Source organism: Streptomyces sp. NBC_00385 (assembly GCF_035917155.1).
Classification (GTDB): Bacteria; Actinomycetota; Actinomycetes; order Streptomycetales; family Streptomycetaceae; genus Streptomyces; species Streptomyces poriferorum.
This window is the reverse complement of the sequence record NZ_CP107951.1, coordinates 4,371,697-4,485,656: the sequence shown is the minus strand read 5'-3', so window position 1 is coordinate 4,485,656 and position 113,960 is coordinate 4,371,697. Positions and strand designations below refer to the sequence as shown.

Sequence of the window (113,960 nt, the reverse complement as noted above, 5' to 3'; positions counted from 1 at the left end):
AGATGCTATAGGCGGGACCAATTGCCGGGTGATTCCCAAGCTCAGAGCGCGAGTTCGATTCTCGTCACCCGCTCCATGAAAAAGCCCCAGGCCAACGGCCGGGGGCTTCTTTGTTGTCTGGACCACTTCAGGCACTTCGTGTCATTCGCATGCCAGACTCTCGCTCATCTCCCCCGCAGGGGCCATTTCCTTTCGAGCTCGATGACTGAGTTCTTGCTGGTCAGGCAGAGGGCCGAGGTATCCGTGGCAGGCAGTCCGCGTCGTGTCGGTGCGGTCGCGGAGGTTCGGGATGCCGTCAGTGATCGGGCTGTTGAAGAAGCGGGAAGGCATCGCCGCTCAGCGCGGAGCGGATCTGGGCTCCGCCATCCGGGTAAGGAGCCTGCGGCACCTGCCCGTTGACGCCGAAGACCGACGGTCGTACCGTCGCCGGACAGAGATGTGACCATCGTTCATAAACAAGAATATGAGGTGGGGTCATGGGGCAGCGCAAGGTCGTGGTGTCGGGTGGCGGTACGGGGATCGGGCGGGCGGTGGCCGAGGTCTTTGCGGCGGACGGCGACCACGTCGTCCTCATCGGGCGGCGCGAGGAGCCCCTGGAGAAGGCCGCCGGAGAGCTCGACGCCGCGCATGGTGCGGGAACGGCCTCCTGGGTCGCCGCCGATCTGAGCGATCCCGGCCAGGCCCGCAGAGCCGTGGAGTTCTGCACCGCGGGCGGCGCGCAGGTCGACGTGATCGTCGCCAACGCCGGCGGCAACGTCGCACCGGCCCACGACGGCACCCTCGAAGGCGTCGCGGACAGCTTCCGCCGCAACTTCGAGGCCAACGTGCTCACCGCCGTGCTGCTCACCGAAGGATTGCTGCCCCACCTCACCCGGCCCGGCGGGCGGATCATCCAGATGTCGTCTATCGCCGCGCTGCGCGGCCCCGGTTCGTACGGCGGCTCCAAGGCCACCGTCAACGCCTACACCGTCGACCTGGCACAGAAGCTCGGCCCGCAGGGCATCACCGTGAACGCGGTCGCTCCAGGCTTTGTCGCCGACACCGAGTTCTTCGGCGACCGGGCCACGCCCGAGTTCGTCGCCGCCCGGACCAAGCAATCGCTGACGGGCCAGGCGGGCCGTCCCTCGGACATCGCCGCCGCGGTGCACTATGTGGCGTCACCTGAAGCGGCGTACATGACGGCGCAGATCGTGCATGTGAACGGGGGTGCATCACTGGGGCGGTGACGGTCCATGACCTGGTCATGAGCGCCCGTGCGGAACTGACCACGGGACTGGACGAAGCGGGCGCAGCACGACTTCCGGAACATGCCCGCCGAAGGCCGTGACCCGGTCATGAGTGCCCGAGCGGAACTGGTCACTGCCGAAGATCCGTACTTCCGGGGAATCGACGCCGCTGCCTCGCTCCCGCACTGGATGACCGTCCGACCGCCGGCCTCCACGAGCCGCGGTGGCCCCCACATCGCGGACTTGGCCGGCGGATCGGTCCCACTCCTGGGCCGCCCCTAGTTTCGCTGGTCCGTCGTCTCGCTCAGGTTCGCCTGGATGCGTGCCAGGGCTTCCAGGGCCGGCAGATGCGTGAGGCCCTCCGAGAGGGGGAGATGGGAGGGGCAGAACCACACGCAGTGAGCAGGGTGACCAGCCCAGTCATCCGGATACGTCTCTGTGGGCCGGAAGCTCACGAGGGTGAAGTCCTTGTACTCGAAGCTTGAATGCCGGGGCGGAACACGGCATATGTCGCAGGACGGCGGCATCATCGGGCGTTCTCACTCTCTGACGGGTCGATCCCTGATCGCCGCTCACGGTAGCGGACCAAAAAGAACGGCAGGCTCGCCGAACGGTCGGCAGGGGTGTTGCTGGTTCTGGCAAGGTCGGAGCGTATGGACTGCGCCTTCTGCCACCTGACCCGGGACGATGCCGCACGGTGGGTGGCGCGGGGGCCCGTGGCCAGCGCGTTCGCTCCGCTGAATCCCCTCGTGCCAGGTCACACCCTGGTGATTCCCACCGCCCACTGGGCGGACATCTTCGACGTTCCCCCGGAGGACTTGGCACACACGATGGCGCTGGTCCAGCAGGGGCCCTTCGGAGCGGATGACAACGGTCAGGGGCGGTTCCCGGAGCCCGTAGCCGGCCATCCACCCCGTCCGACGGGAAGGTACGGTCCGAGCCTCTTGCGTAGAACGACTCGGCAGCCCGGACCCGGTTGATCCGCCGCAGGTCGTTGGTCTGCCACCTGCCGGGCTCGTTCGGCCCGGGGCGGGGGGACCGGCGGTGTCCCGGACCAGCCTCCACCCACCGCGGGTGCCCGTGGCCTCAGTTGAGATCGCGGTACGTGTTCCAGCCACCGCCGATCAAAGCTCGGGCGCGGAAGGTCCCTGGTCCCGGGGCGGTACCGGTCGAGGAGTAGCGGTAGAGGTGGCCGCCGCGGTCGGCGGCGAGGAGGTCGCCTCTGCCGTCACCGTCCACGTCCCCGATGGCTGCGAGCTTGCTGTAGATCTGCCAGCCGGCGCCCACCTTGACGCGGGGCCCGAACGGGGCGGAGGTGCTCCCCGTCCCGGCGTACAGGTACAGGACTCCCGCCGGTGTGCGGGCGACGATGTCGGCTCGCCCGTCACCCGTGTAGTCCCCCGCGCCGACGATCCGGTCGTAGGCGCCCCAGCCCCCGCCGACCTTGACCCGGGAGGCGAAGGACGGGACAGACGGGGGGAACTCGCTGCTGGTGCTTCGGTAGAGGTAGAGATGTCCGGACGTGTCGCGTGCGAGCAGGTCGCCCTTGCCGTCGCCGGTGAGGTCTCCGGGGCCGACCAGGGTGTTGCAGACACCCCACCCTCCGCCGATCGCCCACTGGCCATGGGTTCCGCCGGTCAGCCAGCCGTTCTTGCACACGGCGAGCATTTCGGGGCGGTTGTCGAGAGCGGTGTCGGAGGCGAAGGTGATCAGCCAGGTAGCGCTTCGGGGAGGTGCCGACGGCGCGGCGGAACGCCGCGAGGAACGCGCTCGGTGCCGTTCTCGTCGCCACGCTTCTCACGAAGCGCCGCTCGGGGGTCGCCGTCGAGGCCTGCGGAACCGCGGCGGAGGACGGGTAGCGTCCGCTCGCTCCCGAGATGCCTGGTGTGCGGAGCCGGCGGAACCGGGTAACGTCTTTGTCATGTTCTTCCAGACGCCGATGTACGAGTGAGAGCGTGACGGGCGCCTGCTGATGTCCTTCGACGTCGCCGCCCGTCCCCCCGCCGATGCGTCCGTAGATCACTTCACATCATGACCTGGAGAACCCGTGACCGTGAGCAAGAACATCAACAACCCCGTGGGCATGGGCGGCGGCAAGCGCAAGAGGCTGTCCCGCACCGAACGGCAGAACAACGGCCCGCACCGCAACCTCGACCGCCAGGGCGCAGCCGACCGGAAGGCCGAGCTGGTGCGCAAGATGCGCGAGAAGGCCGGCTCGGCCGAGGGCGCCGGGCAGACGGGCGACGACTCCGCCGAGAGCTGACGACCCACCGCCGCAGGGCGGCACGTACCGCACGAGGCAGGGCCCGGACCGCGACGCGCGGTCCGGGCCCTGCTGCCGTACCCGGGTCTCGGCACCGGTGTGCCGTTCAGACGAATGTCAGCATCGGCAGCGACGTCAGGTGCTCCTCCGGGATGCCGAAGGCTTCCGTCAGCGTCGGCAGATGCGGGGCGAGTCCGGATGTCAGCGTGCGCGCCGCATCGGGGAGGGCGCGGACCTGGTCGGTGGTGAGTGCGTTCTCGACCAGCAGGAGTCCGCTGAGCGCGGGCAGCCGGTCGAGCAGGAACAGCGCGCGCAGGTCGTCCAGGGCGGCGCGGGTGCCCGGGTCGGTGACGTCGGCGCAGGCCGTGGCGAAGGCGTCGGCGGCCTGGCCCACCGCGTACGCCTCGACCAGGGCGAGGGCGGCGGCGGACGCGTGGTTCCAGCGGCCGAGGGCGTCGCCGCCGGCACCGTCGCGCAGGTCTTTCCGCGCGGCCAGGTGCCAGTGGCGCTCGGCGGCGGCGAGGGCCCGGCGCAGGAAGGCGGGGTCGGTCAGGGACTCCTGGCCGGTCGCCGGCGGCGGTGCCGGGAGCATCGGGTGACCGAAGATCATCTCGGCCCCGGCCTTGCACCAGATGGCCAGGTTGTCCCCCTCGGCGGTGATGGCTCCGTCCACGTTCGCGGCGAACTCGGCCATCCCGTTCACCGGGAACAGGGCCCTGGCACCGCAGCGCTCCCGGCTCTCGATCGTGATCCGGCGCGCCTGCCAGGTGATCCAGCCCTTGGCCACCGCGACCAGCCGTTCGCTGTCGGCCCGGTCCTCGGGGGCGTGGGTGATCCAGCGGTCGGTGACGGCACGGTGCAGGAAGGTCATGGCGTAGGCGGTGGCCGTGCAGGTGAGCAGCCGGGCGTGATGACTGCGGTGCGCGGCCAGCGGGAGGCGCTGTCCGGCGGAGGGGCCGGAGATGTGCCGGATGCCCGCGTAGCGGACCGCGATCGCCAGGGCCGCGCGGCTGCCTCCGAGGGTGCTCGCGCTCATGCACAGTTTTCCGACCGTCACCCGGCGGATCGCGTGCAGGAACCGCTTGCGCGGGCTGCCCACGGCACTGGTGAAGGTGCCGTCCGGCAGCAGTTGTCCGTGCTCCCCCTGGATCAGGGCGGTGCGGGGCAGACGTACCCGGTCGAAGCCGGTGGCGCAGTGGTCCACGGAGCTGCCGACGCGTTCGGGCAGGAGGGTCACGGTGATGCCCGGCAGCGTTCCGTCGCGGTCGCTCAGCGGGGTGAGGAACAGGAAGACGCCATGGTCCCGGTCGTCGACCAGGAGCCGGGCCGCGACCACCGCCGTCTTCGGCCCGCCGACGGAGCTGGTGTTGGGCATGAACTTCTGCGCGCCCTCGTGCGGGGTGTGCAGCACGAACTCCTCACGTTCGCGGTCGTAGCGGGCGGTGGTCTCCAGTGCGGCCGCGTCGTTGCCGTGCGCGCGCTCGGTGCACAGAAAGGTTCCTGTGCGGTTCAGTGCGGCGAACCCGCTGAGGTCACGCGCCGGTGAGGTGCCGTCGTCGAGCAGGCTGCCGAGGAAGAGGTTGTAGTGGATCCCGGCCACCGTGGCGGTGGCCCCGTCCACCACCGAGGTCCACTCGTGCAGGGCGGCCAGCCCACGGGGGTCCCGGGCCAGGGACTCCGGGCACAGCACCTCTTCGTTCAGCGCGCGCAGCCGGTCGTAGGACAGCTGCCACCGTTCCTCGGCACGCGTATGGACGCGATGGCGGAACCGGTCGGTCGAGATCACCTTGCGCCAGAGACCGTGGGCGTCCGGGCCCTCGTCTCCGTCCCGGAAAAGGATGTCGGTCAACTCGGACAGCCGAGGGGTGAGTTGCTCGTCGGTCTGCACGTGCGCATCGATGTTGATCATCACGTCCGACCCAACGAGCGGGCCGGGTTCGCGGAAACGATCTCTGCGTATCCGCATCGCCTCCCGACCGGGGGCGCCCGGGGCCGTCCGGAGTCCGGCAGGGCCGAATGCCCGGAAGGAACGATTCCGCACACCCCGTTCGGGCGACGCGGCGCTTACCTCGCAGACGGTCCGGGCAGCGCTTGCCCTGATCTCCGTACGCCCGAGAAAAGGTGAACCCCCCATGCGTCTCCGCTCCTCCCTGGCCGCGTCGGCCGGCGCCGTCGTCCTGCTCCTCGCCACCGCCGGTTCGGCCTCGGCCGCCAACGGACAGTTCCGCTACACGTACATGACGTCCGACGGCTACGAGGCCGTCGGCTTCATGAACGACCCCGACAGCGCCACGTGCATCAACATCCAGGGGCCGGGATCCGAGCCGGGATCCGCCGCGTACGCACCCAAGAACCGCACCGACGCGGTGGCGACCGTGTTCCTCGAAGCGGACTGCACGGGTGACGCCTACTTCACCCTGCGCCCGGGCGGCGGCGCCTCGGACCGGCTGCTGGTCCGCTCGGTCGTCTTCTCCTAGCCCGGCGGGGTATCGCTTCCCGCGGTGACCGGCCAGGGGCGGTGGGGCCGTCGGCCCCACCGCCGCAAAGCGCTCCGGCAGGCCACGCCCGGACCGTTGTGCCGGCACCGCCCCGCTGCCGGTGATCCGCCGTGCCGCGGCCTCGCTGCCGCTGCCCGGCCTGGTCCGAACGGCCGGTTTCCCCTGCCTATCGTTGGCCCCATGGACGTGTTCGACGAGCTGTTGCGCGGTGTGCGGGCAAGGGTGCGGTGTTCGGGCGTTCGGTGCTGTGGCCGCCGTGGTCGCTGCGGTTCGCCGACGGCGCGTACCTGACCCTGTGCGTCCCGATGCGCGGCGCCGGATGGATCGTGCCGGAGACCGGGGAGCCGCGGCACGTGGCGCTGGGTGAAGCCGCGATCGTCCGGGGGCCCGCACCGTTCTCGTTCACCGACGACCCGGCGAACGCCACGACGGCGGGCGTACGGGAGGTCCACTGGGGCGAGGACGCGCCCGGCCGCACGGACCGGGACGTCGAACTCAGCGGGTCGACCGTGCTGTTGGCCGCCGCGTACGACGTACGGGAGCAGGTTCCGCAACGGCTCCTGCGTGCTCTGCCACCGGTCCTGGTGGTTCCCGACGAGCAGGACTGCTCGCCGCTGCGGGACTACCTGGAGGCGCAGATCGGCGGCGGCCGGCCGGGGCACCAGACCGTGCTCGACCGGCTGCTGGACTGGCTGCTGGTGTGCACGCTGCGGGACTGGTTCGACCGCCCGGAGGCCGAACCGCCGGGGTGGTACGGCGCACTCGGCAACGAAGTGGCAGGCCCCGCCCTGCGTGCGATCCACGAGGATCCGGCGCACCCGTGGACGACGGCGGAGCTGGCGGGCCGGGCGGGGGTGTCGAGGACGACCCTGGCGAAGCGGTTCACGGATCTGGTCGGGAACGGGCCGGCCGCGTACCTCACCGAGTGGCGGATGACGCTCGCCGCCGATCTGCTGACCCGCCCGGAACTGACGGTGGCGGCGGTGGCCCGGCGGGTCGGTTACGCGGACGCGTTCGGCTTCAGCGCGGCGTTCAAACGGCTCCGGGGCGAGCGCCCGAGCACGTACCGGCAGGAGACCGCCACCGCCCACGTGCCGGACCGCGCCGTACCGGCGGGCTGATCCGGGGACGGCGTCGTGCCGTGCGCCGCCTTCCGGACCCGCGCCCCGGCTCCCCTCAGCCCCAGGCGCCCGCCGCCGACGCGTCACGGACGAAGTCGGCGATGTCGCGCGGAGGGCGGCCGAGTGCTCTGCGGACCCCGTCCGTGACCGCGGCCTCCTGGCTCGTGCGGATCGGCTTCATCGCGTCCGTCCAGTCCGCGGCCTCCTCCTCGGGCAGTCCCTGTGCCACCAGCCCGGCCCGGAAGGCGGACTCCTCCACCGGGACATAGGCGGCCCGCACACCGGTCGCGTTCGCGATCTCGTCGAGTACGCCCGCGATGCCGAGAGCCCGCGGGCCGGAGAGTTCGTACACCTCACCGTCGTGGCCGTCCTCGGTCAGGGCCGCGGCGGCGACCTCCGCGATGTCGTCGGCGTCGACGAACGCGGCGGTCCCGTCACCGGTGGGCAGAGCGAGCTCGCCGGCCCGTACTCCGTCGAGGAAGACGCCCTCGCTGAAGTTCTGGGCGAACCAGCCCGGGCGCAGGATCGTCCAGGCGGCACCGGACGAGCGGACCGCCGCCTCGCCCTCCGCATGCGGGCCGCCGCCCTCGTAGGAGGAGCCGAAGTAGCCGGGGACGTCCACACCGCGGGCCGACAGCAGCACCAGCCGTCGTACCCCGGCGGCGACGGCCTGTTCGACAAAGGCGGGCGTCGGGGAGGGCGAGGTGTCCAGCGGGACGATGTAGACGGCGTCGACCTCGTCGAGGGCCGCCTGCCAGGTCGTCCGGTCGGCCCAGTCGAAGGTGGTCTCCCCCGACCGTGAGGCCGCTCGGGTCTCCACGCCCAGCTCGCGGAGACGCGCCACCGTCCTGCGGCCCGTCTTGCCGGTGCCACCGATCACCAGCACCCGGTTGCGGCGGTTCGTCGTGTCCTTACGCGTTGCTTCGGTCTGTGTCATACCCAGAGCCTGGCCGCACCGCCGCGCCCCGGCCATGGCTCATCGTCCGGGAGGGATGTCCGTGCGTCCGGGCGCGCGACCGGCGGAGAGCATGTCCAGGACGCCTCGGCCGCACGAGGTGAAACATTTCCCGGCGGCCACCGCATCTAAGAGGGTGTAGGCGAGAGGGGGTGACCGTTGAGGCAGTCCAAGGAAGGTGCGTTCCGTGAGTTCGCGGAAGCGCGTATGGGCCATCTGTTCCGTTCGGCGTGCCTGCTGACCGGCGGGGACACACATCTCGCCGAGGATCTCGTGCAGGAGGCACTCGGCCGGATGTATGTGATCTGGGGGCGTACGTCGCGTCTCGGGAACCCTGCGGCGTACGCGCAGACCGTGCTGGTGCGCTGCTATCTCGGACACCGGCGGCGCAGATCGGCGGGGGAACGGCCCAGCGGCGAACTGCCGGACCGGCCGGGCGAGTCGGCGGGCGACGCGTCCTTGCGGATGACGCTCCTCGACGCGCTGCGGGAGCTGCCGCCCAAGGACCGGGCGGTGATCGTGCTGCGTTACTGGGAGGACCGGTCGGTGTCGGAGACCGCGGACGCGCTGCACGTCAGCTCGGCTGCGGTACGTACCCGGAGCACCCGGGCGCTCGCCCGGCTGCGTGAGCAACTCGGTGGCAGCATCGGCGAGCTGGCCGTGCGCTGAGTCTTCTTTTTCTTCTTTCTTGTTCTCTTTTCCACAGGTGTGGGGACGGTGGTGATCGGCATGCTCGAAAACGGTGGCGGGAAGGACCGGGAGTCCTTCGAGGACGGTCTCGGCGCGGCGATGAAGCAGGCGGGGGAGGAGTTCTCCGTCGCAGGACGGCCGCTCCTGGACGGCGGGGTCGCGCGCGGCCGGCGCCGGACGGTGCTGCGCCGCAGCGCCGCGGTGACCGGGAGCGTGGCGGCGCTGGCGGTGATCGGGCTCGGCGGATCGTTCGTCACGGGTGACGTCGGCTCGTCGCAGAACGGTGGCGAGGTCGGGGGAACGTCCGCGGCGCTCTCCCCGGTGGCCGGAACACTCGCGGCTCTGCTGCCGGAAGGGCGGCTCAGTGAACAGCCGGCCGGCGGGGGTGGCGGTACGGACGACCGGAAGCACCCGCGTCCGGAAGGCGCCGCCTCCGTCGTGTACGACGACGGCCACGGGAAGGCCGCCCTGTCGGTGACCCTGGGCCGGGAGAACCCCGCCCGGCTGAACAAGGACGAGCTCTCCTGCCCGGACAGCAACGTGAACACGTTCGAGGACTGCTCCGCCACGAAGCTGAAGGACGGCTCGCGCCTCGTGCTGTTCAAGGGCTGGGAGTACCCGGACCGCCGCGAGGAGACCAAGTGGTGGTACGCGGACCTGCTGACGCCCGAGGGCTACCGGATCTCGATGTCCGAATGGAACGCGCCCGCGGAGAAGGGCGCCCCGGTCAGCCGCTCCACCCCGCCGCTGTCCCTGGACCGGATGAAGCAACTGGTCCGGGCCGAGGAGTGGCGCCCCCTCGTCGCGTCCCTCCCCGAGCCTGAGGAGCAGGCGCCCGCGCCGCCGGCCCCGAAGGGTCTGAGCGGTGCCGTGATCCTGGACCGGCTGACCGCGCAGCTCCCCGACGGTCTGACGGTGAAGGCGTCCGGGAAGCAGGAGGCGGAGTACGCGTACGTGGTGGTGGACGACGGCCGGGGCAAGAGCTTCGTGCAGATCAACGTGCAGCCGAACATGTCCGACGTCGAAGGCGACCTGTTCGGCGCCGGCACGGAGGTCCTGCCGGACGGCACGAAGGTCGTCACCCATGAGGGACCGGGCGAGAAGGGCGGTGAGGGCGTGAAGACGAGGCAGGTCGACACGATCCGCCCCGACGGTTTTCGTGTGGTGATCTCCGCGTTCAACACGGCGAACCAGAACGAGGCCGCCACCCGTGCGGAACCCGCGCTGACCCTCGCCCAGCTGCGGGAGATCGCCACGAGCCAGGTGTGGCGGAAGTAGGTCCGTTCCCCGACGGACGGTCCACCGACGGACGGTCCACCGGCACAAGGCCGGTGGACCGTCCGGGCGTTCGAGCGTCCGGGTCAGTGCATGAAGCGGTCGCAGGTGTCGACCCACTTGTGGGACCGGATGTTGTTGTTCATGTTGGCGCCGTTGCTGAACGTGTTCCGGGACAGGTTGTCGACGAAGAACTCGCTCGCGTCCAGGCAGTTGTAGCCGCCGCCGTAGTTCGCGAGGTAGTAGAACTTCACGATGTCGTAGCTGCCGGTGTAGCCCGCGTTGAGAACGGACGAGGCCTTGTCGCCGGCGTTGTCGAAGCCGCCCCCGGCGGCGTCCCAGTCGGAGTCGTTGCCCGCGGTGCTGCCCAGGTACCCGTTGCAGTACGTGGAGTCGTAGGCGTACACCTTCCCGTTCCGGCCCGGCCAGATGTCGTTGCAGTGGTTGGCGGCGGCGGTCGAGGTGGCCGCCTGGGCCGCGGTGGCGGGGACGGCCAGCCCGGCGGCTGCCAGACCGAGTGCGGCGATGGACATGCCCAGCTTTCGCATGGTTTTCTCCTGAGTGTCCGCCTCGTCAGAGGCATGGTGAACTACCTGGTGGATCCACGGCGTCGCGCCGCGGACGTGTGTGGGACGGGCGGGATCAGGCCCGCGGGCCGGTGCCCCGCCGGCCGGTGATCAGACCCGCGGGCCGGTGATCCGGGCCGCGCGTGTGTACGCCTCGCGTTCCAGCCGCCGGTGGGTGTCGATCAGCTCGCCGTACCGGTCGGGCAGAGTGCCGCGGTAGTACGACTCACGCTCCCGGGCGACGGCGCCCAGCGCGCTCTCGCGGGCGCAGCGCGCCTCGGCCACCGCGACGCGCTTCTCGGCCTCGAAGGCCTCGGACGCCTCGTCCGGGTCGAGGCCGGCGGCCCGCTGAGCCACCGCGTCCTGGGCGGCGGGCGGATCGGCGTACCGGTAACCGGCCTTGGCCATGCAGCGGGCCCATTCCGCGAGGGCGTCGGTGAACTTCTTGTCCCGGGTGATCCGGGGGACGTAAAGCGGCTGGAGGTTGGTGACGGCCTTCTTCGCTCGGAACCAGGCCTCCGGGTCCCCGTACAGCTCCTTCTCGGCCTGCGCCGAACAGCCGCCGAGCCGTCTGCTGATCCTTCCGGTGCCGGCCGGGGTCGGGATCTCGGCGGTGAGGACGGTGGCGTCGCGGCCGCCGTCGAGGGCCTTGTCGTAGGCCTGTCGGCGCTGCGGGGCGAGGCTCGCGCGGTACGTGCCGTTCGGGTTCGCCTGCCGGGCCCGGCCGGCCTTCTCCTGGATGCGGCTGCCGTAGCCGTGCTCGGCGGCCCACTCGACGTCGTCGTTGACGAAGCCGGGTGACCGGCTCTCCTCCAGGCTCAGCCGGGTACTGGGCCAGTACGCGAAGCCCGCGCGGTTCATGCACCGCTCGGTCAGCACCTCCGTGGCGTCGGAGACCCGCAGCCGCTCCGCGCGGGTCAGGTCCCGGCCCTGCCCGGCACGGGCGGGTGCGGTCGTCGGCTCCGCCCCTGCCCCGGTGGTGTTCGTTACGCACCCGGTCGCGGCGGCCGACAAGGCCGCCACGACCGCACACGCGGCGATGAACCTGCGCTTCATGCCCCTGCCCCCCGTTGCCGCACCACCCCCCGGTGGCGCGTCACCACCATCCCGCCGGAGCCGGGCGGGCGGTACCTCGTACGTCAGAGGGAGCAGGTCCTGGCCCAGGTGTGGGACTGCACGAGCGACCGCAGGGCGAGGTCGTGGCGCTGCCCGCGCCCGACGCAGCCGAGGCGTTCGTCCAGTCCCGTCGCCGCGAAGTACGCGACGTCGACGTAGCCGTTGGGGTCGGGCATGCCGTTGTTGAAGATCGAGCCCGGGCGGCCGGTGTCCGCCCAGCCGCAGTCGTTCTCACCGTCGGACCAGTCGGGGTCGTCGCCCTCCCAGGCACACATCTCACCGTGCCCGCCCGCCTCCGAGAAGAAGCAGACGGAGCCCGGTGTGCAGCGGTCGTAGCCCGTGGCCGTGGGCGCCGGCCCGGGATCCCCGCCGGGACTGGCGTCCGCGACAGCCGTGGCGGTCTTCCGGGCGTCCGGCTTCGCGGCCGGGTCCTCGTCCAGGAGCATCCGCGCCCCGAGGCCCGCCACCGCCAGGGCCAGCACACCGGCCGCTGCCGCGAGCAGGGGGCGGCGGCGCACCCGCCTGCGCCGCGACGGCCGGCCGGCGGCCGCGTCCGCGACCCGCGGCAGCAGCGACGCGGCGTCGTGCGGGGCCCGCTCCTCGTGCGTACGGGCAAGGCAGTCCCGCACGATCTCCCGCCAGGGCACGGACAGTTCGGGAGACAGCCGCAGCTCCTCCTCCCCGCGGGAGTAGCGCACCACCGCGTCCCGACGAGCCGTCGGGGTGCCGCCCGGCAGCGGGAACGAACCGGTCAGGACCAGGTGCGCCAGCACGCCGAACGCCCAGATGTCCGCGGTCCGGCGGATGCGTGTGCCCCGCTCGCCGACCTCGGACCACAGCAGCTCGGGCGGGGTGTAGTCGGCCGTCGCGAACGCGGGGGAGTAGGCGTGCGTGCCCTCCAGTTCGGCCGCCATGTTGAAGTCGCCGAGCCGGGCCGTGCCATCCGCCATCAGCAGCACGTTGCCCGGTTTGAGGTCGCCGTGCACCCAGCCCGCCTCGTGCAGCTGGTGCAGGCCCTCGCAGATCTGCGTGAGCAGACCCGGCCCCTCCCGCGGCGAACGGCCCCCGGACAGCAGCGCTTCGAGGGAGCTCCGCGCCTCCTCCAGGACCAGGACGGTGGCACCGTCGAGCTCCGGATGGGCCGGGGCGTCCACCGTCAGCGCGTCGTACATCCGGATCAGCCGCGGCGAACGGAGCCGGCTCAGCAGGGCCACCTCGCGCTCGGCCAGTTCCCGGAGATGGCGCAGCTGACGCGGCGTACGCGTGCCGGTCGGCAGGAACTTCAGGGCGGCGCGGGCCGGTTCCGCGTCGCCGTCCTCGTGGCGGGCCGCGTACACGTTGCCGAAGGCCCCCGCGCCCAGCGGCTCCTCGACGACCCACGGTCCGACGCGGTAGCCGGGCGGAACGGACGCGACGCCGTACGGCTGTTGCCCCGTCACCGGCGCGCACCGCTCGTGGAGAAGGCCTGCGCCGCGAGGTCGTCCTCCCGCACGAGGTCGAACCGGAGCGCGAGCGCGACGAGCATCTCCTTCTTGCCGTTGAGGCGGGGCCCGGGATCGCAGGACTCGGGGCCGGGCTTGAGCCGCAGTTTCACCGCCAGGTAGTCGATGTTCCACTGCACGGTGGCCCGGTTGACCGCCGGCCACCACGGGCGCAGCCGCTCGACGACCTGTTCCACGGTGGGCAGCGGTGCGTACGGCTCGCCGCGCAGCCGCGGTTCGCACAGGGCCGCCAGCACGGTGAAGTACCGCTTGGAGCGGTCGAGGGGGAAGGCGAGCGCGGTCCGCTCCCCGCCGAGGCTCCCGGCGGGTTCGTTCCGGTCGGTACCGTCCGCCGGATCGGCGTAGTCGTGCCGCGGGGCCCATACGTCGAAGCCGATCAGCTCGGTGCCCGCGGGCAGGACCACCCGGGAGAACTCGAACGCCACGGGTGCGCCCAGCCGCCTCGGCGCCACCTTGATGTGTTCCCCGGCCCCCTCCGGGTTCTCGACGGCGTAGGTCGCGGTACGGCTGAAGTTGCTGAGTGACCAGTACGTGTCCGTCGCGGTGATCTCGCCCGCGGAACGCGAGACGCCGTCGTGCGCGATGGTCAGCCGGGGTGGTGCGCCGGTGGATGCTTCCCGGCCGAAGCGGAGGCTCTCTCCCGGTGCCAGCCGGAGCTTCTCGCAGGGAGCCATACCCGGCCCGGGAACCACGACAATGGTGTACATGGACTGATTCCTTCCCCCAAGGTGTGCCGCGAGGGTAGGAAGCGCCGATAAACGTCCGCATGACGCGCAGGCCAGTACGGCGCGCGGTGTGTTCGCGCGCGTGAACCCCGCCTACCGGGTGGCGAGGCGCTCCAGGAGAGCGGCACTGCGGGCCAGCAACGCCCGTTCCTCATCGGTGAGTTCGGCCTCGATGGCCTGCGCGAGCCAGCCGGCCCTGCGGCCGCGCTCCGCTTCGAGCGCGGCCCGGCCCGCGTCCGACAGCTCCACCAGTGACTTGCGTCCGTCCGTGGGGTGCGCCCGGCGGGTGATCAGGTTCTGTTCCATGAGCAGTCCGACCGCCCGGGCCATCGATTGGGGGCGTACGCGCTGGTCGGCGGCGAGGTCGCTGGTGGTCATGGCGCCGTCGCGGTCGAGCGTGCCGAGCACGGCCACCTGCCCCAGCGGGATGCGGTCCTCGTGCTTGACGCGTCGGGTGAGCTTGCCCATCGCCGTACGCAGTTCAGCGGCGACGGCGGCGGCTTCCGGGGTGGGCATAGGGCACTTTACCCCGTTGGTCAGCAAAGCTGCGTAACCGATCTGTACAGCAATACTGCACAGCCAAACTGAGCAGCATTGCTGTAGTGTTTCTGGTGTCGGGCCCAGCGCCAGCGTTGTCGCAGCCGGGGCCACGGCACACCACAACGGCAAGGAACACCCATGCCCGCACAAGCATCCGGACCCGCTGACACCGCCATCCAGTCCGTCACCGCCCGTCGGATCATCGACAGCCGGGGCAATCCCACCGTCGAGGTCGACGTCGTCCTGACCGACGGCTCCCTGGGACGCGCGGCCGTCCCCTCCGGCGCCTCCACCGGCGCCCGGGAGGCGGTGGAACTGCGCGACGGGGACTCCACGCGCTGGCACGGCAAGGGCGTCGACCGCGCGGTCGCCCACGTCAACGGGGAGATCGCCGCAGCCGTGCGCGGCCGGGACGCGGCGGACCAGGCGGGGCTCGACGCCGCACTGATCGCCCTCGACGGCACCGCCACGAAGTCCCGGCTCGGCGCCAACGCGGTCCTCGGCGTCTCCCTCGCCACCGCCAAGGCCGCCGCGACCGCCCACCGCCTGCCGCTCTACCGCTACCTGGGCGGCGCCGGGGCGAACCTCCTGCCGCTGCCGATGATGAACATCGTCAACGGCGGCGCCCACGCCGACAATCCGCTGGACTTCCAGGAGTTCATGATCGCGCCCGTGGGCGCGGACACCTTCGCCGAAGCCGTACGCATGGGCAGCGAGGTCTTCCACACCCTGCGCCGCGATCTGCTGGCCGCCGGGCACTCCACGGGCGTCGGCGACGAGGGCGGATTCGCGCCCGCGCTGCGTACCGCCGAGGAGGCGCTGGACTTCGTGATGGCCGCCATCGAGCGCACCGGCTACCGCCCGGGCACCGACATCGGCCTGCTCATGGACCCGGCGTCGTCGGAGTTCTTCCGCGACGGGGTGTACGACTACGCGGGCGAGGGCGTGCGCCGCACCCCGTCCGAGAACGCGGACTACCTGGCGAAGCTCGTCGACGCCTACCCGGTCGTCTCCATCGAGGACCCGATGGCGGAGGACGACCTGGACGGCTGGCGCGAGCTGACCGCCCGCGTCGGCGGCCGCTGCCAGCTCGTCGGCGACGACGTGTTCTGCACCGACGAGAGCCTCCTGCGCGAAGGCATCCGCACCGGCGTCGGCAACTCGATCCTGGTCAAGGTCAACCAGATCGGGACCCTGACCGAGGCCCTGAGCGCGGTGACCACGGCCCACCGGGCCGGCTGGTCCGCCGTCATGTCGCACCGCTCGGGCGAGACGGAGGACACCACCATCGCGGATCTGGCGGTGGCGACCGGCTGCGGCCAGATCAAGACCGGCTCGCTCTCCCGCTCCGACCGCACGGCGAAGTACAACCAACTGATCCGCATCGAGGAGGAGCTGGGCGACTCGGCGCGCTACGCGGGCCGCTCCGCGCTGCGCCGGGACTGAACAGCCCCGCCGCTCCCCATCCCCCGCCGTTGCAGTGACCGGCGTCGGATGGGGAGGGCGGCCGTGGACTTCGGGGTGCTGGGCCCGCCGAGGGCGGGGCGTCGTCCGTACGAGCCAGGATCCGCCGACCCGTACCCGCCCGGACGCACCTGTGTCCGCCACAGCCCGACAAGCCCGTCACGGGCGCCGAGTTCGACGAGCCCGCCGACCACCGCGTACGCCGCTGCTGATCCTCAGAGCAACGGTCACCGCACGGGGAAGCCGAAGGCGTACCCCTGCTCCCTCAGCCAGGGCAGGACCTGGCGCAGGGCTGCCAGTGTCTGGGAGCGGTCGCCTCCCGCGTCGTGGAAGAGGACGGTCGGTCCGTTGGAGATCTCGCTCTTGACGGTGGCGACCATGGTGTCCACGCCGGGCCGCTCGAAGTCCTTGGTGTCGACGTTCCAGCCCAGCGGCCGCATTCCCCGGGACGCGGCGAGCTTCCGGCTGTACGGGGTGAACGCGCCGCCCGGGGCCCGGTAGTACTGCGGCCGGACACCTCCGGACGCCTTGGTGATCATGCGTTCGGCATCCAGGATCTGCTGGGACTGGTAGGCCTCGGACTTGGTGTCCATCGCGGTGTCGTGCGAGACGGTGTGGTTGCACAGCCGGTGCCCGTCCGCCACGACCTTCTTGACGAGGTCCGGGTACGCCTGGGCCTGCGTGCCCACCATGCAGAACGTGGCCTTCACACCGCTGTCCTTGAGCAGTCGCAGCACCTGCGGCGTCCAGTTCGGATCCGGTCCGTCGTCGATGGTGATGTTGACACCCTTGGCGCCGCGGTCCGAGGCGTGCGCGATGTCCACCGCCACCTCGGTCACCCGCTCCTGCGGCTTGGCCTCCGAGGAGACACCTGCCCGGGGGCCCTCCGCGGTGCCGGCCTGCGCGGTCCACACGGAGGCACCGGCAGCCATCGCGGTCACCCCGAGCGCCGCCGCGAGAAGCCGGACATGCCATGCCCTGCCCTTGTGCTTCGCCATGTCCGCCCGCCCCTTTTGTCCGCTCCACCGATGCCGTGCACCCATCAAGACACAGGAACGTCCCCGCAGGCTGCCTCGGTTACCGTTCGCGGACAAACCTGCAGGCGGGCGGCGACAAAGGCAGGGATTCCGCGACAGGTGCGGGGCGGGGCGGACACGCCCGAGGCCCGGCACCGGGGAAGGTGCCGGGCCTCGGACGGCCGCCGCGCGGTGGGCAGTTCGCGCCTGTGTCAGACGTGGGAGTTGGCCTTGCGACGGCGTACGACGAACATCGCGCCCGCGCCGACCGCCACGGCCGCACCGCTCGCGAGGGCGAGTTGGGACGTCGCGGAGGACGACCCCGTGGCGGCGAGCGTGCCGCTCGCGGGAGTGGCCGAGGTGCCGGTCTGCGTGTTGATGTCCGAGGTGTTCGGACGGGTCTTACCGGGCTTGGCGTCATCGGTCCTGCCGGGCTTGCCGCCCGCGGCGGCGATCATGAACTCGTACCCCTCCAGGTCCGGGTTCCCGCCGCAGGTTCCGTCGTCGTTGACGTAGTCACCGGCAACGAAGGTGACGCCGTTGCCCGCGGGGGCCGAGGCGTCGATGGTCAGGCGCATCTTGACGTCGACGTGGGCACCGGCCTTCAGCGGGCTGATGGCGTCCATGTAGCGCTTGTTGTCGACGGTCTTCCACTTCGAGGAAGAGCCGGACGACCACTGCACACGCACCAGGTCGTCGATGCTGTCGAGGCCGCTCGTGTCGGTCGCGTGGACGTAGGCGAACGGAAGCACCTCGTCCATCGTCCGGTCGGAGCCGTTCGTCACCCGGAGGTTGAAGTTGACCTTCGTACCGGCGACGACGGTGGTCGGCAGGCCCGTGATGACCGTGGTGAGACGGGTCTCGGGGACGGAGACGCACTCCTCGTCCTCCTCGTCCTCCTCGGCCTCCTTCTTCGCCTTGGCCAGCGCCTCGTCGGCCGCGGTCTTGTCGGCGAGCGCCTGCTTGGTGACCTTCTGGGCCTGGCCGATCGCGCGGGCCGCTTCCACCCGGGCGTCGTTGCAGGTGTCCTCGGCCTCCACGAACTCGGCGTCAGCGGCGGACTTGGCCGCAGCGGCCGTCGCGGCGGCACCTTCCGCCTCGGTGAGCGCCGTCGTCGCGGCGGTCCGCTCCGCCTCGGTGGCCGTCTCCGGGAGGCCGTCGAGCACCGCCTGGGCGTCGACGACCGCCTGGTCCGCTTCGGACTTCGCGGTGGCGGCGTCGGCCGCCACCGCCTTGGCGGCCGCCACTGCCATGACCAGGGGGTGGGTGTCGGAATGGAACGCCTTCAGCGCCTCGATCGCGGCGTCCTCGGCCGCCACGGCGTTGTCGTACGCCGCCTGCGCCGCGGCGGCGGCCAGTTCCAGCTCCGCGATGGACGGCTTCTGCTGTGTCTGCGCTGGCGGCTTGGTGTCGGCGAACGCGGGGGTGACCGAGAGCAGAAGGACTGGCGTCGTCACCGCTGCGGCAACAGCTGTGGCAAGAATCCGGCGAATCGTCACAAGGGCCCTTCGGGGTACGGAAGACGGAGAAGAAGGGGTCGCGGCGGAATGGGGCACGCACAGGCGACTTGAGGCGATCGTATGACCAGGTCAGGGGCCAGTCATCACCATTTCTTCACGCGCGCCGGCCGAAGCCGGAGCGGCGGTGGGGACACACGAGACGAATGGGTGCAGTTGCTTTCACCTCCCCGTCTTTCCTCGTGAGGAACGCCACATGATCGTGAAGGGGGGCGCGTGCGTGCGGAGCGCTACGGGGCAGGCGGGTGCCGGTCCGCGGCGGACGGTCTGCGGAACAGACGGGGCAGCCGGTTCAGCGCGTCCCGGTCACCGGATGCGGAGAGGGTCCCCGTCCCGATGGCGTCGCCGAGGTCCGAGCGGCCCTCCGCCAGTGCGGCGAAGGCCACTTCGTCGGCCTCGACCACCGCGCCCGGATGCTGGGCCGGCCCGTGCAGCGCCTCGATGGTGCCCCCGTCGACGCGTACGTGGAACACCTCGTCGCCGACGCGGAACTCGTAGACCGCGCGCACATCCTCGGCGGCCTCCACCTCGAAGTAGGCCTCCATGCCGAGCACAGCCCAGCCGGGGTGGAAGGTCTCGCTCTCCCGCCGCTCCCCCATCGGTGTCACCGGCGCGAACTCATGCGGGCGCGCAGCAGGTTGGGGTCGACGGTGGTGTAGGCGGCGCTGAGCACGTACACGTCGTCGTGGCGCAGCGCGATGGAGGTGGGACCCTGGAGTCCGTCGGCTCCGTCAAGGACGGTGGTGCTGGTGCCGTCGGGGCGGATGCGCACGACCTGGTTCGGGCCGTTGAGTGCGGCGAGGACCTCGTTCCCGCGGCCGGTGAAGGCGAAGTCGTCGATGCCGACGAGGCCGGACGCCCTGACCTGCGGCGCTCCGGCACGGTTGCCGGGGCGGACCGGGATGCGCAGGAGGGTGCCCCGGTCCAGGTTGCTCACCCACAGCGCGCCGTCGTGCAGCTTCGCGCCGTTGGCGCCGAGGAAGCCCGTCGAGGCGAGTTCGGGCGCTGTGGACCATGCGGTGGGCGTGCCGCCGGTGGTGGGGACGGTCCACACGGTGCCGAGGACGGAGTCGGTGATGTAGAGCCGCCTGCTGCGTTCGTCCAGGGCGAGCCCGTTGGGCAGGCCGCCTGCGGGCAGTGCGGAGATGCGGCGGGGCTCCTGCCCGGGGCGCAGCCGCCACAGGCCCGTCAGGTCGGAGGTGCCGGTGGCGTACAGGACGTACACGGTGCCGTCCGCGGCGCGGACGATGCCGGTGGTCAGGGCGAATCCGAGGACGGGCGTGTGGGCTCCGTCGTCGGCGGGCGCGGGCAGCGTCGCCAGGACGCGGGTCGCGCCGCCGCGGGTGATGCGGACGACCTGGTGGGCGCCGGCGAAGGTGACGTACGCCGATCCGTCGGGCAGCAGGGCGACGTTCTCCGGGGCCTGTCCCGCGTTCTGGTCGAAGTGGGCGGCGATCCGGACATCGGTCAGCTGCCCGGCGCTTCCGGGTGAGGCACCGGCCGGTACGGCGGTGGTGAGGGCCGCGGCGGCCGCGAGGAAGACCGACACGGTGGTCATGAGGGCTCGCTTGGACATGGTTCCTTCTCCGTTTTCGGGCATGCGGCAGCCGCGGTGCGGCGCCGGAGATCGAGGGCGTCGGGAGGGGCGGGCCGGATTCAGCCGGTGATGCGCGGCACGGTTTCGTGCTGCGGCCGGGCCGCCGTCTCCTGCGGTGCGACGGTGTGGGCGAGCAGGGCCAGGGCGGTCGCGGACGGCGATCCGGGGACGGCCGTGGCCACGACCAGGGCCGGCCCGTCACCCTGGGGGCTCTGCAGGGTCTGCTGGGTGACGGTGAATGTCCCGACCAGCGGGTGGCGCATCTCGTAGTCGGCGGTGTCGCAGGCCAGGATCCGGTGGTCCGCCCACATGGTGGCGAACTCGCGGCTGTGCATGGTCAGTTCGCCGACCAGCGCGGCCAGCAGCGGATCGTCGGGGTGCCGTCCGGCGGTCAGCCGGAGGTTGCCCACCACCGCCCTGGCCTTCGCGGGCCAGTCGGCGTACAGCTCGCGGGTATGGGCGTCGAGGAACACCGCCCTGGCCATGTTGGGCCGCCGGCCCGGTTCGTCGGGGCCGCTCCGGTCGAGATGGCCGGCGAACAGCGCGTGCCCCTGCCGGTTCCAGGCCAGGACGTCGCTGCGGCGGCCCAGGACGATGGCGGGTGTCCCGTCGATGGCGGCCAGCAGGGCCCGGGTGGCCTCGCTGATCCGTTCGGCCCTCGGCCGGCCGGCGGGCCTGCCCCCTCTCGGGGCGCGGGCCAGGGCGTGCAGGTGGGCGCGTTCCGCATCGTCCAGCCGCAGCGCACCGGCGAGGGCGTCGGGCACTTCGGGCGAGGCGTTGTGCGACTGGCCCTGCTCCAGCCGGGAGTAGTAGGGAGCGCTGATGCCGGCGAGCAGCGCGAGCTCCTCCCGCCGCAGCCCCGGCACCCGGCGCCGCTCACCGTATGTCTTCAGCCCGACGTCCTCGGGCCGCAGTTGGGCCCTGCGCGCCTGGAGGAAGTCGGCGAGTTGCCCGTGCTTCTTCATGTGACCGAGTATGCGCACGCCCGGCGTTCGCCGCCTCACCCTGCTGGGGTGCGGCTCCGCGGGGTGCGTCACGGCAGCCGGAGGGCCGTTCCCGGCTCGTTCAGCCCCGCGGGTCCAGCCACGGCCTGCGCCCGGGGCCGGTCGGGTGGGTTCCCGTCACGCCCATGACCACGGAGTAGAGGCTGGTCTCGGCGGCGATGAAGAGCCGGTTGCGCTTGGCCCCGCCCCAGGAGATGTTGGCCACCGCCTCCGGGACGGCGAGCCGGCCGATCAGCGTGCCGTCCGGGTCGTAGCAGTGCACTCCGTCGTTCATGGCGGCGGCCCACAACCGGCCGCCGTCGTCGAAGCGCAGGTTGTCGAACCGGGCCGCCTCGCGCGCCCCGGCGGCGGCGAAGACCTCGCCGTCCGACAGGGTGCCGTCGTCCCGTACGTCGAAGACACGGATGTAGCCGGCCCGGGTGTCGGAGACGAACAGCCGGCGCTCGTCCGCGGAGAACACCAGCCCGTTCGGCGCTCCGAATCCGTCGGCGACCAGGCGCACTTCACCGGTGGACGGGTCGATGCGGTAGACGTTGTTGGCGCCGATCTCGCTGTCCGCGCGGTAGCCCTCGTAGTCGCTGGTGATACCGAAGTCCGGGTCGGAGAACCAGATCGAGCCGTCGGACTTCACCGTCGCGTCGTTGGGACTGTTCAGCCGCTTGCCCTGCCAGCGGGCGGCCAGCACCGTCACCGTGCCGTCGTGCTCGGTCCGCGTCACCCGCCGATTGCCCTGCTCACAACTGATGAGCCGGCCCTGACGGTCGAGCGTGTTGCCGTTCGGATGCCCCGCGGAACGCCGGAAGACGCTCACCGCACCGGTCTCCTCGTCCCAGCGCAGCAGCCGGTCGTTCGGGATGTCGCTCCACACCAACTGCCGCCAGGCGGGCACGTAGACGGGCCCCTCGGCCCAACGGCAGCCGGTGTACAGGACTTCGAGACCGTCGTCACCGTTCATGCACCGCCCGGCCCGGAACCGGTCGTCGAAGCTCTCGTACAGCTCGGGGCGCTCGATGGTCATGGACGTCCATCCCTTCCGACGAGCCGAACGGTATTCGGCTTCACTCATAGAGTGTCGGATGAGATACGGTCACCTCAAGCAGAAGCTGAATGGAGAGTCGTGGATCACATCGACCGGGCCCTGCTGGAGCAACTCCAGCAGGACGCGACACAGTCCTACGCCGCACTGGGACAGGCAGTGGGCCTCTCCACCGGCGCGGCCCACGAACGGGTCCGCAAACTCCGGGAACACGGCGCGATCCGGCGCACCACGGCCGACGTCGACCCGTCGGCACTGGGATACGGCGTCCTGGCGTACGTGACCGTCGACTCCACCCGCTGGATGGGTGATACGGCCCAGGAGTTCGCGGCTCTCCCCGAGATCGTGGAGGCCCACATCATCGCCGGCAACGCCTCGGTGCTGGTGAAGGTCAGGACCGCGAGCACCGAGCAGCTCCAGGACGTTCTGCGCCGGATCCACGCGATCGACGGCGTCAACGGAACCCGGGCCACGATCGTGCTGGAGTCCCTCTTCGAACGCCCCGCCTCCCCGCACGGGGCCGGGGCGGCGCAGCTGCGCGGCCCCGCGCCCGGCTGATCACCCCGCCCCGGACGGGAGTTCGTCCTGACCGTCCTACGCGCGGCGCCGGTTCCGCCACAGCCACGCCGTGCCCGCCAGCGTCAGCAGGAACACCACGGCGACGAGCGTCCAGCGCACCACGGGTTCCGCCGCGCTGCCGTGGTGAGGGACCGGGGAGAAGTACCAGGCGAGGTGCGCGACGACCGGGACGATGACGGCCGCGGTCAGGCCGGTCCACTTCTGGGACACCGTCCAGCAGCGGGCCCGGCACACGATCACGACGGCGGCGACCCTGGCCGCGAAGCCGATCCAGGCGAGGGCGATCCCTCCGAGGTAGGGGAGCACGTCGCCCGCCACCAGGAGCGCGAGCGGCAGCCAGGCCGGGGAGCGGCGGCGGCCGGGGCCCGGGGGCGGTGCGGCCGGGGTTGCGCCGAGTTCCTGGAAGGCGGTCGCGGCGATGGCGCGCGGGTCTCCCATATCGCGCAGGATCTCGTGCACGCTGCCGGGCCGTTCGGCGCGTGCGACCGCTATGTGTTCGGCGAGGTCGGCGACGAGTTCCTGGCGGGCGGCGGCCGGCAGCGTCGAGGTCTCGCGTTCGACTGCCGCCAGGTACTCGCGCGTCAGCGTTTCATCGGTCCTGGTCTTCAAGGTGGCGCCCTTCCTCATGCGCACCGAGCCCCTTGCCCGGTATGACGACGCGGTCGACGGCGTGCCGGAATCCCGGCCAGACAGCGGTGAACCGGGCGAGGGCGGCATGGCCGGCCCCGGACAGTTCGTAGTAGCGCCGGGGCGGCCCGGAAGCCGACTCCCGCCAGGTCGTGACGACGAGCTCCTCCCGCCGCAGCCGGGCCAGCAGGGGATAGACCGTGCCCTGGCCCGTCGCCAGCGCACCCGTCTCCTGCAACTCACGCAGCAGCTGGACCCCGTACTTCGCCTCGTCCCGCATCAGCGCGAGCACGCAGTACTCCAGCACTCCCTTGAGCAGCTGGCTCTCGATCCTGCCCGGGGTCCGGTCGCCCGGCTGCCCACTTGCCTTACCGGGTTCCATGCAATGCAAGATACCAGTCGGGAGGGGTCGCTTCCGCAGCTGTCCGCGGCCGTGAGACTTCGGCAACTCCCGCGCAATGAAATGCGGCGGAAACATCCGGGTCCCTCCGACGAAACGCGCACCGGTCACGCTCTCAGTCGCCCGCACCGCACGCGCCCCGAGGAGGAAATCCCCGTGACCCCCGTGACCGTGGCCGCGGCCGGCATCGACACAGGTGACACCGCCTGGCTGCTCGCCGCCACCGCACTCGTCCTGCTGATGACGCCCGGGCTCGCGCTCTTCTACGGCGGCATGGTCCGCACGAAGAACGTACTCAACATGCTGATGATGAGCTTCGTGTCGATCGCTCTCGTCACCGTCGTCTGGCTGCTCGCCGGGTATTCGCTGGCCTTCGGCGACGACGCGTTCGGCGGGCTCGTCGGGGATCTGCGGCACGTCGGCATGGCCGGCATCGGGCCCGACAGCGTGACCGGCAGCGTGCCGACCCTGCTGTTCACCACGTTCCAGCTGACCTTCGCCATCGTCACCGCGGCACTCATCAGCGGTGCGATCGCGGACCGTACGAAGTTCGCCGCATGGCTCGTCCTCGTGCCGGTGTGGACGCTGCTCGTCTACGCCCCCGTCGCCCACTGGGTATGGGGCCCCGGCGGCTGGATCAAGGACTCGCTGGGCGCGCTCGACTTCGCCGGCGGGCTGGTCGTGGAGATCGCGTCGGGGGCGTCCGGGCTGGCGCTCGCGCTCGTCGTGGGGCCGCGCATCGGGTTCAGGAAGGACGCGATGCGTCCGCACAACCTGCCCATGGTGATGCTCGGCGCCGGACTGCTCTGGTTCGGCTGGCTCGGTTTCAACGGCGGCTCCGCGCTCGGCGCCAACGGACTGGCGGCCGCCTCGGTGCTCAACACCCTGGTCGCCGGCTGCACCGGTCTGCTCGGCTGGCTCTTCGTCGAGCAGAAGCGCGACGGCCACCCCACCACGTTCGGCGCCGCCTCCGGCGCGGTCGCCGGGCTGGTCGCGATCACCCCCGCCTGCGGCACCGTGGGCATCCTCGGCGGCGCCGCGGTCGGCCTCGCGGCGGGCGTCATCTGCTCGTACGCGGTCGCCTGGAAGTTCCGCTTCGGCTACGACGACTCGCTGGACGTCGTCGGCGTGCACTTCGTCGGCGGCATCGTCGGCACCCTGCTCATCGGCCTGTTCGCGACGTCCGCGATGACCGGCGGCGCGGAAGGGCTGTTGTACGGGGGCGGGTTCGGCCAGCTCGCCCGACAGGCCGTCGCCGTACTGGCCGTGGCCGCGTACACCTTCCTCATGACGTACGGCATCGGCAAGGCCGTCGACCGGTTCATGGGTCTGCGGGCCTCCGCGGACGAGGAGCTCACCGGCCTGGACCAGACACTGCACGCGGAGAGCGCCTACGATCACGGCGCCCTGGGTCACGGCGCTCCGCAGGCCGTGCCCGCCCGGCCGACGCCGCTCTCCAAGGACAGGAACTCCGACTCATGAAGCTCATCACCGCCGTCGTCAGACCGCACCGCCTCGACGAGGTGAAGACCGCGCTGCGGGAACTGGGCGTGCACGGCCTCACCGTCACCGAGGCCAGCGGCTACGGGCGGCAGCACGGCCACACCGAGGTGTACCGGGGCGCCGAGTACCGGGTCGACCTGGTGCCCAAGATCCGCATAGAGGTCGTCGTCGCCGACCCGGAGGCCGAACCGGTCGTGGACGCCATCGTGCGCGCCGCCCGCACCGACCGGATCGGCGACGGCAAGGTGTGGACCCAGCCGGTCGACACGGTGGTGCGGGTCCGCACGGGCGAGCGGGGACCGGACGCGCTGTAGGCGGAGCCGTCAGCGCGGGAGCTTCACCGGGGGACCGCTTCGTGGTCGCCGCTGTCGTACCGCGCCAGGAGACGCTGCGGGCCGGACGGGTCGCACACACCCGGCCCGGGGGGCCGGCCCCTTCGGTGCCGAACCCCGGGCCGGGTCCTCGACTACCGGGCCAGGGCAGCGCCGAGAAGAGGCAGCAGCCGATCCCAGTGATGCCGCAGGGCGCCGGCGTCGAAGGCATCGGTGTCGGACATGGTGAAGCCGTGGACGGAGCCGGGGTAGATCTCGGAGCTGTGGTTCACCCCCGCCGTGTCCAGGGCCTGGTTGAGCTCGGCGAGGGCCTCGGGCGTCAAGTCGCTCGCCGCGTGGCCGAAATGGACGTCGGCGGTCAGCTTCGCGAGGCTGTCCGTCCCGTCGGCGCCCACGGGAGCGTGGAACGCGGCGAGGGCGGCCACCCGGCCGGGATGTGACACGGCGGTGCGCGTCGCCACGAGACCGCCGATGCAGTAGCCGGTCACCGCGACCGGCCCGGCGTCGACTTCGGGCCGGGCAGCGAGAAAGCCGAGGTAGGCGTCGGCGTCGCTCAGGGTACGTTCCGCGGTGTGTGCCTCGATCAAGGGCATCAGCTGGGCGAAGACCGCGGGCCGCTCCGCCGCTCCGATGTGCTCGGGAAGTTCGATCACCGGTGTCGGGCCGTGCCGGTAGAAGATGTTGGGGACGAGCACGTAGTAACCGTGGCCGGCCAGTTCGCAGGCCATGTCCCGCAGGACGGGCCGGATACCGAAGCCGTCCGGGTACATCAGCACCCCCGGGTGCCGCTCGCTGTCGTCGGGAAAGGCCGCGAAGGCGTCCGCCCGGCCGTCCGCGGTGGGAATGTGCAGCGTCTCGGTGCGCATGATCTTTCTCCTGTGGTGGTTGACGAGTCGACGCGGATCCACACGGCGGGAGGCGGATCCCGCGCGGCAGCGCCGGGTCCGCCGTGATGTCCGGCGCCGCTCCGTCGCGAGAGCGGGCCGCAGCCGCGGCCGCGGCCCATCCGTACCTTGGGCCCGCCCCGCAAGCGTCAACGCCCCCGCAGCAGACCCGCGTCCAGCGCGACCACCACCGCCCGCGTGCGGTCGTTGACGTCGAGCTTGGCGAAGATCCGCAGCAGATGGGTCTTCACCGTGGCCTCGCCGATGAACAGCCTGCGGCCGATCTCCCCGTTGGACAGCCCGTCCGCGACCGCCCGGAGCACCTCGGACTCGCGAGCGGTCAGGGTGACGGCTACGGGCCGGCGCATCCTGGCCACCAGGCGCTGTGCCACCCGTGGTGCCAGGACCGTCTCGCCCCGGGACGCCGAGTGGATCGCCTCGACCAACTGCTCGCGGGTGGCGTCCTTGAGGAGGTAGCCGGTGGCGCCCGCCTCGACGCCCCGCTCGATGTCCGCGTCGGTGTCGTACGTGGTCAGGATCAGCACCCGGGTCGGGGCCTCGCCCGCGACGATCTCCAGGGTGGCGCCCACCCCGTCCAGTACCGGCATCCGCAGGTCCAGCAGCGCCACATCGGGGCGGAGCCGCTCGACGAGCCGGACCGCCTCGCGGCCGTTGCCCGCTTCGCCGACGATCTCGACGGTGGGTTCCGAGGAGAGCAGCGCGACGAGTCCGGCGCGCATCACCGTGTGGTCGTCGGCCAGGATGATCCGCAGCGGGGGCGGGGTGTCCGTGTCGGATGTCATGTCACTCCTGGCCGTCGGGGGCGAGCGGGATGGTGGCGAGGATCCGCGTGCCGTCGCCGAGCGAGCTCGTGACGGTGAGGCCGCCGCCGAACTCGGCGAGCCGTTTGCGCATGCCGTCCAGGCCGAAGCCGTGGGAGTCATCGACGACGAACCCGCGGCCGTCGTCGGTGATCTCCAGCTCGACGGTGTCGGGTCCGTGCGCCAGGACCACGCCGACCGTGGTCGCCGCCGCGTGCTTACGGACGTTGGCCAGGGACTCCTGGGTGCAGCGCAGCAGGGCGATCCGGGTCGGCTGGTCGCAGTCGACGTCGGCGAGGTCCGCCGTCACGTCGAGTCCGGTGTCCTCGGTGAAGCGGTCCAGGGTGCGGCGGAGCGTCGCGGCGACCGATCCGGGGGCCACGCCGCTGCGGGGGGCGGCGCCGACCAGGACCCGGGCCTCGGCGAGGTTCTCCCTGGCCGTCTGCTCGATGGACTGCAGTTGCTGGGCGCTGCGGTCGACGTCCACGGCCAGCTGGGACCTGGCCGCTTCGGCGAGCACGATGATGGAGGCGAAACCCTGGGCAAGGGTGTCGTGGATCTCCCGGGCGAGACGTTCGCGTTCCTCGGCCGCGCCCTGGCGCTGGTAGACCTCGGCCAGTTCGAGCCGGGTGTCCTTCAACTCGGCGCGCAGGGCCGCGCGTTCGTCCCGCTGCGCCAGCGCCCGGGGCGTCAGGAGTGCCATCACGACGGCCACCGCCCAGACGCCGAGGGAGGAGATGGTGTTCGTGAGGAACACGTCCGGCTGCCCGCCCTCGCGCAGACTGCCGCCGAGGGTGATCGCCAGGGCGCCGAGGCCGGCGAACACGATGGCGCCCCGGGGGCTGTTCGCGAAGACGATGAACTGGGTGAGCGTCACGGTGTAGAAGACCCCGAAGCCGTCACCGAGGTACGAGAGCAGACCCAGCACGACGACGAGGACGCAGAGGTAGCCGTATCCGGCCGCCGGCCGCCCGGCAGGGCGCGTACGCACCAGGCCGTAGCAGACGGCGAGCACGGCCGTCAGCGCGAGGATCCCGAGTTTGCGGTCCGTCGGGGTGCCGCCCGCCATCGTGATCAGCGTGACCAGGGCGATCAGCCCCCAGGAGAAGACCTCCCACCCGTGGAGCACCCAGATCCAGACGGGATCGCCGCGCTGAGGCCGTTGAAGCATGCCCGTCAGCCTACGTGGGGGACGGGCAGGTCGGCGGGGACGGACGGGACGCTGCCGGGCCTGCGGCGCAGCGGGCGCCAGGCGCGCTCGCCGAGGAGCAGCAGGGCGGACGGCAGGATCATCATCCGGATGACCACGGCGTCCAGCAGGACGGCGACCGCCAGGCAGAAGCCCATCTGCTTCATCTCGGTGAGGTGCAGGAAGACGAAGGCCGCGAAGATCGTGACCATGACCAGGGCGGCGCTCGTCACCACCTTGGCCGAGCGGTCGATGCCGTCGAGCACCGCCTCGCGGGCCGTCATCCCGTGGTCCATGGCCTCCTTGATCCGGCTGACGACGAAGACCTGGTAGTCCATCGACAGGCCGAACAGGAGCACGAAGAGGAAGAGCGGCACCCGGGACGCGATCGCGCCGAGGGAGTCGAAGTCCAGCAGGCCCTCGGCCCACGTGCCCTGGAAGACCAGGACGAGTGCGCCGAGCGCGGCGGCCGCGGAGAGCAGGTTCAGCACGACTCCGAGCAGGCCGACGATCACCGAGCGGAACACCACCGCGGTCGTGACGAAGGTGAGCAGCAGGAGGAATCCGATCACCAGCGGCAGCTTGCTCCGCTCGTGGTGCACGTAGTCCTGGCCGCGGGCCACGTCACCGCTGACCCCCGTGTCCACCGCCGTCAACTCGCCGACGGTCGCGGGGATGTAGCGGTCGCGCAGATGGTCGAGCGACGTGATCGCCTCGTCGGAGGGCGCCGGGTGCGGGACCGCCAGTTCCAGCACGCTGGTCCGGCCGTCGGCGGACGTGCGCACCACCGGCTCGCCGGTGCGGGAGAAGAGCGGGTCCGCCTGGGCGGTCCGGCCGAGTTCGGTCAGGGCCTTCCTGACCTCGGGGGCCTGGTCCGGGGTGCCGCGGGTCACCACTTCGTGCTTGACCAGGAGTTCGGGGAACGCCGTGGTCAGCCGGTCGTAGACCTGCATGGCCGGGATGTCGCGGGAGAAGGTGTCCTTGCCCGGGTCGACGAGCCTGAGGCCCAGCGCGGGCGCGGCCACGGCGAGCATGACCAGGACCGACACGCACAGGGTGATCGCGGGGTGGCGCCGGGCGGGGCGCATGAGGGCGCCGAAGATCCGGCCGTTCTCGGGCTTCGCCGTCTTCGTACGGACCGGCGCACCCCGCTCGGCCCGCCGGGCGGCCTTCTTCGCGGCACGGCGTTCGGTGCGGTGGCCGAGCTTCACGAGGAGCGCGGGCAGCACGGTGAGCGAGCTGAGGACGGCCACGGCGACCACGAGGATGGTGCCGGTCGCCAGCGAGAAGAAGATGACGTCGGTGGCCAGGTAGAGGGTGGCGGTGCAGACGATCACGGCGAGGCCGGAGACCACGACGGCACGGCCCGCGGTCGCCGCGGCGAGTTCCACGAGCGCCTCGGAGCTGAGGCGGCCGGCTGCGCGGGACCGTTCCTCGCGTTCGCGCTTGAGGTAGAAGAGGGTGTAGTCGACGCCGACCGCGAGCCCCATGAGCAGGATCATGTTGGTCCCGACACCGGGGTCGGGCATCAGGTGCGAGGCCAGCATGGCCAGGCCCATCGTCGCGGCGATCGAGGAGAGCGCCAGGAGCAGCGGCACACCGGCCATGACGACCGAGCCGAACACGATCAGCAGGATGACCAGCGTCACCGGCAGGGAGAGGCGCTCGGACAGTGCGAGGTCCTCGCCGCGCTGGTCGTTGACGCCCTTGCTGATGGCGGGCGAGCCGGTCTCCTCCACGATCAGGTCCGGGTGGGCCTCGGCCACCTGCGCGGTCCGGTCGAGGAGCGGGACGACGTTCTTCCTGGCGTCGAGTTCGGCGCCCTTCATGACCACGGTCACGCGCAGGGCCGTGCCGTCCTTCGAGCGGACGGGCGGCGCCACCTCGGCCACCTCGGGCAGTGCGCCCATCCGGGCGGTGAGGTCGCGGGCCGCCGCACCGGCCCGTTCCGTGTCCAGGGGGCCCGACCTGGCGCGGATCAGGACGTGTTCGGTGGGCCGGCGCTGGAGTCCGGCGTCGGTGGCCATCGACTCGGCGTGGCCCGCCTCGCCGACCCAGAAGTCCTTGGTGGTGGCGGGGTTGTTGCCGGCGGCGATGCCCGCGCCGAGGCACAGCAGCACGAAGACGAACCAGCCGACGATCGCGCGCCACGGGTGCCGGGCGCTCCAACGGGCCATACGTACGGGTCGCATTCTCATGCGTCCATGCTGGTTCGCGGCCCCCTTCGCCCGGCAGCCCCGGCCGGTGGACCCCGGGGTCCACCGGCCGGTGGACACGGACCCGGGGGCCCGCCCCCGTACGGGCGTCGGCGGCCGGCCGCGTGCCGGTGAGCGAGAGGTCAGAGGGTGGCTTCCAGACGGGCCTTCGCCTCGGGCCACTCGTCGGCGAGCAGGGAGAAGTAGACGGTGTCGCGCCAGGTGCCGTCGGGGCGGCGGCGGTGGCGCCGCAGCACCCCTTCGCGGTGGGCACCGAGCCGCGCGATCGCGTTCTGGGAGCGGACGTTGAGGTGGTCGGTCTTCAACTGCACGCGCCCCATGCCCAGTTCTTCGAAGGCGTGGCCGATCAGGAGCAGCTTCGTCTCGGTGTTGACCGCCGAGCGCCAGTACGCGCGGCCGTACCACGTCCAGCCGATCTCCAGACGCTCGTTGGCCACGTCGATGTCCAGGTACGTGGTCCAGCCGACCGCCCGTCCGCTCGCGCGGTGGATGACGGCGAACGGGAGGTACGTCCCGGCCGCGAGCAGCGCCGTGAGCTTCTCGCCCAGCTCCTCCCGGGTGTGCGGGGTCGGTCCGCCCTGCCAGCGCCAGACCTCGTCGTCACCGCCGCCTGCGGCGAAGAGGTCGTCGAGGTGGTCGGGGGCGAGCGGTTCGACACGGACGTGGCGGCCGGTCAGGGTCACGGGAAGCGGGGTCGTGGCAGACATGCCGGCATGCTAACCCATTTCGAACTAGGTATAAAAACAATATGCACTAGTGCGAAACAGGCTCCCTTGCGCAACGGGCTCAGCGGGGCGGCTCCGCGTCCGCCGTGCCCGTGCGGGCCTGGCGCAGGGCAGCCGCCGCAGCCCGGATCGCGGGCAGTTTCGCGTACAGCGCCTCGCCCGGGCAGTTGGTCTGGTAGGCGTCGCGGTGGCCCGAGATGACGTGCAGCACGGCCGCCTCGCCCTTCGCGTACCGGCTCGCGCCGTTCGTGGAGACCAGCCGCACTCTGCCCCGCGGATCGACCCCGGGCCGCAGCTTCCACGCGGCCACCTCGGCGAGCGCCCGGACGATGGCCTTCGGCACCTCGGCCCCGCGCCCGTAGTTGCCCAGCACCGCTATGCCCACGCTGTCGGCGTTGAAGCCCGTGGTGTGCGCCCCGCGGACCTGGCGCGTGATGCCTCCGGCCCGGCCCTCGTAGATCGTGCCGCACCGGTCGACGAGGAAGTTGTAACCGATGTCGTCCCAGCCGTTGCCCTTGATGTGGGACTCCTCGACCGCCCGCAGCATGCGCGGCACGTCGGAGCAGTCGTAGGTGTTGGACTCACCCGTGTGATGGATGAAGACCGCCCGCACGGCGCCCGTGTAGACCGCGTGCTCCCGCACCATGCCCTCGTCCGCGTGCCAGGCCGCCCGGGTGACGATCGCAGGCTGCGGCACCCCGCGCGCCCGCTCGTGCGCCTGGGCCCGGGCCTGCGGTGGGGGCGGCGCGAAGCGCACCGGGGCGTCCCGCAGCACCAGAAGGGTGAGCGGGAGGACCGCGGCGGCCGGCCAGAGTCGGTGACGGAGCCACATGGGACCACCCTGCGGCCTCTGTGCCCGGCGCGCAGATACGGTGGCCGATCGGGTGAAACCGCAGGTCCGGCCCGCGCGCCGCTCAGGGCGGACAGCCCGCGCCCCGGCACCGGGCGCCCCGCCTCAGCAGCCCCTGTGGCGCGGCAGCCGGTACGTCGAGTCCAGGCGGTACGTCCCGGCCCTGGGCACGGTCAGCCTCGTCCACTCGCCGTCCTGCCGCAGGCACCCCCGGTGGGCGCCGTCGACGCCGCGCACCCGCAGCCACGGCGAATGCGCCAGGCGGACGGTCACCGAGCCCGCCTCGGGCATCCGCACCACCAGTTCGGCGTCGTCGCCGCGTACGACCCGGGCGGGCGCGTCCACCAGCGGCCTCGCGCCCCGCACCCGGTAGATCGTCCACCCGTCGTCCTGCCACACCTGCTTCAGCCAGGGCTGCCCGCCCCTGACCAGCGCCGCCTCGGCCTCGGCGGGCCCGTCGGGCTGCCCGTGGTGCAGCACCACGTAGCCCACGGCCCACCGGTCCAGCCAGGCCCGGTAGGTGTCGGGGGACAGCGCCCCGTCGTAGAAGAGCCGCCCGCGCTCGACGTCGAGCTGGCGGTTCCAGCCGCGCGCCATGTTCACGTGCGGGGCGAGCGCGGCCGCCTCCCGGTGGTTGCGGGCCGGAACGACCTCCACGCGGCCGAGACCGGCGCCCAGGCGGTCCAGTTCACCGGTCACCCCCTCGGTGCGGGACGCCCAGGACGGCACCTCGGTGGACACCCGGAGGTCGTCCACGGTCTTGTCGACCAGCCAGTTGGCGGACAGCACGAGGGCCACCGCCACCACGGCCGCCCGCGCCCACGCCTTCTCGCCGACGAGGGCGAGGACCGCCATGAACAGCACGGGCACGGCGACGAGGCCGAGCAGCCGCTCCACGTTCGTACCGATCGGGGTGGCGATGAGGTAGGTGAGCAGCACACCGACGGCGTACACCACGGCCCCGTACCGCAGCAGCCGCCACTCCCGCCCCACCGGCGCCGCCACCGCGAGGACGGCACAGACGACGATCGGCATCCACAACCGGTTGGCGTGCATGGGCTGTTCGCCCTCGAACGGGAAGAGCACCGTGGTGACGCCCACGACGGCGAAGAACGGCACCATCAGCACCGCGCCCTTGCGCCACTGACGGTCCAGCAGGTACGCCGCCCCCGCCACCACCAGGAACAGGCCCGCGACCGGACTGGCCATCGTCGCCAGCGCCCCGGCCACCGCGGCGGTCACCGAACGGTGCGCGTACAGGCAGGCGACGAGCCCGACGGCGACCCCGAGCGCGAAGGTCGTACGCCCCGACGCGACGTTGCACCACAGGGCGAGCGCCGCCAGAACCGCCGGAACGACGGCGTGCGGCACACCCCTGCGCGCGAACAGGAGGGCCATGAACCAGGTGCCGGCGATCCCGGCGGCCACGGACACCGTCCGCACGCCGAGGAAGGCCATGACGTACGAGGAGAAGACGCTGTAGTTGGCCGTGTGCATCCCCCCGTACCAGGACAGGTTGTAGGCCGCGCCCGGGTGGCGCGCGGTGAACCCCGACCAGGCCAGCTGGGCGGCGAGGTCACCGCCGCCGGTGGCCAGGAAGGCCGCCCACACGCCGTAGAGCGGAAGGACGACGGCCACGGCGACGACCGGCACACGGTGCCGCCGCCCCCACGACGCGCGGCTCTCCGGCTCCCGGTCCCCCCGCGCCCCGTCCCGCTGCCGGGGAATGCGGCCCCGGTCGACGTCCCCTGCCGCTGCTGTCCGCAACTCCCCGTTGACATACACCCGGGCAACCCTAGGACAACGCTCCCGGGCAGCACACGGGAGATAATCTGGCGGCCGCGCCCGACCGACAGGAGACGTGTGTCCACGAAGTCCCGCAACCCGCAGACCGCAGTCGTCGCGGTGGTCGCGCTCGGCGGCGCGGCGGGCGCCTCCGCCCGCTACGGGGCCGCGCTCCTGTGGCCCACCGAGACGGGCACGTTCCCCTGGACGACCCTCGTCGTGAACGTCGTGGGCTGTGCGGTGATCGGTGTGTTCATGGTGGTGATCAGCGAGGCGTGGACAGCCCATCGCCTGGTGCGGCCGTTCTTCGGCACCGGGGTACTGGGCGGGTTCACCACCTTCTCCACGTACGCCGTGGACATCGAACGCCTCGTCGACGGCGGCCGGGCCCGCACCGGTCTGGCCTACCTGGGCCTGACCCTGCTCGCGGCCCTCGCGGCGGTGTGGAGTGCGGTGTGGCTGACGCGCCGCGCACTGGAGACCCTCCGGCCCGGCCGGAAGGGCGGGGAACGCCCGTGAACTGGCTGCTGGTGATCATCGGTGCGGCGGCCGGTGCCCCGCTGCGGTATCTGACCGACCGGGCGGTGCAGGCCAGGCACGACGCCGTCTTCCCGTGGGGGACCTTCACGGTGAACGTGAGCGGCTGTCTGGTGCTGGGCCTGCTGACCGGCGCGGTGGCGGCCGGCGCCGCGTCCTCGCACCTCCAGCTGCTGGTCGGGACGGGGCTGTGCGGGGCGCTGACCACGTACTCGACGTTCAGTTACGAGACGCTGCGGCTGGCCGAGGGCGGGGCCCGGTTCTACGCGGCGGCCAACGCGCTGGCGAGCGTGGCCGCGGGTCTCGGCGCGGCGTTCGCCGGTGTCGCGCTCGCCGAGGCGCTCTGGAGCTGACACCACCGAAACCGCTGACGCCGCACGCGCCGAGGCCCGGCCTCCCTCTCGGGGAGACCGGGCCTCGGTGTGTGACGGGGTGCGGGCTCAGACGTCCTGGCCGGGCGTCCCCAGCGCGGCGGACGCCGCTTCCAGGGGGCTGAGCACCACGGGCGCGGCGGGCGCCGGGACGGACCGGCAGGTGAAACCGAGGCGCGAGAGCGCCCTGGTCACCTCACCGGCCGAGAAGTCGCGGCGGTCCTGACGGGTGATGACCTCGCCCACCTGCTTGACGGGGTACACACGACGACTGATGATCACCGATTCCCCGGTGACGGGTTCGGGCTTGATGCCCTTCATCGATTCCTCGACCTCGTGCTTGAACAGGTCGAACGGGAAACGGGCGATGACGCAGCGCATAGTGCCTCAACGGGATCGGGGGACGGAACCGGGCGGGAACGCGGATGTCGGTCAGGCGGCGCGGTCGCCGGAGGAGCGGCGCGGTGCGCCACCACCCCGCGGCTGGGAGGACGACGACGCCGACGACGCCGACGAGCGGCGGCCCTGGGCGGGCCGGCTGCGCCGGCCGCGGGAGGACGAGCCGCCCCTGGGGCGCTCGGACGGCGGCGAGGTGATGGTGACGGGGATGCCCGAGGGCGCCTGCGCACCGGTGATCCGGCTCAGCTCGGCCTCGCCGGAGCGGACCTCGGCGACCTGCGGGGTGATCCCGGCGTCGGCCATCAGACGCGTCATCTCGCGGCGCTGGTTGGGCAGCACCAGCGTGACGACGCTGCCGGACTCACCGGCCCGGGCGGTACGGCCGCCGCGGTGCAGGTAGTCCTTGTGGTCGCTCGGCGGGTCGACGTTGACGACCAGGTCGAGGTTGTCGACGTGGATACCGCGGGCCGCGACGTTCGTGGCGACCAGCACCGTGACATGGCCGGTCTTGAACCGCGTCAGGGTCCGGGTCCGCTGCGGCTGGGACTTCCCGCCGTGCAGCGCGGCCGCCCGCACCCCGCTGCTGAGCAGGTGGTCGGTGAGCTTGTCCACGGCGTGCTTGGTGTCGAGGAACATGATCACCCGGCCGTCGCGGGCGGCGATCTCCGTCGTGGTGGCGTACTTGTCGGCGCCGCGGACGTAGAGCACGTGGTGCTCCATCGTCGTGACCGCGCCGGCCGCCGGGTCGACCGAGTGGACGACCGGGTCGTGCAGGTAACGGCGGACCAGCAGGTCGACGTTACGGTCCAGGGTCGCCGAGAACAGCATCCGCTGACCCCCCGGCTGCACCTGGTCGAGCAGCTCGGTGACCTGCGGCATGAAGCCCATGTCGGCCATCTGGTCGGCCTCGTCGAGCACGGTGATGGAGACCCGGTCCAGGGTGCAGTCGCCGCGCTCGATCAGGTCCTTGAGCCGGCCGGGCGTGGCGACGACGACCTCGGAGCCGCCGCGCAGTGCCGCGGACTGCCGGCCGATCGACATGCCGCCGACGACGGTGGCCATCCGCAGCTTCAACGAGCGGGCGTACGGGGTGAGCGCGTCGGTGACCTGCTGGGCGAGCTCGCGGGTGGGCACGAGGACCAGGGCCAGCGGGCGGCGGGATTCGGCGCGCCGTCCCTCGATACGGGCCAGCAGGGCCAGACCGAAGGCGAGGGTCTTGCCGGAGCCGGTGCGGCCGCGGCCGAGCACGTCACGGCCGGCCAGCGAGTTGGGCAGCGTGGCCGCCTGGATCGGGAACGGCACGGTGACGCCCTCGTTGGCGAGCGCCGACAGCAGGGGTGCGGGCATGTCCAGGTCGGCGAAGGCCTCGACGGCGGGCAGTCCCGGGGTGATGGTCTTCGGCAGGGCGAACTCGCCCTGCTTGGCGGCGGGGCGGCGGCCGTAGCCACCACCGGAGCGCTGGGCCGGGGCGCCGAAGCGTCCCTGGCCGCCGCCCTGACGGCTTCCCGGGGCCTGCGAGCGGAAACTGCCGCCACCCGAACGGGAGCCGCCGGAACCGGAGGCTCCACCGCCGCGGGTGGTGCGGGAGAAACGGTCATTGGAACGAGCTGTGCGATCGCGGTTCATACAGAACCTTTCCTCGATATGGCGCGTATCGAGGAATTCATTGCGGCGACGAGCGGCACAAGAATCGCAAGAACGGGCCGTTGGCATACGTGAACGAAGCCCGGCAGCCGGTCTTGAGCCGATACGGGCCCGGCAGAACCGGGTCCGGCGCTTCGCAATGACGGACGAACCGGCCCGGGACGCGGGCCTGAGGGTCTCGTCACGGGGCTCCGGCGGACCGGTGGTCCGGGAGCCATGGCGGATCGTCCGCCGCACGGTGAAGAGTGCGGGTCCTGTGCGCTTCCCCGGCGGCTCGTGGCGGTGGTGCCGGCACGGCGTGCACGGGGGCGGACCCGGGAAAAGCAACGAGCTGGGGCCCGCACCCAAGGTGCGGGCCCCAGCTGTGGATGCTCACTCAGCGCGTAAGCGCCGGTGTCATCGGATTCACGCGGGGGTGATGTTCTCCGCCTGCGGGCCCTTCTGGCCCTGCGTGACGTCGAAGTTCACCTTCTGGCCCTCCTGCAGCTCACGGAAGCCGCTGGCGGCGATGTTCGAGTAGTGGGCGAAGACGTCAGCGCCGCCACCATCCTGCTCGATGAAGCCGAAGCCCTTTTCCGCGTTGAACCACTTGACGGTGCCAGTAGCCATGTTTTATCTCCTTCTGGGGCAGAGCCCGGGGACTGGCACTGTGCCAGTCCCGCGTCGCCGCGATGATTACCCCATCCGGATAATGAACCGGAAAATACAAAAGCGCACCCACCGGCCCATTTAGCCGGGGAGAGCACTTGGAGTCTTTGGGAACCACAACTGCAACTGAGATCCACAGTAGCACAATGAATGCGAGTGGGCGCGGCAAGTAATTTCGCTCCGCCCGGCGCGTCATAAACCTTCACCGGACATTGCGTAAAATTCTGTGCTTGCGGCTATAGATATTCGTCGCTCCGTGCTACGGCTCCCCGACCCGACGCCCGGAGGGGCAGGGGCGGTCCCATCAGGCGGTGTCGCGGCCCGGGGTGGGGCGGCGCAGCTCCTCGTTCAGCCGGAGCGCCTCTTCGAGCTGGTCCTCCAGGATCACGATGCGGCACGCGGCCTCGATCGGCGTCCCGCCGTCGACGAGCTCACGGGCACGGGCCGCGATGCGCAGTTGGTAGCGGGAGTAGCGCCGGTGGCCGCCCTCCGACCGCAGGGGGGTGATCAGCCGCGCCTCACCGATCGCGCGGAGGAATCCGGGCGTGGCGCCGATCATCTCGGCGGCGCGCCCCATGGTGTAAGCGGGGTAGTCGTCGTCATCGAGACGGTCAGTGGCATGCGGAGGGTTTTCGGGGGGCATGTGCACCTGCCGCGTATCGCTGACTTCGTTGACCGAACGAGAAACTCTCATTGTGCGAGCCATCGTGTCTAGCATAGCCGCGGTAGATTTCCGGGGCCGGACGGGGGAAATAACCTGGTCCGGACCGCGCCCGGCCCTGGTCGGCCCGGCACGGCCGGGCTCGGAGCCCGCCGGCCGTGCGCGCCCCGCGCCACTGCGGCGGCGCCCCCTGGAAGCGGGCGGGCGGGGTTCGCCAAGAACACTGACCGGCCGGTCAGTTGATGACTGCCTGACCAGGGGCCATAATGCAGACGTAGCCCTTCACGCATCCCCCGTCGTGAAGGGCTACACCCATGTGCGCGCCGGGCCGTGCCTTACGGGCCGGGTTCGCGCAGGAGTCTTCACGGGCAAGGGACTCCCCTCGTGGTCCCCTGCCCATGTTTTTTCGAGTTAACAGTGACTCAAAGTGTTTGCGCAAGCCTGCTCCGGACACCGGAGCAAGATGCTCCCCTTCATCCCTTTCCGGTGTGCCATCAGGGATCCCGGGCCGTGGACGCCGGGTCGGGGTTCGTTACAGTACGAGCCCGTTGACCGAATCGAGCACCGCGCGGAGCGGACAGACGCCCGTGCGGCGGACGTGAACGTGGGGGCCGGATGGACGACGGCGAAGAACGCGCGCCGGAGCTGCGAACGCTGCGGCAGAAGGTCGAGTACATGGTCGAGAAGACCTTCCCCGGCCGCAAGATCTCGGGACGGGTCTTCGCCGACCTGGTCAAGGAGCGCGGCGGGTCTCTCTCCCACAGCTACTTCTCCAACATCCTGGCCGGCAAGGTCACCCAGCCGTCCGAGGACATCCTCAAGGCGCTCGGCCTCGGCTTCGGCGTGGACTGGCGCTTCTTCAAGGAGGAGTCCGAGGTCGTCGACGACGTCGTCGCGGGACTGCAGTTCCTGGCGAAGCGGCGTACCGGCGAGATCAGCGGGCTGGCCGGGCGCGGGCTGGACGAGGACGGACTGCCCCCCGAGCTCCTGCAGTTCGCGCTCGCCCTGCTGAAGGACGCACAGGACCGGCGGCCACCGGCCGACGGCGGACCACGGGGTCAGTGAGGTGTCCATGCGCGAACTGCGGAAGGAGTGCGAGGCCGGGCTGGCCGGACTCCCGCTGCCCTCCCCCTTCACCGTCGAGGGGCTGGTGGCCAACATGGAGGCGGCCCGCGGCCGCACCATCGTGCTGCACGAGATGCCCGACCGGCTCGCCCGCGTCAACGCGGCCTGCGGACTGCGGCTGAAGGCCGGCGGGACCAGCGTCGTGCTCTACCGCCGGCGCCCCACCGCGTACCAGACCCAGCACGTCATCCTCCACGAGCTGTGCCATGAGTGGTTCGACCACGGCACCTCACTGGACGCGGAGCAACTGCGGCGGCTGCTGCCCGTCTTCGACACCTCCCTGATCGTCCGGGTCGTCGGCCCGGACGCGCTGGGCAGCCCGGACGCCGTGCAGGCACGCGCCCAGTACGACACCCATGACGAACGCATGGCCGAATTGGGTGCCTCGCTCATCCCCCGCATGGCGAGGGACGTGACGAGCGATGACATGGTGGGGCGGCTCGCCAACTCGCTCTCGCGCCCGGTCGCCCACCGCCGCCGGGGCCTGTTCCGCCGTTCGTAGCACCGCGTTTCCCTGATCCCCCCACCACGAGGACTTCTGCCGTGACCCCGCTCGACGTCGCCGGCTATCTGATAGCCGGCCTGATGACAGCCGTCGCCCTGTGGCGCATGCCGGCCGCCCTGTGGGGCGACGAGGAGGACCGGCGCCGCCGGGCCCTGTGGGGCTGTTACGCCGGATTCGCCGCCGCCCTGTGGACCAAGACCCGGGCCGTACGCATCGGGCTCAACGACAGCCCGGTCACCGATCTCTCGGTGCTGATCAAGCACTACACGGCGACGGTCGCGATTCTGGCCATTCTCAGCTACATCGTCGCGATCTACGGCCAGTACGCCGATGCCGGCGCCGTGCCGCGCCACGTACGGTTCGCGCGGAAGATCCAGCAGGTCGCGGCGAAGGCCTCCGTCGCCACGCTTGTCCTGCTGACGGTGCTGTTCTTCACCGTCGTCGACCGGTCGACGCCGTCGGACCGCTTCGTCGCCGACCACGCGGGGCAGTGGGGGGCGACGCTCTACATGAGCGTGTTCTACCTCTACCTCGGTGCCGCCTCCGCCGTCTGCGCCTACCAGTGGGCGCTCGCCACCGCGAGCGCCGGGCGGCGCCATCTGCGGGTGGGCCTGGCGATGATGACGTTCGCCATGTTCATCGGCGTCGGCTACACGGTCAGCCGGACACTGTTCCTCTGGGTCAGCGTCGTCGACCCGCCCGCCGAGGCCTTCGCGCTGCGCTTCGACGAGATCACCGAGGCCTCGCAGGTGGTGCTGTTCGCCTTCTTCGCGATCGGCGCCTCCGTTCCCGCGTGTCACAACATCAGCCGCCGGGCGACGCTCTGGCGCGCCCAGGTGAAGCTGCACGCCCTCTGGTACGAGCTGATGACGGCCTTCCCCGACCAGCCCTTCGACCCCCCGGCCCCGCTGCTGCGCGAGCTGACCCGTTTCGGCACCCCGGCCGACCTGCGTGTCGACCGGTGGGCCGCGGACATCGCCGACGCGGTGGAGAAGCTGCGCCACTACGTGCCCGACGCGCTGCTGCCGGCCGCCGAGGCCGCCGCCGCGGACGGCGGTGCCGCCCGGGAGCGGACCGGGCCACTGGCCGACGCCTACTGGATCAAGGCGGCGCTCGCGGCGCGGAGCGCCGGGGCACCGGCGGGCGACGCCGCCGCCGTCGGCACCCAGCACGCCACCGACCAGGACGGCGAGGTCGCCTGGCTGGTCCGGGTGGCGGCGGCGTACCGCACGGTCACGCCGGAGCGGGCCCGGCAGGTCCTCGCAGCGTCCACAGCGGTCCAGGAGCAGGAGCAGCAGGCATGAGCACGAGCACCACCCACGAGACGGGCACGTCCACCGCGCGCACCGTGACCGACGTCTTCCAGCCCCGCAACGTCCTGCTGACCGGCATGCTCGCCATCGGGCTGGCGGCGGCTGGCCACTGGACGGGGCTGCTGTGGGGATTCCTCGGCGCCCTGTGCGCGGGGCTCGTCCCGGCCGGCTACATCGAGTGGGAGCGCGGGCGCGGCACCTGGGGCGACCGCCATGTCGTCGACCGGACGAAGCGGGCCCCGATCTTCCTCGTCATCCTCGGCTCGATCGGCACCGGTTCGGCGGTCATGGTGCTGGGCGGCGCCCCCTCGGGCATCCTGGCCGCGATGCTCGGGCTCTGGGTGATGACCGTCGTCCTGCTGGCCGTCAACACGGTGTGGAAGATCTCGGTGGACGCCTCGGTCGCCTCGGCCGCGGTCGCGCTGCTCGCCGCGGTGCACTCGCCGTGGTGGCTGTTCGGGTACCTGATGACGGCGGCCGTGTGCTGGTCGCGGGTGGCGCTCGGCTACCACACGGTGGGCCAGGTGACGGCCGGGACGGCGCTGGGCGCGGCGACGGCGGGCGCGTTCCTGTTCGTGTGAGCGGGGCCCGGCGTCATTGAACGGGCCGCGCGCGGGGTCCATGGTGGTGCCGTGCCGACATTCGAGATCACCACAGCAAGCGCGGACGACATCAGGATGATGGCGGACTGGGCCCATGCCGAGGGCTGGAACCCCGGACTGACGGACGGTCAGGCGTTCTTCGCCGCCGATCCGTGCGGCTTCCTGATCGGCCGCCTCGACGGGGTGCCCGCGTCCTGTGTCTCCGTCGTCCGTTACGGCTCCGGCTTCGGCTTCCTGGGCTTCTATCTGACCCGCCCCGAACTGCGCGGCCAGGGGTACGGGAGCCGCATCTGGGCCACCGGGACGGCCCGGCTGGCCGGGCGGAACACCGGCCTCGACGGAGTCGTCGAGCAGCAGCCCAACTACCGGAAGTCCGGCTTCAGTGCGGTCTGGACGAACCTGCGGTACGAAGGACTCGTCCCGCTCGACGTCGCACCGCCGCCCGGCGTCACACTGGCCGACGCCCGCACGCTGCCCTTCGGCCAGGTCACCGCGTACGACCGCCGGTTCTTCCCGGCGGAGCGGGACGGCTTCCTCGCGGCCTGGACGACCACGCCCGGGCGCACCGCGCTGGTCGCGCTGTGCGAGGGCGAGGTACAGGGGCTCGCCGTGCTGCGCGCCTGCCGTACGTCCTCGCGCATCGGCCCGCTGTACGCGGCTACGCCGGAGATCGCCCGTGCCCTGGTGAGCGCGCTCGCGGCCACCGATCCGTCCGCGCCCGTCGCCGTGGACGTACCGGACGTGAATCCGGCGGCGGTGCGGATGGCCGAAGAGCTGGGGCTGACCCCGTCGTTCGAGACGGCCCGCATGTACACCGGGCCGGCGCCGGACGTCGATCACAGCGGACTGTTCGGCATCACCAGCCTCGAACTGGGGTGAGCGCCGGCGGGCCGGGCTCAGTCCGTCACACAGCCGCTGCCCGGGACCTGCCGGGACCGTGAGGCCATCACCGCGATGTCGTCCTCGGCGCCCGGGCCGAACCGTTCGAGCACCGCGTCCAGCAGTTCCTCCAGATCGCCGCTCTCCGGCAGGCTCAGTTCGCCGAGCCTGCCGACGGACACGTCGATGTCCTCGCCCCGCCGCTCCACCAGTCCGTCGGTGTACATGAACAGCACGGTCCCCGGTCCGCACTCCACCCTCGTCGTCCGGTAGCCGCCGAACCCGGTGCCCAGCGGCGGGCCCGCCGGCACGTCACCCAGCCAGGTCCCGGCGGGGCCGGGATCGATGAGGACGGGGGGCAGATGGCCGGCGCTCGACACCTCGCACAGCCCTCCCGACCGGTCGACCACGGCGAGCAGACAGGTCGCCGCCCGGTCGAGTCCGGACCGTTCGACCATCCGGTCGAGCTGCTCCAGGATGCGGTGCGGCGGCAGTTCCTCGTCGGCCAGCAGCCGCAGCAGCGAGCGGTAGTGGCTCATCGCTACGGCCGCCTCGACGCCGTGCCCCATCACATCGCCCATCGCCTTCAGGTGACGGCCGTCGGGCAGCGGGATGACGTCGAACCAGTCGCCGCCGACCAGCACGCTCCGGTCGGCCGGCAGATAGCGGGTGGCGACCTCGATGTGCGGGTGCGGCGGGCGCGGCTCGGAGAGCAGGGAGCGCTGGAGCTCCAGGGCGATGGTGTGCTCATGGGTGAAACGGCGCGCGTGGTCGAGGTCGACGGCGACCCGTCCGGCGAGCTCCCGGGCCACCACCACGTCCTCGTCCGTGAAGACGGGCGAGTCGCCGGCCCTGACCAGGCCGAGGATGCCGATCGGCTCGCTGCGCACGGCGACCGGCACGATGACCGCGGAGTGCATGCCGAGGGCCCGGTAGGCGGCGACCCGTTCGGGGGAGGGCGCGGAGCGGCCGAGCTGCTCGTCGCTGGTGAGGTTCTCGACGACGGGCTGGTTGGCGGCCAGGCAGCGCGGTACGGCCGCGGTCTCCTGGTAGTCGACGTAGTCACCGGGACCGCCGAACCGGGCCACCTGATCGCGCAGCCACGGCACCGCCGTCAGCGCCGCCCGGCGCAGCCGGACCACCCCGGGCGGTGCGGGGCGCACCGGCGGGGCGACGTCCGGCGGGAAGACCTCGACGGTGGCGAGGTCGGCGAGCCCCGGGACGACGAGGTCGACGAGTTCCGCGCAGGTGGTGTCCATGTCGAGGGTGGTGCCGATCCGGGTGCTCGCGGCATCCAGGAGATTCAGGTGGCGCTGCGCCTGGGCGAGCAGACGCTGGTCCTCGTCGGACGCCTTGACCTCCAGTACGATCCCGGCGACGCCCACGACCCGGCCGGACACCTCCAGCCGGTGGTAGGCCCCGTGCCAGTAGCGCATGGCGGTGCCGGACGCGGCGGGGGTCCGGCCGCTGGAGGTGATCTCGCGCGCCCGCCCGTCGGCGAGGACCGCGCGCATCAGGTCCTCCCGCGCGTCGACCTCGGGAAGCACCTCGGAGACCGTACGGCCCAGATGTGCGGCCGCCGGGACGCCGTTGAGCCGTTCGAGGGCCGGGTTGACGTAGAGGTAGCGCAGCCGGGTGTCGAGGACGCCCACCCCGGCCGTGGTGCCGTCGATGAGGGCCGCGAGCGCCACGATGTCGAGCGGCGACGGGATGTCGGCGTGCGCATCGGCCAGCAAGGCAACCTCCTGGGACAGGGCGCGGGCCGCCCGACTGCCCGGCCCTTCATCGTCGGACGGCCGCACCGCCACCGCATCCGCAGACCGCCCGCCCCACCGTCAGTGCAACGGCACCGCACCACCGGGTTCCGGCTTCCCCCGGGGCACCAGCGCCGCGGACACCACCGCACAGCCGCCCGCCGCCACCGCGCACACGAGGAACGCGTCCGCGAAGCCGCCCATCGTGCCCGCCGCGCCGCCGACTCCGGCCACCGTGGACACGACCGCGACGCCGATCGAGCCGCCCACGCGTGGACATGTTCCTGGGCTACTACGCCCCGCCCGTACCGCCCGACGCGTAGGACCCCGGCGTGGTGCCGAACGCGTGCCGGAACGACTGGATGAAGGCGCTCGGCCCGCTGTAGCCGCATGCCGCCGCGACCGCGGTGACCGATCCGCCCGACGCCAGCAGCGTCAGCGCGTGGTGCAGCCGGAGCTGGGTGCGCCACTGCGGGAACGACATCCCGGTCTCCGCGCGGAACAGCCGGCTCAGGGTGCGGGAGGCCGCGCCGACGGCAGCGCCCAGCTCGGTGAGGGTCCGCCCGTCCGCCGGGTCGTCACGCAGGATCCGCGCGATGTCCCGCAGCCGCGCGTCGGCCGGTGACGGCAGACAGCCCCCGAGCGGCTCGACCCGGCGCAGCTGGTCGAGCGCGACCCGTTCCAGGTTCCGCCGCTGCCGCGCTCCGAGGGCCGGTTCCGTGCCGTCGGTCAGACAGGCCACGACCTCCCGCAGCAGCGGGGTGACGGCCAGCACCGCCGGCCGGTCGAGCCGCAGCGGATTGTCCGCGGGGGCGAAGGAGAGCGCCCTGAGCTCCGTGGGCCCGTGGGCCAGGTGGGCGTGGACCACACCGGCCGGGATCCACACCGCCCGGTGCGGCGGCACGGCCCACACCCCGAGCGGGGTGGAGACCTCCAGCACCCCGCGGGACGGGCAGACCAGCTGGTGCTCCAGGTGGCGGTGCCGGCCGATGCGCTCCTGGTGGGCGAGCGGCACCCGGGCCGGGCCGTGGAGCGTGCGGCGGGTTGGCGACATAGGTCGGCAGAGTATCGATAGCCCGCTGGGGTGCGCGCCCGGAATGCTCGGAGGGACCCACAGCGAGGAGCCGCGTTCATGACCGGTCCGACAGCCCGCCCGACCCCGCCCGTCGACCCCTCACCTCCGCCCCGGGCCCCGGCCCCGTCCGCCACCACGTCGACCCGGCCGGCCGCCCCGCCCGTGTCCGCCTGGCGCCGGATGCGGATGTGGGGCGCCGCGCACGCCGTGGACGACCTGTACCAGGGCCTGGTGCCCGCCTGCGTCCCGTACTTCGTGCTGGACCGCGGCTACAGCTATGTCGCCGCCTCCGGGCTCACCCTCGCCGCGGCCCTGGGCAGCTCGGTCCCGCAGCCGTTCATCGGCGTCGCCGTGGACCGCTACCGGCTGGGCCGGCTGGCCCCCGCCGGACTGGCCGTCGCCGGGATCGGACTGGGCCTGTCGGGTCTCGTCCGGCCGTACGCCGCCGTGTGGCTGCTGATCCTGCTGTCCGGTCTGGGCGTGGCGATGTTCCATCCGGCGGCCGGCAAGGCGGCCCGCGAGGCGGCCGGGGACAGCGCGTCCGCGATGAGCGTCTTCGCCGCGGGCGGCAGCGTGGGCTTCTTCCTCGCTCCGGTGCTGGCGACCCCGCTCCTCGTGGCGATGGGGGTCGGTGCGACGGCGTTCTTCATCCCGCCGGCCGTCCTGATGGCGTTCGTCCTGCTCCGGCACCGCCCGGTCGCCGCCGCCACGCGCAAGGCGGCGGGAGCGGGCCGGGACCGGTGGCGGCCGTTCCTCGTGCTCACCGGCGTCGCCGTGGTCCGGTCGGCGGCGTTCTTCGGCGCCGTCACGTTCATCGAGCTGTTCTGGATCCGCCATCTGCACTCCGGCCCGGGCCTCGCGGGCGCGGCGCTCACCTGCTTCCTCGCCGGCGGGGTGGCCGGCACCCTGCTCGGCGGCCGGATCGCCGACCGCCTCGGCATGGTCCGTACGGTCCAGCTCGGCGGACTCCTCGCCGTACCGGCCCTGATCGCCCTGCGGCTGACCCCGGGCACGGTCCTTCCGCTCCTCTTCGCGCTCCTGACCGGCCTCGCCCTCAACATCCCGTTCGCCGTGCTGGTCAAGCTCGGCCAGGACTACCTCCCCGGCCGCCCCGGCACCGCGGCGGGCGTCACGCTCGGACTGGCCGTCAGCATCGGCGGCCTGATCGCGCCCGCACTCGGCGCGGCGGCCCAGGCCTACGGGCCGCAGGGCGTGTTCACGATCCTGTGCGCGGTCCCGGTCCCGGCCCTGGTGCTCGGCCTGTTCCTGACGGAGCCGGACACCGGGGACTGATCACCCCGGCCCACCGGGGCGGAGCACCCGGTCCAGGTCCGCCGTCCCCTCCTCGGCCGTGGCCCCCGGAGGCAGCCGCAACGCCTCGGCGACGGGGCCGGGCAGCGGTGCGCGGTCCAGCAGCCCGGCGACCAGAGCGGCCGTCAGACGGTGCCAGGCTCCGGCGCGCCGGAGCATCGCGTGGTCGCCGCCCGGCACGGTGACCAGGCAGGTCCGGGCGCCGCCCTTCCTGGCCCGTTCGGTGAGCGCGCGGGAGTCCGCAGGGTTCGTGACCCGGTCGTCGGTGCCGTGCACCAGGACGACGTCCCGTCCGGCGAGTTGACCGGTCCGGTCGCCCGGCGGGCACCACGGGGCGAGGCCGACCACGCCCCGTACCAGCGGATGCCCGGCGGCGGCCAGAGCGGCCCGGCCACCCATCGAGTGCCCGAGCAGTACGACCGGGATCTCGCCCGCCGTACGCCGCAGCACGTCCAGGGCGCGTACGGCATCGTGCAGCGGATCCGCCCGGTCCCCGTTCCACCCCCGGTGCCCGTACCGGACCGCCCGCACCAGCACCTCCCGCGGCAGCGCGCCCCGCAGGACGCGCGCGAACGGCCGCATCCGCACCGCGGGCAGGTTGAACGGGCCGGGCGGCGGCACCCCGAGGCCGGTCTCCCGGCCGCCGTGCAGCAGGAGTACCGCGGCCTCCGGCGGGCCTGGTTGCGTCATGCGTACCTCCGGGTGCGGTGATCGGATCCGTACCGAGCATGCTGTACGGGCACGGGCGGCACCCGCACGCAGCGCCGCTCCCCCAATTGCCGGACCCTCAAAGGACATCGCATGGGATCCTCACCCCAGATCGGCCAGCAGATCCAGGACTTCACGCTCCCGGGAGGCGTCCTGGACGGGGACTCCTTCGAACGCCGCGACTACACGCTCTCCGCCGCGCGCGGCCGCGCCCTCGTCCTCGCCTTCTACCCCGGCGACAACACGGCGGTGTGCACCAAGCAGCTCTGCTCGTACTCCTCGGGCATGGAGACCTTCGAGGGGCTCGACGCGGAGGTCTGGGGGATCAGCCCGCAGGACGTGGACAGCCACGAGTCGTTCGCCCGTGCCCACCTGTTGCGGATGCCGCTGCTGGCGGACACCGGCCGCGCGACGGCCCGCGCGTTCGGAGTGGCGGCGCCCGGGATCGGGGTGCGGCGCGCGGTGTTCCTGATCGACGCCGAGGGGGTGCTCCGCTGGAAGCACGTGGCGCTGCTCGGTGCCACGTTCCAGTCGCTGGACACGCTGGCTGAGCATCTGTCCGGCATGGGTAGCAGGTAGAACACTGCCGGGATACGGCAGTGTCGGCGGTCGGGGATGTATGGGACCATCCAGCCAGTTCGACGGAAATCTTCGGGGGATTCCGGCAGCCGGGAGGAGTGACCGCGTGACCTTGTTTCTCGGTCTCGGAATTGCGGGAATCGCCCTTCTCGCCCTGTCGCTGATCTTCGACGGGATCCTCGAAGGACTCTTCGGGGGCCTTCTGGAAGGCCTCTTCAGCGGGCTGGTCTCCCTTCCGGTGATCGCCGGTTTCCTCTCCATGCTCGGTTTCGGCGGCGCCATCGTGCTCGGTACGACCGGCGCCGGCACGATCGCCGCCACCGCGGCCGGGGCGCTCGCCGGTCTGGTCGCGGCCTGGCTGACCTGGAAGTTCAGCCGGGCCCTGATGCGGGATCAGACCGACGCCACCCCGCGGGACGAGGACCTCGTCGGCACGTCGGGGTCCGTGGTCACGGCCATTCCGGCCGACGGCTACGGGGAGGTGCTGGTGCAACTCGGGGGCCAGCCCGTGAAGCTCTCGGCGAAGAGTCCGGTACCGGTCGCACGCGGCGCCGAGATCTGGGTCGAGGCCACGCTCTCGACCACCTCGGTCTCGGTCCGTCCCGTCGAACGCTGAGCCGGCTCACCGGCCCGCACGCCACCGCTCGCCACAGAACTGCCGTCCCCTGTCGGGAGGCAGAGGGGGACATCCTTATGAGTCCAGTCCTGATCGCCATCGTCGGAGTCGTCGTACTCCTCTTCCTGCTCGCCCTCGCCGTCATCACGCGCTACAAGGTCGCGGGCCCCAGCCAGGCGTTCATCATCACCGGACGCCGCGGCAAGAAGTCCGTGGACCCGGTGACCGGACGCTCCAGCATCGACAACAGCGGCCAGAAGGTCGTCGTCGGCGGCGGCGTCTTCGTCGTCCCGTTCGTCCAGCAGAAGTTCACCCTGGACCTCTCCAGCCGGCACATCCCCGTCGCCGTGCGCGGGGCCGTCACCCTGCGCGGGGTCAAGTCCCACCTCGAAGGCGTCGCGATCGTCAAGGTCGGCGGCAGCGAGGACGCCATCCGGGCCGCCGCCCAGCGCTTCCTCCAGCAGCAGGACGGCATCGTCGGCTTCACCCAGGAAGTGCTCTCCGGTGCGCTGCGCGCCATCGTGGGCCGGATGTCGGTCGAGGACATCATCCGCGACCGGGCCGCGTTCGCCGGCCAGGTGGCGGAGGAGGCCGAGGCCAGCCTGTCCGGTCAGGGCCTGATCCTGGACGCCTTCCAGATCCAGGACATCACCACCGAGGGCTCCTACCTGGAGGACCTCGGCCGCCCCGAGGCCGCCCGTGCCAAGCAGGAGGCGGACATCGCGGAGGCGATCGCCCGCCGCGCCTCCGAGCAGGCCCGGCTGAAGGCCGCCGAGGAGATCGCCATCGCCGAGCGGACGTTCTACCTCAAGCAGGCCGAGATCAAGGCCGAGACGGAGGCTGCCGCGGCGATGGCCGCCGCCGCGGGCCCGCTCGCCGAGGCCGCCCGCCAGCAGGAAGTCCTCACCGAGCAGGAGAAGGTGGCCCAGCGCCAGGCCGCCCTGACCGACCGCGAGCTCGACACCAGGGTCCGCAAGCCCGCGGACGCCGCGCGCTACCAGGCCGAGCAGGAGGCGGAGGCCCGCCGCATCGCCCAGGTCAAGGAGGCCGAGGCGGACGCCGAGCGCTCCCGTCTGACCGGTCAGGGCGAGAAGCTGCACCGCTCGGCGCTCGCCGACGCCGTGCGCATCGAGGGTGAGGCCGAGGCCGCCGCCATCGCCGCCAGGGGTTCGGCCGAGGCCGAGGCCATGCAGAAGAAGGCCGACGCCTTCAAGCAGTACGGTGACGCGGCCGTCCTCCAGATGCTCGTCGAGGTGCTCCCGCAGGTCGTCGCCAAGGCGTCCGAGCCGCTGAGCGCCATCGACAAGCTGACCGTCATCTCGACGGACGGCGCGAGCCAGCTGTCGCGCACGGTCACGGACAACGTCGCGCAGGGCATGGAGCTCCTCAGCTCCACCACGGGCGTCGACCTCGCCGCCCTGCTGCGGAACCTCAAGGGCGCGGGCCCCAAGGCGGAGGTCCCGGCCCAGCAGGACACCGCGGCCGAACCGAACGGCAAGATCGAGATCAGCGGCTGACGCCCGGCCCGACCACCGCGTGCCCGGCCGGTTGCGCACCGGCCGGGCACGCGTGTGTGCGGGGCCGGAAGACCGGCCACGGAGGCGGCGGGACCCTCCGGATAGGGTCATGGGCAGCTAAAGAGATCACCAAGTACGTCAGAGGCGCACATCGCGCTCCTCGGGAGGAAGCCATGGGAACCCACCGCACCACGCTGCCCGGAGTCGGTGTGCAGTACGACTACACCACCGAGTCGGGACAGCACATCTCCGTCGTCGTCCACCACGACGGGCGCCGGTTCATCGGCTTCTACGACCAGGACGACCCCGATTCCTGTCAACTCTCCGTACCCCTGACTCCACAGGAGGCGACCGGCCTCGCCCACCTCATCGACGCGGCGCCGATCGACGCCGTGCGGACCGAGGGCATCGACCTGGTCACCGAGCACATCCCGCTCGGGACGCGCTCCCCGTACGGCGGCCGGCTGCTCGGGGACACCCGGGCACGGACCCGGACCGGGGCCTCCATCGTGGCGGTGCTGCGGACCCACAGCGCGCATCCGTCACCCGGGCCGGACTTCCGGCTCGCCATCGGGGACACGCTCGTCGCCGTCGGTACGAGGGAGGGCGTCGACACGCTCTCCGAGATCATTGCGGAGGGCTGACCGTGCACGACACGACCGCACTGCTGGTGGAGCTCGGCTCCGTCATCCTGGGACTGGGCATCATCGGGCGCTTCGCCGGCCGCGTGGGGCTCTCACCCATCCCGCTGTACCTGCTGGCCGGGCTCGCCTTCGGCGAGGGCGGGCTGCTGCCGCTCGGGGCGAGCGAGGAGTTCACCGCCGTGGGCGCCGAGATCGGCGTCATCCTGCTGCTGCTCCTGCTGGGCCTCGAATACAGCGCCTCCGAACTCGTCACCAGTCTGAAGACCCAGTACCCGTCCGGTGCCGTGGACTTCGTCCTCAACGCGACCCCCGGCGCCGTCGCCGCCCTGCTGCTCGGCTGGGGACCGGTGGGTGCCGTGGCCCTGGCCGGGGTCACCTGGATCTCCTCGTCCGGGGTGATCGCCAAGGTCCTCGCCGACCTGGGGCGGCTCGGCAACCGGGAGACGCCCGTCATCCTCGGGGTGCTGGTCATCGAGGACCTGTCGATGGCCGTCTACCTGCCGCTGCTCACCGCGATGCTCGCGGGTGTCGGCTTCGCCGGGGGCAGCATCGCGCTGCTCGTCGCGCTCGGCACCGTCGGCTTCGTGCTCTACCTGGCGCTGCGGCACGGGCGGCTGATCAGCCGGGCCGTGTCCTCCGACAATCCGGAGATGCTGCTGCTCGTCGTGCTCGGCCTGACCGTTCTGGTCGCCGGTGTCGCCCAGCAGTTGCAGGTGTCGGCGGCCGTCGGGGCGTTCCTCGTCGGCATCGCGCTCTCCGGTGAGGTCGCGGAGGGCGCGCGCAAGCTGCTGACTCCGCTGCGGGATCTCTTCGCCGCCGTGTTCTTCGTGTTCTTCGGGCTCTCCACCGATCCCGCGGAGATTCCGCCGGTCCTGCTGCCGGCCGCGCTGCTGGCCGTCGTCACCGTCTTCACGAAGATCGCCACCGGCTGGTACGCGGCCCGGCGGGCCGGCATCGGATCGCGCGGGCGCTGGCGGGCGGGCGGCACGCTCGTGGCCCGCGGCGAGTTCTCCATCGTCATCGCCGGACTGGCCGTGGCCACCGAGCCCCGGATCGGGCCCATCGCCACCGCGTACGTCCTCATCCTCGTCATCGTGGGCCCGCTCACCGCGCGCTGGACCCAGCCGGCGGTCGAGCAGATCCGGAAGTGGCGCGGCAGGGACGACGGCCCGGACGGCAAGACCGCAACGGGACCCGCCGCACCGGTGCCCGCCCCGAAGGAGGAGCCCGAGCCGGAGCTGGCCGCGTCCGCGGACACTCCCTGAGGCCCTAAGCGGTCTCCCCGGGGGCGGGGAGGTCGGGCGCCCAGCCCAGGGGGTAGGCGTCCGCGCCGCCCCCGGGCACGGCCGGTTCGCCGCCCGCCGCGGTGAACGCCGTCAGCGCCTCGATCAGCGCGGTGCACTGCTCCGGCGCGAGGCGTTCGACGATGGCGGCGACCTCCCTGCGGCGGGCGGAGGTGACGTCCTCCACCAGCCGGAAGCCCTCCGGGGTCACCCGCAGTGAGGTCTCCCGGCGGTTGGCCTGGTTGACCTGCCGCTCCGCCAGACCGGCGGCGATCAGCCGGTCCACCATGCGCATCGCGGTCGACGGGTTCACGCCGAGGCGTTCGGCGAGCGAGACCAGTTTGGCGTCCCCGTGCGTGGCGAGCACCACGAGCAGCCGGAACTGGGGCAGCGTCACCCGGTCCTCGACCGTCGCCAGCGAGCGGGCGGACACCGCCACCAGCAGCCGCGACGCCGTGAGCACCGCGCGCGTCACCGCGTCGACGTCGTCCCGGCCCGGGGAGGACGGTCGTTCCTCAGATGACTGTTCGTGCGCGGCCATGCTTCTTTGTACCGTGCGCGACGGCCGTACTCGAATCCGGTGCCACCCGTGCCCCGCGGGCCCGTCAGCCCTTCCGGGCCAGCAGGTACACCTCCCGGAACTGCCGCCGGTCGGCCGGCTGCGGCTCGCGCACCATCCGGGCCGTCTCGGCCAGCCCGGCCGTGCGCAGCGACGCGGCGAGGTGGTCGGGCCACCACCGGTAGGCCGGTGCGACCGCGTGGTCGAAGACCTGCGTCGGGTACGCGGGGCCTTCACTGGCGGAGAAGCCGATCAGCAGATAGCCGCCGGGGGCCAGCACCCGGTGGAACTCCGCCAGGATCCCGGGCAGCTCCCGCGGCGGTGTGTGGATGACGGACCACCGGGAGAGAACGCCGCCCAGCACGCCGTCGGCGATGTCCGGCGCGGCCATGGAGCCGATGTCGAACCGCAGGTCCGGATAGGCGTGCCGCGCCGCTTCGATCATCGCGGAGGACACGTCGACGCCGAACGCGGAAAGGCCCAGGGTGTCCAGATGGGCGGTGACATGGCCGGGTCCGCATCCCAGGTCCGCGACCTGCCCGTCCCCGTTCGCGCGTACGTGCTCGGCGAAGGCGCCCAGCATCGCGCGGTCCAGCGGCCGGTCGCGGAGCTCGTCGCCGAACAGCTCGGCATAGGTGCGGGCGGCGGTGTCGTAGGCCTCGCGGGTCGCCGTGAGGGCATCGTGTTCGACCATGGCCGCGAGACTAAGGGCTGTCCCGCCGTGTGGCCTTCACCCGGTCACTCCCCCGGCACACCGAGGCCGAAACGGTGTCGAACCGTCACCGAATCCTTGACTCAGGACCATGACACCCACCTTTGGACTGTGCAACGTTTGCATAGTGATGCCTGAACCCGTACCTCTGCCCGGACCGCAGCGTCCGCCCCCGCCGACCGGCGTGCGGCGCGCCGCGGCCCGGCTGCCCGTCCACATGTTCCGCGCGGGGCTCGGACCGCTGTTCCGGGGCCGTCTGCTGCTCCTCGTGCACACCGGGCGCGCCTCGGGCCTTTCCCGGCGGACGGTGATCGAGGTCGTCGAGTCCGCGACGGCGGACGGCCGGCGGAGCTGGACGGTGGCCTCCGGCTTCGGCCCGGGCGCCGACTGGTACCGCAATCTGCTCCGTACGCCGCATGCCACCGTCCAGGTCGGGCGCGGCTTCCACGCCGTGACGGCGCACTTCCTGCCGGCCGAGGAGGGCGGCGAACTGATGGCACGGTACGCGCCCCGCCACCCCAGGACCGCCCGCCGGCTCTCCGCGTTCATGGGGTTCACGGTCGACGGCGGCGCGGAGGACTACCGGCGGGTCGGCGAGTCGATCCCGTTCGTCCGGCTGGTGGAGAGCCCGGGGCCCGGCCGCTGAACCCGGGCCGCCGGGGTGTCAGGCCGGTGCCGCCCCGGTCTCCTCGACCAGGTGCGGACGGGGTGCGCCCCGGCGGTAGAGGATCGCCGTGATCAGCAGGCCGAGGGCGAAGAAGCCCGCCGACCACCAGTACGCGGTGGAATAGCTCTCCAGCTGGGCCTGGGCGAGGGCGTCCGGCGTCGGTTTGCGGCCCACCATGTAGTCGGTGGCGGCGCTGGTGGCCAGGGTGTTGAGCAGCGCCGTACCGATGGAGCCGCCCACCTGCTGGCTGGTGTTGACCATCGCCGAGGCCACTCCGGCGTCCCGCGCCCCCACCCCGGCGGTGGCCAGGTTCATCGCCGTGGCGAAGACCATGCCGAGCCCGAGGCCCATGCAGAGCAACGGCGGCAGCACATGGGCGAGATAGCTGCTGCTCAGGTTCAGCGTGGTCAGCCACATCATGGCGGCCGCCGCGAGTCCCATACCGAGCGGAACGATCGGCTTCGCGCCGAACCGCGGCACCAGTGTGTTGGTCGTCGTCACGGACGCCACGATCATGACGGCGACCATCGGCAGGAAGGCGGCACCCGTGGAGACCGGCGAGTACAGCAGGCTCTTCTGGAGGTAGTACGTCAGGAACAGGAAGACGCCGAACATGCCGGCGCCGGAGATGAACATGCCGAGGAACGAGGCCGCACGGTCCCGGTCCAGCACGACGCGCAGGGGCAGCAGCGGGTGCTCCGCCCGGGTCTGCCACCACGCGAACGCGACGAGGAGCACCGCACCGGCCAGCAGGAACCCCCAGGTCTGCACCGAACTCCACGGATGCGTCTCGGCGTTGGAGAACCCGAACACGATGCAGAAGAGCCCGGAGGAGACCAGCACGGTCCCCGGGATGTCGAGCTTCGGCCGGTTCGCCGGCGCACCGGCGGTGAGCAGACGCGCGCCGCCGACGAAGGCGACGAGCGCGAACAGCAGGTTCACGTACAGGCACCAGCGCCAGTCCAGGTACTCGGTGAGCACCCCGCCCAGCAGCAGCCCCACCGCACCGCCCGCACCCGCGATGGCGCCGTAGATCCCGAACGCCTTCGCCCGCTCCTTGGGCACGGTGAACGTCGTCGTGAGGAGCGAGAGCGCGGCCGGGGCGAGGAGCGCCCCGAACATGCCCTGGAGGGCGCGGGCCAGCACCAGGACCTCGAAGCTGGGGGCGGCGCCGCCGATGGCCGAGGCGACCGCGAAGCCGACCAGACCGGTCAGGAACACCACCCGGCGGCCGACCAGGTCGGCGATGCGTCCGCCGAGCAGCAGCAGCGAGCCGAAGGCGAGGGCGTACGCCGTCACGATCCACTGCCGGTTACCGTCGCTGAAGCCGAGGTCCTGCTGGGCGGAGGGCAGTGCGATGTTCACGATCGTCGCGTCGAGGACGACCATCAGCTGGGCCAGCCCGATCACGCCCAGCACCCACCACCGGTGGGAGGGCCCGCGCTCCTGTCCCGGCGCGGGCCGGGACGCGGCTTCGGTGGCCACCCGCCCCCGTCTGCCGTTCTCGGAGGGTTCCCCTGCCTGACGTGAATGACGGGCCATGGTGCGGATCTCCCTCGCTGCACACGACACCGGAACCCCCCGGGTGATCACGCTAGGCGGAGCTCGGCCTCCTCGCATGCGGGGAGGGCCGCCGACGGGAAACGCTGCCGGAACCCGGCAGCGGGAGGGCGCGGGGACGCTGTCGTGCGCAGGACGGCGGGACACCGTCCGCCGGTGGCTGCCCGACAGCGCGGGCTCAGATCTCCTTGGCCGGCCAGTCCAGCAGCCGGGCCCCGATCACCGCGGTCTGCAGGGTGTAACGGTGCATCGGGTCGGACGGGTCGGAGCCGGTGAGCTGGTGGATCCGCTCCAGCCGGTACGTCAGCGCCCGCACGCTCAACGCGAGGCGCCGGGCCGTCTCGGCCGCGACACAGCCGGCGTCGAAGTACACGGCGAGCGTCTTCAGCAGCGGCTCCGCGCCGCCCCGCGCCTGCTGGAGCGGGCCGAGCTCGCTGCGCACCAGATCGGCCATCGCCTGCCGGTCCCGGGTCAGCACGGGATAGACGAGCAGATCCGCGGCGTACAGCACGGGGTCGTCCAGCCCCATCCGGTCCGCCAGGTCGAGCGCGTCCAGCGCCTCGTCGTACGACTGGACCACCCCGCCCGGCCCCCGGTGGGCCCGGCCGACCGCCACCCGGCCGCCGTCCGTCGCCGCATGCGCCTGCTTGGCGAAGTACCGCAGGACATCGGGCTGGTTGCCGGGCGCGATACAGATCATCCGGCCGTCCTTCGTCGTGAGCAGGATCTTGCGGCCGCTGAACCGGGCCAGCAGCGCCGACTCCACCTGCCGCGGCACGGCGTCGGTCTCGGTGTACGCCTCCGGGCCCGCCGCCACCGCGACGGCGTGCGCGCGGGAGAGCCGCAGCCCGAACCGGGTGGCGCGCTCGGCGAGCCGGCCCAGGTCGCTGCGTCCGTACAGCAGGTCGTCGATGAACTCCCGGCGAGCGGCCTCCTCCCGCCGGACGGTGAGGCGCTGGGCCCGCTCGAAACCCTCGGCGAACGCGTCGACCGTCTGCTCCACCGCGGCCAGCACGCTCTCGGTGGACGCGGCGGTGGCGGCCGCCGTCGCTCCGGGGACGGCGGACGGCCAGGTGGCGCGGGCCCCGGCCAGATGCATCCGGACCAGGGCGCGCAGCTGGTACCCGGACTCGGCCGCCTGCCTGCCGAGGGTGCGGCGGGTGTCGAGCTCCTCCCGGGTGAGCCGTCGTCCGGAGACGGCGACCTCGCCCAGGATCTGGGCGTAGCCCTCCAGAAAACTGTCGGGAATCACCGGTTCCGCCACGCCCCGCCTCCACTCCTCATGCGTCACTGATATTTACACAACGCATACGCGCGCATGCCGGTGCCCGGCATCGAGCACGGAGAAAGATTGCCGGATTCCGGCAATGCGGCTGACCGGCTGCGGATGACACGATCCTGTCAGCACCAACCGGGGGACCACGGGGGAAACACGGGGGTGCAGGGGGACGGGGGAAGGCCCGGTTGCCGCGGTGCCGTTGGGACGGCGCCGCGGCTCCGGGGTCATCACCGGCCCCCGTGACACGCACCGGCACAACGCCGGATCAGCGGGCAGGGGGTGGACCGATGCAGGAGTTCCTGACCGCGACGCAGTCCTTCCCGGCCGTGCTCTTCTCCGCCGCCCTGGTCGTCGTCATCGCCTTCTGGCTGCTCGTCCTGGCCGGTGCGGCCGACCACCACTCCTTCGACGCGGACCTCGACACCGATCTCGCCGGAATCGGCGGCGTGCCCGTCACCGTCTCGGTCTCCGTGATGGTGGCCGTCGGCTGGTTCTCCGCGCTGACCGGTTCGGTCCTGCTCCACCGCGGCGACACCACCGGAACCGTCCGGGCCGCGCTCGCCCTCGGCATCCTCGTCGGCGCGCTGCTGGTCGCCTGGGCCGTGGTGCGGCTGCTGGTGCGCCACTTCCGCCGATTCTTCGCGGACCAGCCTCCTCCATCGCGCCAGGACTTCCTGGGCCGGGTCTGCACGATCCGTACCGGCTCGGTCGGCACGGACTTCGGTCAGGCGGAGGTCGCCGCGGCCGACGGATCCACCGCGATCGTGCAGGTACGCCAGCTGGCGCCGGCCGACGACGCGCTGTCGGCCGGGAGTCCGGGACTGCTGTACGCGTACGACGCCGTGGGCGAGTTCTTCTGGGTCTCCCCGTACGACCGTGCGCTCGACCCGGGACCGCCGCCGCCCCTGCCGCGTACGCACCGCCGTACGCCGCCCCGCCGCACCTCCTGATCCGGGCGCGCGCCGTACCGCTCCGTGCTGCCCCGTGCCGCTCCGCGCTGCCCGGACCCGCACGGGGCCGCGCACCACCTCTCCTTCTCCTCCCGTCCGCACCACCAGCCGCCAAGGACTGTCATGGAAGCCATCTCCTTGGGCCTCGGCCTGCTCGTCGCCGTGGTCCTGCTCATCGCGATCGCCCTGCTCCTGGTCGTCACCCGGCTCTTCCGCAAGGTGGAGCAGGGCAAGGCCCTGATCATCTCCAAGACCAAGAAGGTCGACGTGACCTTCACCGGTGCCGTCGTCCTGCCCGTGCTCCACAAGGCCGAGTCCATGGACATCTCGGTGAAGACCATCGAGATCCGCCGTACCGGCCGCGAGGGCCTGATCTGCCAGGACAACATCCGCGCCGACATCCACATCACGTTCTTCGTCCGGGTCAACAAGACGGTCGAGGACGTCATCAAGGTCGCCCAGGCGATCGGCACGGAACGGGCCAGCGACAAGGTGGCGATCCAGGAGTTCTTCGCCGCCAAGTTCTCCGAGGCGCTCAAGACCGTCGGCAAGCAGCTGGACTTCGTCGACCTCTACACCAAGCGCGAGGAGTTCCGGGACCGGATCATCCGGGTCATCGGCACCGACCTCAACGGCTACCACCTCGACGACGCGGCGATCGACTTCCTCGAGCAGACCCCGATGGTGCAGCTGGACGGCGCCAACATCCTTGACGCACAGGGCATTCGGAAGATCACCGAGCTGACGGCGATCGAGCACGTACGGACCAACGAGTTCCAGCGCACCGAGCAGAAGGAGATCACCCGGCAGGACGTCGACGCCCGGGAGACCATCCTGGAACTGGAGCGCCGGCAGGCCGAGGCCGAGATCAAGCAGCGCCGCGAGGTCGAGACGCTGCGCGCCCGCGAGGAGGCCGTCACCGCCCGGGTCCAGGAGGAGGAACGCCTCGGCGCCCAGGCCGCGTTCATCAAGACCGAGGAGCAGCTCGGCATCCAGCGGGAGAACCAGGCCCGAGAGATCGCCGTCGCGCAGAAGAACCGCGAGCGGGTCATCGCCGTGGAGAACGAGCGCATCGAGAAGGACCGCATGATCGAGGTCATCGGGCGCGAGCGGCAGACCGAACTCAACCGCATCGCCGCGACGAAGGAGGTCGAGGCGGAGCGCCGCGAGGTCGCCGACGTGATCCGCGAACGCATCGCGGTGGACCGTACGGTCGCCGAGCAGGAGGAGTCCATCAAGACCCTGCGGTCCGTCGAGGAGTCCGAGCGCACCCGCAAGTCCGTGATCATCGCCGCGGAGGCGGAGGCGCAGGAGCAGCTGGTCAAGGACATCAAGGCGGCGGAGGCGGCCGAGGCGGCGGCCACGCACCGGGCCGCCGAGCAGCTGACGCTCGCGGAGGCCCGGCTGAAGACCGCGGACCTGGACGCCCGGGCCAAGCTGCGGCTGGCCGAGGGGGTCCAGGCGGAGTCCGCGGCGCCCGGACTGGCGGACGTACAGGTGCGGGACGCGGCGGCCGAGGTCATCGAGAAGACCGGCCGGGCCGAGGGCGAGGCGACGTCCGCCCGGCTCAGGGCCGAGGCGGAGGGCTCCCGGCTCAAGGCGCTCGCGACGGCCGAGGGCACCCGCGCCCAGGCGACGGCCGACGCGGCGATGATCGGCGAGAAGCTGAAGGCCGAGGCGGCGGGGCTCACGGACAAGGCGGCCGCGATGGCGGCACTGGACGACGCGTCGCGCGGGCACGAGGAGTACCGGCTGCGGCTGGCCGCGGAGAAGGAGATCCGGCTCGCGGGTCTGGAGGTCCAGCGCCAGGTCGCCGAGGCGCAGGCGACGGTGCTGGCCACGGGTCTGGAGAACGCCGACATCGACATCGTCGGCGGGGAGTCGGTCTTCTTCGACCGGCTGGTCTCGTCCATCTCCCTGGGCAAGAGCCTCGACGGGTTCGTCGAGAACTCCGACACGGCGAAGGCGCTGGGCGGTGCGTGGCTGAACGGCACGTCGTCGTTCACGGACGACGTGACACGGGTGCTGGGGTCGGTGTCGTCGGGTGACGTACAGAACCTGACGGTGTCGGCGCTGCTGATGCGGATGATGGCGGCGCCGGGGGTGGGGGGCGTCGGCGCGGACCAGGTCCGCCAACTCCTGGACCACGCACGGTCCCTGGGCCTGGCGGACACCCCGGTCGGCGCCGTGCCGAGCCCTTCGCCCTCGCGGAACGGTACGCCGGTGGGGTAGCCGGGGCCCTTTGTCCTCAATCGCCGGACGGGCTGAATTGGACCGTGCCCCGTCCACCTGAGGAGCCCCGGGGCACGGTCCGTCCTCAATCGCCGGACGGGCTGGGGATGCCCGGACAGGCGGGGCGCCCGCGGACTCACGACAACGCCGGGCACATCGAGCCCCTCCGGCATTCGAGGACAGCCCGGGCCCGAAATCAAGCCCGTCCCGCGCTTGAGGACAGCCCGCGCCCGAAATCAAGCCCGTCCCGCGCTTGAGGACGGACGGCCACCCGGCCCCACCCGCACCGCACGACCGACGGCCGCCCACCAAGCCCGTCCGCGCTTGAGGACACAGCCCGGCGCACCGGAACCCGAGGCCACGACCAAGCCCGTCCGGCGCTTGAGGACAACGCCGGCCGCAGGCCACACCACCGCCCCGCCCCAAGGAGCCACCCGCATGGACACCGCCACCGCATCACCCCCGCACGGCCCCGAGGACGGGGTCTACGACGTGCTGCGGCGGCGGCTCCGCACCCAGGCCGCCGAGCTCGCCCACCGCGCCGGGGCGCTCAACGCACGGCGGACCGAGGAGTTCGGCTCCACCGGACTCCAGCTGCTCGGCAGCGAGCGGGTCCGGACGGCGCAGCCGTCCACCCCCCGCGACCTCGTGGCCATCGGCGGACAGCTCCTGTTCGGCTTCGAGCGCGGCCCCGGCCGGCGCGACGAGCCCGCGGTCGACGACGTACTCACGGCTTTCGACACCGATTTGACCCCCGCCACCGCCCCGCTCCTCGCCGACGAGCCCTTCGTCCGCGAGTTCGGCGGCCTCCACCGCTACTACCGCGACGCCCGCCTCCTGCGGCTGCGCCGCACCAACGGCCGGCTCCTCGCCGTCTTCCGTACCGGCGAGAACGCCGAGGACATCCGCGTCCTGCGCTGGGCGCTGAACGCCGACGGTTCGCCCGGCGCGTTCCTCGACGCCCGCGGCGAGCGCGACCACGTGTTCCCGCCGTCGCACGGCTTCACCTGGACGGTCGCGGGCCGCGAGGCCCACATCGCCGGCCGTCACCCGCACATCGCCATCGGCGCACGCCGCACCGAAGACGGCGACCGCGCCCCGCTCTACCTCTCCACGCTCGGCGGACACCTCACGCTCAAGACCGCCGACGACACGGAGACCCCCGACGGGATCTACCGCGAACCCGTCGCCGAACCCCTCCAGTCGCTCGCCGACGCCGAGGTCGCGTACGCGGAGTCCGGGCCGCTCGTCCTGCTCCGCGTACGGCCGTACAAGGAGGAGGCCTGGCGCCATCTCGTCTTCAACGGGCTCCTCGGCACCGTGCGGCGGCTGGACGGGATCGGTCCCTCCTGCCATCTGCTCCCCGAGGACCAGGGGATCATCTTCCCCGGCGGCTACTACCTGACCGCCGGCACCGCGAAGACCTTCGACGTCGCCGAACCCCTCACCGACCCCGTCTTCGAGGGTGCCGTCCGCTCCCCCAACGGCGAGGACGTCCTGTACGCGTTCCGTTCGCGGGCGGACGGGCGCAGCCTGCTGCTCCCGTACAACGTGATCCGGCAGGAGGTCGCCACCCCGCTCCAGGGCTGCGGCCACGCGCTGCTCGACGACGGCACGCTGGTGCTCCTGCGCGACCCGGTCGAGGGCCGGGACGCCGGCCCGGCCCGCGTCCACCCGGTGCAGCGCTGGCGGACGCCGTACGTCTCCGACACCTTCGCCGCCTCCCGCCCGCCCGGGACGGGCCCGCTCGCCCGCGTCGGCAACGCCGACCTCGTGCGCGGCATCTCCGACTGCCTCGCACTCGCGCAGAGCGCCGAGGCGACCACCCCCACGGCCGCCGTCTACGGCCGGCTGGTGGCGGACTGCTCCCGTGCCACCGACCGCTACCACTGGCTGGACGACGACGAACTCGGCGCTCTCGGAGCCCCGTTGGCAGCGCTGCGCGACACCGCGCAGCACGTGCTCGCCGAGTTCGACGCCGTGCAGGAGCAGACCCTGAGCGCCGCCGAAGCCCTCACCGAGACGGCGGACCGGATCACCCTCCTCGTCCGCCGGGTCCGCGGCGAAGCACCGCGCTCGGCCGCCGAATGGGTCGACCGGCTGACCGAACTACGGGCCGCTCACGGCCACTTGGCGAGCCTCGCCGAGATGCGGTACGCGGACACCGGACGGATCGCCGAACTCACCGCCGCCACCGCCGACGACATCACCTCGGCGGGCCGGCGCGCGGTCGCGTTCCTGTCCGGCGACGACGCGTTCACGGGCTACCACGAGGACGTCGTCCGGCTCACCGCGCAGGCTTCCGCCCTCGCCACCGTCACCGACGCCACCGCGCTCGGCGAGCGGCTGGCGGGGATGACGGACGGGCTGAGCACGGTGACGGACGTCGTCGCCGGGCTCGACATCGGTGACGGCGTGGTCCGCACCTCGATCCTGGAGCGGATCGCGGGCGTCCTCGGCGGGGTGAACCGGGCCCGCGCCACGCTCGACGCCCGCCGGCGCGCCCTGCTCGACCAGGAGGGCCGGGCCGAGTTCGCCGCCGAGTTCGCACTGCTGGGGCAGGCCGTCACAGCCGCGCTGGCCGCCGCGGACTCCCCGGACGCCTGCGACGACCAGCTCGCGCGGCTTCTCCTCCAACTGGAGAACCTGGAGGCGCGGTTCGCCGAGTTCGACGACTTCCTCGCCGAGCTGGGCGAGCGGCGGACGGAGGTGTACGAGGCGTTCTCGGCCCGAAAGCAGACGCTTCAGGACACCCTCGCCCGCCGGACGGAACGCCTCGCGGCCTCCGCCGCCCGGGTCCTGGAGACCGTCGCCCGCCGCGGTTCCGCGCTGGCCGACGCGGACGCCGTGCACACCTACTTCGCCTCCGACCCGATGGTCGCCAAGGTCCGCCGCACCGCCGATGAGCTGCGCGGGCTCGGCGACACGGTCCGGGCCGAGGAGCTCGACGGGCAGCTGCTGGCCGCCCGCCAGGAGGCGGGCCGGGCCCTGCGCGACCGCAGTGAGCTGTACGCGGACGGCGGGGCGACGATCCGGCTGGGCCGGCACCGGTTCGCGGTGAACACCCAGCCGTTCGAGCTGACGCTGGTGCCGCAGGCGGACGGGCTCGCGTTCGCCGTGACCGGCACCGACTACCGGGCACCGGTCACCGATCCGGGCTTCGCCGACACCCGCCCGTACTGGGACCGGCTGCTGCCCTCCGAGTCACCGGCCGTCTACCGGGGCGAGCATCTGGCAGCCCGGCTCCTGGCCGAACACGGCGCGGACCGGCTGAGTGCGCTGGATGATTCCGAACTGGCCGCACTCGTACGGGAGTCGGCCGCCGCCGCGTACGACGAGGGGTACCAGCGCGGGGTCCACGACGAGGACGCCACGGCGATTCTCACCGTCCTGCTGCGGCTGCACGCGACCGCCGGGCTTCTGCGTTGCCCGCCCGCCGTACGGGCAGCCGCCCAGCTGTTCTGGGCGTACGGGACGGACGAGGCCCGCCGGACGTCCTGGACGCGCCGGGCCCGATCCCTGGCGCGCGCCCGTGAGACGTTCGGTCTCGGCCCGGCCGTCGCCGCGCTCCAGGAGGAGTGGGCGTCGGTCATCACGGGTGACGACTCCCGGGCCGTCGCCGCGTATCTCTTCGAAGAGCTGACCAGCGGCCCCGATGGCTTCGTCACCGCCGCGCACGTCCGTACGTTCCTGGACAAGTTCCGTCGTACGACCGGGACTCCGGCGTACGACGAGGACCTCGACGCCCTCGCCGACGACCTGCCGGCCCGCCGCCAGCTCGTCGAGGGCTGGCTCACCCCGTACGCCCGGGCGAGCGGGGCCGACCTCGACGCGGGCGATCTCGCGGAGGCCGTCGCCGTCGAGCTCTGCCCGGAGCCGGTCCTGGTTCGCTACGAGGACGAGGCCCCGCTCACCGCGACCGTGGACGGCCTCCTCGGCGTGCATCCGCGCATCGAGCGAGGCCGGCTGACCGTTCGGATCGACGAACTCCTCGCCCGTACCGAGGAGTTCCGCACCACGGCGGTCCCCGGCTTCCGCGCCTACCAGCGCCGGCGCACCGCCCTGGTCTCCGCCGAACGCACCCGGCTGCGGCTGGACGACCACCGGCCCCGGGTCATGTCCGCGTTTCTCCGCAACCGGCTGCTCGACGAGGTCTACCTGCCCCTGATCGGCGACAGCCTCGCCAAGCAGCTCGGCACCGCGGACGCCGGCCGGCGTACCGACTCGCAGGGCCTGTTGCTGCTCGTGTCGCCGCCCGGCTACGGCAAGACGACGCTCATGGAGTACGTCGCCGACCGGCTCGGGCTGGTCCTCGTCAAGGTCAGCGGGCCGAACCTCGGCCACGACGTGACCTCGCTGGACCCGGCGCAGGCCCGCAGCGCGACCGCGCGTCAGGAGATCGAGAAGATCAACTTCGCGCTGGAGGCGGGCAACAACACCCTGCTCCACATCGACGACATCCAGCACACCTCACCGGAACTGCTCCAGAAGTTCATCCCGCTCTGCGACGCCACCCGCAGCATCGAGGGCGTACGGGACGGCGAGCCGCGCAGCTACGACCTGCGGGGCAAGCGGTTCGCGGTGTGCATGACGGGCAATCCGTACACCGAGTCCGGGGAGCGCTTCCAGGTCCCGGACATGCTCGCCAACCGGGCCGACGTCTGGAACCTGGGCGAGGTGCTGAGCGGGCGCGAGGACGTCTTCGCGCTGAGCTTCGTCGAGAACGCGCTGACCGCCAACCCGGTGCTGGCGCCGCTCGCCGGCCGGTCCCGCGAGGATCTCGCCCTGCTGCTGCGGCTCGCCTCCGGTACCGACGCCACCGCCCGCGCGGACCGGCTCCAACACCCGTACGCACCGGCCGAAGTGGACCGGATCACCGCCGTGCTCCGCCATCTGCTGCACGCCCGCGACACCGTCCTCGCGGTCAACGCCGCGTACATCGCCTCGGCCGCGCAGACCGACGCGACCCGCACCGAACCGCCGTTCCGCCTCCAGGGCTCGTACCGCAACATGAACCGCATCGCGGAGCGCATCGTGCCCGTGATGAACGACGCCGAACTGTCCGCCGTCATCGACGACCACTACACGGGCGAGGCCCAGACACTCACCAGCGGCGCCGAGGCCGCCCTGCTGAAACTCGCCGCCCTGCGCGGGACGCTCGGCCCCGAGCAGGCGGCGCGGTGGTCCGCCCTCACCGCCTCGTACGTCCGCAGCCAGGCACTCGGTGGTCCCGACGACGATCCGCTGACCCGGGCGGTGTCCGCGCTCGGGCTGCTCGCGGACCGGATCGCGGCCGTCGAAACGGCGATCAGCAGGGCCGCCGACCCACGCCACCTGCTCTCCCGCCCACCGTCCGCACCCCACGCCGGAACGCCCTCCGCGACCCACTCCGGGACACGCGAAGGCCACTGACCGCATGACCCTACGGACCATCAGAAGGGAGCAGGGCATGCTGGGACATGTGCCTCCTCTTCCCCAGCAGCCCCAACGCTCCCCGTTCTCCGGACACATGGTCGTCTGCGGCGACGACGCGCTCGCCCAGCGGCTCGCCGTCGAACTGCGGTACGTCTACGGGGAGCGGGTCACCCTGGTCCTGCCGCCCGAACCCGGCACGAGCGGACCGGAGCTGCCCCTGACCGGGCGCGGCCGGGCGGCGGCCCTGTTCGGGCGGATGTCGTCGGCGATGAGCCGCAACGGGGGCAACGGCGCCGGGAACGGGGACGGCGACACCAATGCCGGAGTGGAGGCGGTCCGTATCCTCCAGGCGGCCGAACCCTCCGACGAGGCCTTCGAGGAGGCCGGCGTCGGCACGGCCGCCGCGCTGGCCCTCGTCTACGACGACGACGAACGCAACATCCGTGCCGCGCTGACCGCCCGCAGGCTCAACCCCCGTGTGCGGCTGGTGATCCGGCTCTACAACCGCAAGCTCGGCCAGCATCTGGAGACCCTCCTGGACCAGGCGGCGGCCGTCGCCTCACCCGGCATCGACCAGACCGTGCTGGACGCCTCCACCACGGTCCTGTCCGACGCCGACACCGCGGCGCCCGCACTCGCGGCGACCGCGCTCTCCGGCTCCAGCAAGGTGATCCAGGCGGAGGGCCTGCTCCTGCGCGCCGCCGAGCGCACCCCGCCCCGGGACGGCCAGGCCGTCCGCCCGGCCCTGTGCACGCTGGCCCTGCTCTCCTCCACCACCCATGACCCGGCCGGCACCGAGGGCTCCGACAGCAGCGGCGACGAGGGACCCCGGCTCCTGCCCGACCAGGCGCAGGTGGCCGCCGCGACCGGACGCGGAACGATCGTCCTGGAGGCCGTCAGCCGGCCGGGCCCCACCGGCCGCGTACGCCGGATGGGGGGCAGGGGCGCCCCGCTGGGCCAGGTCTTCTCGCGGCGGCTGCGCTGGTCCGCGCTGGGCGTCGGCACGGCCGTCCTGGGACTCGCGGTGGCGTCCACGTTCACCACCGGGGACGAGCCGGTGCACGCCGCGTATCTGACGCTGCTCGACCTGTTCGCGATGGGCGACCCGGCGATCGGTGACCCGACCGCCCGCCAGGTCATCCAGATCCTGTCGGGGGTCGCCGGGCTGATGCTGCTGCCCCTGCTGGTGGCCGGGGTTCTGGAGGCGTTCGGGTCGCTGCGCACCGCCTCCGCCCTGCGCCGGCCGCCGCGCGGTCTGTCGGGGCACGTGGTGCTGCTCGGTCTCGGCAAGATCGGTACGCGCGTCCTCGTCCAGCTGCGTGAACTCGGCATCCCCGTGGTGTGCGTGGAGGACGACCCGGACGCCCGCGGCATCCCCGTGGCGCGGCGGCTGCGTGTGCCGGTGGTCCTCGGGGACGTCACGCAGGAGGGCGTCCTTGAGGCGGCGAAGATCCGGCGATCCCGCGCGCTGCTCGCCCTGACCAGCATCGACACCACGAACCTGGAGGCCGCGCTGTACGCCCGCTCGGTCAAGCCTGACCTGCGCGTGACGCTGCGGCTCTTCGACGACGAGTTCGCCACCGCCGTCTACCGCACCCTGCGCACCGCCCACCCGCAGGCGCTGACCCGTTCCCGGTCGGTCTCGCATCTGGCGGCGCCCTCGTTCGCCGTCGCCATGATGGGCCGGCAGATCCTCGGGGCGGTGCCGGTCGAGCGGAAGGTGATGCTGTTCGCCGCGGTCGAGGTGGCCGGGCACCCGCAGCTGGAGGGCCGGACGGTGGAGCAGGCGTTCCGGGCCGGAGCCTGGCGGGTCCTCGCCCTGGACGTGGCCCGGCCCGCCGACCGCCGGCCGGACCTGGCCACGCCGGTCACGGGCGACGGCACCCAGGACCGGCCGGCCGGACTGGTCTGGAACCTGCACCCGGGGTACGTACTCCAGCCCACCGACCGGGTCGTCATCGCCGCGACCCGCCGCGGCCTGGCGGAACTCCTGCGCAGGCGCGCCTCGTTGACCCGGCACTGACACCGCGACCGGCGCCCCGCGATATCCGGATGCCCGGTGCGGCCCCGCCCGCCTACCCTTCCCTCCATGGACAGGGGACCGGAGCCGCGCCGCCTCAACGTCATCGACATCGAGGCGACCTGCTGGGACGGGCAGCCGCCGCCGGGGGCGGTGAGCGAGATCATCGAGATCGGGCTGACGGTCGTCGATCTGCACGCCCGCGAGCGCCTCGCCCGCCACCGCGTCCTGGTCCGCCCGGCCCGCTCCTCGGTCAGCGCCTTCTGCACCGAACTGACGGGCCTCACCCAGGCCGAGGTGGACACCGGGCTTCCCTTCGCCGACGCCTGCCGGCTGCTGGCGGCCGAGCACCGGGCCGGAGCCCGCGCCTGGGCGAGCTGGGGCGACTACGACCGCGACCAGTTCATCCGCCAGTGCCGGGCGACCGGCACCCCGTACCCGTTCGGCCGCCGCCACACGAACGCCAAGATCCCCTTCACCACCGCCCACGGCCTGCGCAAGCGCCCCGGCATGGCGCAGGCCCTCCGGATCGCGGGGCTCCCGCTGGAGGGCCGGCACCACAGCGGCGCGGACGACGCGTGGAACATCGCGGCGCTGATCCTGGACGTGACGGCTCGCGGCTGCTGGCCGCCGTCCGGCAACGCGCCCTAGATCAGGCCCCCCATCGCCTCCCGGACCTCGGCCAGCGTCGCGTCGGCGATGCCGTTGGCGCGCTCGTTGCCGGCCCGCAGCACGGACCTGACGTAGCCCATGTCCCGTGCGTACTCGGCCCGTCGGGCCCGCATCGGCGCCATCCGGCTGTTGACCGCGTCGGTCACGGTCCGCTTGAGGGCCGCCGCACCCCCGCCCCCGATCTCCTCGGCCACGTCATGCGGGTCCCGGTCGAGACAGAGCGCGGCGAGCCGCACCAGACCGGACACCCCGGGCCGGCGCTCGGGGTCGTACGTGATGTGCCGCTCGGCGTCCGTCGTCGCCCCCTTGATCAGCCGGGCCGTGGTGTCCTCGTCGGCGCTCAGGGCAACGGAGTTGGCGCGGCTCTTGCTCATCTTGGTGCCGTCGGTGCCGAGCAGCAGGGGCGCGGCGGAGAGCAGCGCCTCGGGTTCCGGGAAGAGCGGCGCGTAGCGCTCGTTGAACCGCCGGGCGACGGTCCGGGTCACTTCGAGATGGGGCACCTGGTCCTGGCCGACCGGCACCAGGTTGCCCTTGCAGAACAGGATGTCGGCCGCCTGGTGGACCGGGTAGGTGAACATCAGACCGCTGACGGCGGCCTGCCGTGAGTGCGCGATCTCGTCCTTGACCGTGGGGTTGCGGCCCAGCTCCGCGACGGAGACCAGGCTCAGGAACGGCAGCAGCAGCTGGTTGAGCGCGGGTACGGCGCTGTGGTTGAAGATCACCGAACGTTCCGGGTCGATGCCGACGGCCAGGTAGTCCAGCAGCAGCCCCTCCATGACCGGGGTGAGCCGCTCCGCCACGTCCCGGTCGGTGAGTACCTGGTAGTCGGCGACGAGGACGAACACCTCCACCCCGAGGTCCTGGAGCCGCACCCGGTTGTGGAGCGTGCCGAAGTAGTGCCCGAGGTGCAGCGCCCCGGTGGGGCGGTCGCCGGTCAGGACCCGGAAGCCGGCGGGGTCCCGGTGGATCCGCTCGTCGAGCGTGGCGGTGCGGTCCGGGCAGGTCGTGGTCATGGCTGGTCTCTCCTCGCGATGGTGTGTGCGTGGAGGACGGCCCCCGCCGGGCTCGGAGCCCGTACCGGAAGAGGGCAGAGAAAAGGGCCGTCCGTGGCGAACGGCCCTGGTCCCGCGCTGAAGAGGTGGCCGCTCCTAGGAGGAGCGCCACCGGTTGCGGCACGGTACGGGGGTCATGGGGCGAGCTTAGCGGGGCGCGGGTGCGGGGGCACGAGGACTTTCCGCCACCGTCAGGAGTTCGACCATCCGCGCCGGCAGAGCACGAGCCGGTACCCGTCCGGGTCCTCGACGGTGACGCCCCACTCGTTCCAGTACGGATTCGGCGAGGCGACCCGCGTGCCGCCGTGGGCCAGCAGCCGGTCCACCAGCTCCTGGGGCACGGGTCCGTCCAGGTAGAGGACGAGCAGGTCCTCGTCGGTGGGGCGGGGGTCCACGGGGTGGTCGCCGCCGTGCACGAGCTCCAGGTGCCAGGAGGCGTCCGGGTGTCCCAGCATGAGCAGATCGTGCGCGCCGGGCTCCCCGGCCCCCTCGGCGCGGAACAGAACCGTCAGCCCGAGCCCCGCCGCCCAGAACCGTTCGGCGGCCACGAGATCCCGGGACGGGCGGGCCATACGGACATGGGTGTGACCGGTGAACAGCACGGTGTTCCTCTCCGCCGTCGGCCCGCTCTGCGCGCGCCGGAACCGGCAGCGTAGGCGCCCGGCGCGGGTGCCCGCATCGGCTGTTGGTCCTGGTCCCCGGGTCCCGCGGACTACGCCTGTGGGACGGGGCCTGCCGTCGCGGCCAGCACCTCGTTGAACGCCGTGCTCCACCCTTCCTCCGGCCCCCAGTTGTCCTCGGCCCTCGACAGGAGCAGGAGCCTCGCCGGTACGCCGGCCGCGGCGTAGGCGGCGAGCTTGTGGTGCCCGTCCAGGGCGACGGCCACCAGGAATCGCTCGGGGTGCTCGGCCTGGACGTAGATGTCCCGGACCCAGGCGAGGGCGAGGGCGGCGGGACGGCGGCCCGCCGCGATGGCTGCGGTGTACCGGGCCACGGTGTCCGTGTCGAGCGCGACCAGCGGCTGGGACGGGAACAGCACGCCGTACGTCGGGCTCTCACCGGGGATGCGGTCGCGCAGCTGGAAGTGGTCGGTCCCCGGCCAGTCGTCGAGGCCCTCTCCGTCATACGGCTCGTAGTCCTCGCGCAGCGCGCGGCGCCTGGTCAGCCACGAGGCCCCCGGGTCGGTCACCCGCTCGAGCGCGAGGTCGGCCAGGTGGACTCGGTAGTGGCCGGACCGCAGCTGCTCGACGAGGGGAGCGGCCGCGTCGAGGATCCCGGGGGCGAGGCCGGCCACGTCCGCCAGTGCGGAACGCAGGCGTTCCGCCCCCTCCTGTGCGGCTCGGGTCGGCCAGCCGAGGAGGGACAGGGTCGTCTCGCAGGTGTCGCAGTCCGAGCCGACTCGGTAGACCGGCTGCCCGCCGATACGGAGCGACTTGTCCCAGCGGGGCCAGGAGGAGCCGGGGCGGGGAGGGTCGTAGTCGATGCTGATCCCGCCCCGGCCCTCGTCGAGGGTGAAGCGTGCGTGGCGCGGCGAATCGAAGGTGACAGGGCTGGTCGACGGCGCGGCCGGGCGTGCCGGCCGGCGCTTCTGCCAGGCGCGTCGGATGCCCACGCTGTAATCGCCGTCCGGGGGTGTGACGGGCAGCAACGGGTCGCGGCCCGTGAGCGCGACCAGGGCATGGTGCAGGTCGCCCGCCGGGATGCGTTCCGTTTTCAGCGCACTCAGGAGGTGGGGTATCGCCGCGGGGTCGTCCAGCAGTTCCAGGGCCACGGTGAAGGCGACGTGCACCAGTCCGGTCGTGCCGGGCAACCGCCTCGCGACCGGCACCGTCCATTCGCGTGCTCCGAGCCTTCCCAACGCCAGGGCCGCGCGCCCGCCCAGGGTCTTGCTGTCGAGCAGGTCGCCGAGGAACGGTGCGAAGCCGAGGTCACCGGACAGGCCCATCGCGTCCACGAGGGGTTCCACTTCACCGAGGTCCCTGGCAAGCCGACGCAACTCGGCGGCCGGGAGCCGGAGTTTCCGTTGCACCGCCGCGTACAGCAGATCCCGCGCGCTGTCGCCCTCGCTCGCACCCAGCAGCCGAAGGAGCGTCGGGTCGCCCCGCTCGCCGGCACACCGGAGAAGCCACGAAAGATGACGCCGCTCCCCCTCCGCCGCCGGTCCGTAGCGGGCTTCGACCGCGGCCAGCAGGTCGGGCGGCGCCTCCTCGGCCAGCGCGTACAGGGCGCTCCAGATGTCGTCCGCCCCGAGCGCCGCGTCCAGGCGCGTCTGTGTGGTGCCGTCCATGTCCCCGCCCCATCCTGCCTGCCGACTACTTCTTCGCGTGCTCGCCCACGTAGAAGAGGATCCAGACGAAGCCCGCGAACAGATGCGTGGCGAAGACGTAGACGAAGACGCGCAGCGCGACGCCGCGCTCCTTCCAGCCTTCGCTGCCGCCGCCCCCGCCCTCGCGCGCCTGCTCGGGCACGGCCCCGCCGTCACTCCCGGTTCCGGTCACGCTCATACCTGCCTCCGTCCGCCCCGGGGCTCAGGAGGCTCCGTCTACGACCAGGGTACGCAGCGGAGTCCGCGGTGCCGGCCGACGTCCGGGACGGAAGGTGCCGGCCGACGTCCGGGACGGAAGGGGCGGGGGCCGGCGGAATAGGGAAGCGGGGTGCTCCGTTGTAGGGTGTGTCCAGATAGTTCAACGTTCAACCATATGAGCCTGGAGGCGGGCGCCATGCAGTTCGGGATCTTCACCGTCGGGGACCTCACCACCGACCCCACGACCGGCACGACGCCGAGCGAGCACGAGCGGATCAAGGCCACCGTCGCCATCGCACGGAAGGCCGAGGAGGTCGGGCTCGACGTGTTCGCGACCGGCGAGCACCACAACCCGCCGTTCGTCCCCTCCTCGCCGACGACCACCCTCGGCTACATCGCCGCCCGCACCGAGCGCATCATCCTGTCCACCTCGACGACCCTGATCACCACCAACGACCCGGTGAAGATCGCCGAGGACTACGCCACCCTCCAGCACCTCGCCGACGGCCGCGTCGACCTGATGATGGGCCGCGGCAACACCGGGCCGGTCTACCCCTGGTTCGGCAAGGACATCCGCCAGGGCATCCCGCTCGCCATCGAGAACTACGCCCTGCTGCACCGGCTGTGGCGCGAGGACGTCGTCGACTGGGAGGGGAAGTTCCGTACGCCGCTGCAGTCCTTCACCGCGACCCCGCGCCCGCTGGACGGCGTCCCGCCGTTCGTCTGGCACGGCTCCATCCGCTCCCCGGAGATCGCCGAGCAGGCCGCGTACTACGGCGACGGCTTCTTCCACAACAACATCTTCTGGCCGATCGAGCACACGAAGAAGATGGTGAACCTCTACCGGCAGCGCTACGCCCACTACGGCCACGGCACCGCCGAGCAGGCCATCGTGGGCCTGGGCGGCCAGGTGTTCATGCGCAAGAACTCGCAGGACGCGGTACGGGAGTTCCGTCCGTACTTCGACAACGCGCCGGTCTACGGGCACGGGCCCTCGATGGAGGACTTCACCCAGCAGACCCCGCTGACCGTGGGCTCCCCGCAGGAGGTCATCGAGCGGACGCTGTCCTTCCGGGACGCCGTCGGCGACTACCAGCGCCAGCTGTTCCTGATGGACCACGCGGGACTGCCGCTCAAGACGGTCCTGGAGCAGCTCGACATCCTCGGCGAGGAGGTCGTGCCCGTGCTGCGCAAGGAGTTCGCCAGCCTGCGGCCCGCCGGGGTGCCCGAGTCCGCGCCCCTGCACCCGGCCGTCACCGCCGCGAAGGAGAGCTGACACCGTGTTCACCACCGAACCGCTGAGGATCGTCGCCGTCGCGGCCGGCCTCAGCAGCCCCTCCTCGACCCGGCTGCTGGCCGACCGCCTGGCCGCGGCCACCCGGGAACGGCTGGAGACCGAGCAGGACCGCCCGGTCGAGGTCCGCGTGATCGAACTGCGTGACCTGGCCGTCGACATCGCGGGCAACCTGGTGTCCGGCTTCCCGTCGGCCACGCTGGAGGAGGCCATCGGCGCGGTGACGGGGGCCGACGGCCTGATCGCCGTCACCCCGGTCTTCACCGCCTCGTACAGCGGCCTGTTCAAGTCGTTCTTCGACCTGGTCGAGAACACCGCGCTGACCGGCAAGCCCGTCGTCGTCGCGGCGACCGGCGGCACCGCCCGGCACTCGCTGGTGCTGGAGCACGCGATGCGCCCGCTCTTCGCCTATCTGCGGGCCGTCACGCTGCCGACGTCGGTGTACGCGGCGTCGGAGGACTGGGGCTCGTCGGGCGACGACTACACCGAGGGCCTGCCGACCCGGATCCGGCGCGCGGGCGGCGAGCTCGCGCAGGCGGTCACGGGCGGCGCGGCGGCCTCCGGGGCCTCGAAGGCCCTGGGGCTGGACGACGAGGTCATCCCCTTCGAGCGGCAGCTGGCCGGTCTCCGGCCGGCCTGACCGGCCCAGCAGCTGTGCTTTCGTCCGGTTTGACTACAGTTGCACGAGAAGGTGCGTCCTGCGGGCATCCCGCACGACGCACCGGCATGACCGAGCGGAAGCGAGCGGGAGGCAGAGATGGGCAGGATCGTGGTGGGCGTTGACGGCTCGGAGTCGTCGATCAAGGCGCTGCACTGGGCCGTACGCCAGGCGGAGCTGACCGGTGACACGGTGGAGGCCGTCAACAGCTGGGAGTACCCGGCGACCAGTTGGGCGTCCATGATGCCGGGGATGCCGGAGGACTTCGATCCGCAGGCCCTGGCCACGGTGTCCCTCACCGAGGCGCTGGAGGAGGCCGTCGGCGGTACCCGCGCGGCCGGGATCAGCAAGGTCGTGGTGATCGGCAATCCCGCTCAGGCCCTGCTCGACCGGGCCGAGGGCGCGAACCTGCTGGTGGTCGGAGCGCGCGGACGCAGCGCCCTCAAGGCGACCCTGCTCGGCTCGGTCAGCCTGCACGTCACCCAGCACGCCCCGTGCCCGGTGACCGTGGTCCGCGGCTGACGCAGTCTCCGCACACCGGTACGGGCCCGCGCGGTGAAGCGCGGGCCCGTACCGGCTCAACGCCGCGGCGGGCTCAGTCGCCCCGCGTGTAGAAGTAGTAGAACGCGAAGATCAGCATGCCCGCCCCGGTCAGCAGCCCCAGCACCGATGCGGCCAGCACACTCTTGCCGGAGAGGCTGTAGAGGAAGCCGACCGAGCCGCCGAACAGCGCACCGTACGCGGCCGCCGCGAGTTCGGCCGGCAGGCGCATCTGCACCCGGCCCAGACCGAAGCAGAGCGCCGCGAGCACGGCGCCGGAGACCAGTCCGAGCGCGAGCTGCGTGCCGGTGAGCACACCGCCGCCGCGGACGATGGACGTCGCGTACCAGCCGAGGATCACACCGAGCGTGACGGGCACGGCCCAGCTCATCGTGGAATGGCGCTGAGCACGCGCATGCGTTCCGCGTGCCTGCACCGAAGCGTGTGCGGCCATGGCAGGAAGCTCCTTCCGTCGCCCCCGCTGTCTCTTCACGTTCCCTTCCAGAGCACACCCGGCCGTCGCCCCCGGCAACTCGGATGGCCCACGGCCCGGGGCGCGGGCCCGGCATCCGGGGTTCCCTGGTGAGGTGCGGACCTACTTCTCGGCGGCTCTCTCGGTGGCACTCCTGGTGCTGCTCGCCGTCCTGGTGCCGCTGAGCGCGCTGTCCGCCTGGGTCGATCTGGAGATCGACGACACGGACCGCTACGTGGCCGCGGTGGCGCCGCTCGCCTCCGACCCCGATGTGCAGAACACCGTCGCCGACCTGATCACCGACGAGGCGATGAAGCAGATCGACGTCGGCCCGCTCCAGAACACCGTCCGCGACTTCCTCCACGAGGCCGTGCGGTCCTTCACCACCACCGACGCCTTCCAGGCCGCCTGGAACGCCGCCAACCGCACGGCCCACGAGGCCGTCACCGCGGCGCTGGACGGGGACAGCGGCGAGAGCGTCACCATCGACCTGGCCCCCGTGACGGAGAAGGTGAAGCAGAACCTGGTGGACAACGGGGTGCCGTTCGCCGACCAGATCCCCGTCCAGCACACCGACATCCGGATCATCTCCGCCGACCGCGCCGACCAGATGCGCCAGAGCTTCCGGTGGCTGCGCGCCGCCAGCATCTGGCCGGCCGTCGGCACCCTCGTGTTCGCCCTGCTCGCCGTCGTGGTGGCCTGGGTGCGCGGCGGGCCGGGACGCCGCGGCTCCGCCCTGGCCGCGCTCGCCGCCACCGCCGTCGCCGGGGCCGGCTTCGCGCTCGGCGCGCTGGTGCTGCGCGGGGCGATCGCGCTGGCGCGCAACCGGGTGCTGGCCGAGGTGCCCGGCAGCGACACGGACGGGGCGGCGGCGGTGTACGACGCGCTGACCGGGTCGCTGCGCACCACGGTGTGGATCGTCTTCGGTACGGGCCTGGCGGTGGCCGTGTGCGCGGTGGCGGCACGGATCTGGGCCCAGCGGGTGCTGCCGGCCCCGTCGACCGGGGCATGAGCCGGCCGCGCTACGAGCCGGCCGGGGCATGAGGCCGCCGGGGCGTGAGCCGTCCGCCGGCCCCGGGCGCGCCCCGCTCTGCGCGGCCGCCCTCCTCCTGACCGGGGTGAGCGTCGTGATCGGCTTCCGGGCCGCCGGCGCCGACGGCACGACCCCCGTCCCCCAGGCCCTGGCCTTCCTGCCCTGGCTCCTGGTGCCCGGCGCCGCCGCTCTCGGACTGGCCGCGCTGGTCCGGTGGCGCGGCGGCCTGGTGTGGGCGTCGGTGGCGCTCGCGCTGACCGTGTGGTTCGTGCGCCCGTACGGCCCCGGCAGCACGGGCGCCCACGGTCCGGTGGTGGCCCGGCTGGACGTCCTGACCTCCAACGTGGAGTTCGGGGACGCGACGGACGCGCTGATCGGGGCGGTGCGCCGCGAGGGGCCCGATGTGGTCTTCGTCCAGGAGTGCGACCTCGCGTGCGCGGACGCGCTCGCAGCCCGTGTCCCGGCCGCCTCCTACCCGTACCGGGACGTCGTGCGGCTCGACGGTTCGCTCGGCTCGGCGATCCTCAGCCGGTTTCCGCTGCGCCCGGCGGGGCGGGTCGACGGGGCGATGGCCATGCCGGGGGCGGTCACCGAAGTGGCGGGCCGGGACGTACGGCTCCAGCTCGCGCACCCCATGCCGCCGGTCCCCGGCGAGGTGGCCGCCTGGCGCCGCGAGCTCGGCCGGATCCGTGACCTCGCCGCCGCCGTCCGGGCACGGCCCGCCATCGTGGCGGGCGACTTCAACGCCTCCCAGGACCATGCCGCCTTCCGGGCCGTCCTCGACGCGGGCGGCCTCCACGACAGCGCCCGCCTCGCCGGCTCCTCCCGTACGTACACCTGGCCCGCCGACCGCCCCACGCCGCTGCGTGCCCAGATCGACCATGTGCTGGTCAGCGACGAGTTCTCGGTCCGCTCGGCCCGTTTCCTGCGCCTAGCCGCGACCGACCACCGCGCGCTGCTCGTCGCCCTCGAACTGCACGACGGCGGGTGAGTCCCGTGCCGACGTGCGGGCGCCGCCGGGCCGGGCAAGAGTGGAAGAGGTGACCGCGGGGGCTACTGGGAGGTCGTGCGTATGCGAGCCATCGCCGTCAGCTCACTCCGGGCCGATCCTGCCCTCCTCGTCGTCCCCAAGCCGGATCCGGGACCGGGCGAGGTCCGGGTGCGGATCGAGTACGCCTCGCTCAACCCCTGTGACCGGCAGCTCGCGGACGGCACCCTGGACGGCCTCGCGCCCCAGGTGTTCCCCCTGGTCGTCGGCGTGGACTACGCGGGCCGGGTGGACATGATCGGCAGCGGCGACAACCGCTTCCGGGTCGGCGACCACGTCTTCGGCCGGGCCGGCGGTCCGGCGGCCGGTGCGGGGACGTACGGCGACTACGTCTGCGTGCCGCAGGACTCCGCCATCGCCCTCGTCCCGCGCGGGCTGGACGCCCGGATCGCGGCCGCGCTGCCGTCGGCCGGGATGGCCGCCGCGCAGATCCTGGAGGCGGTGTCGCTCCGGGGCCACGAGAGCCTGCTGGTCGTCGGCGCGGCGGGCGGCGTCGGAAGCTGTCTGACCCAGCTCGCCAAGGCCCGGGACGTGCGCGTGATCGCCGCGGTGCGCGGTGACGAGCGTTCCCGCATGGGGTCGTTGGGCGCCGCCGTCACGATCGACGTCACGGAGGGGTCGGCGGCCGACGCGATACGGGCGGCCTGCCCGGACGGCGTCGACGCGCTGGCCGACCTGGCCTCCGCGACCCCCGAGGCCTTCGCCGCGCACGCCGCGACGCTCCGGCCGGGCGCCGTCGCGCTCTCCACCCGCGACGTCGCGGCCGGATCGGCGCTCCCCGCGACGGTGCGGGGCATCGACTTCCGGCTCGATCCGAGCCCGGTCCTGCTGGACGTGCTGGCCGCCGGCGCCGCGGACGCCGTCCTGCGCGTCCCCATCGACATCGAACTGCCCCTGGAGAAGGCCCCGCAGGCCCTGGACCGCAACCGGACCGGCGGGGCACGCGGCAAGACCGTCATCGTGCTGAGGGAGCACGGGCACTGCTGAATCCGGTACGGCCGGGAGGAACACGTCATGGACGACCAGGAACGGGACATCATCGGCGGCATCGACGGACTCGTCGCGGAGGAACGCGCCCTGCGCGACCGCAACGGCCGGGAACCCGGCCTGTCCGACGGGGAGAAGGCACGACTGCGTACCGTGGAGGTCCGGCTCGACCAGTGCTGGGACCTGCTGCGGCAACGCCGGGCCCTGAGCGAGTTCGGCGAGGACCCGGCGCAGGCCCGGGTCCGCCCGGCCGACGAGGTCGAGGGGTACCGCAGCTGACCGCTGCCCGGAGGAGGACGCGTTGACCGGCAGCAGGGCCGACGGAACCGGCTCCTCCTCCACCGCGGCACATCGGCGCGGAACACCGCCCGTCTGGCTGCGCTACGGACTGCGCCCCCTGCCCACGCCGGTTCCCTGGGCCGCTGTCGCCCGCGCGAGTGTCGCCCTGGCCGCGCCGCTCGCCGCCGGATTCGCCGCCGACCGGCCGATGTACGGGGCGCTGGCCTCCATGGGCGCGCTCTCCGGCGTCATCGGCGACACCGCCGACGCGTACCGGATGCGCATCCTCAACATCGCCGTGCCGCAGGTGTTCGGCGCTCTCGGCATCATGACCGGCACGCTCGTGTACGGGACCGGCTGGGCGGCCGTCGCCGTGCTCACGGTCATCGGCCTCGTCTCCGGGATGATGTCGACGATCGGGGCGGTCGCCTCCGTCTCCGGCCTGCTGCTCCTGCTCAACTCCGTGGTGGGCGCCGGACTCCCGATGCCGGACCCGTGGTGGGTGGCGCCGCTGCTGCTGACGCTGGGCGGTCTGTTCGTCCTCGCCCTGACGCTGCTGGCCTGGCCGCTGCGCCGGAAACTGCCGGAACGCGTCGCGGTAGCGGACACCTATCTCGCGGTCGCCGATCTGCTCGCCGCCGCCGGCACACCGGCGTACGAGGAGAAGCGACAGGCCGTCACCGAGTCGCTCAACACCTCCTACGACCTGGTCCTCGCCCGCCGCGCCCGCTATCACGGCCGCAGCGGCACCATGGTGCGGATGCTCTCCCAGCTCAACGTGGTGATCCCGCTGGTCGAGGCCGCGCCCGCGGTGCACGTACGACGGATCATGCTGCCCGACGCCATCCCGGCAGCGGTCCGGGCACTGGCCGAGGACATCGAGGAGACCCGCACCGGCGGCGACGAACCCCGCCTGCCACCGCCCGGCTCACCCGCCACCCGGGCGGTGGACAGCGCGCTGCGCCATGCCGCCGCCGTCGTGCACAAGGCCGACCCCGACCCGTACAACGTCGACGACCGGCTCGGCCGGCCCGCGGCCCTCGGGGTCCGGGTCCGGCGCGCCACCCGCAACGTCGTGCTGTCCGGGCCCTCCTGGCAGTACGGACTGCGCCTCGCGCTCTGCATCGGGCTGGCCCAGGCGCTGACCTCGCTGATCGACGTGCCGCGCTCCTACTGGGTGGCGCTCACCGTCACCTTCGTGCTCAAGCCCGACTTCGGCTCGGTGTTCTCCCGGGCCGTGCTGCGTTCCGTGGGCACGGCCGCGGGGCTCGTCATCGCGGCCCCGGTGCTCGCGGAGGTGCCGGTCGGCTGGTGGGACGTGCCGGTGATGATGCTGCTCGCCGCGCTGATCCCGGCGCTGACGGCGAAGGGGTACGCCTTCCAGACCGCGGCCGTCACTCCGGTCATCCTGCTCCTGTCGGACCTGCTGAACCACGAGGGTGTGCACCTGGTCTGGCCGCGCTTCCTGGACAGCCTGATCGGCTGCGCGATCGTGCTGGTGGCCGGATATCTGCTGTGGCCGGAGAGCTGGCACTCCCGCATCGGCCGCCGGCTGGCCGACGCGGTCGCGGACATCGCGGACTACGTGGGGGTCGCGTTCGAGCCGGGCGGCGAAGGCGACCGGGCCGAACGGGTCCGCGCCCGCCGCCGCATCTACCGCGATCTGTCGTCCGTACGCTCGGAGTTCCAGCGCGCCCTGACCGAGCCACCCCCCACCGGGACCCGCGCCGCCGCGTGGTGGCCACTGGTCGTGGCCGTGGAACGCATCGTCGACGCCACGACGGCCGCCCGTGTCCGCGTCAACCACGGGGCCCAGGAACCGGAACCGGCGGAGGTCGCCGCGGTCCAGGCCCAGCTCCGCGAACTGGCCGACGGGGTGCGGGCGAGCGAGGTCCTGGTGGCGGTACGCACCGAACTCCCCGGGGACGAGGAGGGGGTCCTGGCGCCCCTGCGCCAGGAGGTGGCGGCCGCACGGGCCATCGCCTCGCCCGAGCCGTAGGACCGGCCCCGGCCCGGCCCCGCGCCGGCCCGGGCCCGCTACTCCGCGGACTCGGGCCCCGCACCCCGCAGCCGGTCCATCTCGCGCCGGTCCCGCTTCGTCGGCCGCCCCGCGCCCCGGTCCCGTACCGGAACCTGGATCGCGGCCTCGCGCGGCGGCGGGGGCGGGCTGTTGTCGACGAAGCACTCCACCGCCACCGGCGCCCCGACCCGCTTCTTCACGATCTTCGACACGACCACGACCCGGTCCCGGCCGTCGTGCCGCAGCCGCACCTCGTCGCCGACGCGCAGCGCCTGGGCCGGCTTGGCCCGCTCGCCCGCGACCTTCACATGACCCGCGCGGCAGGCGGCGGCGGCCTGCGCCCGGGTCTTCGTGAGCCGGACCGACCAGATCCAGACATCGACCCGAACGCTGCCTGCCGCCTGCGGCGCCTCACCGGAAACCATGGGTCCGACTGTAGTGCGGACGGCCCCCGGAGGATCAGCCGAAGTCGCTGATCACCTCGGACATGGTGTAGCTGTACACCTCACGCTTGCACACCGGGCACTTCTCGGCGTCCGGCGCGTGCTCGCTCAGCGACCAGAGCCGGGGCGCGAAGCCGTCACCGCGCCCGTGCGCGAGGTAGAGGTCCTCGGGTCCGAACGACGTCTGCAGCGTCTTCGCGTTGCCGACCAGCTGCGTCGTTCCGCCGACCGTGCCCGGGGTGGCCTGGAGCAGCCGGCCGTTGTCGTAGGCGTTGCTGCGGTGGAAGTACCACTTGCCCTCGTACCGCATCGCGCCCTGGATCTTGTGCCACAGGTCCTCGTCACCGAACGAGGCTCCGGTGGGCAGGCCGTAGGCCTCGTCCGCGCTCGCGGCCGTCCCGGACGCGCCCTCGACCGCGGCGGTCAGTGCGCTCATCGGATAGGTGCCCACGCGCCCGGGGCTGCTGCCGCCGTTGTTGGTGTTGCAGTACTCGCCGAGGACCATGTGGTCGGTGCCGGTGCGGTCCAGCGAGATGTACGAGGCCTTCGGCCGGCCGGTGGCGTAGCACTGGTTCCCGCTGGTGGTGCCGCCGTTCTTCGCCGTGGTGAACTTCAGCGTGGCGACCTGCGGCATGACGTAGCGGTAGCCGTATGCGTACCAGACGTTGCTCTGCCGGCCCACCAGCTTCTTGTCCTGGACGTCGCTTTCGAGGCCGTCCGGCGTCGGGTCGTTGACGGCCGCGTCGTTGTCCGGGTTGAGGTCCATGATCTTGCGGAGGTCGAAGACCCGCAGGCCGTTGGCGGTGTCGGCGACGTAGAGGTAGTTGCCGTACCAGACCATGCCGCCCGCGTGGATGCCGTTCTGCGCGGCGCAGCCCGTGACGATGACGGGGTTGCACCGGCCCTCGCGCGCGTGCAGGGCGTCGAAGGAGATGTGGTCCTTGGAGTTCATGTACGGCCACACCAGCAGCACATGCCGGTACATCTTGGTCGCCTGGTTGAAGAAGGTGACCCGGATGCCCTTCTCGTTGCAGGCGTCCGAGGCGGAACTCTCCAGACAGTTGTCGCGCCCCGCGATGTAGTCGCTGCGGCCCGGGTTCACCGCGTCGTAGCCGCCGACGGCGACCGGCTCGGCGTTCGACGTGCCCCAGTCCTCGTCCTCCTGGGCGTCCGAGACACCCGAGATGGCCTGCGGCACCCACTCCTTGGAGGTGGCGTCGTCGTCGGCCTTCCAGCAGATACGGTGGCTGACGGTCAGGTCGGGGCCGTAGATGCCGGTGTTCCCGCAGTCGGCGGCCGGCCGGTTGGCCTGCTCCAGCAGTTCCGTGAGGCCCTGCTTCGGGAGTCCCGCGTCCAGCTTGGTGACGAGCCCGGACAGGTCCGTGCCCCTGGCCAGCCGGAAGTCCGCGGGGCGCCCCGGCACCGGGGCGGCCGCTACGGCGCCCCTGCTCGCCCCGGCCGTCGCGGTCCCGGCCAAGTCATCCTGTTCACCTTCGGGTTCGTCGTCGAAGCCGTCGTCCGGCATGCCTTCGTGATCCGGTACGGGATCGTCCGCGGCCGGGACCCCCGAGGCCGCTCCGGCGAGGGGCGCCGCACTCGCTCCGACCGCGGGCGCGAGGCCGGAAAGCATCGTCCCGGCCGCCACCGCGCAGGCCGCGAGACGTATTCGGCGGGATGGGTTCGTCATACGAGAGCCCTTCTTTTCACATCTGCGGATAACGGAAACGGCGCCTCTGACTGTTCGTCAGACGCACCGCCCGCCCACGCTAGCAATGCGAACGGGCACCTCGAGGGCGTGTGCGAACGACTTACCGATGACATCCATGAGGTCCGCACACCCCGCTCACAGGACTCGGTACGGGATCGGTTGCGGTTCAGTTCCCCCACGGGCGGGCCGCGCCGACGAAGGGCCGGATCCGGCCGCTAACCTTACGTATCCGCCCTGGCCAGGGATCAATTCCCGCAGTACGGACATTCATCGCACCCAACTCATGCGAAAGGCCTCGCCCATGGGCATTCGGAGCTTGCTGCGCAAGGTGTTCGGCCGTGACCGCACGGAGCAGGACGAGCCGACGACGGCCACGGTCCCGTCCCAGGGCGAGCGCACCCTGGCCCCGGAGCCGGTGACGGTAGACGAGCCCGCGGCCGAACCCGTCCCGGCCGTCAAGGTGTCGGTACCGGCCCCTGCCTCCTCGGAGCCGGCCCCGTCCACCGCGTCCCGGTCCACGAAGGACGACGGCGGGGCGGCGGCGGACCTGGTGGCCGCGGCCTTCGACAAGGCCGCCGCCCCCGCCCCCAAGACCGCTCCCACGGTTCCGTCACAGGGATCGGGCTCCCGGACGAAGCCCGTGGAGGCGGCGGAAGCCGCGGAGCCGGTCAAGGCCGCGGAGCCGGTCAAGGCCGAGGACGCGGAGCCGGTGTCCTCGCCCGCTCCGGAGGTCGAAGCGGAACCCGTGGCGGAGGCCGTCATCCCGGAGCCCGAGGCCGTGGAGCCGGAGCCCGAGGAGACGCCGGCCGAGGCCCCTGCCGCGGCGGTCGAGCCCGAGCCGGTCGCGGCCGAGGCCCTTGCCGAGCCCGAGCCGGTCGTGGCCGAGCCGGTCGCCGAGCCCGAGCCGGTCGTGGCCGAGCCGGTCGCCGAGCCCGAACCGATCACGATCGACATGGACCCGGCCCCGGAACCGGAACCCGAACCGGAACCGGCCCCCGAGCCCCTGGCCGAGGCGGCCCCCGCCGTCCCCGCCGGCAAGCCCGCGCTCACCCTCGCCAAGGTCAAGGCCCGCGCACCCGAGCTCGTGGGGGCGTACAAGGCCGCCCAGGCCGGGCTGAAGGCGCATGGGCTCACCGGCCTGCGCGCCACCGTCTACCTGGTCCTGGACCGCTCCGGCTCCATGCGTCCGTTCTACAAGGACGGCAGCGCCCAGCACCTGGGCGACCGCACGCTCGCGCTCGCCGCGCACCTCGACGAGAGCGCCACCGTCCAGGTGGTGTTCTTCTCGACCGACATCGACGGCACCGGCACGGTCGGACTGGACGGCCACGAGGGCCGCGTCGACGAGCTGAACGCGGGTCTCGGACGGCTGGGCCGGACGAACTACCACCGCGCCGTCGAGGAGGTCGTCGCACACTACGAGAAGTCCGGGGCCACCGGCCCGGCCCTGGTGGTCTTCCAGACGGACGGACCGCCGGACGTCAAGCAGGCCGCCCGTCAGGCGATCGACGAGGCGGCACGGCTGCCGCTGTTCTTCCAGTTCGTCGCGTTCGGCGACCAGGATGCGAAGGGCTTCGACTTCCTGCGGAAGCTGGACGCCCCGAACGCCGGCTTCTTCCACGCGGGCCCCGCCCCGCGCGAGGTCGCGGACGCCGCGTTCTACCGCGAGGTGCTGGCCGCGCTGCCCGCCTGGGTCGCCGCCAACGCCTGATCCACAGGCAGTCGTACGGTCACGGCGAGCCCGCCCTCCGGGCCCGGAACCGCCGTGACCGTACCGCCGTGCGCCAGGGCTATGGAGCGGACGATCGAAAGGCCGAGTCCCGATCCCGCCCCCATCCGGTCCCTGCCCTCGCCGCGCCGGAACGGCTCGAACAGGCCCGGGATGTCGGCCGCCTCCACCACCGGACCGCTGTTGCGCACCTCCAGCAGCACCCCCGCGCCCGCCGGCACCAGGGACACCCCCACGCTTCCGCCGGGGATGTTGTACGTCACCGCGTTGGCCATCAGATTGGCCACCAGCTGGGCCAGCAGCAGCCGGTTCCCGCGCACCACGCAGGGCTCGGCGCCGACCGCCACCCCCGGGTACCGGCCCGCCTCCTCCGCCACCACCCGGTCCAGGTCCACGGCTTCCCGCTCACTCTTCTCCAGGCCGCGCTCGCTGCGCGCCAGCACCAGCAGGCCCTCGATGAGCCGCTCACTGCGCCGGTTGTTGTCCAGGAGCGTCTGCCGGGTGCGTACGAGATCGTCCGGAGTCGGGTCCTCCAGCCCCACCTGGATCGCCACCCGCTGGGTGGCCAGCGGGGTGCGCAGCTCGTGCGAGGCGTTGGCGATGAACCGGCGCTGGCTGTCGAAGGCCTTCTCCAGCCGGGCGAGCAGCGCGTCCAGTGTGTCGCCCAGCTCCTTCAGCTCGTCGTCGGGCCCGTTGGAGGCGATCCGCTCGTGCAGCGTGTGCGCGGAGAGCCGGCGCGCCTTCGCGGTCATCTCGTGGACGGGCCGCAGGAGCCGCCCGGCCGTCCACCACCCCACGCCCACCGCGCACGCCGTCATCACGAGCAGGGCGGCCGCGGACCAGTTGAGGAGCTGGTCCCCGGCCGCGTTGCTGACATCGTCGGTGAGGTCGTAGACGGTCGGCGGCCCGAGGCTGCGCCGGGTCACGAGGGGGCCGTTGACGGCGTATCCGGGCTGGACGACCGCGGCGGTACGGGCGATGGCGCGGGCCTGCGAGTCGGTGCCGGCCCGGGAGGCGAGGTTGACCGTGGCGAGGAGCGCGGTCCCGAGGACCAGGAAGACGCCCCCGTACACGAGCGCGATGCGGGTCCTGATCGTGGCGTGCGGCACTCGTGCCCAGCCACTCACAGGGCGTACCCCACGCCCTGCACGGTGCGGATCAGGGCCGGCTCCCCGAGCTTTCCGCGCAGCTTGCTCATGCAGACGCGGACGGCCCCGGTGAAGGGGTCGGCGTTGGCGTCCCAGGCCCGCTCCAGGAGCTCCTCGGCGCTGACCGTCCCGCCGTCGGCCTCCAGCAGCAGCTGGAGCACGGTGAACTCCTTCGGCGAGAGGTCCAGCTCCCGGCCGTCCCGGGTCGCGGTGCGGCGGACGGTGTCGAGCCGGATGCCGTGCCGCACCAGCTGCGGCGGTACGGGGCGGGCGCTGCGCCGGCGCAGGGCGCGGACCCGCGACACGAGCTCGGGGAACTCGAACGGCTTGCCCAGGTAGTCGTCGGCACCCAGGTCGAGCCCGGAGACGCGGTCCTCCATGGACCCGGCGGCCGTCAGCATCAGGATCCTGGTCCGGGAGCCGGAGGCGACCAGCCCGCGGGCCACGTCGTCGCCGTGCACCCGGGGCAGATCGCGGTCCAGGACGACGACGTCGTAGTCGTGGAGCCCCAGGTAGGCCTGGGCGGCGTCGCCGCTGTACACCGTGTCGACGGCGAATCCGGCCCGCCGCAGTCCGGTGGCGACGAGCTCCGCCAGAATCTCCTCGTCCTCGGCGACCAGTACCCGCATCGTGATGTCCCCTGCCTCGTGCACGCGTGTCCACTCCCTCCCAGGATGCGTCTTTGCTACCGGAACAGATGTTTCGCAAAGGTCTCCGCACTCCCGGCCGGGTTTATCGGTGTGAGTGGATCTCCCCCGGACCGTTAGGATTTCGACCATGGCGGCCACTGGATCCGAGAAGCAGGCGGCGACGGCGTTCTACGTCTCGACCCCCATTTACTACGTCAACGACGCTCCTCACCTGGGCCACGCCTACACGACCGTCGCAGGCGACGTGCTCACGCGCTGGCACCGCCAGCGCGGCGAGAAGGTGTGGTACCTCACCGGCACGGACGAGCACGGTCAGAAGATCATGCGCACGGCCGAGGCGAACAACGTCACGCCCCAGGCGTGGTGCGACAAGCTCGTCGAGGAGGCGTGGAAGCCCCTCTGGGAGCACCTCAACATCGCGAACGACGACTTCATCCGTACGACGGAGAAGCGGCACACCGACCGTGTGCAGGAGTTCGTGCAGGACCTGCACGACAAGGGTGAGATCTACAAGGGCGGGTACGAGGGCCCGTACTGCGTGGGCTGCGAGGAGTACAAGCTCCCCGGCGATCTCATCGAGGACGAGGCCGGCGTCAAGCTGTGTCCGATCCACAAGAAGCCGGTGGAGATCCTCAAGGAGGAGAACTACTTCTTCAAGCTCAGCGAGTACGGCCCGAAGCTGCTGGAGTTCTACGCGGCCAACCCCGGCTTCATCCAGCCGGAGTCCGCGCGCAACGAGGTCGTGAACTTCGTCAAGCAGGGCCTGCAGGACCTCTCGATCTCCCGCTCGACGTTCGACTGGGGCGTCCCGGTCCCGTGGGACGAGAAGCACGTCATCTACGTGTGGGTCGACGCCCTGCTCAACTACGCCACGGCGGTCGGCTACGGCGCCAACCAGGAGAAGTTCGACGGTACGTTCCCGGCGAACGTGCACCTGGTCGGCAAGGACATCCTGCGCTTCCACGCGGTGATCTGGCCCGCGATGCTGATGGCGCAGGGCCTGCCGCTGCCGGGCCGGGTCGCGGCCAACGGCTGGCTGATGGTCGGCGGCGAGAAGATGTCGAAGTCGAACCTGACGGGCATCAAGCCGCAGGACCTGACCTCGCACTTCGGCGTGGACGCCTACCGCTGGTACTTCCTGCGGGCCATCGCGTTCGGCAGCGACGGCTCGTTCTCGTGGGAGGACTTCACCGCCCGCTACACCTCCGAGCTCGCCAACGACTACGGCAACCTGGCCTCGCGCCTCGCCGCCATGGTCGGCAAGTACTACGGCGGCGCGCTCCCCGGGGCCACGGCCTCGGGCGAGGCCGAGCAGGCGGTCCAGGAGGGGCTGGCCAAGGCGGTCGCCACGTCCGACCTGAAGATCGGTGAGGAGCTGGACTTCCAGGCGGGCATCCTGGCGGTCTTCGACTTCGTGAAGCAGGTCAACGGCTACATCACGGAGCAGGAGCCGTGGAAGGTCGCCAAGGACGAGTCGCCGGAGGGCAGGGCCCGCCTCGCGACCATCCTGTACACGGGCGCCGAGGCGCTGCGCGGGGTCGCGGTCCTGCTGAACTCCGTCATGCCGGACACCTCGCAGAAGCTGTGGGAGTCCCTGGGCGCCGAGGAGTCCCTGGGCGCGCTGTCCGACCAGCGCGTGCAGGACGCGGCCACCTGGGGCCGGCTCCCCGCGGGTGCGACGGTGACGAAGGGCGCGGTGCTGTTCCCGCGCCTGGAGGAGAAGCCCGCGTAGCGCGTCATACGTACGAGGAAGGGGCGGGGCCGCGCATGTGCGGCCCCGCCCCTTCCTCCTGTTTCGCGTCAGCGGACCCAGTTCTTGAGCGGCTCGGTGTCCAGCTCGAAGCCCACCGGGTCGGGGAGCCCGACCGTCTTGCCGAACGGCACGGTCACCACCGTCTCGTACCGCACCCCGTCGGGCTGCGAGTGCACCTTGACCTCGCAGGTCTCGCGGTCGATGAGCAGGTAGACGGGAATGCCCGTCTCCGCGTACGCGCGCGGCTTCTCGACGCGGTCCCGGCGGTCGGTGTCGTCGTCGTACGAGGTCACCTCGACGGCCATCAGAACGCCGTCAGGGTTGGCCCATTCGCCTTGACCCGCGAAGGTACCACTGCGGGCGAAGGCGCCATCCAGCCGAGCGTTCCCCTTGCGATACGTCTCGATCCGCAGTCCCTGTTCGGCGTAGAGCCAGCGGCCTGGGTCTGCCTGCATGCACTGCCGAGTGAGCCACTCGATGATCTGCCCGTGGTCCCCGTCCGGCACAGCCTTGACTCCCAGTTTCCCGTTCACGAATTCCAGACGCAGCGCTTCGTCCGCGCGTACGGCATGACGGGCCAAGTCCTCGAAGACCTCCTGGGTCAGCACACCTTCGTCGACCGCGGTCACGCCTGCCTCCTCGGAATCGGTCGGGCAGGATCCAGATTACGGGCCGCGCCCCGGGCACGCGGCCCCTTTCAGCGGCTCAGCGACGCCGCGTCCCCCATCACGATGACCGGCTCCTTCGCCGGGTCGAGAACGCCCAGCAGCTCCTTCATCCGGTCCTCGGTGACCGAGACGCAGCCCTGGGTGGGGCCGCCGTGGTCGACGTGGATCCAGATGCCGCCGCCGCGTTCGTCGCCGAGGGGGCGGGTGTGGTCCAGGGGCGAGGTGCCGGGGACGCGGTTGTAGTCGATGGCGATCACGTAGTCGAAGGAGCCCTCCAGCGGCTCCCCGTGGAAGCCCTCGCCCTCCACCTTGAAGTCCGGGCTCAGGTCGTACGGGAAGGCGGTGTCGGGCGGTTCGAGGCGGCCGCCCGCGGCGGTCAGGGTGAAGACGCCGACGGGTGAGCGCAGGTCGCCCTCCCAGTGCTCGGCCGTCCAGCCGTTCAGGGCGTTGTGGGCGGGCCAGGGAGCCAGGGCCGCCCGCCAGCCGACGGCCGGGTCGTCCCGGGTGTAGAGCACGGCCGTGGAGCGGTTGGAGTCCGGTGACTGGCCGGTGACGACGAACGCCTGGTGGGCCCCGGCCGGGATCTGGGCCCGGGTCTGCGGCCCCAGCCCCGGGATCTCCCTCGGCGGCGCGGGAGCGGGAGCGGGTGGCACGGCGGCCCCGGACCGTGCGGGGGCGCCGGCGGCGGCCCCGGGCGGTCCCGGTACGCCGGAGGCGCCCGCGGCCTTCGTGGTGGCGCCGCTCCCGTCCATCCCGGCGAGCGGCCCCGCCCCGCACCCTGCCAGCAGCAGCAGGAGGGCGGCGCAGACGACGTACGGGAGGCGCAGCGGAACGCGCGGACGGGGCACGGGCACGGAGGGCTCCTCAGCGGTAGGTGACCGGTCCGGGGCTCCGCGGACACGGGCCGGGGTCCGCGCTGCGCCGGGGTCGGCCCAGGCAGTCTTTGCCGCAGTCGCCGTCCGCCAATCCGGCGCGGGGGCCATCCGGGTCACACCGTTCGGGTGATTCGTGTACTTGTATGCACGCAGCCATGTGTTCGTGGGCAGCACGAAGGGCCCGGAACCGGGGTGGATGTCCGGTGCCGGGCCCTTTGTCTCCGCGGGGGGACGGAGGTCTGAGGGGGCTGCGGGAGTGCTGGCTCAGGTGGGGCGTGCGGGTCGGCCGGGGGCGGTCACATGCCCGTTCCGTCGTTCGTCTCGTCCGGGTCCACGCCCATGGTGATCGAGCCGACGACACCGCGGGCCATGCGCTTCTTCTGGTACTGGAGCTTCAGCAGCCCGCCCGTGACACCGCTCTGGTCGTAGATGGTGTCCTCGGTCAGGGTGGTGCGTGTGGTGGTGCTGGTGGAGTACGGCTCGATCTTCGCGGAGTCGAGGACCGCGGACTCCGCGAAGAAGAACTGGCCGGTGTGGCAGGTGTGTCCGCCCTCGTACCCGGCGTCGGTCATCTTCCCGCCGACGTGCACCTTGGTGTGGATGTGCACGGCACGGCCCTGGTACCAGCCCGGGAAGACCGTCCTGAACTCCACGTAGCCGTGCTTGTCGGTGAGCTGGGTGCCCCGCAGGTAGCGCTCGTCGTCGGTCGGTTCGCTGTGGCCGCCACCGCCTCCGCCGGGGCCGCCCGACGGGGGTGCGCCGGTCGGGGGCGTCCCGGTCGGGGTCCCGGTCGGGGCGTCCGTGGGGGCGCCGCTCGGCGGGGTGCCACCGCCGCCGGGACCACCCTGGCTCATGCTCTCGTAGCCGGAGTAGACACCCAGGGCGTCGCAGTGCCAGATGTCGACGGCCGCCTGCTTGAGGGGCTTGCACGTGTCGGTGTCGATCACCTTGAGCCGGAGGGTCATCGGGATGCCCTCCTTGTCCTCGGTGATGTCCTTGCGGATCTTGTCGGCGTCGATGTAGTACGGGCCCTCGGTGGTCTCCGAGGTGAGCCGGTAACACGCCTCGCCCTGCCCGGCGTCGCCCTTCTTCCCCTTGCTCTCGCCGCCCGTTCCGGTCGAGGCGTTCGCGACGGCCCCGGCGCCGATCCCGGCCGCGACGACGATCGCGCCACCCCCGATCACCATCCGGCGGCGGGTCAGATCCTTTTTGTGTGCGGGTCCTTGAGTCTCTGTCATGGGAGCCGAGGCTAGGCAGCCCAGCTGGCAGGGGCGTGAGCACAGGCTGTGCGTTCCTGTGCGTACACCGTGCACACGGAAACAGTCCCCGGCCGGGCGGCCGGGGACTGTTTCACGTGGAACCGAAGCGGAACCGCTGACGCCTACTTCGCGCCGGTGTCCCTCGCCACGGAGTCCTTGGCCTCGGCCTTCTCCTTGGCCGACGCGACCGGCTTGCGGAGCTGGATGTTCAGCTCGCGCAGCCGCGTCTCGTCCAGCTCGCTCGGGGCGCCCATCATCAGGTCCTGGGCGTTGCCGTTGAGCGGGAAGGCGATGGTCTCGCGGATGTTGGGCTCGTCGGCCAGCAGCATCACGATGCGGTCGACGCCCGGGGCGATGCCACCGTGCGGCGGGGCACCGAGGCGGAACGCGCGCAGCATGCCCGCGAACTCCCGCTCGACGGTCTCCGCCTCGTAGCCGGCGATCTCGAAGGCCTTCAGCATGACCTCGGGCTCGTGGTTACGGATGGCGCCCGAGGACAGCTCGATGCCGTTGCAGACGATGTCGTACTGCCACGCCAGGATGTCGAGCGGGTCCTTCTCCTCCAGGTCCTTCATGCCGCCCTGGGGCATGGAGAACGGGTTGTGCGAGAAGTCGATCTTGCCGGTGTCCTCGTCCTTCTCGTACATCGGGAAGTCGACGATCCAGCAGAAGCGGAAGACGCCCTCCTCGAAGTGGCCGGCGCGCTTGGCGGCCTCGACGCGGACGACGGACATGATCTTGGAGACCTCGTCGAACTCGCCCGCGCCGAAGAAGACGGCATGGCCGGGGACGAGGGACAGACGCTCGGTGAGGGTCTTGATGTCCGTCTCGGTGAGGAACTTGGCGATCGGACCGGCCAGCGTGCCGTCCTCGCCGACGCGGACCCAGGCGAGGCCCTTGGCGCCGTGCTCGACCGCGTACGCACCGAGGCCGTCGAAGAACTTCCGGGACTGACCCGCGGTGTCCGGCACCGGGAGGGCGCGGACGTGCTTGCCGGCGAAGGCCTTGAACTCCGAGTCCGCGAAGATGTCGGAGATGTCGACGAGCTCCAGCTGGGCCCGCAGGTCCGGCTTGTCGTTGCCGTACTTCAGCATCGACTCGCGGAACGGGATGCGCGGGAACGGCGACGTCACAGGGCGGCCGTTGCCGAACTCCTCGAAGAGCTCGGTCATGAGCTTCTCGATCGGCTGGAAGACGTCCTCCTGCTCGACGAACGACATCTCGACGTCGAGCTGGTAGAACTCGCCCGGCGAACGGTCGGCGCGGGCGTCCTCGTCGCGGAAGCAGGGCGCGATCTGGAAGTAGCGGTCGAAGCCGGAGATCATCAGCAGCTGCTTGAACTGCTGCGGCGCCTGCGGAAGGGCGTAGAACCTGCCCGGGTTCAGACGGGACGGGACCACGAAGTCACGAGCGCCCTCGGGGGAGGTCGCGGCGAGGATCGGGGTCGCCATCTCGTTGAAGCCGAGGGCCACCATCTTGGAGCGGATGGAGGCGATGACGGACGAGCGCAGCATGATGTTGCGGTGCATGCGCTCGCGGCGCAGGTCGAGGAAGCGGTACTCCAGGCGCCGCTCCTCGTTGACGCCGTCCTCGGCGTTGATCGTGAAGGGCAGCGGGGCGGCCTGACCGAGCACCTCGACCTCGGTGACCTCGATCTCGATCTCGCCGGTCGGCAGCTCCGGGTTCACGTTGTCCGCGCCGCGGGCGGAGACCTTGCCGTCGATCCGTACGACGGTCTCCTTGGTCAGCTTCGCCAGGGCGTCGTTGCCGGGGGTGCCGGGACGGGCGACGAGCTGCACCAGACCGTAGTGGTCGCGCAGATCGATGAAGAGGATGCCACCCAGGTCTCGGCGATTGTGCAGCCAGCCGCTCAGCCGGACGTCGGTGCCGACGTCAGAGGCGCGGAGCTCGCCGCAGGTGTGGGACCTGTACCGATGCATCGTCGTTCATCCAGTCTTCGCGGTTGGGGATGATTCAGCCACCCCAGGCTACCGCCCGCGACCGGACCGTTTCATTGTCATTGTCCGCACCAAGATCGTCGGTGCGCCCCTGGCGCTGCCTTGCCTACACATGCCGGTCTAAAGTGGGGCAATGCGCACCGAGGAAGTCCTGGCCGCGACGGCGACCGGCCTTTGGCGCTGGGACAACGGAGCCGGGACGGTCACGCTCGACGCGGAGGCGGCCCGGCTCCTGGAGCTGCCCGCCGAGCACAGCGTCTTCCGTGAGTCGGAGGTGCGCTCCCGCTTCCACCCCGTCGACTGGAACGAGATCTACGGGGTCGTGAACCTCGCCGTCGCCGAGGGCACCCTCGCCGAGGCCCGGGTGCGGATCGTCGACGAGCGCGGCCGGGTACTGCGGACCGTCCGGAGCCGTTCCAAGCCGCTGCGGCCCGAGGCCGGCTCCGGTGCGGACTACGTGCTGGTCGGCACGCTCCAGGAGGTCGCCGAACCGCAGCCCGGCACCACGGGGGCGCACACCCCGATCACCGGCGACTGGCGGCGCTCCCGCGAGGCGTTCCTGCTGGACGCGGGAAGGGCGCTGGCGGAGGCCCGGTCGACGGCGGAGGTGCTGCGGGTGGCCTACTCGCTCTCCATGCCCGGTTTCTCGCCGGACGGGCTGGCGGTCTTCGGGGTCGAGGGCGAGCGGCTGACGATCGTCGGCCACCACGGGCACAACATGGGCGACGAGGGCCCGTTCAGCGACATGCCGCTGGAGACCGACTACCCGGCCGCCGAGGTCGTCCGGACCGGGCGGGCCGTCTATCTGCCGACCCCCGACGACTACCGCGACCGCTATCCGGCCACCTGGCCGCTGGCCCGGCGGTTCGGGCGCCGCTCCTGGGCCTTTCTGCCGCTGATCGTGGCAGGACGCACGATGGGCACCTGGATGGCCGGCTTCCGGCACCCCGTCTCGTTCTCGCCGGACGAACGGTCGGTGCTGACGACCGTGGCCCGGATGCTCGCCCAGGCGCTCGCCAGGGCCGGGGTCGCCGAGACGGAGCGGGAGCTGTCGCTGGGGCTCCAGCGCTCGATGATGCCGTCCCTGGGACCCGACATTCCGGGGATGACGGTCGCCGCCCGCTACGTCCCGACCGGGGGCGGCCTCCAGGTCGGCGGCGACTGGTACGACATGATCCCGCTGCCCAGCGGCCGCATCGCCCTCGTCATCGGCGACGTCCAGGGGCACGACGTGCGGGCCGCGGGGCTGATGGGCCAGCTGCGGATCGCCCTGCGCGCGTACGCCTCCGAGGGGCACCCCCCGGACGCGGTGCTCTCGCGCGCCTCGCGCTTCCTGTCCGGGCTCACCGACGCGTACGAGGACGGCGAGCAGCCGGAGGCGCGCTTCGCGACCTGCCTGTACGCGGAGGCGGACCCGGAGACCGGCACCCTCGACATCGCGCGGGCCGGTCATCCCGACCCCGTGGTCATGACCGGCGACGGGACCGCCGTCATCCGCCGGACCGAGGGCGGGCTGCCGCTCGGGATCGAGGCCGACGCGGACTATCCGGCGACCCGGATCACGCTGGAGGCCGGAGAAACGATCATGCTGTGCACGGACGGCCTGATCGAGACCGGCGGGCACGACCTGGCCACCGGCTGGGTGCGGCTCCGGCCGATCCTGGAGCGCCACACCGACGATCTGGAGAAGCTCGCGGACGAGCTGGTGCAGGCCGTGCACGGACCGGCCTCGCACCACACGACGGGGCCTCTCGCCGACCGGCGCGAGGACGACATAGCGGTCCTGCTGCTGCGGCGCGAGGCCTCCACGACGCACCCGGCCGCGCCCCGCCGGACCGCGCTGACCATCGCCCAGGCCGAACCGGAGCGGATCGCCGCCGCCCGGTCGCTGCTGCGCGAGATGCTGCACGACTGGGCGGACGCGGAGCAGATCGACTCGGCGGTCCTGATGGTCTCCGAGATGGCCACGAACGTGCTGGTCCACACGGACGGCGACGCCCTGATGGTCGCGCAGGCGACCGGTGAGCACGGGGAGCGGCGGCTGCGGGTCGAGGTGTCCGACGGCAGCGACGAGCTGCCGCACAAACGGCGGCCCGGCGAGATGGCGTCCAGCGGGCGCGGCCTGGTGCTGATGGAGATGCTCGCCCACGCGTGGGGGGTGGACCCTCGGGGCTCGGGGAAGTCGATCTGGTTCGAGCTGTACGAGTCGGCGGACCCCTCGGAGCCGTAAGGGGCTTCACTCGGGCGTTACGCCGACGGCTCCCCGGCCACCGCTTCGGGCGCCTCCGGGGCATCCGGGCCGCCCTTGCGCATCTCGCCCAGGATGCCGAAGGCCGCCGCACACAGCGGGACCGCGAGCAGCATCCCGAGGATCCCCGCCACGCTCGCGCCCGCCGTCAGCGCGATCAGGATCATGGCGGGGTGCATCTGGACCGTACGGCTCTGGATCATCGGCTGGAGGACATGCCCCTCCAGCACCTGGACGGCGAGGACGACCCCGAGCGCCCAGAGCGCGATCGCGAAGCCCCGGTCCGCCAGCGCCACCAGGACCGCGACGGCGCCTGACAGAAAGGCTCCCAGATAGGGGATGTAGGCGCCGACGAAGACCAGGGCGCCGAGCCCCACCGCACCGGGCACCCGCAGGATCAGCAGGCCGACCGTGATGCAGACGGCGTCGATCAGGGCGATGAGCGTCGTCCCGCGCATGAAGCCCTCGACCGCCTCGAAGGCTCGTCGGCCCATCGCTTCCACGAGGTCGCCGGTGCCCCGGGGGGCGATGGTGTGGGCGAGGTTCACGGCCCGGTCCGAGTCGCGCAGGAAGAAGAAGGTGAGCAGGAGGGAGAGCACGGCGGTGGCGATGAACGAGCCGACGAGGCTGATGCCGGAGAGGATCCCGCCCGCGGCGCTCGCGCCGAACTTCTCGACGAGCTTCTTGGCGTTGTCCGCGAGGGCGTCCACGTTCGCGCCGTCCTCCAGCCCGAAGTGGTCGATGACCCACTGTCCGGCGTCCTTGAGCGAGTCGACGATCTGGTCGCCGGTCTCAATGAGCGCCGCCACCACGATGTAACCCGCGCCGCCGCCCACCGCGACAAGCAGGGCGCAGGTGATCCCGGCGGCCAGCGAGCGGTTCACGCCGTGGGCGGTCATCCGGCGGTGGACCGGACCGAGCAGCGCCGTACCGAGCAGGGCGAGGAGGACCGGGGTGACGGCGGTCTTGAGGATGATGCAGAGGAAGACGAGGACGGTGGCGACACCCGCGACCAGCAGGACGACACCGCACCACGCGGCCGTTCGCCGGGCGGCATCGGGCAGGAGGGGCTTCTGGGTCTGCACCCTCCCACCCGATCACGCCGCGGCAGCGGTGTCCCGCCTGTGCCGCCGTACGAGTGATGCACCGTCATACGGCGGCAGCGGGGCTCACATTCCGTGGACGGCGGGCACGGTGCCGAGGCGGCCGGCCTGGAAGTCCTCGAAGGCCTGCTTGAGTTCGGCCTGGCTGTTCATCACGAACGGCCCGTAGTGCGCCATCGGCTCCCGGATGGGACGGCCGCCGAGCAGCACGACCTCCAGGTCCGGGGTGTTCCCGTCCTGCTGCTCGTCCGCACGGACGGTCAGCGAGGAGCCGGCGCCGAAGACCGCGGTCTGGCCCATGTGGACGGGACGGCGCTCCTCACCGACGGTGCCGCGGCCGGCGAGTACGTACGCGAGGCCGTTGAAGTCCTCGCGCCAGGGCAGCGTCACCTCGGCGCCGGGGCGCACGGTGGCGTGGATCATCGTGATGGGGGTGTGGGTGACGCCCGGGCCCTCGTGGCCGTCGAGCTCGCCCGCGATCACCCGGAGCAGCGCGCCGCCGTCCGGGGAGGCGAGCAGCTGGACCTGGCCGCCGCGGATGTCCTGGTAGCGCGGGGCCATCATCTTGTCCGCCTTGGGCAGGTTCACCCAGAGCTGGAGGCCGTGGAACAGGCCGCCCGACATGACGAGGGACTCCGGCGGCGCCTCGATGTGGAGCAGCCCCGATCCGGCTGTCATCCACTGGGTGTCGCCGTTCTGGATGGTGCCGCCGCCCCCGTTGGAGTCCTGGTGGACGAAGGTGCCGTCGATCAGGTAGGTCACGGTCTCGAAGCCGCGGTGGGGGTGCCACGGAGTGCCCTTGGGCTCTCCCGCGGCGTACTCCACCTCACCCATCTGGTCCATCATGATGAACGGGTCGAGGTGCTTGTAGTTGATTCCCGCGAAGGCGCGGCGGACCGGGAAGCCCTCGCCCTCGAACCCGCTCGGCGCCGTGGTCACGGCGAGCACGGGACGGGCCGCGGCGTCGCCGGCGGCGGCGACCTTGGGCAGGGTCAGCGGGTTTTCGACGGTCACTGCGGGCATGGGAGCCACCTCCGGGGGACTGTTCTGGAACCAATTTAGTTGAATGGTGAACATCCTGCAAGGCGTCATCCATTCCCGCGCGGCCGGAGCAGCAGAAAGGGGCCCGTACCGCCCAGCGGCACGGACCCCTTCTCGAAGGCCTGCGGTCAGCCGTACATGCGGCGCATCGCGAAGTCGACCATCTGCTCCACGGCCTTGGCGTCGAAGACCATGCGGTGCTCGCCCTCCATGTCCAGGACGAAGCCGTAGCCCGTGGGCAGCAGATCGATCACCTCGGCCCCGGTGATCACGAAGTACTTGGACTCCTTGCCCGCGTACAGCCTCAGCTCCTTGAGCGTGGTGAACATCGGGATCACGGGCTGCTGGGTGTTGTGCAGCGCGAGGAATCCCGGATTGTCGCCGCGCGGGCAGTAGACCTTCGACGTCGCGAAGATCTGCTGGAAGTCCTCGGCGGCCAGCGAGCCGGTCGTGAAGGCCCGTACCGCGTCGCCCAGCGAGGGCGGCGACGGTTCGGGATACAGCGGCTGCTCGCCGTAGCCGCCACCCATCGGCTGCTGTGCGCCCTGGTTCTGGTCGTAGCCGTACATGGAGCAAAGAGTAATCGGACACATCAGGCCCTTGAGGGGTTGCGTCTTATTACTGACGGGTAGCATCATCGTAGGGGTCAGGTGATAACGGCCTCACCCCTGATGCCGTAAGTCCGGGCCACCCCTCCACGGGGCGCTGCGCGCCACTGCTATTGATTACGGAGCCTTCCCATGGGGCACTACAAGTCGAATCTCCGCGACATCGAGTTCAACCTCTTCGAGGTCCTCGGGCGCGACAAGCTGTACGGCACCGGACCGTTCGCGGAGATGGACGTCGAGACCGCGAAGAGCATCCTCGACGAGGTCACCCGCCTCGCGGAGAACGAGCTCGCCGACTCCTACGCCGACGCCGACCGCAACCCGCCGGTCTTCGACCCGGAGACCAACACCGCGCCGGTCCCGGACTCCTTCAAGAAGTCGTACCAGGCCTTCATGGACTCCGAGTACTGGCGCCTGGGCCTGCCCGAGGAGATCGGCGGCACCACGTCGCCCCGCTCCCTGATCTGGGGTTACGCGGAGCTGCTGCTCGGCGCCAACCCGGCCGTCTGGATGTACTCCTCCGGCCCGGCGTTCGCCGGCATCCTCTTCGACGAGGGCAACGAGGCGCAGAAGAAGATCGCCGAGATCGCCGTCGAGAAGCAGTGGGGCTCGACGATGGTGCTGACCGAGCCGGACGCCGGCTCCGACGTCGGCGCGGGCCGCACGAAGGCCGTCGAGCAGGAGGACGGCTCCTGGCACATCGAGGGTGTGAAGCGCTTCATCACCTCGGGCGAGCACGACATGTCCGAGAACATCATTCACTACGTGCTGGCCCGCCCCGAGGGCGCCGGACCGGGCACCAAGGGCCTCTCGCTCTTCATGGTCCCGAAGTTCCACTTCGACTGGACCACCGGCGAGCTGGCCGAGCGCAACGGCGTGTACGCGACCAACGTCGAGCACAAGATGGGCCTCAAGGCGTCCAACACGTGCGAGATGACGTTCGGCGACCAGCACCCCGCCAAGGGCTGGCTGATCGGCGACAAGCACGACGGCATCCGCCAGATGTTCCGCATCATCGAGTTCGCCCGCATGATGGTCGGCACGAAGGCCATCGCCACGCTCTCCACGGGCTACCTCAACGCGCTGGAGTACGCCAAGGAGCGCGTCCAGGGCACCGATCTGTCGCAGTTCATGGACAAGACGGCCCCCAAGGTCACCATCACGCACCACCCCGACGTCCGCCGCTCGCTCATGACGCAGAAGGCGTACGCCGAGGGCATGCGCTCCCTCGTGCTGTACACCGCCTCCGTCCAGGACGCGATCCAGGAGAAGGAGGCCGCGGGCGAGGACGCGAAGGCGCTGCACGGCCTCAACGACCTGCTGCTCCCGATCGTGAAGGGCTACGGCTCCGAGAAGTCGTACGAGCAGCTGGCGCAGTCGCTCCAGACGTTCGGCGGCTCCGGGTACCTCCAGGAGTATCCGATCGAGCAGTACATCCGTGACGCCAAGATCGACACGCTGTACGAGGGCACGACGGCCATCCAGGGCCAGGACTTCTTCTTCCGGAAGATCGTCCGCGACCAGGGCGCCTCGCTCAACACGCTCTCCGAGGAGATCAAGAAGTTCCTCGCGGGCGCCCAGGACAACGAGGAGCTGTCCGGCGCGCTGGACCACCTCGCGAAGGCCGCCGTGGACCTGGAGGCGATCGTCGGCACGATGATCACCGACCTCACCGCGACCGGCGAGGACGTCAAGAACATCTACAAGGTCGGCCTCAACTCGACCCGTCTGCTGCTGGCCTCCGGCGACGTCGTCGTCGGCTACCTGCTGCTGAAGGGCGCGGCCGTGGCCGCCGAGAAGCTGCCGACCGCCTCCCCGAAGGACGTCGCCTTCTACCAGGGCAAGATCGCCGCCGCGAAGTTCTTCGCCGCCAACGTCCTGCCGGGCGTCGGCGCCGAGCGCGCGCTCGCCGAGGCCGTCGACAACTCCCTGATGGAGCTGGACGAGGCCGCGTTCTAAGGTCTTACGCCGCCGAGATCGCCCACACGCACCGTCACCCGGACACGCTTTCGGGTGGCGGTGCTGTCGTATGGCCGGGTGCACCGCGTTCCAGCAGCCGCTGTCTGCGCCTTCTTCCCTATGATCGGACCTCGTCGACGAGGGGGAGGCCGGCCGTGAGCCGACTGGACGGGCACAGGTGCGTACGGGGCGCGGCAGCCGGGGCGGCCCTGCTGCTGCTGGCAGGCTGCGGCAGTGGGGAAGGCGACGGCGCAGCCGCGAAGGCGCTCGGCAAGGCCGAGGTCTCCTCGGTCCTGCCGGACGCGAAGGCCATGCCGGGCTGGCGGACGCAGCTGGAGCCCGATGCCCAGAAGCCGGTACCGGAGTACCCGCCGACGGTCTGCCTGACGACGGACAGGACGAAGCGCGCCACGGCCTGCGGCAAGATCACCTACTACGGCGTCGCCGCCTACGTGCGCAAACCCGATGTCACCTCGCTCAACTACTGGGTGCTCGCCTACCCGGACGAGAAGACCGCCGACGCCGCCTATGACGCGATCGTCGAGTACTACGGCGGGGACCGGGTCGGCGTGGGCGCGGTGCCTGTCGACATCGGTGAACCCGGCGACGAACGCGAGGCCAACCGCGCCGACATGGGCACGATGGGCGGGCCCGCCACCATCACCCAGCTCCGGGTCGGCACGACCGTGCTCGGCGTCAGCACCGGCAACCGGGGCAAGGAGGCCGTCTCCGACCAGGAGGTGAAGGAGTTCGCCGCCGTGTTCGCCGAGCGCGCCCAGCAGGCGCAGAACGGCGAGAAGCCCTCCGCGGCGGTCGCCGGAGGATAGCGGCGGCCCCGGGGGCACTACGGTGAATCCTCCGGGCCGGGCCTGGTTAAAGTGAAGAACATGAGTTCCTCCTTCCGGTTCGACCGCGGCCACACCGACGATCTGATGGCCTTCCTGATGTCCGCCCCCTCCCCGTACCACGCCGTGGCGAGCGCCGCGGCGAGGCTGGAGAAGGCCGGTTTCCGGCAGGTCGAGGAGACCGCGGCCTGGGACGGGACGACCGGCGGGAAGTACGTCCTGCGCGGCGGCGCCATCGTGGCCTGGTACGTGCCGGACGGCGCCGGGGCGCACACCCCGTTCCGGATCGTCGGAGCCCACACCGACTCCCCGAACCTGCGGGTGAAGCCGCTGCCCGACACCGGTGCGTACGGCTGGCGGCAGGTCGCCGTGGAGGTCTACGGCGGCACGCTCCTCAACACCTGGCTGGACCGCGACCTCGGCCTCGCCGGCCGGATCTCGCTCCGCGACGGCACGCACCGGCTCATCAACATCGACCGGCCGCTGCTGCGCGTCCCGCAGCTGGCCGTGCACCTGGACCGGTCGGCCAACCCCGACGGGCTCAAGCTCGACCGCCAGAAGCACATGCAGCCCATCTGGGGGCTCGGTGACGTCGAGGAGGGCGACCTCATCCGCTTCGTCGCCGAGGAGGCGGGCGTCGACGCCGAGGACATCACCGGCTGGGACCTGATGCCGCACCCCGTCGAGGCGCCCTCCTACCTGGGCCGTGACCGCGAGCTGGTGGCCGGTCCGCGCATGGACAACCTGCTCTCCGTGCACGCGGCGACCGCGGCCCTCGCCGCCGTCGCCGGGCAGCCCGACTCCGAGATCCCGTTCATCCCGGTGCTGGCCGCCTTCGACCACGAGGAGAACGGCTCGCAGTCCGACACCGGCGCGGACGGGCCGCTGCTCGGCACGGTCCTGGAGCGCTCGGTGTTCGCCCGCGGCGGTACGTACGAGGACCGCGCCCGTGCCTTCGCCGGCACCGTCTGCCTCTCCTCGGACACCGGCCACGCGATCCACCCCAACTACGCGGAGCGCCACGACCCGACGCACCACCCGGTCGTCAACGGCGGACCGATCCTCAAGGTCAACGTCAACATGCGGTACGCGACCGACGGCAGCGGCCGGGCCGTGTTCGCGGCGGCGTGCGAGAAGGCGGGCGTGCCGTGGCAGACGTTCGTCTCCAACAACGCGATGCCGTGCGGCACCACGATCGGCCCGATCACCGCCGCCCGGCACGGCATCCAGACCGTCGACATCGGCGTGGCCATCCTGTCGATGCACAGCGCCCGTGAGCTGTGCGGCGCCGACGACCCGCATCTGCTGGCCACCGCGCTGGCGGCGTTCCTGGCGGGCTGACGACACGCTCCGCCGGTCCCCCTGCCGATGTGCGGCGGGGGGACCGCTGTCGTTACGGGGAGACCTCTGTCACCGCGGGCCGGTCCGGAAGCGGCGGCGGTACTCGGTCGGCGTCGTGTCGAGCCTGCGGCGGAACGCCCTGACGAGGGTGTCGACGGTGCCGAACCCGCAGGTGGACGCGATCCGTTCGAGGGTGGCGTCGGTGGATTCGAGCTGGTTGCGTGCCCTCTCGACGCGGACCGACTCGATGTAGGCGTGGGGCGTCGTGCCGAGTTCGGTCTTGAAGATCCGGGTGAGCTGCCGGTCGCCGATGTGCCCGTGGGCGGCGAGGTCCGCGACGGTGAGCGGTCCGGCGATGTTGCGCATGATGTGGTGCCGCAGATCCTCGATGCGCCGGGTCGTGGAGACCTGCTCCAGCGGAACGCTGAACTGGCTCTGGCCGCTCGGCCGCTTCAGGTACATCACGAGCTGCCGGGCGACCCGCAGCGCGACGGCCTCGCCCAGATCGTCGGCGATCAGCGCGAGCGACAGATCGAGGCAGGCGCTGATCCCCGCGCCGGTCCACACGTCCCCTTCGCGGATGAAGATCGGATCGGCGTCGACCTCCACCAGTGGGTGGTCGGCGGCGAGTTGCCGGGCGGTCGACCAGTGCGTGGTGGCCCGCTTGCCGTCGAGGAGTCCGGCGGCGGCGAGGATGTGCGCGCCGACGCAGACGGACGTGACCCGGCGCGTGCGTCCGGCGAGCTCTTCCACCCGGCGCACCACGGCCGGTTCGGTGAGCGGGGTCACACGCCCCTGCCCGTCGGTCTCCACCGCTCCGGGCACCAGGAGGGTGTCGATGCTCCGCGCCGCCAGGTCGTCGAAGGTGAGGTCGGGAAGGATCCGGACTCCGGCGGCGGTGGTGACCGGGGCCGTCGTCTCGGCGGCCAGGACCACGTCGTAGCCCGCCGCTTCCTCCGTCTCGCGGCGGGCGAGGGAGAACACCTCGGGCGGTCCGGTGACGTCGAGCAGGTCGACGCCGTCGAAGAGGACGACGACGACCAGCCGGTCGACGGTGCTCACGCTCACAGGCTCCCGGGCTCCCTGTCCTTGCACGGCTGCGGTGTCGGGTGCGGCCGTGTCTACTCCGCGGTGTCGGTTTCTGCATGTTAGACGACATTGCCGACACAGCGGGGTGGACCCTAGCGTCGTGGGTACGGCCCGCCGATCCGGTGGGCGCCGACCTCCCCGACCCGACACCCGAGGTGCCACAGCCATGCCCCGAACGACGCTGCGTCAACTCAACGGCCTCGACGACACACCGGCGAAGCTCGCCGCCTCGACGCTGGTCCTCATCGACTACCAGAACACCTACACGACCGGCGTGATGGAGCTGGACGGCTGGCAGGCCGCGCTCGACGCCGGCGCCCGGCTCCTGGCACAGGCCCGTGAGGCGGGCACGAAGGTCATCCACGTCATCAACGACGGCGGGGAAGGCACCCCGTACGACATCCGGGCCGAGATCGGCCGGATCCACCCGGCCGTCGCACCGGCCGGCGGCGAGACCGTCGTCGTCAAACAGGCACCGGACTCCTTCTTCGGCACCGACCTGGGCGAGCACGTCGACGCCGCGGGCAGGACCGACCTCGTCATCGCCGGGTTCATGACCCACATGTGCGTGCAGTTCACCGCTCAGGGCGCCTTCCTGCGCGGAAACCGCCCCACCGTCGTGGCCGACGCCTGCGCCACCCGTGCCCTGCCGGTCGCCGGCACCGAACTGGACGCCCGTCAGGTGCACCACAGCGCACTCGCCACCATCGCCGACCTGTACGGCGTCGTCGTCCCGACGCAGGAGTCCCTGAGCGGGGCCGTGTCCTAGGACCTGGGTCGGGAGCATGCTCGTCGGCGGGCCGGGTACCCGAGCCGTACACGGTCCGGAGCTTCCGGACCGTCGAGGAGGCGGAACTCATGGGACTCGGAGGCTGCATCATCCTCATCGGTGCGGGGGCGATACTCGCCTTCGCCACCGACTGGGAACTGGACACGGTCAACGTGGACATGGTCGGCTGGATCATGATGATCGTCGGCATCATCGGCGTCTTCGTCTACGCGAGCGTGATGCGCCGGCGCCGTATGGTCGTGCCGCCCACCACCACCGTGGTGGGTGACGACGAACGGCGGCTGTGACCTGCGTGGGTGCGCCCCGCCGAGCGGGCGCACCCCTTGGCGGGCACTGCGGGATCCCCGATATTCTGGCCGCTTGTCCGTGACCCGGAACCGGGCGCGTCACGCCCGGGAATGGGAGAGCCGCTCGTGGAGTTCCGGTTGCTCGGCACGGTCTGCGTCGACACGCTGACCGGGCCGCTGCCACTCGGCCCCGCCAAGCGCCGCAGCCTGCTCGCCGCACTGCTGCTGCGCGCCAACACGCCGGTCTCCATGGCGCGGTTGACGGACTGCCTGTGGGACGACGCCCCGCCCCTGCACGCCCGCACGGTCATCCAGGGCCATGTGTCCCGGCTGCGCGTCCTGCTGACGGGTGCGGACGCGGAGGCGTACGGGGTCGAACTGGCCACGCTCGGCGACGCGTACGTCCTGCGGGCGCCGGAGACCCTGCTGGACTCCCAGCGGTTCGAGGAACTGCTGATGCTGGCCCGGGAGCAGCGCAGCCCGGCCGACTCCGTGCTCATGCTGAAGGAGGCCCTGTCGCTGTGGCAGGGGCCCGCGCTCACCGGTACGTACGCCAGCGCACCGCTCCAGGCTGCCGCGCACGCACTGGAGGAGTCCCGGCTGGCGACGGTCGAGCAGCTGGCGCGCGCCTACGCCGAGCTGGGGGAGCACCACCGTGCGGCGGCGGTCCTGCGCGCCGAGGCCGACGCCCATCCGATGCGGGAGTCCCTCGCCGCGGCCCTGATGACGGCGCTGTACCGGTCGGGCCGGCAGTCCGAGGCGCTGGACCGGTTCCACCGCACCCGCCGGATGCTCGCCGACGAGCTGGGCATCGATCCGGGACGCGAGCTGGCCGACGCGTACGCGCAGATCCTGCGCGGCGATCCGGAACCGGCGGGCGGCCGGCCCCCGGGCGACCCGGCGCAGGCGCCCGAGGCCGACCGCGCATCCGGCACCCACGACGGCGCCGGAGCCGCCCCGGCACGCGCCGACGTGCCCGCCCCCGCCGCGCCGCCCCGCGCCCCGCTCGTCCTGCCTCCGACGCACCCCGGCACCACGCCGCACCCCACCGATCTGCTGCCCCGCGCGCCCCGCGGCTTCCACGGGCGCGGCACCGAACTCACCGCGCTGTCCCGGGCGGCGGCCGGCGAGGCGCCCGTCTGTCTGCTCACCGGACCGGCCGGGGTGGGCAAGACCGCGCTGGCCCTGCACTGGGCGCGCCGGTCCCCCGCGGCGTTCCCGGACGGGCGGCTCTACGCCGACCTGCGCGGGTTCTCCGACACCGGTGAGCCGACCCCCCTCGAAGTCCTGCGCGAGTTCCTGCTCGCGCTCGGCGTCGCACCCCGCCGGATCCCGGAGTCCGTCACCGGCGCCGCGGCGCTGTTCCGCTCGCTGACGGACCGGCTCAGCCTCCTCGTCGTCCTCGACAACGTCCGTGACTCCGCCCAGGTCGGGCAGCTGCTGCCCGGCGGCACGGACTGCGTCACGCTGATCACCAGCAGGCACCGGCTGGAGGGCCTCATCGCCTCGGACGCCGCCGTCCCGGTGCCGCTGGACGTGCTGGAGCCGCCGGACGGCACCGCGCTCCTGGCCGGGGTACTGGGCGAGGAGCGGGTCACCGCCGAACCGGTGGCGGCCCGGCGGCTCGCCGAGCTCTGCGGCGGACTGCCCCTCGCCCTGCGGGTCACGGCGGCGCGGCTGGCGGGCCGCCCGCAGTGGACGCTCGCCGACATGGCGGACGAACTGGCCGACGAGCGCAGCCGGCTGACGTATCTCGCCGTGGAGGACACCGGTGTCTCCGCCGCGCTGCGGCTGACCGTGCAGCAACTGCCGCCGGACGCCGTCCGCCACTTCACCCGGCTCGGCCACCACCCGGGCAGCCACTTCGACCCGTACACGGCCGCCGCCCTCGCCGGCAGCGACCCGGTCGTCGCCGCGGCCGCGCTGGAACGGCTCGCCGCCGCCCATCTGGTCACCGAGGCCGGGCCCGGGCGCTGGATACTGCACGATCTGGTGCGGCTCTACGCCCGCGGGCTCGACCCGGCGGCCGGGCCGGACGCGCTTCTCGGCGTGCTCGACCACTACATCGCCACCGCGCTGGCCGCAGCGGACACCGCCGAACCCGGCGGTGAGCCCTGCTTCGTGCTGCCGGAAGGCTTCCACCGGCCCGCCGCCGTACGGGACTTCGCCGGCCGGAACGCGGCGATGGACTGGCTCGCGGCCGAGCGCGAGGACCTCTCCCTGGCCGCTGCCGCAGCCCGTACCGCGGGGCTCGAGGACCGGGCCTGGCGGATCATCCTGCTCCAGTGGCCGCACGTGGTGTGGCGGGCGCGGGACGGCTGGGCCCCGATGCTGGAACTGGCCCTGGCCGCGGCGGTCGCCCGGAGCGACCCGTACGCCGAGTCCCGGGTGCGCAATCTGCTGGGCTGGGTGCTGTCGGAAGAGGGCAGGACCAGCGAGGCCGTGGCCCTTCTGGAGCCGTCGCCCGGCCTCGCGCGGCAGGCGGGGGACCGGCTCGGCGAGGCGACGGCCCTGATCAACCTGGCGATCGTCCAGGCCGAACAGGGCGGCCTCGACATGGCGATGGAGGGCTGCGGCCGGGCGCTGGAGCTGGCCAGGAAGGAACCGGACGCGCACACCGAGATGCTCGCCCTCCAGCACCTCGCCCGCATGCAGCTCACCGCGGGACGCCCACAGGACGCCCTGGACTCCGCCCGCGCCGCATTCGAGCTGGGCCCCGAGCACGAGGAAGCGGCCCGCCGGGTGCTCCTGACCACCGTCAGCGGCGAGGCGCAGCTCGCCCTGGGCGCGGAGGACGAGGGGGTTCTGCTGCTGGACCTGGCGGCCACGGAGGCCGAGCGGGCCGGGTACGACGTGGGCGCGGTGCGGGCCCTGGAGGCGCTGCTGCGCGTCGCCGCGGGGCAGGAGTACGTGCGGCGGTACGAGGAAGCGGTCCGGCGGCTCGCCGACGGCGGGTGACGGGCCGCGGGTGGTGAAGCGGCCGGGGCGGGCGGCGGCGGTCCCGCGCGCCCGCCCCGGCCGACGCGCTCAGCCCTGCTCGTCCATGCCCGCGAGCACCAGCGGCAGCCGCGAGGTCCCCTCGGCGGTCACACTGACGGGGACGCCCCAGTCCTGCTGGTGGACGTGGCAGGCCGGGTACTCGTTCGCCGGGTCGTCGTCGCAGGAAGCGGCCATCGCGGAGACGTGCAGGACGCCCTCGGTGACGCCGTCGGCGAGGACCAGATCGCGGAAGAGGTCGGTGCCCGCGCCTTCGCCCGCGGCCAGCAGTTCCGGCGGTGTCGAGGAGACCAGCAGCCGGGTCGAGGGCCCGTAGCGGGTGTCCAGCTTCTGGCCGGCGGGCGCCTGGAAGACGACGTCGAGCCGGAGCGTGCCCGGGGCGATCCCGGTGGCCGCGCGCTGGGTCCGGTGCGCCTGGTCGGCGACCCGTACCGCCTCCTCGGGCAGCCGGAGCCGGGTCAGCCGGTGCCGGGCGGACTCGACGACCACGAGGTCGCCGTCGACCAGCACGGCGTCGCTCGGCTCACGCAGATCCGTGGCCAGCGTGGTGACCTCGTCGCTCGCCGGGTCGTAGCGGCGCAGCGCGTGGTTGTACGTGTCGCAGACGGCGACGGACCCGTCCGGCAACGCGGTGACGCCGAGCGGGTGCTGGAGCAACGCCTGTGCGGCGGCTCCGTCGCGGTGGCCGAAGTCGAAGAGCCCGGTGCCGACGGCGGTGTGCACGGCGCCGTCGAGGTCGACGTAGCGCAGGGAGGACGTCTCCGAGTCGGCGACCCACAGCCGGTCCTCGGTCGCGGCGAGCCCGGACGGCTGGGCGAACCAGGCCTCCGCGCCCGGTCCGTCGACCAGACCTTCGTTGGTGGTGCCGGCCGCGACCCGGACGGTGCCGGCCTCGGGGTCGTACGTCCACAGCTGGTGGACGCCCGCCATGGCGATCCACAGCCTGCCGTCGAACCAGGCGACGTCCCACGGCGAGGAGAGGTCGACCTCGCGGGCCGCGCCGCTCGTGGGGGCTCCCTGCCACCACTGGCGGCCCGTGCCCGCGAGGGTGGTCGTCACACCGGTCGTGAGGTCGAGGGCTCGGATCGCGTGGTTGACCGTGTCGGCGACGGCGATCCGCCCGTCGGGCAGCGGCGCCAGCCCCTGCGGCTCGCTGAACCGGACGTCGTCGGGCCCGCCGTCCACGAGTCCGCGCTCGCCCGACCCGAAGTGCCGCCGGACACTCTCGCCGTCCGCGTCCAGCTCGACCAGGCGGTGGCGGGTGGTGTCGGAGACCAGGAAGCCGCCGTCGGCGAGCAGCAGGGCCTTACCGGGGAACCGCAGGTGCGTGGCCACCGGCTCGGGTGCCACATAGGGGCCGTCACCGCGGCGCAGGGTGCCCTTCGCCGCGTGCTCGGCCTCCAGCTCCTCGACCAGCCTCTCGATGGCGTGGGCGTGGCCCTCGCCCGCGTGCTGGGCGACGACATAGCCCTCGGGGTCCACGACGACGAGCGTCGGCCAGGCGCGTACGGCGTACTGCTTCCAGGTGGCGAGCTCGGGGTCGTCCAGTACCGGGTGGTGGACCTCGTACCGCTCGACGGCGTCGACGACGGCCTGGTGCTCCGCCTCGTGGACGAACTTCGGCGAGTGCACACCGATGATCACCACGGTGTCGCGGTGCTTCTCCTCCAGCTCGCGCAGCTCATCGAGGACATGCAGACAGTTCACACAGCAGAACGTCCAGAAATCCAAGATCACAATGCGCCCTCGCAGGTCAGCGAGGGTGTACTGCCGGTCGCCTGTATTGAGCCAGCCGCCCTTGCCGATCAGTTCGGGGGCTCTGACGCGCGCACGTGTTGCCATGGGAACAGTCAACCCCAACGTGGCGTCCGCGCATTCCGCAGGGGGCTCGGGGAACCTGTGAGCCATGAGACTTCTCGTGCGTGAGCGACTGTTCGGCATCGGTGACGACTACTGGATCGAGGACTCGGACGGCCGCAAGGTCTTCCTCGTCGACGGCAAGGCCATGCGGGTGCGCGACACCTTCGAGCTGAAGGACGCGCAGGGCCGGATCATCGTCGAGATCCGGCAGAAGCTGCTCAGCCTGCGCGACACGATGCTCATCGAGCGGGACGGAGAGCAGCTCGCGAAGGTCAAGCGGAAGCGGCTGTCGCTGCTGCGCAACCACTACCGGGTGACGCTGGTGGACGGGACCGAGCTCGACGTCAGCGGCAAGATCCTGGACCGCGAGTTCGCCGTGGACTACGACGGGGAGCTGCTGGCCCAGATCTCGCGCCGCTGGCTGACCGTGCGGGACACGTACGGGATCGACCTCGTGCGCGAGGACGCCGACGCGGGGCTGCTGATCGCGGTGGCGGTGTGCGTGATCGTGCTCGCGGAGAAGGAGCACGAGGACTGAGAAGCACATGGGCTGAGAGGCACGGTGCCTGTTTCACGTGAAACAGGCACCGCCCCCGGTCGGCCCGGCCATGCGGGCGGGTCCTCGGGTCAGCTCAGCGATGCGGGCGGGCCCTCGCTCAGCTCAGTGACACGGGCGGCGCCAGCCCCAGCCGGCGGTCCTTGAGCGCGGGGAACTGGTCCCGGGTGGTGGCGACCCTGGCCGGGTCGAACTCCACGGTCAGCACCTCCTCGTCCGCGCCCGCCTCGGCGAGCACCTCGCCCCACGGGTCGACGACGATGCTGTGCCCCGCCTGCGGGACCCCGGCGTGGGTGCCGGCGCAGCCGACGGCCAGGACGTAGGCCTGGTTCTCCACGGCCCGGGCCTGGGCCAGCAGCGTCCAGTGGGCGCGGCGGCGCTCCGGCCAGCCGGCCGCGACGACGAGGGTCTCGGCGCCGGCGTCGACGAGTCCACGGAACAGCTCGGGGAAGCGCAGGTCGTAGCAGGTGGCGAGGCCAAGGGTGGTCTGCGGCAGGGCGAGGGTCACCAGCTCGTCGCCGGCGCCCATCATGACCGCCTCGCCCTGATCGAAACCGAAGCGGTGGATCTTGCGGTAGGCGGCGGCCCGCTCGCCCTCGGGCGTGAAGACGAGCGTGGTGTTGTAGAGCGTGCCGTCGGCATCCCGTTCGACGAAGGACCCCGCGTGCAGCCAGACCCCGGCGTCGGCGGCGGCCTTGGCCATCGCCTCGTGCGTGGGGCCGTGCAGCGGTTCGGCCTCGTTCTCGAACTCCGTGTAGGCGAAGGCGCCGACCGGCCAGAGCTCGGGCAGGACCACCAGGTCCGCGCCCCGCTGGGCCGCGATGAGTGAAGCCGCGCGTTCCCTGCGGGAATTCACGGATTCGTCCGGGTCTACTGCGATCTGGATGAGGGAGGCGCGCACACTACCACCGTCCTGGCATTCGAGCCGTCAACACGGGCCTACGATCGTCACACGAAAGCACTGCCGGGGTGCCTGCTCGCAGCGTAACTTAGCCACCGAACCTCATCGCCGCTCGCAGCCCGCCGTCCGCGCCCAGCTCTCCAGCCCATGCACCGCAGAACCGCACGAGGGGTCCCGTGACCGTCCATCCCAGCCTCCAGACCTACGCCGACGCCTGGACCCACTCCATCGAGTCGATAGCCGAGCTGGTGAGCCCGCTCACCGAGGGGGAGTGGAACGGCCGTACGCCATGCCCCAACTGGTCGGTGCGCGACATCGTCTCGCACATCATCGGCATGGAGTGCGAGCAGCTCGGCGATCCACGTCCCATCCACACGCTTCCGCGTGATCTCTTCCATGTGCAGAGCGACTTCGCCCGCTACATGGAGATGCAGGTCGACGTCCGGCGCCACCACACCGCGCCGGAGATGACCTCCGAGCTGGAGTACACGATCATCCGCCGGGCCCGTCAGCTGCGCAACGAGACGCGTGACCCGGAGACCATGACGCGGGCGCCGCTCGGCGCCGAGCAGACCCTCGAACTGGCGCTGCGCATGCGCGCCTTCGACGTCTGGGTGCATGAACAGGATCTGCGGACGACGCTGGGCAAGCCCGGCAACCTGGATTCCCCCGGCGCCGCGGTCGTCCGGGACACGCTGCTCCTGGCGCTGCCGAAGGTCGTGGCCAAGGACGCGGGCGCACCGCCCAATTCGGCGGTCGTGCTGGATGTGCACGGCCCGGTGGAGTTCCTGCGCACCGTCAGGGTCGACGCGGAGGGCCGCGGTTCGGTGGACGGCGCGCCTTCGCTCGGTCCCGTGGTGACGCTGGCCATGGACTGGGAGACGTACGTACGCCTGGCCTGCGGCCGGGTGCGGCCGGGTGCCGTCGCGGACCGGATCAAGGCCGAGGGCGATCAGGACCTGGCCGCCGCGATCCTGCAGAACTTCGCCGTCACCCCGTAGTCATGGCACACCGGTGCGCCCGCCCCGCGGGGGGACGGGCGCACCGCCGTTTCAGGGGTCGGGCGGGCACGGAAGCGACGCCCGGCCGGACGGGGCGCGCACACGGCGGTCACGCGGGCACGTGCACGGCCTCCACACGGCTGACCACATGGTGCTCCCGCTCCCGGTGTGCGGCCTTCAGCCGCAGCCGCAGGATCTGTACGACGCCGAGCGCCTCCAGTACGAAGACCGAGGCAAACGCGATGCGGTAGTTGTCGCCGGTCGCGTCCAGCAGCACACCGACGGCGAACAACGTGGTCATCGAGGCGACGAAGCCGCCCATGTTGACGATGCCCGACGCCGTGCCCTGGCGCTCCGGCGGGTTGGCCGGGCGGGCGAAGTCGAAGCCGATCATCGAGGCGGGCCCGCAGGCGCCGAGCACCACGCACAGGGTGATCAGCAGCCACATCGGCGCATGGTCGCCGGGGTGGAGGATGGCCGACGCCCACAGCAGGGCCGTCATGCCGACCGTCCCCAGGGCGAGCGGGATCCGGGCCGCGTGGTGGCGGGCGATGACCTGCCCGTAGACGAGGCCCACGGCCATGTTGGAGAGCACCACCAGCGTGAGCAGCTCCCCTGCGGTCCCCCGGCTCAGCCCTTGGTCCTCCACCAGGAACGGCATGCCCCACAGCAGCAGGAACACCATGGCCGGGAACTGCGTCGTGAAGTGCACCCACATACCGAGCCGGGTGCCGGGCTCCCGCCAGGCGGCGGCGATCTGCTTGCGCACGTACGTCGCCCCGGCGTGCTCGGCGGGCGGCGGCTCGAACCCCTCGGGGTGGTCCTTCAGGAAAAGCAGGAGCAGCACCAGCACCACGACCCCGGCCAGCGAGCTGCCGACGAAGGTGGTGGTCCAGCCGAGGCCGTGCAGGGACCGGGCGATGACCAGCGTGGAGACGAGGTTGCCCGCCATGCCGAAGAGGGCGGCGACCTGTCCGATCAGCGGGCCGCGCCGGGCCGGGAACCAGCGGGCCCCCAGCCGCAGCACGCTGATGAACGTCATCGCGTCGCCGCAGCCCAGCAGGGCGCGGGAGGCCAGCGCACTGCCGTACGAGGGGGAGAGCGCGAAGCCGAGCTGCCCGAGGGTGAACAGGACGGCCCCGATGGCGAGCACCTTCTTGGTGCCGAGCCGGTCGACCATCAGGCCGACGGGTATCTGCATGCCCGCGTAGACGAGCAGTTGGAGGATGGAGAAGGTGGAGAGCGCCGAGGCGTTGACGTCGAAGCGCTCGGCGGCGTCGAGTCCCGCGACCCCGAGGCTGGTACGGAAGATGATCGCGACGAAGTAGACGGCGACACCGATGCCCCAGACCCGGGCGGCACGCCGGCCGCCGGGCGGATCACCGGGCAGGGACAGGGTGGGAGCGGCGCCGGAACTCACCGGTCCTCACCCCTGACCAGCACCTTGACCCGGCTGACATGGCGGCGCACGACCTGCGCGGCACCGTCCGCGTCACCGGCCCTGATCGCCTCCAGCAGCTCGCCGTGCTCGGTGATGTTGGCGGCGATCCTGCCGGGGTGGGACTCCATGACGGCGACCCCCATCCGCAGCTGCCGGTCGCGCAGCTGGTCGTAGAGGCGGGACAGGATCTCGTTGCCCGCGTGGCGGACGATCTCGGCGTGGAAGCAGCGGTCCTTCACGGAGACGGCGGCCAGATCACCGGCCTCGGACAACTGTCGCTGCTCCTCCAGGAGCTCCTCCAGGCGGGCGATCAGCTTCGCCGAGGCGGGCACCGCCTTGCGCACGGCGAACTCCTCGACGAGCAGCCGGGTCTCCACGACGTCGGCGATCTCCTGCGCGGAGACGGCGAGCACGAGGGCGCCCTTCTTCGGGTAGAGCTTGATCAGCCCCTCGACCTCCAGCCGCAGCAGTGCCTCGCGCACGGGCGTACGGGAGACCCCCACGGCGTCGGCGAGGTCGCCCTCCGTCAGAAGCGTCCCGCCCTCGTAGCGGCGGTTCAGGACCGCGTCCTTGATGTGGGTGTAGACGCGCTCGGCGGCGGGGGGCCGCTTCGCGGGCGGGCGTACGGGGGACGCGGCTGGAGCAGGCATGCGCACAGCATAGATACAACATGCACGCAAGCGTGAATCCTTCCACGATGCGGACGCGCGACCCGCGTTCAACACCCCGCACCCCCTGCGCCGCCGAGCATTCGGGGTGCCGAGGCCGTCACCGCACGGTCAGCACCAGCTTCCCCGCGGTGCGCCCCGTGTCACCGAGCGCGTGCGCCTTCGCCGCGTCCGCCAGCTCGAACGTCCCGGCGATCTCCGCGCGCAACCGGCCTTCGGCAGCGAGCCGGGCGATCGCCGCCATCCCGGCATGGTCGTCCTGCACCAGCATGACCTCCGCGCGCACACCGAGCCGGGCCGCGTCCTCGGCAAGCGCCGGGTTGCCGCCGTCGAGCCGGAGGGACACCAGGATGCCGCCCGGACGCAGACTGCGCAGGGAGCGGATGGCGTGGTCGCTGCCCTGGGAGTCCAGGACGACGTCGGCATCGCGGACGGTGTCGGCGATGTCCGTGGTGCGGTAGTCGAGAACCTCATCGGCACCCAGGGCGCGCACGAACGCGTGCTTGGGCGCGCTTGCCGTACCGATCACATACGCCCCGCGTGCCTTGGCGATCTGAACGGCGAGGTGGCCGACGCCCCCGGCCGCCGCGTGGATCAGCACCCGCTGACCGGCTTCGAGACCGGCGGTGTCGACGAGGGCCTGCCAGGCGGTGAGAGCGGCGAGCGGCAGCGCGCCAGCCTGCACATGGCCGATGCCGGCCGGCTTGGCGGCGAAGGCGCGGGCGGGGCCGGTGACGTACTCGGCGTGGGAGCCCGCCCCGTACGGGTAGGGCAGCATGCCGAAGACCTCGTCGCCGGGCTTGAAGAGGGTGACGCCGGGGCCGGTCGTCTCGATCACACCGGAGACGTCCCAGCCCAGGACGAAAGG

At 72.1% G+C, this 113,960-nt stretch carries 105 protein-coding genes and 1 pseudogene (1 of these 106 running past the window's edge); 49 read left to right on the top strand and 57 right to left on the bottom strand.

All coding sequences use genetic code 11. The features are described 5' to 3' along the window. Positions 1–476 precede the first annotated feature (476 nt). Together OG959_RS20000 and OG959_RS38725 are read left to right on the top strand one after the other, a co-directional pair. A complete protein-coding gene (locus OG959_RS20000) occupies positions 477–1,226 on the top strand; it encodes an SDR family NAD(P)-dependent oxidoreductase (RefSeq protein ID WP_124277767.1) in 750 nt (249 codons plus the stop codon). A gap of 653 nt (positions 1,227–1,879) precedes the next feature. After that, entirely contained in the window at positions 1,880–2,206 is a 327-nt protein-coding gene (locus OG959_RS38725) for an HIT family protein (protein WP_442805598.1), read from the top strand. 106 nt (positions 2,207–2,312) lie between these two features. Here OG959_RS38725 and OG959_RS19995 read toward each other — a convergent pair whose 3' ends face one another. Continuing rightward, positions 2,313–2,894: an FG-GAP repeat domain-containing protein gene (locus OG959_RS19995; RefSeq protein WP_326660306.1), complete on the bottom strand. Its 582-nt coding sequence runs from the start codon at positions 2,892–2,894 to the stop codon at positions 2,313–2,315. Positions 2,895–3,273: 379 nt separating this feature from the next. Here OG959_RS19995 and OG959_RS19990 point away from each other — a divergent pair, with 379 nt between their 5' ends. Beyond that, positions 3,274–3,489: a DUF6243 family protein gene (locus OG959_RS19990; protein WP_306070729.1), complete on the top strand. Its 216-nt coding sequence runs from the start codon at positions 3,274–3,276 to the stop codon at positions 3,487–3,489. Positions 3,490–3,595: 106 nt separating this feature from the next. Here OG959_RS19990 and OG959_RS19985 read toward each other — a convergent pair whose 3' ends face one another. Further along, complete coding sequence (locus OG959_RS19985) at positions 3,596–5,398, bottom strand: acyl-CoA dehydrogenase family protein (protein WP_326660303.1); 1,803 nt, start codon at positions 5,396–5,398, stop codon at positions 3,596–3,598. A gap of 223 nt (positions 5,399–5,621) precedes the next feature. Between OG959_RS19985 and OG959_RS19980 the strand changes: the two genes are divergently transcribed. After that, positions 5,622–5,966, top strand: a complete 345-nt coding sequence (locus tag OG959_RS19980) for a hypothetical protein (RefSeq protein WP_326660301.1) — start codon at positions 5,622–5,624, stop codon at positions 5,964–5,966. Positions 5,967–6,167: 201 nt separating this feature from the next. Continuing rightward, a pseudogene (locus OG959_RS19975) lies at positions 6,168–7,108 on the top strand (AraC family transcriptional regulator). A 55-nt stretch (positions 7,109–7,163) separates the two neighbouring features. Here the strand turns inward: OG959_RS19975 and OG959_RS19970 are convergent. Further along, complete coding sequence (locus tag OG959_RS19970) at positions 7,164–8,045, bottom strand: NAD(P)H-binding protein (protein WP_326660299.1); 882 nt, start codon at positions 8,043–8,045, stop codon at positions 7,164–7,166. Between the two features lie 177 nt (positions 8,046–8,222). On the opposite strand from OG959_RS19970, the gene OG959_RS19965 reads away from it, so the two are divergent. After that, complete coding sequence (locus tag OG959_RS19965) at positions 8,223–8,732, top strand: SigE family RNA polymerase sigma factor (RefSeq protein WP_326660298.1); 510 nt, start codon at positions 8,223–8,225, stop codon at positions 8,730–8,732. Between the two features lie 60 nt (positions 8,733–8,792). Beyond that, positions 8,793–10,031, top strand: a complete 1,239-nt coding sequence (locus OG959_RS19960) for a hypothetical protein (protein ID WP_326660296.1) — start codon at positions 8,793–8,795, stop codon at positions 10,029–10,031. Between the two features lie 83 nt (positions 10,032–10,114). Here the strand turns inward: OG959_RS19960 and OG959_RS19955 are convergent, their stop codons facing one another. The 5 genes from OG959_RS19955 to OG959_RS19935 form a co-directional block, all read right to left on the bottom strand. Beyond that, entirely contained in the window at positions 10,115–10,576 is a 462-nt protein-coding gene (locus tag OG959_RS19955; protein WP_326660294.1) for a hypothetical protein, read from the bottom strand. Between the two features lie 129 nt (positions 10,577–10,705). Continuing rightward, positions 10,706–11,650 (bottom strand): hypothetical protein, encoded by a 945-nt coding sequence (locus OG959_RS19950; protein ID WP_326660292.1) that lies wholly within the window; start codon positions 11,648–11,650, stop codon positions 10,706–10,708. Positions 11,651–11,733: 83 nt separating this feature from the next. Further along, on the bottom strand, positions 11,734–13,149 hold the full coding sequence (locus OG959_RS19945; RefSeq protein ID WP_326660291.1) for a serine/threonine protein kinase: 1,416 nt from the start codon (positions 13,147–13,149) through the stop codon (positions 11,734–11,736). After that, the gene (locus tag OG959_RS19940) at positions 13,146–13,919 is read right to left on the bottom strand and encodes an FHA domain-containing protein (RefSeq protein ID WP_326660290.1); all 774 of its coding nucleotides are present in this window, start codon (positions 13,917–13,919) and stop codon (positions 13,146–13,148) included. Before OG959_RS19940 ends, OG959_RS19945 begins: the two co-directional genes overlap by 4 nt. A gap of 111 nt (positions 13,920–14,030) precedes the next feature. After that, a complete protein-coding gene (locus OG959_RS19935; protein ID WP_326660289.1) occupies positions 14,031–14,453 on the bottom strand; it encodes a MarR family winged helix-turn-helix transcriptional regulator in 423 nt (140 codons plus the stop codon). A gap of 162 nt (positions 14,454–14,615) precedes the next feature. Between OG959_RS19935 and eno the strand changes: the two genes are divergently transcribed. Beyond that, positions 14,616–15,923 carry a phosphopyruvate hydratase gene (gene eno, locus OG959_RS19930; protein ID WP_326660288.1) on the top strand — a complete coding sequence of 436 codons (1,308 nt, stop codon included), beginning with the start codon at positions 14,616–14,618 and terminating at the stop codon, positions 15,921–15,923. Between the two features lie 245 nt (positions 15,924–16,168). Here the strand turns inward: eno and OG959_RS19925 are convergent, their stop codons facing one another. From OG959_RS19925 to OG959_RS19900, 6 genes are all read right to left on the bottom strand, one after another. After that, positions 16,169–16,939 (bottom strand): polysaccharide deacetylase family protein, encoded by a 771-nt coding sequence (locus tag OG959_RS19925; RefSeq protein WP_326660287.1) that lies wholly within the window; start codon positions 16,937–16,939, stop codon positions 16,169–16,171. Positions 16,940–17,169: 230 nt separating this feature from the next. Beyond that, the gene (locus OG959_RS19920; RefSeq protein ID WP_326660285.1) at positions 17,170–18,456 is read right to left on the bottom strand and encodes an LAETG motif-containing sortase-dependent surface protein; all 1,287 of its coding nucleotides are present in this window, start codon (positions 18,454–18,456) and stop codon (positions 17,170–17,172) included. Between the two features lie 248 nt (positions 18,457–18,704). Then, a complete protein-coding gene (locus tag OG959_RS19915; RefSeq protein ID WP_326666495.1) occupies positions 18,705–19,073 on the bottom strand; it encodes an SCP2 sterol-binding domain-containing protein in 369 nt (122 codons plus the stop codon). Positions 19,074–19,078: 5 nt separating this feature from the next. Then, positions 19,079–20,050, bottom strand: a complete 972-nt coding sequence (locus OG959_RS19910) for a hypothetical protein (protein ID WP_326660283.1) — start codon at positions 20,048–20,050, stop codon at positions 19,079–19,081. Between the two features lie 80 nt (positions 20,051–20,130). Then, entirely contained in the window at positions 20,131–21,036 is a 906-nt protein-coding gene (locus OG959_RS19905; protein ID WP_326660281.1) for a helix-turn-helix domain-containing protein, read from the bottom strand. A gap of 100 nt (positions 21,037–21,136) precedes the next feature. Further along, a complete protein-coding gene (locus OG959_RS19900; protein WP_326660279.1) occupies positions 21,137–22,093 on the bottom strand; it encodes an SMP-30/gluconolactonase/LRE family protein in 957 nt (318 codons plus the stop codon). A 99-nt stretch (positions 22,094–22,192) separates the two neighbouring features. Between OG959_RS19900 and OG959_RS19895 the strand changes: the two genes are divergently transcribed. Beyond that, positions 22,193–22,669, top strand: a complete 477-nt coding sequence (locus tag OG959_RS19895) for an Lrp/AsnC family transcriptional regulator (protein ID WP_326660277.1) — start codon at positions 22,193–22,195, stop codon at positions 22,667–22,669. A gap of 36 nt (positions 22,670–22,705) precedes the next feature. On the opposite strand, the gene OG959_RS19890 is transcribed toward OG959_RS19895, so the two are convergent. Beyond that, positions 22,706–23,299, bottom strand: a complete 594-nt coding sequence (locus OG959_RS19890; protein ID WP_326660275.1) for an HAAS signaling domain-containing protein — start codon at positions 23,297–23,299, stop codon at positions 22,706–22,708. Further along, positions 23,280–23,699, bottom strand: coding sequence for a PadR family transcriptional regulator (locus tag OG959_RS19885; RefSeq protein ID WP_326660273.1), 420 nt, complete (start codon positions 23,697–23,699; stop codon positions 23,280–23,282). Before OG959_RS19885 ends, OG959_RS19890 begins: the two co-directional genes overlap by 20 nt. 174 nt (positions 23,700–23,873) lie before the next feature. Between OG959_RS19885 and OG959_RS19880 the strand changes: the two genes are divergently transcribed. Both OG959_RS19880 and OG959_RS19875 read left to right on the top strand, forming a co-directional pair. Beyond that, complete coding sequence (locus tag OG959_RS19880; protein WP_326660271.1) at positions 23,874–25,199, top strand: ammonium transporter; 1,326 nt, start codon at positions 23,874–23,876, stop codon at positions 25,197–25,199. After that, a complete protein-coding gene (locus tag OG959_RS19875) occupies positions 25,196–25,534 on the top strand; it encodes a P-II family nitrogen regulator (RefSeq protein WP_326660269.1) in 339 nt (112 codons plus the stop codon). Before OG959_RS19880 ends, OG959_RS19875 begins: the two co-directional genes overlap by 4 nt. Positions 25,535–25,686: 152 nt before the next feature. On the opposite strand, the gene OG959_RS19870 is transcribed toward OG959_RS19875, so the two are convergent. The 7 genes from OG959_RS19870 to OG959_RS19840 all read right to left on the bottom strand — a co-directional run bounded on the left by OG959_RS19870 (position 25,687) and on the right by OG959_RS19840 (position 33,890). Then, positions 25,687–26,418 (bottom strand): dienelactone hydrolase family protein, encoded by a 732-nt coding sequence (locus tag OG959_RS19870; protein WP_326660267.1) that lies wholly within the window; start codon positions 26,416–26,418, stop codon positions 25,687–25,689. Positions 26,419–26,585: 167 nt separating this feature from the next. After that, on the bottom strand, positions 26,586–27,239 hold the full coding sequence (locus OG959_RS19865; protein WP_326660265.1) for a response regulator transcription factor: 654 nt from the start codon (positions 27,237–27,239) through the stop codon (positions 26,586–26,588). Between the two features lies 1 nt (position 27,240). Continuing rightward, positions 27,241–28,428, bottom strand: coding sequence for a sensor histidine kinase (locus OG959_RS19860; protein WP_326660263.1), 1,188 nt, complete (start codon positions 28,426–28,428; stop codon positions 27,241–27,243). A gap of 5 nt (positions 28,429–28,433) precedes the next feature. After that, positions 28,434–30,644, bottom strand: a complete 2,211-nt coding sequence (locus OG959_RS19855) for an MMPL family transporter (protein WP_326660261.1) — start codon at positions 30,642–30,644, stop codon at positions 28,434–28,436. Positions 30,645–30,784: 140 nt separating this feature from the next. Continuing rightward, positions 30,785–31,369, bottom strand: a complete 585-nt coding sequence (locus OG959_RS19850) for a GNAT family N-acetyltransferase (RefSeq protein ID WP_326660259.1) — start codon at positions 31,367–31,369, stop codon at positions 30,785–30,787. A 79-nt stretch (positions 31,370–31,448) separates the two neighbouring features. Continuing rightward, positions 31,449–32,219 carry a peptidoglycan recognition protein family protein gene (locus OG959_RS19845; protein ID WP_326660257.1) on the bottom strand — a complete coding sequence of 257 codons (771 nt, stop codon included), beginning with the start codon at positions 32,217–32,219 and terminating at the stop codon, positions 31,449–31,451. 123 nt (positions 32,220–32,342) lie between these two features. Next, on the bottom strand, positions 32,343–33,890 hold the full coding sequence (locus OG959_RS19840) for a hypothetical protein (RefSeq protein ID WP_326666493.1): 1,548 nt from the start codon (positions 33,888–33,890) through the stop codon (positions 32,343–32,345). A gap of 210 nt (positions 33,891–34,100) precedes the next feature. Here OG959_RS19840 and crcB (OG959_RS19835) point away from each other — a divergent pair, with 210 nt between their 5' ends. Together crcB (OG959_RS19835) and crcB (OG959_RS19830) are read left to right on the top strand one after the other, a co-directional pair. Continuing rightward, positions 34,101–34,541: a fluoride efflux transporter CrcB gene (gene crcB, locus OG959_RS19835; protein WP_326660256.1), complete on the top strand. Its 441-nt coding sequence runs from the start codon at positions 34,101–34,103 to the stop codon at positions 34,539–34,541. Continuing rightward, positions 34,538–34,912, top strand: a complete 375-nt coding sequence (gene crcB, locus OG959_RS19830; RefSeq protein ID WP_326660253.1) for a fluoride efflux transporter CrcB — start codon at positions 34,538–34,540, stop codon at positions 34,910–34,912. Before crcB (OG959_RS19835) ends, crcB (OG959_RS19830) begins: the two co-directional genes overlap by 4 nt. 87 nt (positions 34,913–34,999) lie before the next feature. Here crcB (OG959_RS19830) and OG959_RS19825 read toward each other — a convergent pair whose 3' ends face one another. The 4 genes from OG959_RS19825 to OG959_RS19810 all read right to left on the bottom strand — a co-directional run bounded on the left by OG959_RS19825 (position 35,000) and on the right by OG959_RS19810 (position 38,264). Continuing rightward, positions 35,000–35,311, bottom strand: a complete 312-nt coding sequence (locus tag OG959_RS19825; protein WP_148018009.1) for an SCO5918 family protein — start codon at positions 35,309–35,311, stop codon at positions 35,000–35,002. A 51-nt stretch (positions 35,312–35,362) separates the two neighbouring features. Further along, the gene (locus OG959_RS19820) at positions 35,363–36,955 is read right to left on the bottom strand and encodes a DEAD/DEAH box helicase (RefSeq protein ID WP_326660249.1); all 1,593 of its coding nucleotides are present in this window, start codon (positions 36,953–36,955) and stop codon (positions 35,363–35,365) included. Positions 36,956–37,378: 423 nt separating this feature from the next. Beyond that, a complete protein-coding gene (locus OG959_RS19815) occupies positions 37,379–37,582 on the bottom strand; it encodes a cold-shock protein (protein WP_015609674.1) in 204 nt (67 codons plus the stop codon). 343 nt (positions 37,583–37,925) lie between these two features. Beyond that, positions 37,926–38,264 carry a MerR family transcriptional regulator gene (locus OG959_RS19810; RefSeq protein ID WP_326660247.1) on the bottom strand — a complete coding sequence of 113 codons (339 nt, stop codon included), beginning with the start codon at positions 38,262–38,264 and terminating at the stop codon, positions 37,926–37,928. Positions 38,265–38,897: 633 nt separating this feature from the next. Between OG959_RS19810 and OG959_RS19805 the strand changes: the two genes are divergently transcribed. From OG959_RS19805 to OG959_RS19785, 5 genes are read left to right on the top strand one after another with little or no spacing between them, the layout of a single operon-like run. Further along, positions 38,898–39,347 (top strand): hypothetical protein, encoded by a 450-nt coding sequence (locus OG959_RS19805; RefSeq protein WP_326660245.1) that lies wholly within the window; start codon positions 38,898–38,900, stop codon positions 39,345–39,347. 1 nt (position 39,348) lies between these two features. Next, complete coding sequence (locus tag OG959_RS19800; protein ID WP_326660243.1) at positions 39,349–39,909, top strand: toxin; 561 nt, start codon at positions 39,349–39,351, stop codon at positions 39,907–39,909. A gap of 41 nt (positions 39,910–39,950) precedes the next feature. Next, positions 39,951–41,216 carry an MAB_1171c family putative transporter gene (locus OG959_RS19795; RefSeq protein WP_326660241.1) on the top strand — a complete coding sequence of 422 codons (1,266 nt, stop codon included), beginning with the start codon at positions 39,951–39,953 and terminating at the stop codon, positions 41,214–41,216. After that, entirely contained in the window at positions 41,213–41,806 is a 594-nt protein-coding gene (locus OG959_RS19790) for a hypothetical protein (protein WP_326660239.1), read from the top strand. The genes OG959_RS19795 and OG959_RS19790 overlap by 4 nt, the downstream gene beginning before the upstream one ends. Positions 41,807–41,857: 51 nt before the next feature. Next, positions 41,858–42,706: a GNAT family N-acetyltransferase gene (locus OG959_RS19785; protein WP_326660237.1), complete on the top strand. Its 849-nt coding sequence runs from the start codon at positions 41,858–41,860 to the stop codon at positions 42,704–42,706. Between the two features lie 17 nt (positions 42,707–42,723). Here the strand turns inward: OG959_RS19785 and OG959_RS19780 are convergent, their stop codons facing one another. From OG959_RS19780 to OG959_RS19770, 3 genes are all read right to left on the bottom strand, one after another. Beyond that, positions 42,724–44,442, bottom strand: coding sequence for a SpoIIE family protein phosphatase (locus OG959_RS19780; RefSeq protein WP_326660235.1), 1,719 nt, complete (start codon positions 44,440–44,442; stop codon positions 42,724–42,726). Between the two features lie 99 nt (positions 44,443–44,541). Further along, on the bottom strand, positions 44,542–44,730 hold the full coding sequence (locus OG959_RS19775; protein ID WP_326660234.1) for a hypothetical protein: 189 nt from the start codon (positions 44,728–44,730) through the stop codon (positions 44,542–44,544). A gap of 22 nt (positions 44,731–44,752) precedes the next feature. Then, the gene (locus OG959_RS19770; RefSeq protein WP_326660232.1) at positions 44,753–45,514 is read right to left on the bottom strand and encodes an AraC family transcriptional regulator; all 762 of its coding nucleotides are present in this window, start codon (positions 45,512–45,514) and stop codon (positions 44,753–44,755) included. A gap of 78 nt (positions 45,515–45,592) precedes the next feature. Here OG959_RS19770 and OG959_RS19765 point away from each other — a divergent pair, with 78 nt between their 5' ends. Further along, the gene (locus OG959_RS19765; protein WP_326660230.1) at positions 45,593–46,828 is read left to right on the top strand and encodes an MFS transporter; all 1,236 of its coding nucleotides are present in this window, start codon (positions 45,593–45,595) and stop codon (positions 46,826–46,828) included. On the opposite strand, the gene OG959_RS19760 is transcribed toward OG959_RS19765, so the two are convergent. Beyond that, on the bottom strand, positions 46,829–47,536 hold the full coding sequence (locus OG959_RS19760; protein WP_326660228.1) for an alpha/beta hydrolase: 708 nt from the start codon (positions 47,534–47,536) through the stop codon (positions 46,829–46,831). A 111-nt stretch (positions 47,537–47,647) separates the two neighbouring features. On the opposite strand from OG959_RS19760, the gene OG959_RS19755 reads away from it, so the two are divergent. From OG959_RS19755 to OG959_RS19735, 5 genes are all read left to right on the top strand, one after another. Beyond that, the gene (locus tag OG959_RS19755; protein ID WP_326660226.1) at positions 47,648–48,133 is read left to right on the top strand and encodes a peroxiredoxin; all 486 of its coding nucleotides are present in this window, start codon (positions 47,648–47,650) and stop codon (positions 48,131–48,133) included. Between the two features lie 106 nt (positions 48,134–48,239). Beyond that, complete coding sequence (locus OG959_RS19750; RefSeq protein ID WP_148019852.1) at positions 48,240–48,749, top strand: hypothetical protein; 510 nt, start codon at positions 48,240–48,242, stop codon at positions 48,747–48,749. Positions 48,750–48,826: 77 nt separating this feature from the next. Further along, the gene (locus tag OG959_RS19745; RefSeq protein ID WP_326660223.1) at positions 48,827–50,266 is read left to right on the top strand and encodes a flotillin family protein; all 1,440 of its coding nucleotides are present in this window, start codon (positions 48,827–48,829) and stop codon (positions 50,264–50,266) included. A 173-nt stretch (positions 50,267–50,439) separates the two neighbouring features. Beyond that, a complete protein-coding gene (locus tag OG959_RS19740; protein ID WP_148019850.1) occupies positions 50,440–50,910 on the top strand; it encodes a cation:proton antiporter regulatory subunit in 471 nt (156 codons plus the stop codon). Between the two features lie 2 nt (positions 50,911–50,912). Further along, entirely contained in the window at positions 50,913–52,175 is a 1,263-nt protein-coding gene (locus OG959_RS19735) for a cation:proton antiporter (protein WP_326660220.1), read from the top strand. A 4-nt stretch (positions 52,176–52,179) separates the two neighbouring features. Here the strand turns inward: OG959_RS19735 and OG959_RS19730 are convergent, their stop codons facing one another. Both OG959_RS19730 and OG959_RS19725 read right to left on the bottom strand, forming a co-directional pair. Continuing rightward, entirely contained in the window at positions 52,180–52,734 is a 555-nt protein-coding gene (locus tag OG959_RS19730) for a MarR family winged helix-turn-helix transcriptional regulator (RefSeq protein WP_326660218.1), read from the bottom strand. A 64-nt stretch (positions 52,735–52,798) separates the two neighbouring features. Further along, positions 52,799–53,446, bottom strand: coding sequence for a class I SAM-dependent methyltransferase (locus tag OG959_RS19725; RefSeq protein WP_326660215.1), 648 nt, complete (start codon positions 53,444–53,446; stop codon positions 52,799–52,801). Positions 53,447–53,594: 148 nt separating this feature from the next. Here OG959_RS19725 and OG959_RS19720 point away from each other — a divergent pair, with 148 nt between their 5' ends. Then, a complete protein-coding gene (locus tag OG959_RS19720) occupies positions 53,595–54,110 on the top strand; it encodes a nitroreductase family deazaflavin-dependent oxidoreductase (RefSeq protein ID WP_326660214.1) in 516 nt (171 codons plus the stop codon). Positions 54,111–54,128: 18 nt separating this feature from the next. On the opposite strand, the gene OG959_RS19715 is transcribed toward OG959_RS19720, so the two are convergent. After that, positions 54,129–55,673 carry an MFS transporter gene (locus OG959_RS19715; RefSeq protein WP_326660212.1) on the bottom strand — a complete coding sequence of 515 codons (1,545 nt, stop codon included), beginning with the start codon at positions 55,671–55,673 and terminating at the stop codon, positions 54,129–54,131. A gap of 196 nt (positions 55,674–55,869) precedes the next feature. Next, positions 55,870–56,955, bottom strand: coding sequence for a PucR family transcriptional regulator (locus OG959_RS19710; protein WP_326660210.1), 1,086 nt, complete (start codon positions 56,953–56,955; stop codon positions 55,870–55,872). Positions 56,956–57,257: 302 nt separating this feature from the next. Between OG959_RS19710 and OG959_RS19705 the strand changes: the two genes are divergently transcribed. The 5 genes from OG959_RS19705 to OG959_RS19685 all read left to right on the top strand — a co-directional run bounded on the left by OG959_RS19705 (position 57,258) and on the right by OG959_RS19685 (position 68,238). After that, complete coding sequence (locus OG959_RS19705; protein ID WP_326660209.1) at positions 57,258–57,920, top strand: hypothetical protein; 663 nt, start codon at positions 57,258–57,260, stop codon at positions 57,918–57,920. 123 nt (positions 57,921–58,043) lie between these two features. Further along, a complete protein-coding gene (locus OG959_RS19700; protein ID WP_326660208.1) occupies positions 58,044–60,152 on the top strand; it encodes a flotillin family protein in 2,109 nt (702 codons plus the stop codon). Positions 60,153–60,590: 438 nt separating this feature from the next. Continuing rightward, on the top strand, positions 60,591–65,564 hold the full coding sequence (locus OG959_RS19695) for a DNA repair ATPase (protein WP_326660206.1): 4,974 nt from the start codon (positions 60,591–60,593) through the stop codon (positions 65,562–65,564). A gap of 37 nt (positions 65,565–65,601) precedes the next feature. After that, the gene (locus tag OG959_RS19690; RefSeq protein ID WP_326660204.1) at positions 65,602–67,590 is read left to right on the top strand and encodes an NAD-binding protein; all 1,989 of its coding nucleotides are present in this window, start codon (positions 65,602–65,604) and stop codon (positions 67,588–67,590) included. A gap of 66 nt (positions 67,591–67,656) precedes the next feature. Beyond that, complete coding sequence (locus tag OG959_RS19685) at positions 67,657–68,238, top strand: 3'-5' exonuclease (RefSeq protein WP_326660202.1); 582 nt, start codon at positions 67,657–67,659, stop codon at positions 68,236–68,238. On the opposite strand, the gene trpS is transcribed toward OG959_RS19685, so the two are convergent. The 4 genes from trpS to OG959_RS19665 form a co-directional block, all read right to left on the bottom strand. After that, positions 68,235–69,272, bottom strand: coding sequence for a tryptophan--tRNA ligase (gene trpS / locus OG959_RS19680; protein WP_326660200.1), 1,038 nt, complete (start codon positions 69,270–69,272; stop codon positions 68,235–68,237). The genes OG959_RS19685 and trpS overlap by 4 nt on opposite strands. Positions 69,273–69,502: 230 nt before the next feature. After that, complete coding sequence (locus OG959_RS19675) at positions 69,503–69,883, bottom strand: VOC family protein (protein WP_442805751.1); 381 nt, start codon at positions 69,881–69,883, stop codon at positions 69,503–69,505. 140 nt (positions 69,884–70,023) lie between these two features. After that, positions 70,024–71,598: a hypothetical protein gene (locus OG959_RS19670; protein ID WP_326660196.1), complete on the bottom strand. Its 1,575-nt coding sequence runs from the start codon at positions 71,596–71,598 to the stop codon at positions 70,024–70,026. 25 nt (positions 71,599–71,623) lie between these two features. Further along, on the bottom strand, positions 71,624–71,779 hold the full coding sequence (locus OG959_RS19665) for a DUF6126 family protein (RefSeq protein ID WP_326666491.1): 156 nt from the start codon (positions 71,777–71,779) through the stop codon (positions 71,624–71,626). Positions 71,780–72,031: 252 nt separating this feature from the next. Between OG959_RS19665 and OG959_RS19660 the strand changes: the two genes are divergently transcribed. From OG959_RS19660 to OG959_RS19650, 3 genes are all read left to right on the top strand, one after another. Further along, complete coding sequence (locus OG959_RS19660) at positions 72,032–73,111, top strand: LLM class flavin-dependent oxidoreductase (RefSeq protein ID WP_326666489.1); 1,080 nt, start codon at positions 72,032–72,034, stop codon at positions 73,109–73,111. Positions 73,112–73,115: 4 nt separating this feature from the next. Further along, on the top strand, positions 73,116–73,769 hold the full coding sequence (locus tag OG959_RS19655; RefSeq protein WP_326660194.1) for an FMN reductase: 654 nt from the start codon (positions 73,116–73,118) through the stop codon (positions 73,767–73,769). Positions 73,770–73,886: 117 nt separating this feature from the next. Continuing rightward, positions 73,887–74,309 carry a universal stress protein gene (locus tag OG959_RS19650; RefSeq protein WP_326660192.1) on the top strand — a complete coding sequence of 141 codons (423 nt, stop codon included), beginning with the start codon at positions 73,887–73,889 and terminating at the stop codon, positions 74,307–74,309. A 73-nt stretch (positions 74,310–74,382) separates the two neighbouring features. Here the strand turns inward: OG959_RS19650 and OG959_RS19645 are convergent, their stop codons facing one another. Beyond that, a complete protein-coding gene (locus tag OG959_RS19645) occupies positions 74,383–74,781 on the bottom strand; it encodes a hypothetical protein (protein ID WP_326660190.1) in 399 nt (132 codons plus the stop codon). A gap of 133 nt (positions 74,782–74,914) precedes the next feature. Here OG959_RS19645 and OG959_RS19640 point away from each other — a divergent pair, with 133 nt between their 5' ends. From OG959_RS19640 to OG959_RS19620, 5 genes are all read left to right on the top strand, one after another. Next, complete coding sequence (locus tag OG959_RS19640; protein ID WP_326660189.1) at positions 74,915–75,811, top strand: hypothetical protein; 897 nt, start codon at positions 74,915–74,917, stop codon at positions 75,809–75,811. 28 nt (positions 75,812–75,839) lie between these two features. Further along, a complete protein-coding gene (locus OG959_RS19635; RefSeq protein ID WP_326660187.1) occupies positions 75,840–76,823 on the top strand; it encodes an endonuclease/exonuclease/phosphatase family protein in 984 nt (327 codons plus the stop codon). Positions 76,824–76,904: 81 nt separating this feature from the next. Further along, a complete protein-coding gene (locus OG959_RS19630) occupies positions 76,905–77,867 on the top strand; it encodes an NADP-dependent oxidoreductase (RefSeq protein ID WP_326660185.1) in 963 nt (320 codons plus the stop codon). 27 nt (positions 77,868–77,894) lie between these two features. Beyond that, a complete protein-coding gene (locus tag OG959_RS19625; protein ID WP_326660183.1) occupies positions 77,895–78,146 on the top strand; it encodes a DUF2630 family protein in 252 nt (83 codons plus the stop codon). 22 nt (positions 78,147–78,168) lie between these two features. After that, positions 78,169–80,145: an FUSC family protein gene (locus tag OG959_RS19620; RefSeq protein WP_442805597.1), complete on the top strand. Its 1,977-nt coding sequence runs from the start codon at positions 78,169–78,171 to the stop codon at positions 80,143–80,145. A 38-nt stretch (positions 80,146–80,183) separates the two neighbouring features. Here OG959_RS19620 and OG959_RS19615 read toward each other — a convergent pair whose 3' ends face one another. Together OG959_RS19615 and OG959_RS19610 are read right to left on the bottom strand one after the other, a co-directional pair. Further along, positions 80,184–80,591 carry an RNA-binding S4 domain-containing protein gene (locus OG959_RS19615; RefSeq protein ID WP_326660181.1) on the bottom strand — a complete coding sequence of 136 codons (408 nt, stop codon included), beginning with the start codon at positions 80,589–80,591 and terminating at the stop codon, positions 80,184–80,186. 34 nt (positions 80,592–80,625) lie between these two features. Further along, a complete protein-coding gene (locus tag OG959_RS19610; RefSeq protein ID WP_326660179.1) occupies positions 80,626–82,296 on the bottom strand; it encodes a hypothetical protein in 1,671 nt (556 codons plus the stop codon). 322 nt (positions 82,297–82,618) lie between these two features. Here OG959_RS19610 and OG959_RS19605 point away from each other — a divergent pair, with 322 nt between their 5' ends. Beyond that, complete coding sequence (locus OG959_RS19605; RefSeq protein ID WP_326660176.1) at positions 82,619–84,028, top strand: VWA domain-containing protein; 1,410 nt, start codon at positions 82,619–82,621, stop codon at positions 84,026–84,028. On the opposite strand, the gene OG959_RS19600 is transcribed toward OG959_RS19605, so the two are convergent. Both OG959_RS19600 and OG959_RS19595 read right to left on the bottom strand, forming a co-directional pair. Next, positions 83,977–85,173 (bottom strand): sensor histidine kinase, encoded by a 1,197-nt coding sequence (locus OG959_RS19600; protein ID WP_326660174.1) that lies wholly within the window; start codon positions 85,171–85,173, stop codon positions 83,977–83,979. The genes OG959_RS19605 and OG959_RS19600 overlap by 52 nt on opposite strands. Then, positions 85,170–85,823 (bottom strand): response regulator transcription factor, encoded by a 654-nt coding sequence (locus OG959_RS19595; RefSeq protein WP_326666483.1) that lies wholly within the window; start codon positions 85,821–85,823, stop codon positions 85,170–85,172. The genes OG959_RS19600 and OG959_RS19595 overlap by 4 nt, the downstream gene beginning before the upstream one ends. Before the next feature lie 148 nt (positions 85,824–85,971). On the opposite strand from OG959_RS19595, the gene metG reads away from it, so the two are divergent. Continuing rightward, positions 85,972–87,576 carry a methionine--tRNA ligase gene (gene metG / locus OG959_RS19590; RefSeq protein WP_326660172.1) on the top strand — a complete coding sequence of 535 codons (1,605 nt, stop codon included), beginning with the start codon at positions 85,972–85,974 and terminating at the stop codon, positions 87,574–87,576. 68 nt (positions 87,577–87,644) lie between these two features. Here metG and OG959_RS19585 read toward each other — a convergent pair whose 3' ends face one another. The 4 genes from OG959_RS19585 to aspS all read right to left on the bottom strand — a co-directional run bounded on the left by OG959_RS19585 (position 87,645) and on the right by aspS (position 92,339). Beyond that, on the bottom strand, positions 87,645–88,226 hold the full coding sequence (locus tag OG959_RS19585) for a Uma2 family endonuclease (protein WP_442805596.1): 582 nt from the start codon (positions 88,224–88,226) through the stop codon (positions 87,645–87,647). 68 nt (positions 88,227–88,294) lie between these two features. Further along, positions 88,295–89,119, bottom strand: a complete 825-nt coding sequence (locus tag OG959_RS19580) for a L,D-transpeptidase family protein (protein ID WP_326660170.1) — start codon at positions 89,117–89,119, stop codon at positions 88,295–88,297. Positions 89,120–89,436: 317 nt separating this feature from the next. Then, on the bottom strand, positions 89,437–90,378 hold the full coding sequence (locus OG959_RS19575) for an intradiol ring-cleavage dioxygenase (protein WP_326660168.1): 942 nt from the start codon (positions 90,376–90,378) through the stop codon (positions 89,437–89,439). A gap of 143 nt (positions 90,379–90,521) precedes the next feature. Beyond that, positions 90,522–92,339, bottom strand: a complete 1,818-nt coding sequence (aspS, locus tag OG959_RS19570) for an aspartate--tRNA ligase (protein WP_326660166.1) — start codon at positions 92,337–92,339, stop codon at positions 90,522–90,524. A gap of 151 nt (positions 92,340–92,490) precedes the next feature. On the opposite strand from aspS, the gene OG959_RS19565 reads away from it, so the two are divergent. Next, positions 92,491–94,587 carry an ATP-binding SpoIIE family protein phosphatase gene (locus OG959_RS19565; protein WP_326660164.1) on the top strand — a complete coding sequence of 699 codons (2,097 nt, stop codon included), beginning with the start codon at positions 92,491–92,493 and terminating at the stop codon, positions 94,585–94,587. A gap of 17 nt (positions 94,588–94,604) precedes the next feature. Here OG959_RS19565 and OG959_RS19560 read toward each other — a convergent pair whose 3' ends face one another. From OG959_RS19560 to OG959_RS19550, 3 genes are all read right to left on the bottom strand, one after another. After that, positions 94,605–95,690: an AI-2E family transporter gene (locus OG959_RS19560; RefSeq protein WP_326660162.1), complete on the bottom strand. Its 1,086-nt coding sequence runs from the start codon at positions 95,688–95,690 to the stop codon at positions 94,605–94,607. 84 nt (positions 95,691–95,774) lie between these two features. After that, complete coding sequence (locus OG959_RS19555; RefSeq protein ID WP_219573270.1) at positions 95,775–96,731, bottom strand: pirin family protein; 957 nt, start codon at positions 96,729–96,731, stop codon at positions 95,775–95,777. Between the two features lie 146 nt (positions 96,732–96,877). Continuing rightward, the gene (locus tag OG959_RS19550) at positions 96,878–97,318 is read right to left on the bottom strand and encodes an SseB family protein (RefSeq protein WP_018522179.1); all 441 of its coding nucleotides are present in this window, start codon (positions 97,316–97,318) and stop codon (positions 96,878–96,880) included. A 171-nt stretch (positions 97,319–97,489) separates the two neighbouring features. On the opposite strand from OG959_RS19550, the gene OG959_RS19545 reads away from it, so the two are divergent. The 3 genes from OG959_RS19545 to OG959_RS19535 all read left to right on the top strand — a co-directional run bounded on the left by OG959_RS19545 (position 97,490) and on the right by OG959_RS19535 (position 101,502). Further along, on the top strand, positions 97,490–99,316 hold the full coding sequence (locus OG959_RS19545; RefSeq protein ID WP_326660160.1) for an acyl-CoA dehydrogenase: 1,827 nt from the start codon (positions 97,490–97,492) through the stop codon (positions 99,314–99,316). Between the two features lie 155 nt (positions 99,317–99,471). Continuing rightward, positions 99,472–100,143 carry a hypothetical protein gene (locus OG959_RS19540; RefSeq protein WP_326660158.1) on the top strand — a complete coding sequence of 224 codons (672 nt, stop codon included), beginning with the start codon at positions 99,472–99,474 and terminating at the stop codon, positions 100,141–100,143. 60 nt (positions 100,144–100,203) lie between these two features. Continuing rightward, positions 100,204–101,502 (top strand): M18 family aminopeptidase, encoded by a 1,299-nt coding sequence (locus OG959_RS19535; RefSeq protein WP_326660156.1) that lies wholly within the window; start codon positions 100,204–100,206, stop codon positions 101,500–101,502. A gap of 69 nt (positions 101,503–101,571) precedes the next feature. Here the strand turns inward: OG959_RS19535 and OG959_RS19530 are convergent, their stop codons facing one another. Continuing rightward, a complete protein-coding gene (locus OG959_RS19530) occupies positions 101,572–102,564 on the bottom strand; it encodes a GlxA family transcriptional regulator (protein WP_326660154.1) in 993 nt (330 codons plus the stop codon). A gap of 193 nt (positions 102,565–102,757) precedes the next feature. Between OG959_RS19530 and OG959_RS19525 the strand changes: the two genes are divergently transcribed. The 3 genes from OG959_RS19525 to OG959_RS19515 all read left to right on the top strand — a co-directional run bounded on the left by OG959_RS19525 (position 102,758) and on the right by OG959_RS19515 (position 106,626). Beyond that, positions 102,758–103,360 (top strand): cysteine hydrolase family protein, encoded by a 603-nt coding sequence (locus OG959_RS19525; protein WP_326660152.1) that lies wholly within the window; start codon positions 102,758–102,760, stop codon positions 103,358–103,360. Positions 103,361–103,449: 89 nt separating this feature from the next. Then, entirely contained in the window at positions 103,450–103,668 is a 219-nt protein-coding gene (locus tag OG959_RS19520) for a DUF6458 family protein (protein WP_148019816.1), read from the top strand. Positions 103,669–103,794: 126 nt separating this feature from the next. Further along, complete coding sequence (locus OG959_RS19515) at positions 103,795–106,626, top strand: AfsR/SARP family transcriptional regulator (RefSeq protein WP_326660149.1); 2,832 nt, start codon at positions 103,795–103,797, stop codon at positions 106,624–106,626. A 69-nt stretch (positions 106,627–106,695) separates the two neighbouring features. Here the strand turns inward: OG959_RS19515 and OG959_RS19510 are convergent, their stop codons facing one another. Then, the gene (locus tag OG959_RS19510; protein ID WP_326660147.1) at positions 106,696–108,507 is read right to left on the bottom strand and encodes an NHL domain-containing thioredoxin family protein; all 1,812 of its coding nucleotides are present in this window, start codon (positions 108,505–108,507) and stop codon (positions 106,696–106,698) included. A gap of 64 nt (positions 108,508–108,571) precedes the next feature. Here OG959_RS19510 and OG959_RS19505 point away from each other — a divergent pair, with 64 nt between their 5' ends. Beyond that, the gene (locus OG959_RS19505) at positions 108,572–109,063 is read left to right on the top strand and encodes an LURP-one-related/scramblase family protein (RefSeq protein ID WP_326660145.1); all 492 of its coding nucleotides are present in this window, start codon (positions 108,572–108,574) and stop codon (positions 109,061–109,063) included. Between the two features lie 118 nt (positions 109,064–109,181). On the opposite strand, the gene OG959_RS19500 is transcribed toward OG959_RS19505, so the two are convergent. Continuing rightward, on the bottom strand, positions 109,182–109,982 hold the full coding sequence (locus OG959_RS19500) for a carbon-nitrogen family hydrolase (RefSeq protein WP_326660143.1): 801 nt from the start codon (positions 109,980–109,982) through the stop codon (positions 109,182–109,184). A 176-nt stretch (positions 109,983–110,158) separates the two neighbouring features. Between OG959_RS19500 and OG959_RS19495 the strand changes: the two genes are divergently transcribed. Continuing rightward, on the top strand, positions 110,159–110,983 hold the full coding sequence (locus OG959_RS19495; RefSeq protein WP_326660141.1) for a maleylpyruvate isomerase family mycothiol-dependent enzyme: 825 nt from the start codon (positions 110,159–110,161) through the stop codon (positions 110,981–110,983). A gap of 109 nt (positions 110,984–111,092) precedes the next feature. Here the strand turns inward: OG959_RS19495 and OG959_RS19490 are convergent, their stop codons facing one another. From OG959_RS19490 to OG959_RS19480, 3 genes are all read right to left on the bottom strand, one after another. Continuing rightward, positions 111,093–112,403, bottom strand: a complete 1,311-nt coding sequence (locus OG959_RS19490) for an MFS transporter (protein WP_326660139.1) — start codon at positions 112,401–112,403, stop codon at positions 111,093–111,095. Then, positions 112,400–113,074: a GntR family transcriptional regulator gene (locus OG959_RS19485; RefSeq protein WP_326660137.1), complete on the bottom strand. Its 675-nt coding sequence runs from the start codon at positions 113,072–113,074 to the stop codon at positions 112,400–112,402. Before OG959_RS19485 ends, OG959_RS19490 begins: the two co-directional genes overlap by 4 nt. A 118-nt stretch (positions 113,075–113,192) precedes the next feature. Next, a protein-coding gene (locus tag OG959_RS19480; protein WP_326660136.1) for an NADP-dependent oxidoreductase crosses the window boundary here: on the bottom strand, positions 113,193–113,960 show its 3' portion. It continues 192 nt past the right edge of the window; the window shows 768 of its 960 coding nt (coding positions 193–960); the start codon falls outside the window, past its right edge — the gene reads right to left on this strand; its stop codon occupies positions 113,193–113,195.

Coding starts and splice junctions, on each gene's coding strand:
- OG959_RS19660 (WP_326666489.1), top strand. CDS start 72,032: ATGCAGTTCGGGATCTTCACCGTCGGGGACCTCACCACCGACCCCACG.
- OG959_RS19875 (WP_326660269.1), top strand. CDS start 25,196: ATGAAGCTCATCACCGCCGTCGTCAGACCGCACCGCCTCGACGAGGTG.
- OG959_RS19915 (WP_326666495.1), bottom strand. CDS start 19,073: ATGGGGGAGCGGCGGGAGAGCGAGACCTTCCACCCCGGCTGGGCTGTG.
- OG959_RS19550 (WP_018522179.1), bottom strand. CDS start 97,318: ATGTACGGCTACGACCAGAACCAGGGCGCACAGCAGCCGATGGGTGGC.
- OG959_RS19575 (WP_326660168.1), bottom strand. CDS start 90,378: ATGACAGAGACTCAAGGACCCGCACACAAAAAGGATCTGACCCGCCGC.
- OG959_RS20000 (WP_124277767.1), top strand. CDS start 477: ATGGGGCAGCGCAAGGTCGTGGTGTCGGGTGGCGGTACGGGGATCGGG.
- OG959_RS19525 (WP_326660152.1), top strand. CDS start 102,758: ATGCCCCGAACGACGCTGCGTCAACTCAACGGCCTCGACGACACACCG.
- trpS (WP_326660200.1), bottom strand. CDS start 69,272: ATGACCACGACCTGCCCGGACCGCACCGCCACGCTCGACGAGCGGATC.
- OG959_RS19910 (WP_326660283.1), bottom strand. CDS start 20,050: ATGTCCAAGCGAGCCCTCATGACCACCGTGTCGGTCTTCCTCGCGGCC.
- OG959_RS19770 (WP_326660232.1), bottom strand. CDS start 45,514: ATGTCGCCAACCCGCCGCACGCTCCACGGCCCGGCCCGGGTGCCGCTC.
- OG959_RS19645 (WP_326660190.1), bottom strand. CDS start 74,781: ATGGCCGCACACGCTTCGGTGCAGGCACGCGGAACGCATGCGCGTGCT.
- OG959_RS19980 (WP_326660301.1), top strand. CDS start 5,622: ATGCGTCTCCGCTCCTCCCTGGCCGCGTCGGCCGGCGCCGTCGTCCTG.
- OG959_RS19505 (WP_326660145.1), top strand. CDS start 108,572: ATGAGACTTCTCGTGCGTGAGCGACTGTTCGGCATCGGTGACGACTAC.
- OG959_RS19815 (WP_015609674.1), bottom strand. CDS start 37,582: ATGGCTACTGGCACCGTCAAGTGGTTCAACGCGGAAAAGGGCTTCGGC.
- OG959_RS19610 (WP_326660179.1), bottom strand. CDS start 82,296: ATGACGAACCCATCCCGCCGAATACGTCTCGCGGCCTGCGCGGTGGCG.
- OG959_RS19740 (WP_148019850.1), top strand. CDS start 50,440: ATGGGAACCCACCGCACCACGCTGCCCGGAGTCGGTGTGCAGTACGAC.
- OG959_RS19955 (WP_326660294.1), bottom strand. CDS start 10,576: ATGCGAAAGCTGGGCATGTCCATCGCCGCACTCGGTCTGGCAGCCGCC.
- OG959_RS19865 (WP_326660265.1), bottom strand. CDS start 27,239: ATGACATCCGACACGGACACCCCGCCCCCGCTGCGGATCATCCTGGCC.
- OG959_RS19935 (WP_326660289.1), bottom strand. CDS start 14,453: ATGCCCACCCCGGAAGCCGCCGCCGTCGCCGCTGAACTGCGTACGGCG.
- OG959_RS19805 (WP_326660245.1), top strand. CDS start 38,898: ATGGACGACGGCGAAGAACGCGCGCCGGAGCTGCGAACGCTGCGGCAG.
- OG959_RS19820 (WP_326660249.1), bottom strand. CDS start 36,955: ATGAACCGCGATCGCACAGCTCGTTCCAATGACCGTTTCTCCCGCACC.
- OG959_RS19940 (WP_326660290.1), bottom strand. CDS start 13,919: ATGTACACCATTGTCGTGGTTCCCGGGCCGGGTATGGCTCCCTGCGAG.
- OG959_RS19690 (WP_326660204.1), top strand. CDS start 65,602: ATGCTGGGACATGTGCCTCCTCTTCCCCAGCAGCCCCAACGCTCCCCG.
- OG959_RS19700 (WP_326660208.1), top strand. CDS start 58,044: ATGGAAGCCATCTCCTTGGGCCTCGGCCTGCTCGTCGCCGTGGTCCTG.
- OG959_RS19650 (WP_326660192.1), top strand. CDS start 73,887: ATGGGCAGGATCGTGGTGGGCGTTGACGGCTCGGAGTCGTCGATCAAG.
- OG959_RS19855 (WP_326660261.1), bottom strand. CDS start 30,644: ATGAGAATGCGACCCGTACGTATGGCCCGTTGGAGCGCCCGGCACCCG.
- OG959_RS19695 (WP_326660206.1), top strand. CDS start 60,591: ATGGACACCGCCACCGCATCACCCCCGCACGGCCCCGAGGACGGGGTC.
- OG959_RS19960 (WP_326660296.1), top strand. CDS start 8,793: ATGCTCGAAAACGGTGGCGGGAAGGACCGGGAGTCCTTCGAGGACGGT.
- OG959_RS19670 (WP_326660196.1), bottom strand. CDS start 71,598: ATGGACGGCACCACACAGACGCGCCTGGACGCGGCGCTCGGGGCGGAC.
- metG (WP_326660172.1), top strand. CDS start 85,972: ATGGCGGCCACTGGATCCGAGAAGCAGGCGGCGACGGCGTTCTACGTC.
- OG959_RS19565 (WP_326660164.1), top strand. CDS start 92,491: ATGCGCACCGAGGAAGTCCTGGCCGCGACGGCGACCGGCCTTTGGCGC.
- OG959_RS19845 (WP_326660257.1), bottom strand. CDS start 32,219: ATGTGGCTCCGTCACCGACTCTGGCCGGCCGCCGCGGTCCTCCCGCTC.
- OG959_RS19545 (WP_326660160.1), top strand. CDS start 97,490: ATGGGGCACTACAAGTCGAATCTCCGCGACATCGAGTTCAACCTCTTC.
- OG959_RS19970 (WP_326660299.1), bottom strand. CDS start 8,045: ATGACACAGACCGAAGCAACGCGTAAGGACACGACGAACCGCCGCAAC.
- OG959_RS19870 (WP_326660267.1), bottom strand. CDS start 26,418: ATGCGCACCGAGACGCTGCACATTCCCACCGCGGACGGCCGGGCGGAC.
- OG959_RS19925 (WP_326660287.1), bottom strand. CDS start 16,939: ATGGCGAAGCACAAGGGCAGGGCATGGCATGTCCGGCTTCTCGCGGCG.
- OG959_RS19535 (WP_326660156.1), top strand. CDS start 100,204: ATGAGTTCCTCCTTCCGGTTCGACCGCGGCCACACCGACGATCTGATG.
- OG959_RS19720 (WP_326660214.1), top strand. CDS start 53,595: ATGCCTGAACCCGTACCTCTGCCCGGACCGCAGCGTCCGCCCCCGCCG.
- OG959_RS19520 (WP_148019816.1), top strand. CDS start 103,450: ATGGGACTCGGAGGCTGCATCATCCTCATCGGTGCGGGGGCGATACTC.
- OG959_RS19985 (WP_326660303.1), bottom strand. CDS start 5,398: ATGATCAACATCGATGCGCACGTGCAGACCGACGAGCAACTCACCCCT.
- OG959_RS19765 (WP_326660230.1), top strand. CDS start 45,593: ATGACCGGTCCGACAGCCCGCCCGACCCCGCCCGTCGACCCCTCACCT.
- aspS (WP_326660166.1), bottom strand. CDS start 92,339: ATGCATCGGTACAGGTCCCACACCTGCGGCGAGCTCCGCGCCTCTGAC.
- OG959_RS19790 (WP_326660239.1), top strand. CDS start 41,213: ATGAGCACGAGCACCACCCACGAGACGGGCACGTCCACCGCGCGCACC.
- OG959_RS19745 (WP_326660223.1), top strand. CDS start 48,827: ATGAGTCCAGTCCTGATCGCCATCGTCGGAGTCGTCGTACTCCTCTTC.
- OG959_RS19850 (WP_326660259.1), bottom strand. CDS start 31,369: ATGTCTGCCACGACCCCGCTTCCCGTGACCCTGACCGGCCGCCACGTC.
- OG959_RS19625 (WP_326660183.1), top strand. CDS start 77,895: ATGGACGACCAGGAACGGGACATCATCGGCGGCATCGACGGACTCGTC.
- OG959_RS19715 (WP_326660212.1), bottom strand. CDS start 55,673: ATGGCCCGTCATTCACGTCAGGCAGGGGAACCCTCCGAGAACGGCAGA.
- OG959_RS19950 (WP_326660292.1), bottom strand. CDS start 11,650: ATGAAGCGCAGGTTCATCGCCGCGTGTGCGGTCGTGGCGGCCTTGTCG.
- OG959_RS19760 (WP_326660228.1), bottom strand. CDS start 47,536: ATGACGCAACCAGGCCCGCCGGAGGCCGCGGTACTCCTGCTGCACGGC.
- OG959_RS19900 (WP_326660279.1), bottom strand. CDS start 22,093: ATGACCATCGAGCGCCCCGAGCTGTACGAGAGCTTCGACGACCGGTTC.
- OG959_RS19510 (WP_326660147.1), bottom strand. CDS start 108,507: ATGGCAACACGTGCGCGCGTCAGAGCCCCCGAACTGATCGGCAAGGGC.
- eno (WP_326660288.1), top strand. CDS start 14,616: ATGCCCGCACAAGCATCCGGACCCGCTGACACCGCCATCCAGTCCGTC.
- OG959_RS19485 (WP_326660137.1), bottom strand. CDS start 113,074: ATGCCTGCTCCAGCCGCGTCCCCCGTACGCCCGCCCGCGAAGCGGCCC.
- OG959_RS19595 (WP_326666483.1), bottom strand. CDS start 85,823: ATGCGGGTACTGGTCGCCGAGGACGAGGAGATTCTGGCGGAGCTCGTC.
- OG959_RS19885 (WP_326660273.1), bottom strand. CDS start 23,699: ATGGAACCCGGTAAGGCAAGTGGGCAGCCGGGCGACCGGACCCCGGGC.
- OG959_RS19825 (WP_148018009.1), bottom strand. CDS start 35,311: ATGCGCTGCGTCATCGCCCGTTTCCCGTTCGACCTGTTCAAGCACGAG.
- OG959_RS19860 (WP_326660263.1), bottom strand. CDS start 28,428: ATGCTTCAACGGCCTCAGCGCGGCGATCCCGTCTGGATCTGGGTGCTC.
- OG959_RS38725 (WP_442805598.1), top strand. CDS start 1,880: ATGGACTGCGCCTTCTGCCACCTGACCCGGGACGATGCCGCACGGTGG.
- OG959_RS19810 (WP_326660247.1), bottom strand. CDS start 38,264: ATGCCCCCCGAAAACCCTCCGCATGCCACTGACCGTCTCGATGACGAC.
- OG959_RS19685 (WP_326660202.1), top strand. CDS start 67,657: ATGGACAGGGGACCGGAGCCGCGCCGCCTCAACGTCATCGACATCGAG.
- OG959_RS19755 (WP_326660226.1), top strand. CDS start 47,648: ATGGGATCCTCACCCCAGATCGGCCAGCAGATCCAGGACTTCACGCTC.
- OG959_RS19555 (WP_219573270.1), bottom strand. CDS start 96,731: ATGCCCGCAGTGACCGTCGAAAACCCGCTGACCCTGCCCAAGGTCGCC.
- OG959_RS19995 (WP_326660306.1), bottom strand. CDS start 2,894: ATGCTCGCCGTGTGCAAGAACGGCTGGCTGACCGGCGGAACCCATGGC.
- OG959_RS19605 (WP_326660176.1), top strand. CDS start 82,619: ATGGGCATTCGGAGCTTGCTGCGCAAGGTGTTCGGCCGTGACCGCACG.
- OG959_RS19725 (WP_326660215.1), bottom strand. CDS start 53,446: ATGGTCGAACACGATGCCCTCACGGCGACCCGCGAGGCCTACGACACC.
- OG959_RS19675 (WP_442805751.1), bottom strand. CDS start 69,883: ATGGCCCGCCCGTCCCGGGATCTCGTGGCCGCCGAACGGTTCTGGGCG.
- OG959_RS19905 (WP_326660281.1), bottom strand. CDS start 21,036: ATGAAGAAGCACGGGCAACTCGCCGACTTCCTCCAGGCGCGCAGGGCC.
- OG959_RS19630 (WP_326660185.1), top strand. CDS start 76,905: ATGCGAGCCATCGCCGTCAGCTCACTCCGGGCCGATCCTGCCCTCCTC.
- OG959_RS19730 (WP_326660218.1), bottom strand. CDS start 52,734: ATGGCCGCGCACGAACAGTCATCTGAGGAACGACCGTCCTCCCCGGGC.
- OG959_RS19705 (WP_326660209.1), top strand. CDS start 57,258: ATGCAGGAGTTCCTGACCGCGACGCAGTCCTTCCCGGCCGTGCTCTTC.
- OG959_RS19635 (WP_326660187.1), top strand. CDS start 75,840: ATGAGGCCGCCGGGGCGTGAGCCGTCCGCCGGCCCCGGGCGCGCCCCG.
- OG959_RS19615 (WP_326660181.1), bottom strand. CDS start 80,591: ATGGTTTCCGGTGAGGCGCCGCAGGCGGCAGGCAGCGTTCGGGTCGAT.